Consider the following 113,338-nt stretch of genomic DNA (forward strand, 5'->3'; position numbering starts at 1 on the left):
AATGGCAAAGAAAAAGTTTGAAAGAAACAAACCCCACGTAAATATCGGCACCATCGGTCACGTTGACCATGGCAAAACTTCGTTGACTGCGGCTATCACCATGGTGTTGGCCAAAGCCGGCGGCGCTGAGTTCATGGCATATGACATGATCGACAAGGCTCCGGAAGAAAGAGAACGCGGCATCACGATCAACACCGCACACGTTGAGTACGAGACTGAAAAACGTCACTACGCTCACGTTGACTGCCCGGGCCATGCTGACTATGTTAAAAACATGATCACCGGCGCGGCTCAAATGGACGGCGCAATCCTGGTTGTAAGTGCTGCTGACGGCCCGATGCCGCAAACGCGCGAGCATATCCTGCTCTCCCGCCAAGTTGGCGTTCCGGCAATGGTTGTCTTCCTGAATAAGGCTGACCTCGTTGACGACGCTGAACTGATGGAATTGGTTGAGATGGAAGTTCGCGAACTTCTCTCCAGCTACGATTTCCCTGGCGACGACATTCCTGTAGTTTGCGGTTCCGCCGTAAAAGCTCTGGAATGCGCATGCGGCAAGCGCGAATGCGCTTGGTGCAGCAAAATCCTCGAACTGATGGACAATGTCGACGAATACATCCCGACGCCGGCTCGTGCAACGGACAAGCCGTTCCTGATGCCTGTCGAGGACGTGTTCACGATCACTGGTCGCGGCACTGTTGCTACCGGTCGTGTAGAACGTGGCGAAGTTAAAGTCGGCGAAACGATTGAAATCGTTGGTCTGAGCGAAAAACCTCGTTCGACGGTTGTAACCGGCGTAGAAATGTTCCGCAAGCTGCTCGATTCGGCAACTGCTGGCGACAACATCGGCGCACTGCTGCGCGGCGTTGAGCGTAAAGACATCGAACGCGGCCAAGTACTGGCAAAACCGGGTTCGATCAAACCGCACACGAAATTCAAAGCAGAAGTATATGTCCTGAGCAAAGAAGAAGGCGGCCGTCATACTCCGTTCTTCACCAACTATCGCCCGCAGTTCTACTTCCGTACAACGGACGTAACCGGCGTGGTAAACCTGCCGGAAGGCGTGGAAATGGTTATGCCTGGCGACAACATTCAAATGCACATCGAACTGATCACGACGATCGCTATCGAAGAAGGCTTGCGCTTCGCGATTCGCGAAGGCGGCCGTACTGTCGGCGCCGGCGTTGTAACTTCGATCGACGCATAATGCCAATAAACAGGACCCCCTGGCTAGCGCTAGGGGGTCTCATTGCGTCTTACAAACATCCATAGAAAGCGATTGGGATTTTCAACACGAAGGTGGGAAGAAAAAAGAAAGGGAGGGAACGTTTTAATAGTTAAACCCCTTCCATATCTTCAATATCTTCCGATCTTCGTGTTGAAGTCCTAACGGAAAAGCGAAAAGTTAGCATAACTATTAAAAGGCTTTGCATCACAGCTATTGACAGCAGAAACGAAGTGTGCTAAATTGTATTAGTGGCATTTTGGATTAATGCCCTATCTACAGGTAAGTGAGGTGTACAGGATGCGCAACGCGGTAACGCTGGCTTGCACCGAATGCAAGCAACGCAATTATCAAACGAATAAAAACAAGAAAAATGATCCGGATCGTCTGGAATTCAACAAGTATTGCAAGTTCTGCAAGAAGCATACGCTGCATAAAGAAACGAAGTAGTACAGCTTGTAGGGGTATAGCTCAATTGGTAGAGTAGCGGTCTCCAAAACCGTTGGTTGAGGGTTCAAGTCCTTCTGCCCCTGCCATAATGCTATCTACCTGACGTGGGCAGTATGTGACGGGGATGTGAAAAAATGGCTGTGCAAGAGACTGCAATTCAGCAGTCGTTCATGAGCCGGACGAAGAGATTCGTTCGTGACGTGAAGGCTGAAATGAAGAAGGTAAACTGGCCGACCAGAAAAGAAATCATAGCCCACACTGGCGTTGTTTTTGTCACGGTGGTACTGATTGCTGCTCTGATTTGGGCCATTGATGCTGTGTTTGCCAAAGCATTACAGTTTTTAATTAAGTAGGCTAAGGGGGTGGGGGGCGTACCTGGCATGCCCCTTGTAGCATGGAAACCGAAAAGAGCGAGAAACATTGGTATGTAATCCATACCTACTCCGGTTATGAAAATAAGGTTAAAGCCAATCTGGAAAAAAAGGTTCACTCCATGGCCATGGAAGATGAAATCTTCCGCGTAGTGGTTCCCATGGAAGATGAAGTGGAAATCAAGGATGGCAAGCGCAAAGTGATTAAGCGCAAGGTTTTCCCGGGCTATGTACTGGTGGAGATGATCGTTAACGACAGATCCTGGTATGTGGTGCGCAATACGCCGGGAGTAACCGGATTTGTCGGTTCTGGCACAAAGCCTATCCCGCTTACCGATGCTGAAGTGAAAAATATCCTGAAAGCAATGGGAATCGAAGAGCTTCGGCCTAAAGTCGATATTTTCGTTTCTCAACCAGTCCGGATTACCGCTGGCGCATTTGAAAATTGGAATGCGACCGTGCTTGAAGTGTATCCGGAACGGAGCAAGCTGAAGGTGCTCGTCAACATGTTCGGGCGTGAAACGCCGGTGGAATTAGATTTTTCTCAAGTAGAGAAAATTTAAATACAAACCTGGTTTCGAGTGGGAGGGTATAAACCCGTATTTACCACATTATTGACATAAGGAGGTGTAACGAAATGGCCAAAAAAGTAATTAAGTTAGTAAAACTGCAGGTTCCTGCTGCGAAAGCGACTCCGGCGCCTCCCGTTGGTCCGGCGCTTGGTCAAGCTGGTGTGAACATCATGGCGTTCGTTAAGGAATTTAACGAAAGAACTGCACAACAGGTTGGACTCATCATTCCGGTAGAAATTACCGTATTTGAAGATAGATCTTTTACTTTTGTAACAAAGACTCCACCTGCTCCGGTTCTGCTTAAAAAAGCCGCTGGGATTGAAACTGCATCCGGCGAACCTAATAAGAAAAAAGTCGGTAAAGTATCTCGTGATAAAGTGCGCGAAATTGCTGAAAGCAAAATGAAAGACCTGAACGCCGCTAGCGTAGAAGCTGCTATGCGGATGATCGAAGGAACGGCGCGCAGCATGGGTATCGAAGTCGTCGATTAATTCGACGCAAAGGCCAAGAGGCCTGTGTGGGAGGAATTTCCGCAAATACCACATAATGAAGGAGTTTTGAGCAATGCCGAAATTTGGTAAGAAATATCAAGAAGCGGCCAAGCTGGTAGACAAAGACACTCTCCATGAAGTCGATGCGGCTGTGGAATTGGTGAAAAAGACTGCTAGCGCCAAATTCGACGAAACTGTCGAAGTGGCCATTAAGTTGGGCGTAGATCCTAAACATGCCGATCAGCAATTGCGTGGTGCAGTTGTGCTGCCGCATGGCACTGGTCGGACCAAACGCGTCCTGGTTTTCGCAAAAGGCGAAAAAGTTAAGGAAGCAGAAGCTGCCGGCGCTGACTTTGTCGGTGCTGAAGAGCTGGTAACTAAAATCCAAGGCGGCTGGGCAGAGTTTGACGTTGCCGTTGCTACGCCTGATATGATGGGCCTAGTAGGCCGTCTCGGTAAAATCCTTGGACCGAAAGGCTTAATGCCGAACCCTAAAGTGGGCACGGTAACCTTGGATGTAACCCGGGCTGTTAATGAGATTAAAGCCGGTAAGATCGAATACCGTACCGACAAAGCTGGTAACATCCATGCTCCGGTCGGCAAGGCTTCGTTCGATGCCGAAAAATTGTTGGAAAACTATCAGACTCTGGTAGAAACCCTGATCAAGGCGAAACCGTCTGCTGCTAAGGGCCAGTATATCCGCAGCATCACATTCAGCACAACCATGGGACCTGGCGTTAAAGTCAACCCGCTGAAGCCGATTCCTGCTAAAAAAGAGTAGTCGATGCGAAACCACTTCGGTTCTAACTACATATCGGGTTTCCCAGGCTGTAGACTGCAGATGCTTAAAGCATAACGGAGCAATCCATCTGCTGAGGCCGGAGTTGGACGCATGTTGCTTTGTGCACAGAGCGGTCTCCGGTGTTACACCGTGAGGCCGTTTTTCTTTCTGACAAAGCTTGTCTTTGTCTGTATAGTGCAAATGTTGAATCTTGTAAAGGAGGTGGATGTAAGTGGCTGTAACATCTGAAAAAAAAGCGATTGTTGCTGGGTTAAAAGAACAACTGACTACCGCTAAAGGTGCAGTTCTCACTAACTATCGTGGTCTGACTGTTGCCCAGGACACCAAGCTGCGCCGTAAATTGCGCGAGGCAGGTGTTGAATATCGGGTTGTAAAAAACACTATGACCCGCATCGCGGCTCAAGAAGCTGGCGTTGAAGATCTGGTGGCTTACTTGGAAGGTCCTACTGCTATGGCGGTATCCTTCACCGATCCTGTAGCTCCGGCGCGCGTTATCTCCGATTTCGTCAAAGAGCATAAGCTTAAGACGTTGGAAGTAAAAGCGGGCCTGGTCGAAGGGAAAGTCATCACTGCTGATGGTGTAAAAGCACTGGCAAACCTGCCGTCGAGGGAAGTTTTGCTTTCCCAAGTACTGGCTGGAATGCAAGCGCCTATCGCCGGTCTGGTCAACGTACTCCAGGGCTCGATCCGGAACGTTGTCTATGTGCTTGACGCTGTGCGTCAACAAAAAGAATCCGCGTAGTATCCCCAAAAAAATAATTTATGTGTAAAATATGGAGGTATTTAAAATGACTAAAGAAGAAATTATGCAAGCTATCGAGAACATGACTGTTCTTGAACTGTCCGAAATGGTAAAAGCTATGGAAGAAAAATTCGGCGTTAGCGCAGCTGCTCCTGTAGCTGTAGCTGCTGCTGCTCCGGCTGCTGCTGGCGGCGCTGCTGAAGAACAAAGCGAATTCGACGTAATCCTGACCAGCGCTGGCGCTGGCAAGATCAACGTTATCAAAGTTGTTCGCGAACTGACTGGTCTTGGCCTGAAAGAAGCAAAAGAAATGGTTGACGGCGCTCCTAAAGCTGTTAAAGAAAAAGTTGCTAAAGCTGACGCTGAAGCAATCAAAGCTAAGCTTGAAGAAGCTGGCGCATCTGTTGAAATCAAGTAAGATTTCCTACAGAAAAAAGACACCTGCGAGATTTTCGCAGGTGTCTTTTTTGTATTCGTTCGTAGGTGACAATGAAATTTTTTGTCATAGATAAGGCAGCTATTTCAAAGAAGCTCTTGACGAATGGAAGCACATGTAGTAAAATTCTTTAATGCGACACTAATTTTTGTGTGGCTGACATTATGTCAAAAATATACTGGAGGATGAAATCATATTTCATCAGAAAAAAATGCAAGGTTTACGTTTTCGACAGGGAGAACCTTGCCTTTTTTTGTATTTCTGCTGCAGTGCGGCAGATCACAAGATAGAATTTGGGCTAAGGGGTGAAGAACTTAATGTTTAATCCTGTTCAGGTCGGTCAAAGAGTCCGGTACAGCTACGGCAAAATCAGTGAAGTGCTGGACATGCCCAACCTTATCGAGATTCAGAAGAATTCTTACAACTGGTTCCTCAAGGAAGGGTTGCAGGAGATCTTCCGGGATATTTCGCCGATTCAAGACTTTACCGGAAACTTGGTATTGTCTTTTGAAGCGTTCACGCTGGGTGAACCGAAATATCACGTGGAGGAGTGCAAGGAACGCGACGTTACGTATGCGGCGCCTTTGCGCGTAAACGTTCGTCTGATCAATCGTGAGACGGGCGAAATCAAGGAACAGGAAGTGTTCATGGGCGATTTCCCCTTGATGACAGATAACGGCACCTTCATTATCAATGGCGCCGAACGGGTTATTGTCAGTCAGTTGGTACGTTCGCCCGGAGCTTACTATGGCGAGACTATTGATGCCAGCGGCAAAAAACTCTACAACGCAACGATGATCCCTAACCGGGGAGCCTGGTTGGAGTTGGAGACCGATGCTAATGACGTGATATCTGTCAGAGTGGATCGTACGCGCAAACTTCCGATGACGGTTCTTGTACGTGCGTTGGGTTTTTCATCCAATGCCAGCATTTCGGAATTGTTTAATGATGATTCCAGAGTGAGAGCGACGTTAGAACGTGACAATACCACTAACCGTGAAGAAGCATTAGTAGAGATTTACAAACGCCTGCGTCCCGGCGAACCGCCTACGGTGGAGAACGCGACGCAACTTTTGGAATCCCTGTTCTTCGATGCCAAGCGTTATGATTTGGCGACGGTTGGCCGTTACAAGTTGACGAAAAAATTGGGCTGGCGTCGTCGTTTGATGGGCAAGACATTGCACCAACCGGTAGTTGATCCGGAAACGGGTGAAATTTTATTGGCGCAGGATACGGTTCTTGATGAGCAAAACCTGGCCATGTTAGAAGAAAAAGGAGCGTTTTCCGCCGATGGCGTCATCGACGTGAAAATCAAGCTCAAAGACGGCACGCCGATGAAAGTCCTGGCGACGCCTTCCTTGCCGTATACGCACCGTACGATTACCCGGGAAGATATGATTGCAGCTATTAGCTATCTTTTAAACTTGATGGATGGCGTCGGCAATGTAGATGATATTGACCATTTGGGAAATCGTCGTTTGCGTTCGGTCGGGGAATTGCTGCAGAATCAGTTCCGCATTGGCTTGTCTCGTATGGAGCGCGTCGTAAAAGAACGGATGACGATTCAGGACATGGAAGTCATTACGCCGCAAGCGTTGATCAACATTCGTCCGGTTGTCGCAGCGATCAAGGAATTTTTTGGTTCCAGTCAGCTGTCCCAGTTTATGGACCAAACGAATCCGCTGGCAGAACTGACGCATAAGCGTCGTTTGAGTGCACTTGGCCCTGGTGGTTTGAGTCGGGAACGTGCAGGCTTTGAAGTCCGCGACGTCCATCACTCTCACTATGGACGCATGTGTCCGATCGAGACGCCGGAAGGTCCGAATATCGGTCTGATCGGGTCCTTATCAACATATGGTCGCGTCAATGAATTCGGCTTTATTGAAACGCCTTATCGCCGTATTGACAAGGCAAATCGTAAGGTGACCGATGACGTCGTCTATCTGACGGCAGACGAAGAGGATGAAGTGGTTTGTGCACAGGCAAACGAAGAATTGACAGCCGAGAGCTGGTTCAAGTCGCCGCGCGTTATCGTGCGTTACAAACATGAGACACTCGTCGTACCGGCGGAAAAAGTTGACTTCATGGACGTATCACCGAAACAAGTCGTATCGATCGCGACCGCGATGATTCCGTTCCTGGAAAATGACGATGCTAACCGCGCACTGATGGGCGCGAACATGCAACGTCAGGCGGTTCCTTTGCTGCGTACCCAGGCTCCGCTCGTCGGAACCGGTATGGAGTACAAGGCGGCGCGTGACTCAGGTGTAGTTGCATTGGCGAAAGACGCGGGCGTCGTTGAAAAAGTCACCGCCAACGAAATCCATATTCGCACGGAAAAAGGTCAGTTGGAAAAGCATAAACTGCTGAAGTATCTGCGTTCCAACCAAGGGACGTGCATTAACCAAAGACCGATTGTTTATAAGAACCAAAGCATCGAAGCCGGACAAGTGCTGGCGGATGGCCCGGCCACCGACCGTGGCGAACTGGCGCTCGGCTACAATGTCGTCGTTGCGTTCATGCCATGGGAAGGTTACAACTATGAGGATGCGATCTTGCTTAGTGAAAAGATCGTTAAAGATGATATCTTTACCTCGATTCACGTCGAAGAATACGAGTGCGATGCCCGGGATACCAAATTGGGACCGGAAGAAATCACACGAGACATTCCGAACGTGGCCGAAGATGTCCTGAAAGATCTGGATGATCGAGGCATCATCCGCATCGGCGCCGAAGTACGACCGGGGGATATTCTGGTCGGCAAGGTAACGCCGAAAGGCGAGACCGAACTGACGGCAGAAGAACGCTTGCTGCGGGCTATCTTTGGAGAGAAGGCGCGCGAAGTGCGCGACACGTCGCTCAGGGTGCCGCATGGCGAAGCCGGTAAGATCGTCGACGTCAAGGTGTTCAGCCGCGAAAATGGTGATGAATTGTCGCCGGGCGTGAATTTCCTGGTTCGCGTTTATATCGCACAAAAGAGAAAGATTTCCGTGGGTGATAAGATGGCCGGCCGTCATGGCAATAAGGGTGTCGTTTCCCGCATCATGCGCGAAGAAGACATGCCGTTCCTGCCGGATGGCACGCCGGTACAGGTTGTCTTGAATCCGCTTGGCGTACCGTCTCGTATGAACATCGGTCAGGTATTGGAAACGCATTTAGGCATGGCAGCGGCAATGCTGGGCATGCAAATTAAGCGAAAAGATCCCAATGTGGAAGCGCGGTTGCGCGAACTTGGCTATGATGTCGATAAATACGGTTTGCCGCAGCCGGATAAAGCCGGTATTCATATGTCGACGCCGGTCTTCGACGGTGCGAGCGAGGAAGAAGTCTTCAGCACGCTTTCTGCAGCGGGGCTCTCGCCGGACGGCAAAACGCTCCTCTATGATGGTCGTACGGGTGAAGCGTTTGACAACCCGGTCACGGTCGGTTGCGTGTACATGCTGAAACTGGCTCACTTGGTCGATGACAAGATTCATGCCCGCTCTACGGGTCCGTACTCACTTGTCACTCAACAACCGCTTGGCGGCAAAGCACAGTTCGGCGGACAGCGTTTCGGCGAGATGGAAGTATGGGCGCTTGAAGCATATGGCGCTGCGTACACCTTGCAGGAATTGCTCACCGTCAAGTCTGACGATGTGGTTGGCCGTGTGAAGACATATGAAGCAATCGTCAAGGGTGAAAACGTTCCGGAACCTGGAGTGCCGGAATCCTTCAAGGTTCTGATCAAAGAACTGCAGAGCATCGGTCTGGATGTAAAAGTACTGACCGAAGATCAGCAGGAAATCATGATCGGTGATACGGATGAAGACATTCATGAAGCGGCCAAAGAATTGGAGCTGAGCCTAGGCGGGGAAGAGCCGGTTCTGCCGGTTTCGAAAGAAAGCAACCGGCATGCGTATACAGCAGAAGCAACTGGCGAAGAGTATACGCCGGATGAAGAGTTGGAACCGTTGGAAGACGATCTGGATATCATCGCTGAAATCGGCGGCTCTAGCGAAGAAGAAGAAGCATTCGATGAAACGGTTCTGGAAGTCCAGGATGACCTTGATCAGGATGAACGAGGCAAAAGCCCCAAAAAGATCAAGGAGAAGAATAAAAAGTTGACCCAAAAGGATCTGATGGGGGAACTGCTGAATGATGAGGAAATCGATGAATAACGCAGACCGCCAGACAGGCGGCCTCTGGGAGTATAAGAAGGGAGTGACAACCCTTTGTTAGATGTTAACAATTTTGATTCGATGCGTATTGGACTGGCTTCGCCGGAACAAATTCGCAAATGGTCCTTTGGTGAGGTAAAGAAGCCGGAAACCATTAACTATCGTACCCTGAAGCCGGAACGCGACGGCCTCTTCTGCGAAAAGATCTTCGGACCGACGCGGGACTGGGAATGTCATTGCGGCAAATACAAACGCATTCGTTACAAAGGTATCGTCTGCGACCGTTGCGGCGTTGAAGTGACGCGCTCTAAAGTGCGTCGCGACCGCATGGGGCATATTGAACTGGCAGCTCCGGTATCGCACATCTGGTATTTCAAGGGAATTCCGAGCCGCATGGGCTTGATTTTGGACATTTCACCGCGTTCGCTGGAAAAAGTCCTGTACTTTGCTTCATACATTGTACTCGATCCAGGCGACACGCCGTTGATGAAGAAACAGCTGTTGAGCGAAAACGAGTACCGCGACTATCGCGACAAATATGGTTATTCGTTCAAAGTCGGCATGGGCGCGGAATCCGTGCAGAAGTTGCTGGCTGAGCTGGATCTGGAAAAGATGAGCCGTGAACTACGCCAGGAATTGAAAGAAGTCAGCGGTCAGCGTAGAATCCGGGCGATTCGTCGCTTGGAAGTCGTAGAAGCATTCCGTAAATCTGGCAATTTGCCGGAATGGATGATCTTTAACGTGGTTCCGGTCATTCCGCCGGAACTGCGCCCAATGGTTCAGCTCGACGGCGGACGTTTTGCTACCTCCGACCTGAACGACCTGTATCGTCGCGTCATCAACCGGAATAACCGCCTGAAGCGCCTTTTGGATCTCGGTGCGCCGGATATCATTGTTCGCAATGAAAAACGGATGCTGCAGGAAGCAGTTGACGCTTTGATCGACAATGGTCGTCGCGGTCGGCCGGTTACCGGTCCTGGCAACCGGCCGCTCAAATCGCTTAGCGATATGCTGAAAGGCAAACAAGGCCGTTTCCGTCAGAACTTGCTTGGCAAACGCGTCGATTATTCCGGCCGTTCCGTTATCGTTGTCGGTCCGGAACTCAAGCTGCACCAGTGCGGTCTGCCGAAAGAAATGGCGCTCGAACTGTTTAAGCCGTTTGTCATGAAAAAGCTGGTCAATGCCGGTCATGCGCATAATATCAAAAGCGCAAAACGCATGGTAGAACGCGTGCGTCCGGAAGTCTGGGATGTACTGGAAGAAGTCATCAAAGAACATCCGGTCATGCTGAACCGTGCACCGACGCTGCACAGACTGGGCATTCAGGCATTTGAACCGGTATTGACCGAAGGACGCGCGATCAAGCTGCATCCGCTCGTTTGTACCGCGTATAATGCCGACTTTGACGGTGACCAGATGGCGGTCCATGTACCGCTCTCCGCGGAAGCGCAGGCGGAAGCCCGTACGCTGATGCTTGCTGCACACAACATATTGGCACCGAAGGACGGCCGGCCAATCGTAACTCCGACACAGGACATGGTTCTCGGTACCTATTACCTGACCATGGAACGTCCGGGCGCGAAAGGCGAAGGTAAGATTATCAGCGGCATCAATGAAGCGCTGTTGGCTTATCAGCAAGAGGAATTGTCTCTGCAAGCCAAGATCAAAGTCCGGTTCCCGGAATATGGTCTGGTTAATACGACGCTTGGCCGCATGATTTTCAATGAAATTCTGCCGGAGGGCATTCGTTATTTCCACCAAAAGGATGGCGAATGGCATCTGGGCATCATGATGGACAAGAAGCAATTGGGCAAACTGGTTGCTGAAACCTATCGAATGTACGGAAATTCCAAAACCGCTCTGGTTCTGGACCAAGTGAAGAAGTTGGGTTATTCGTTTGCTTGCCGGGCCGGCGTTACTGTCGCTATCGCGGACATCATGGTTCCGCCTGCTAAGAAAGAGATTTTGGCAGAAACGGAAATCAAGGTAGAAACGATTGACAAGCAGTATCGTCGCGGTCTGATCACAGAAGACGAACGCTACAAGAAAACGATCGAGATGTGGACGAATGCGACCGATGACATCACCAAAGCGATGATGGCGAACCTCGATCCGTTCAATCCGATCTTCATGATGGCCAATTCCGGCGCGCGCGGTAACATTCAGCAGATTCGTCAGCTGGCTGGTATGCGTGGTCTGATGGCCGATCCATCCGGTCGAATCATCGACTTGCCGATCAAGGCAAACTTCCGTGAGGGCCTGACAGTACTTGAGTACTTTATCTCGACGCATGGCGCGCGGAAAGGTCTGGCCGACACCGCACTTCGTACGGCGGATTCCGGTTACCTGACCCGTCGTCTGGTCGATGTAGCGCAAGACGTCATCGTTCGTGAGGACGATTGCGACATCATCGGCATTAATCTGGTAAAAGAACGCGCCAAGATGGTTCGTTCTACGGTCGCAGGCATTGCCGCACAGAAGGATCGTTTGCTTGAGCAAGTGCTCGCCCAAGATGTCTTGGATCCGAAGACACTCAGCGTCCTGATTCCTTGTGCTACAGTGCTTGATGCAGATCATCTGCGTCTCTTGGGCGAACGCGGTGTTGCCGACATCGTCGTTCAAGGCATGGATGGCGAAGAACCCATTCTTCTGGCTACGCCGGAAGACGAAATTCGCGCCATTTTGCGTGACTCGATGGTTCGCGAAATGTTGGGACATAAAACAGTTTATCCGGTTAAAGACGGGGCAGGCGTCGAATTAATTCCGCCAGGCGTTGAAATGACCGAAAAACTGATTGATCTGGTTCTCGACAATGACGGTCGTGAAGTCAAAATCCGTAATAACAATATCAAAGGCATTGAAGTGGAAGCGATCATGGAAAGCGGCAGCGTCATCGAACATTTGCGCGACCGTATCGTCGGACGCTATTCTGCGGAAGATATTGTAAATCCTGAGACGGGCGAGATGATCGTCAAGATCAATGATATGATTTCCGAAGATTTGGCAGAAAAAGTCGTAGCCGTCAGAGACCGCGTTACGATTCGCTCCGTGCTCACCTGCCGTTCGCAATACGGCGTCTGCATCAAATGCTATGGTCGCAATTTGGCAACCAATCAGCAAGTCGATGTGGGTGAGGCTGTCGGCATTATTGCCGCGCAGTCGATCGGCGAGCCAGGAACGCAGCTCACCATGCGTACGTTCCATACCGGCGGTGTTGCCGGTGATGACATTACGCAAGGTCTGCCGCGTGTCGAGGAATTGTTTGAAGCGCGCAAGCCGAAACGCCCGTCAATTATTGCCGAGGTGGAAGGCGTCGTAACCGTTCATGATACAAAAGGCCAGCGTCGCGTCGTCGTGCTGCCGCCAGCTGGAGAAGAACGCGTCTACCCGATTCCTTACGGAGCGCGAATCATCGTCAAGGATAACCAGCAGGTTAAACCAGGCGATCGTTTGATCGAAGGCTCTGTGAACCCGCATGACATTCTGCGCGTTTGCGGTCTGAGAGATACGCATCGTTACCTGGTTTACGAAGTACAAAAAGTTTATAAGTCTCAAGGCGTTGAGATCAATGATAAGCACATCGAGGTCATGGTGCGGCAAATGCTGCACAAGGTTAAGGTGGAAGAGTCAGGCGACACTGAATTGCTGCCTGGCGAGTACATTGACATCAATACCTTCGAAGAGGAAAATGCGCGAGCGATTGAAGCTGGCGAGGAACCTGCAGTGGCACGTCCGATTTTGCTCGGCATCACGAAGGCATCCTTGGCTACCGACTCTTTCTTGTCGGCTGCTTCTTTCCAGGAAACGACAAGGGTTCTTACCGAAGCCGCCATCAAAGGCAAAGTGGATCCGTTGCTTGGCCTGAAAGAAAATGTCATCATTGGCAAGTTGGTGCCGGCTGGTACCGGCATGAGCCGCTATCGCAACATTCGCATCACTTTCCCGCAGTCAACTCCGGTTGGAGATGCAGAATAACACAAACAAAAAGGACACCTGGCTTTTGCCAGGTGTCCTTTTGCATAACGAAAAGATTAACACGAAGGGGGGGAGGAAAAAAGACAAGGGGGGAGGCTTAGAGAAAAATAGTAAAAATCTCTTCCAATCTTTCCCTCTATGTGTTGAAAAATTTTTCATTGTCCTTTTTTATACCACAAAGAGGCTAAAAGTGCTTAATTTCTAGTACTTTTAGGGTTGAAAAAGAGAAAAAGAAACACCCGGTAGCGTGGACAGAAAAAACTTTGATAAATCAAGAAAAAACAGGCATTTTAAAGCCGAAAAATTATTGACACTGTGAAATCGGAGTGTTAATATAGTGTAGTGCCTAAATATATGGACCTGATTGGTATGTTTGTAAGGGAGTGAACCGAATGACGCTCGAAGAATTAAAGAACGTCAAACGCGCTGTTGGCATTAAGCAGGTAACGAAGTCGTTAGAAAAAGATCGGGCTAGCCTGGTGTTTCTCGCGGCGGATGCGGATGAGCGTGTGGTGATGCCTTTGCGGGAAATGTGCCGGATGAAAGGGATCGTCGTGGAAGCGGCGGCCAGTATGAAGGAATTAGGCAAGGCTTGCCAGATAGAAGTAGGCGCGGCTGCGGTGGCGGTGCTTCGGCAAGAGTAAATCGTAGACGACTCGACCGCTTGTCGGAAGAGTTGTTATAAATCATTCAAGTGGATGTTTGGAAGGAGGTGTGCATATGCCGACAATTAGTCAGTTGGTACGCAAAAGTAGAGAAGTGATGGTTAAGAAATCGACTGCTCCGGCTCTGAAAGAATGCCCGCAAAAACGTGGGGTTTGCACCAGGGTTTACACCACGACCCCTAAGAAGCCGAACTCCGCGCTTCGTAAGGTTGCTCGTGTGCGGTTGACGAACGGTATCGAGGTCACTGCTTACATTCCTGGTATTGGTCACAATTTGCAGGAGCATTCCGTGGTTCTGATCCGCGGTGGTCGTGTAAAAGACTTACCGGGTGTTCGTTACCACATTGTTCGCGGCGCGTTGGATACCGCAGGTGTTCAAGGCCGGAACCAAAGTCGCTCCAAGTATGGTGCGAAGAGACCTAAGAAATAGGTTGAAGCTTAAGAATTTTTAGCAAAGGAGGGATACTATGCCTAGAAAAGGTGCTGTCCCCAAACGTGATGTATTGCCGGATCCGGTGTACAACTCCAAAATACTCACCCGTTTCATCAATAAGGTAATGCTGAGCGGCAAGAAGGGTGTTGCCGAAAGCATTGTATATGACGCTTTTGAAATCGTCCGGGCTAAGACCGGTAAGGATCCTTTGGAAGTGTTTGAGACTGCGTTGAAAAACGTAATGCCGGTATTGGAAGTGCGTGCCCGCCGTGTAGGTGGAGCGAACTATCAAGTTCCGGTTGAAGTACGGGCTGACCGTCGTTTGTCCCTTGGTATCCGCTGGCTGGTGAATTACACTCGTCTGCGCGGTGAAAAGACCATGCGTGAACGTCTGGCTGCTGAATTGATGGATGCTGCCAATAATACTGGTGCAGCCATTAAGAAAAAAGAAGATACCCACAAGATGGCAGAAGCTAATAAAGCTTTCGCTCATTACCGCTGGTAATATTGTTGGGTAGTATGCAACAGTAAGGAGTGATTAGAGTGGCTAGAAAATTCCCGCTCGCGAAAACGCGTAATATCGGCATCATGGCTCACATCGATGCAGGTAAAACGACGACTACTGAACGCATACTGTTTTATACCGGTCGCGTACACAAAATCGGTGAGGTGCACGAAGGCGCCGCTACCATGGACTGGATGGTGCAAGAGCAGGAGCGTGGTATTACCATCACCTCCGCTGCCACCACCGCTGAATGGGACGGACATCGTATTAACATCATTGACACGCCTGGACACGTGGACTTTACCGTTGAGGTAGAGCGCTCCTTGCGGGTGTTGGATGGCTCGGTAGCTGTGTTTTGCGCTAAAGGTGGCGTAGAACCGCAGTCAGAAACAGTTTGGCGTCAGGCTGATAAATATCATGTGCCGCGTATGGCGTATGTAAACAAGATGGATATTCTGGGTGCCGACTTCTATCGTGTTGTCGACATGATGAAAAGTCGCTTGGGTGCGAACGCTGTGCCGATCCAGTTGCCTATCGGCTTTGAAGATACCTTCAAAGGCATGGTCGACTTGGTGGAGATGACGGCGATTGTTTATACGGATGACTTGGGCAAGACGAGCGAAGCGGCTGCAATTCCGGAAGACATGGCTGAAGTGGTTGAGACCTATCGCCAAGGTCTGTTGGATGCGGTAGCTGAGAGTGATGACGAGCTCATGATGAAGTATCTGGAAGGCGAAGAGCTGACTGTTGAGGAAATTAAAGCTGGTATCCGTAAGGCTACCATTGCTTGCAAAATGACTCCGGTTACTTGCGGATCGTCTTACAAGAATAAAGGCGTACAGCCGCTGCTTGACGCAGTTGTCGCTTATATGCCTGCTCCGATCGATATTCCGGCAATCAAGGGTACCAATCCTGATAGCGGTGAAGAAGATGAGCGGGCGGCAAGCGATGAACTTCCGTTCTCGGCGTTGGCGTTCAAAATCATGGCCGATCCGTATGTCGGCAAACTGGCTTTCTTCCGGGTGTATTCGGGCAAGCTGGAGTCGGGCTCTTACGTTTATAACTCTACTAAGGGTAAGAAAGAACGTATCGGTCGTATTCTCCAGATGCATGCGAACCATCGCGAAGAGATCAGCATTGTCTACACCGGTGATATTGCGGCTGCAGTTGGTTTGAAAGATACTACCACTGGTGATACCTTGTGCGACGATAAAGCGCAAATCGTGCTTGAGTCCATGGTCTTCCCGGAACCGGTTATCTCGGTTGCGGTAGAGCCTAAAACGAAAGCCGACCAGGAAAAAATGGGTATTGCCTTGCAGCGTTTGGCTGAAGAAGATCCGACGTTTAGAGTTCGTACTGACGAGGAAACTGGTCAGACGATCATCGGCGGTGTTGGCGAGCTCCATTTGGAGATCATCGTTGACCGGATGTTGCGCGAGTTCAAGGTAGAATGCAACGTAGGTGCGCCTCAGGTTGCTTACCGTGAAACGATTCGCAAATCAGTCAAGAGCGAAGGCAAGTTTGTTCGTCAGTCCGGCGGTCGTGGCCAATATGGTCATTGCTGGTTGGAATTGACGCCGCAAGAGCCGGGTCAAGGTTTTGTCTTTGAAAACAAAGTCGTCGGTGGTGCGATTCCTCGTGAATACATCAACCCGATCGAAGCGGGTATCAAGGAAGCAATGGAAATCGGCGTTCTTGCCGGGTATCCAATGGTTGACATTAAAGTAACCGTGTTTGACGGTTCTTACCATGATGTTGACTCCTCGGAAATGGCGTTTAAGATTGCCGGCTCCATGGGCTTTAAGTCGGGTTGCCAAAAGGCCAGCCCGGTCATCCTTGAACCGTATATGAAGGTAGAAGTCATCGTGCCGGAAGAGTACATGGGCGACGTTATCGGCGACCTGAACTCCCGTCGCGGTCGCATTGAAGGCATGGAAGCCCGTAGCGGTTCCCAGTCAATCAAGTCCTTCGTACCTTTGGCGGAAATGTTTGGCTATGTAACGGACTTGCGGTCTAAGACCCAAGGTCGCGGCAACTACTCGATGGAATTCGATCATTATGAAGAAGTTCCGAAGAGCATTGCTGAAGCCATCGCTGCTAAAGTAAAAGGCTAATTAAAAACCATTCGATAATAAGGAGGCATTTCTGCAATGGCAAAGAAAAAGTTTGAAAGAAACAAACCCCACGTAAATATCGGCACCATCGGTCACGTTGACCATGGCAAAACTTCGTTGACTGCGGCTATCACCATGGTGTTGGCCAAAGCCGGCGGCGCTGAGTTCATGGCATATGACATGATCGACAAGGCTCCGGAAGAAAGAGAACGCGGCATCACGATCAACACCGCACACGTTGAGTACGAGACTGAAAAACGTCACTACGCTCACGTTGACTGCCCGGGCCATGCTGACTATGTTAAAAACATGATCACCGGCGCGGCTCAAATGGACGGCGCAATCCTGGTTGTAAGTGCTGCTGACGGCCCGATGCCGCAAACGCGCGAGCATATCCTGCTCTCCCGCCAAGTTGGCGTTCCGGCAATGGTTGTCTTCCTGAATAAGGCTGACCTCGTTGACGACGCTGAACTGATGGAATTGGTTGAGATGGAAGTTCGCGAACTTCTCTCCAGCTACGATTTCCCTGGCGACGACATTCCTGTAGTTTGCGGTTCCGCCGTAAAAGCTCTGGAATGCGCATGCGGCAAGCGCGAATGCGCTTGGTGCAGCAAAATCCTCGAACTGATGGACAATGTCGACGAATACATCCCGACGCCGGCTCGTGCAACGGACAAGCCGTTCCTGATGCCTGTCGAGGACGTGTTCACGATCACTGGTCGCGGCACTGTTGCTACCGGTCGTGTAGAACGTGGCGAAGTTAAAGTCGGCGAAACGATTGAAATCGTTGGTCTGAGCGAAAAACCTCGTTCGACGGTTGTAACCGGCGTAGAAATGTTCCGCAAGCTGCTCGATTCGGCAACTGCTGGCGACAACATCGGCGCACTGCTGCGCGGCGTTGAGCGTAAAGACATCGAACGCGGCCAAGTACTGGCAAAACCGGGTTCGATCAAACCGCACACGAAATTCAAAGCAGAAGTATATGTCCTGAGCAAAGAAGAAGGCGGCCGTCATACTCCGTTCTTCACCAACTATCGCCCGCAGTTCTACTTCCGTACAACGGACGTAACCGGCGTGGTAAACCTGCCGGAAGGCGTGGAAATGGTTATGCCTGGCGACAACATTCAAATGCACATCGAACTGATCACGACGATCGCTATCGAAGAAGGCTTGCGCTTCGCGATTCGCGAAGGCGGCCGTACTGTCGGCGCCGGCGTTGTAACTTCGATCGACGCATAAGTTGACACTCACGGATATGTGGGGCGACTCTAACCAGTCGCCCCTATATAGAGAAACGATCCCAATGCGATGAGGTGGAAGGTTGCCCGCACGCTGCGGGGGGAATTTCCACTGAGAAATGTCCGTTCAAAGAAACTGGACGATAAGGAGGAAACTTAAATGGCTAAACAACAAAAAATTCGTATACGCCTCAAAGCGTATGATCATAAAGCGTTAGACCAAAGCGCTGCTCGCATCGTAGAAACTGCAAAACGTACCGGTGCAATGGTTTCCGGGCCGATTCCGCTTCCTACGGAGAAAAATATCTTTACGATTCTGCGTTCACCCCATGTTAATAAAGATTCGCGTGAGCAATTCGAAATGAGAACTCACAAACGTCTGATTGACATTCTGGAGCCGACTTCTAAGACCGTCGATGCACTGATGCGTCTCGATCTGCCGGCCGGTGTGGACATCGAAATCAAGCTGTAGGAGGAGGTGGCATAAATGGCTAAAGGAATTCTGGGTAGAAAACTTGGTATGACTCAAATCTTCACTGCAGAGGGCGCATTGATCCCTGTCACCGTAGTGGAGGCGGGCAATAGCATAGTACTGCAGAATAGAACTGTTGAAAACGACGGCTACAATGCAGTGCAGCTGGGCTTTGGCACTGTTAAAGATAAAAAGGTTACCAGACCGATGAAGGGACATTTCGATAAAGCTGGCGTGAAACCGGTAAAGTTTATCCGTGAAATCCGCCTGGCCGCTCCTTCGGAGTATGAAGTGGGCCAAAGCATCGGAGTGGACGTTTTTACTGAAGGCGAAATGATCGACGTATCGGGTGTGGCCAAAGGCAAAGGCTTTGCTGGCTGCATCAAGCGGCACAACTTCGCACGCGGACCGATGGCCCATGGCTCGAAGTCTCATCGTGAGCCTGGTTCAATGGGTCCCCGGATGAGCGGTGGCGGCGGTAAAGTATTCAAAGGCAAAAAACTGCCGGGTCGTATGGGCGGACAAAAAGTAACCGTACAACGTCTGACAGTCGTCCGTGTGGATGCTGAGCGTAACCTGCTCCTGATTAAAGGTGCGGTTCCTGGTCCTAAGGGCGGTTTTGTTATTGTAAAAAATACCGTTAAGCCTCAGAAGTAAAAATCCGGGATGTTCGGTATGCTATCTGATTAGCCGCTGCCGGACGTCGATATCGAAAGGAGGAAGTGCTATATGCCGAAAGTAGCAGTATATGATATTACCGGTGCAAAAACCGGTGATATGGAATTAAATGATAACGTCTTTGGCGTAGAAGTTAACGAAGCTGTGTTGCATCAAGCTTTGATCATGCAACAGGCTAACCAACGTCAGGGCAATGCCTCAACCAAAACAAGAGGTTTGGTTCGCGGCGGCGGTAAGAAACCTTGGAAACAAAAAGGCACTGGCCGTGCTCGCGCGGGCAGCATCCGTTCTCCGTTGTGGGTAGGCGGCGGTACTACGTTCGGACCTCAACCCCGTTCGTATGCTTTCACAATGCCTCGCAAACAACGTCGTCTGGCTTTGAAATCCGCTTTGGCGGCTAAAGTTCTGGGTGGCGAACTGTTGATCCTGGAGGACATCAATTTTGATGCTCCTAAAACCAAAAATGTGGTCAAAATGATGCAGGATTTCAATTTTGCGGATCAAAAAGCACTCATCATCACTGCTGAGTCGATTGAAAACGTAGAAAAGTCTTCCCGCAACATTCCAGGCATCAAAACGATTAATACGATGGGTCTGAATGTCTATGACTTGCTGCATCACAACAAAGTGTTTGTGACCAAGGCAGCTGTCAGCCGCATCGAGGAGGTGCTCGCATAATGGAAAATTTGCGCGATGTACTCATCCGTCCGGTAATCACTGAAAAGTCTTCGGCTTTGATGCAAGAGAACAAATACACTTTCATCGTACCGCTGAAGTCCAATAAGGTAGAAGTTCGGCAAGCGGTTGAGCGTATTTTCAAAGTAAAAGTCTTAGATGTGCACACGCTGCGCGTTCTGGGTAAAACCAAACGCATGGGTCGCCATCAAGGCAAACGTTCCGATTACAAGAAAGCCATCGTTAAGTTGGCTCCTGGTCAGAACATTGAATTCTTCGAAGGGGTCTAACCCCTGATTTTACCGAAAAGGAGGGACTATCATGGCCGTAAAATCATTTAAACCTTATTCCGCCGGCCGCCGTTTCATGACCGTGGCTAGTTTCGATGAAATTACCACAAACAAACCGGAACGATCCTTAGTTGAGCGCGTGCTGCAACATGGCGGACGTAACAACCAAGGTCGCATGACCGTAAGACACCAAGGCGGCGGTCACAAACGCCTGTATCGCATCATCGATTTCAAGCGTAACAAGGATGGCGTACCTGCAAAGGTTGCTACCATTGAATATGACCCTAACCGTTCTGCACGTATCGCTCTGCTGCATTATGCAGATGGCGAAAAGCGCTACATTTTGGCTCCTAACGGACTGAAAGTCGGCGACGCGATTATGAATGGCGCAGAAGCTGACATTAAAGTCGGTAATGCACTGCCGATCGTCAATATTCCGGTCGGTACCCAAATCCATAATATCGAACTCAAAATCGGCAAAGGCGGTCAAATTGTTCGTTCCGCCGGTACCAGCGCTCAGCTGATGGCAAAAGACGGAGATTATGCTCTGCTGCGTATGCCTTCCAGCGAACTGCGTAAAGTACACATCAATTGCCGGGCTACAATCGGTCAAGTAGGCAACCTGGAACATGAGAACATCAGCATCGGTAAAGCCGGCCGTTCTCGTTGGAAAGGCATTCGTCCTGCTAACCGTGGTGTAACGATGAATCCTTGCGATCATCCGCATGGTGGTGGTGAAGGCCATTCGCCGGTCGGCCGCAAGCATCCGGTTACTCCTTGGGGCAAAAATGCGATGGGCGTAAGAACCCGCCGCAACAAAACTTCGGACAAGATGATCGTCAAGAGACGGGTCAAGTAATCATAGAGCTTGATCCTCTGATCGCTTAACCAAAGAGAAGGGAGGCTAACCTAATGTCCAGATCGATTAAAAAGGGCCCATATGTACATGAGAGCCTGATGAAGAAGATTGATGCAATGAACGAAAAGGGCGAAAAGAAAGTGGTGAAGTGCTGGTCGCGCAGCTCCACGATTCTGCCGAATTTCGTTGGACATACCATCGCCGTTCATGACGGCCGCAAGCATGTGCCTGTATATGTGACCGAAGATATGGTCGGCCACAAACTGGGTGAGTTCGCACCTACCCGTACGTACAAAGGTCATGCTGGTAACGAAAAATCCACGTCCCTGCGCTAAGCGGACGACTTGCCGGAAGGAGGTTAGTATATGGAAGCTAAGGCAATTGCCAAGCATATTCGCATTTCGCCGCGGAAAGTTCGCATCGTTATCGACCTGATCCGTGGCAAGAATGTTGGAGAAGCATACGCTATCTTGAAACACACACCGAAAGTTGGCTCGGAAGTAGTCATTAAGGTGTTGAAATCTGCTATCGCTAATGCGGAGCATAACTGCGAACTGAATGTTGATAAGCTGTTCGTGTCGGCTGCTTTTGTCGATCAAGGACCTACCATGAAGCGGATTCATCCGCGCTCTCGTGGACAAGCGTTCAAGATTCTGAAGCGCACTAGCCACGTAACACTCGTAGTTAAAGAAAGATAAACTGGTGAAGGAGGGAATTAAATGGGTCAAAAAGTAAATCCCCATGGCCTACGCCTCGGGATCATCAAGACTTGGGATGCCAAATGGTATGCAGACAAGGATTATGCCAAAAATCTTCATGAAGATTTGAAGATTCGCGACCTGATCAAAGAAAAGGCATACGCTGCTGGCGTATCCCGTATCGAAATTGAACGTGCAGCCAACCGCCTTCGCCTCACCATTCATACCGCTAAGCCGGGTATGGTTATCGGTCGCGGCGGCGCAGGCATTGAAGACCTGAAATCCAAGTTGCGCAAACTGACGGACAAGCAATTGGATATCAATATCGCAGAAGTGAAACAACCGGATATGGATGCCGTACTGGTAGCCGAAAACATTGCAGCACAGCTCGAAAAGCGTATCGCTTTCCGTCGTGCGATGAAGCAATCGGTTGGTCGCACGATGCGTATGGGCGCTAAAGGTATTAAAGTTATGGTCGGTGGCCGTTTGGGTGGCGCTGAAATCGCTAGAACCGAAGCCTACCGTGAGGGCAGCATCCCGCTGCACACTCTGCGCGCTGACATCCATTACGGCACTGCAGAAGCCGCTACCACCTATGGTCGGATCGGCGTAAAAGTCTGGATCTACAAAGGTGAAGTGCTTCCTGAGGCCAAGAAGGAGAAAGCCGCTGCCGCTGTCGAAGGGGGCGAAAAATAATGTTGTTGCCGAAAAGAGTGAAACACCGCAAACAGTTTCGCGGTCGTATGAAGGGTAATGCCAATAAAGGCAATACTATAAGTCATGGCGAATTCGGCTTGGTGGCGATGGAACCGTCCTGGATCACGAACCGCCAAATCGAAGCCGCTCGTATTGCAATGACTCGTTATATCAAACGTGGCGGTAAAGTCTGGATCAAAATTTTCCCGGACAAGCCGATCACTGCGAAACCGGCCGAGACCCGCATGGGTAGCGGTAAAGGATCGCCTGAATATTGGGTTGCTGTGGTAAAGCCTGGTCGTGTAATGTTTGAAATGGACGGCGTATCCGAAGAAGTGGCTAAAGAAGCAATGCGTCTGGCAGCTCACAAACTTCCGATTCGCACTAAGTTCGTGAAACGCGAAATGGCAGAGGCTCAGCAAGAAGTGGGTGGTGAAGCACATGAAGGTTAAGGACATTCGCGATATGAGCGCGACTGAATTGAATCAGAAGCTGGCTGGCTTGAAGGAAGAGCTGTTCAACCTGCGGTTCCAACTGGCTACCGGGCAACTGGAAAACCCCATGCGCATCAAAGAGGTCAAAAAGACCATTGCCCGCATTAAAACCATTCAGCGTGAACAGGAAATCAAGGCTGAGGCCTAACGTTCCATACAACATGAATTGGAAGGAGGCTAATTTTACGTGAGCGAAAACACGATGGATAGAAATGAGCGCAAGACCCGCATTGGCAAGGTCGTTAGCGATAAAATGGACAAGACTGTAGTGGTTGCTGTAGAACGTTTGGTTCAACATCCGCTCTACAAGAAAGCCATGAAGCAAACGATCAAGTTCAAGGCTCATGATGAAAACAACGAATGCCATACTGGCGACACCGTTGAAATCATGGAGACTCGCCCGCTTTCGAAAGAAAAACGCTGGAGAGTCGTTACGGTAATTCAAAAGGCTCAATAACAGGGGTTCGACCTCGAAAAGGAGGGAATAGGAATGATTCAGCAACAGTCTATGCTCGTTGTTGGTGATAACAGTGGTGCCAAGCAAATCATGTGCATCCGTGTTCTCGGCGGTTCTTACCGTAGATATGCCAATATCGGCGATATTATTGTAGCAGCTGTAAAAGTTGCTTCTCCTGGCGGTGCTGTAAAAAAAGGCGATGTAGTTAAAGCCGTAGTGGTACGCACTAAAAAAGGCGCGCGCCGTCCAGACGGTTCTTACATTCGTTTTGATGAAAACGCTGCCGTCATTATCAAAGAAGACAAAAGCCCGAGAGGTACTCGTATTTTCGGACCGGTGGCGAGAGAACTGCGCGATAAAGATTTCATGAAAATCATCTCGCTGGCACCGGAAGTAATCTAAGCTAGGAGGTGTCCGGAATTGTCAGAAACAAATAAGCTGCACGTTAAAAAAGGTGACACAGTTCTTGTTTTGTCAGGTAAAGATAAAGGCAAAAAAGGCAAAGTCATCGAGGCACTGCCGAAAAAAGGCAAATTGGTAGTAGAGGGCGTCAACAAAGTGAAGCGTCACACGAAACCAAGCCAAAGCATGCCTCAAGGCGGCATCATTGTCAAGGAAGCTGCTATGCACTCCGCAAAGGTTCAGCTAGTATGCCCTTCCTGCGACAAAGCAACCCGCATTAAGAAAACCGCACTGGCCAGCGGCGCCATGGCTCGGACCTGCAAGAAGTGCGGCGAAATCATTGACAAGTAAAGCCGACACGCAGAAAGGAGGTAGCTTCACTTGGTTAGACTGAAAGAAATGTACAATACAGAAGTGGCCAAAGCCATGATGGAAAAGTTTGGCTACAAGAACGTAATGGAAATCCCGAGAGTCGATAAAGTCGTTTTAAACATGGGCGTAGGCGAAGCCGTAGGCAACCCTAAGGCCATGGACGCTGCTCTCGCTGATATGACTCTGATCGCCGGCCAAAAGCCGATCGTGACCAGAGCAAAAAAATCCTTGGCAGCATTTAAGATTCGTGAAGGCATGCCGATTGGTGCAAAAGTGACCCTGCGCGGGGAACGCATGTACCATTTCGTAGACAAGCTGATCAACATCGCTCTGCCTCGGGTGCGCGACTTCCGTGGTGTAAACCCTAACTCCTTTGACGGCCGTGGCAACTATTCCATGGGCGTAAAAGAGCAGTTAATGTTCCCGGAAATCGATTATGACAAAGTCGACAAAATGCGTGGTATGGATATTATTATCGTTACCACTGCTAAAACCGACGAAGAAGCTCGCGAGCTGTTAAGACTCATGGGCATGCCGTTTAGCGCATAGAGAGGAGGGACATTTGTGGCCAAGAAGTCAATGATTGAAAAATGGAGCCGTGAACCTAAATTCAAGGTTCGTCATCACAACAGATGTAAAGTTTGTGGACGCCCGCACGGTTATCTGCGTAAATTCGAAATGTGCCGTATCTGCTTCCGCGAATTGAGCTACAAAGGCGTCATTCCGGGAGTAACGAAGGCAAGCTGGTAAAACTCGACTTGAACTGGAAGGAGGTTGTATTCTATGGTAATGACCGATCCGATTGCCGATATGCTGACTCGTATCCGCAACGCCAACTCGGTATATCATGACAAAGTAGAAATCCCGGCTTCGAAAATTAAAGAAGCTGTGGCCGTCATCCTCAAAGAGGAAGGCTTTGTCAAAGGTTACGAGATGATTCAAGATAGCAAGCAAGGTGTACTGAAGGTTAGCCTTAAGTACGGTCCTAACCGCGAAAAGGTAATTACCGGCCTGAAGCGGATTTCTAAGCCCGGTTTGCGGGTTTATGCCAAAAAAGACCAACTGCCCCGTGTACTGGGCGGCTTGGGTATCGCCATCATCTCCACCTCGAAGGGGATCATGACCGATAAAACGGCGCGCCGCGAAGGCTTGGGCGGCGAAGTCCTCGCTTACGTTTGGTAATTTTGCTAGTTAGGAGGTGCGAATATGTCAAGAATTGGTAGAATGCCGATTGCGATTCCTGCGGGCGTAACCGTCACAATCGATGAAAGCAATCTGGTAGCTGTTAAAGGTCCGAAAGGCGAACTGAGCAGAACGATCCATAAGGATATGATTCTGAAACTGGAAGACAATGTGCTGACAGTAGATCGTCCTAGCGACCAAAAAGAACATAGATCCCTGCACGGCTTGAGCCGTACTTTGATTTCCAACATGGTTGTCGGCGTAACGCAAGGGTTTACTAAAACTCTTGAAATCGTTGGCGTTGGTTACAGAGCGGCTAAATCCGGCAACAAGCTGGCTTTGACCCTGGGCTTTTCCCATCCCGTGGAAGTAGAGCCGCCTCAAGGTCTCAGCATCGACGTACCGGCTCCCAACAAGATTGTTGTATCCGGTACCGATAAAGAAGCCGTGGGTGCACTGGCTGCTAATATCCGCAAATACCGCGAACCCGAACCTTATAAAGGCAAAGGCGTTCGTTACGAGGGCGAAGTTGTCCGTCGTAAAGTCGGTAAAGCTGGCGGTAAAGGCAAGAAATAAAACGGGTTAAGAAAACCTTGAGTGAAAGGAGTGACCACGTTGATTCACAAGCAATCTAAAAATGTAGCACGGAAAAAACGTCATCTGCGCGTACGCAAAACCGTCAAAGGTACTGCGGAAAGACCGCGTTTGAACGTATACCGTAGCTTAAAGAACATTTATGTGCAACTGATTGATGACGTTGCAGGCACTACGTTGCTTGCTGCTAGCAGCCAAGACAAAGAACTTGGTTTGGCGCAAGGCGGCAATATCGAAGCTGCAAAGGCAGTTGGCACACTCATCGCCAAACGTGCGGTGGCAAAAGGCTTGAAAGCAGTCGTGTTTGACCGCGGCGGTTTCATTTATCACGGACGGGTCGCAGCATTGGCTGCAGCAGCTCGCGAAGCTGGACTCGAATTCTAATACAAAGGAGGTAACGCAATGGCCAGAATTGACTACACTACTCTTGAATTAAAAGAGAAGGTTGTCTTCATAAACCGGGTTGCCAAGGTTGTTAAGGGCGGTCGTCGTTTCTCCTTCAGTGCTCTGGTAGTTGTCGGCGACGAGAACGGCCACGTAGGCGCTGGACTGGGGAAAGCCGGTGAAGTTCCGGAAGCAATCCGCAAAGGCGTTGAAGACGCAAAGAAAAATCTGATTAAGGTGCCTCTGGTTGGTACCACCATCCCTCACCAGGTAATGGGTGTTTTCGGCGCTGGTAAAGTGTTGATGAAGCCTGCGTCTGAAGGTACTGGTGTTATTGCCGGCGGTCCGGCCCGTGCCGTATTGGAACTGGCTGGTGTCCATGACATCCTTACCAAATCCCTCGGTTCTTCCAATGCCAACAACATGGTGCGTGCAACTCTGACGGGTCTGTCGCAACTGAAGCGGGCGGAAGAAGTAGCTGCACTGCGCGGCAAAACCGTTCAGGAACTTTTGGGTTAAGGAGGAAGTATCATGGCTAAGCTGAACATCACTCTGACCAGAAGCCTTATCGGCCGCCCAGAAGATCAACGGGCTACCGTAAAAGCTTTGGGCCTGAATAAAATGAATAGCTCAGTAACAAAAGAAGGTACTCCAGCCATTCGCGGCATGGTTCGCAAGGTGGAGCATCTGGTTACTGTAGAAGAAGTACAAGACTAAGTTGAGAGGAGGCGCTAATGATGAAATTACACGAATTAGCTCCCGCGCCTGGTTCTAAGAAAGTGCGCACTCGTGTAGGCCGTGGCCTCGGTTCCGGTCTGGGTAAAACCTCCGGCAAAGGTCACAAAGGTCAGAACTCTCGTTCCGGCGGCGGTGTTCGCTCTGGATTCGAGGGTGGTCAAATGCCGCTGTACCGTCGTTTGCCGAAGCGTGGTTTCTACAATAAATTTGGCAAAGAGTTTGCTGAAGTTAACGTAGAAACACTGAATCGGTTTGAAGACGGCGCGACAGTTGATCCTGTGGCTCTGATCGAAGCCGGTATTTTGAAAAACGTATGCGATGGCGTGCGTATTCTTGGCAATGGTGAATTGACCAAGTCCCTGACCGTAATTGCCAATGGCTTTACTAAGTCGGCAGAAGAAAAAATCAAAGCTGCTGGCGGAAAAGTCGAGGTGGTCTAGGTGCTTGCTGCCCTTGCCAACATTGTCAAAATTGCAGAACTCAGACAGAAGGTAGTATTTACTCTGGCCATGTTCATGGTATTCCGCCTTGGTACCCATATTCCCGTACCAGGCGTGAATGCGGCCGTTATCGAGCAAATGTTTACACAAGGTAACCTGTTTGGCCTGCTCGACTTGTTCGCCGGCGGCGCCTTGAGTAAATTTTCGGTGTTTGCAATGAGCATCACTCCTTACATCAACGCTTCCATTATCATGCAGCTTCTTACCGTCGTTGTTCCCACTTTTGAAAGTTGGTCCAAAGAAGGCGATGAAGGCCGCAAGAAGATTACCCAGGTTACGCGTTACGGCACGGTCCTGTTGGGCTTTGTCCAAGCGATTGGTATGGCATTTGGCTTAAAGGCCGCCATCATTAACCCAGGTATCGGTTCGATTTTGTTAGTTGCGATTACGCTGACTGCGGGAACCACGTTCCTGATGTGGCTAGGAGAGCAGATCACTGAAAAAGGCATCGGTAATGGCATTTCGCTCATTATCTTTGCCGGTATCGTTTCTCGTTTACCGGAAGGTCTGTACACGATCTATCAATATTTGATGGCTGGAACGATCAACATTTTCAATGTTGTTTTATTCTTGGTTATCTCAGTGGCCATGATACTGTTGGTTATTGCAATTCAGCAGGGTCAGCGCCGCATTCCCGTCCAGTATGCCAAACGGATGGTTGGACGGAAAATGCATGGCGGCCATTCTACTCACATTCCGCTCCGGGTCAACCAAGCGGGTGTGATTCCGATCATCTTTGCGTCATCCGTGCTGATGTTCCCGGTGACTATTGCCCAGTTTATTGACATCCCATGGGTAAAAACAGCGGCAGGGTATTTTGCGTGGGGCACGCCGCTACAGTCTTGTCTGTACGCGCTGCTGATCATCTTTTTCACGTATTTTTACACTGCGGTCACTATGAACATATCGGATATGGCAGAGAACATGAAAAAACACGGCGGTTTTATTCCAGGACTACGCCCGGGTAAACCGACTGCTGAATATCTGGATCGCGTAATGACCAGAATTACCCTGGCCGGCGCTATTTTCCTTGCATTCATTGCATTGCTGCCTAACGTGGTAGCTAGCGCGACCAATATTCAAGGGGTATATTTTGGCGGAACCGCACTGTTGATCGTTGTCGGGGTTGCTCTCGACACCATGAAACAGATCGAAGCCCTTGTCCTGATGCGTCATTACCAAGGGTTCATGAAGTAAGGGGGAGCGTACCATGTATATCCTGTTAATGGGCCCGCCTGGCGCCGGTAAAGGCACACAGGCGGCCGAGCTGGTAAGCAAGTTTGCTATTCCGCACATTTCCACCGGTGACATGTTTCGCGCCGCCGTCAAAGAACAGACTGAGCTCGGCAAACAGGCGAAAGCCTGTATGGATGCCGGCCAGCTGGTACCCGACAGTGTGACCATCGGTATTGTCAAGGAACGGTTGGCACAGGATGACTGCTCAAAAGGCTTTATCCTGGACGGCTTCCCGCGGACCCTTGAGCAGGCGAACGCTTTGGATCAAACCTTGGCTGAGCTTCGCATCAATGGCAGCAAAGTTGTCAATATCACCGTTCCGACGGAAGAATTGGTAGCTCGTTTGACGGGGCGCCGAATTTGCAAAGGTTGCGGCGCTACATTCCATGTAATGTTCAATCCTTCGCAAAAAGGCGAAACTTGCGACAAATGCGGCGGTGAGCTGTATCAGCGCGCCGACGATAACGAGGAAACGGTAACCAAGCGGTTAACCGTTTATCTGGACCAGACAAAACCACTGATCCAGTATTACCAAGACAAGGGAATCTATACTGAAATCGATGGACTTCAATCTATTGATAAGGTGTTGGCGGATATCGTCACAAGCCTGAGGGGCGAATAGTTATGATCATCCTAAAATCAGAGCGGGAGATTAGTTACCTGCGTGATGCCGGACAGATCGTAGCGGAAACCCTGGCTGAGGTAAAAAAAGCTGTCAAACCCGGAGTCACTACGCTGGAACTGGATCATATTGCCGAAAAATATATCCGAGGTCGCGGTGCGATTCCTGCCTTCAAAGGATATCACGGTTTTCCGGGAACGATATGCGCTTCCGTCAACGAAGAGGTGGTGCATGGAATTCCCGGACCACGGAAACTGAAAAGCGGTGACAATATCAGTATTGATGTTGGCGCAGTCATCAACGGTTATAACGGCGATGCTGCAATCACTGTCCCGATCGGTGAAGTGGATGCTGAAGTGCAAAAGCTTTTGCAAGTAACGGAAGAGTCTTTGTTCAAAGGCATCGAAAAGGCTGTGGCCGGCAATCGGTTAAGCGACATTTCTCACGCTGTCGAATCCCACTGTAATCAGTTTGGTTTCGGCGTTGTGCGAGACTATGTTGGACATGGTATTGGACGCAACATGCATGAAGATCCCCAGGTTCCCAATTATGGGCCACCTGGCCGCGGCCCGCGCTTGAAATCAGGCATGACTTTGGCCATAGAGCCGATGGTTAACCTGGGCACTCATGAAGTGAAGACCTTAGCGGATGATTGGACGGTGGTGACTCGGGACGGCAAGCGTTCCGCTCATTTTGAGCACACCATCGCCATCACCGATGGTCAGCCGGAGATTTTGACCAAGCTATAGGAGGCAACTCGGGTGCCAGGTAAGACATTGACAGTTGGCCAACTGGTGGAAAGTATTGCCGGAAGAGATATCGGAAGGTGGTATCTCGTCGTCGGAGCAAAGGATAAGTGGATGCTGCTGGCCGACGGTCGGCGGCGGAAGCTGAGCGAGCCTAAGACGAAACAGCGCCGGCATGTAAAAACTCTAGGGTATAGTGATGAGGAGTGGCTGGACAAGATCAACGCTGATACGCTCAGCGACGAAGACGTCCGCCAGATCCTAAATGATTTTAAGAAGCGGTCGAGGGGGGATTCTCGTGTCCAAGCAGGATGTTATCGAGGTTGAAGGCAAGATTATCGAAGCCTTGCCGAATGCGATGTTCCAAGTAGAACTGGAAAATGGGCATGTAATACTGGCTCATGTATCCGGCAAGATCCGCATGAATTTTATTCGGATTCTGCCTGGAGATCGAGTAACTGTGGAACTCACGCCTTATGATTTAAAGCGTGGCCGGATTACCTACCGTTTCAAATAGCGGATTCGCGGCAGGCGTTCGGATTCCGCAAGCAATGAAAAGGAGGACAAGGCAAATGAAAGTAAGACCTTCGGTCAAACCCATTTGTGAAAAGTGCAAGGTTATCAAACGCCATGGAAACGTAATGGTGATTTGCGAGAATCCCAAGCATAAACAAAAACAAGGATAAAGATAGGAGGTGCAAGCTGCATGGCACGTATTGCCGGGGTAGACTTACCGCGTGATAAGAGAATCGAAATTGCATTAACATACATTTTCGGTATCGGAAACACCTTTGCTAAGGAAATCTTAGTGACGACCGGAATCAGTCCGGATACCCGTACCCGTGACCTCACGGAAGAAGAAGTTGCCAAACTGCGTGAAGTAATTGACAAAAATTACAAAGTAGAAGGCGACCTGCGTCGGGAAGAACAACTCAACATTAAACGTCTCATCGAGATCGGCTGCTATCGCGGCAGACGGCATCGTATGGGTCTGCCGGTTCGCGGTCAACGCACCAAGACCAATGCACGTACGCGCAAAGGTCCGAAGCGGGCTGTCGGTATGAAACGCAAAAAGTAGTAAAGGAGGGATAACGCGTGGTTGCTAAAAAAGCAGTTAGACCTAAACGTAAAGAACGTAAAAATATTGAAACCGGTATTGCTCACATTCGTTCGACTTTCAACAACACGATTGTGACAATCACCGATACCAAAGGCAACGCCCTGTCGTGGGCAAGCGCCGGCGGTCTGGGTTTCAGAGGCTCCCGCAAAAGCACTCCTTTTGCTGCCCAAATGGCTGCCGAAGTAGCTGCTAAAGCTGCAATGGAGCATGGTCTGAAATTAGTCGAAGTATTCGTAAAGGGTCCTGGATCAGGCCGTGAGGCTGCAATCCGTTCCCTGCAAGCCACTGGTCTGGAAGTTGCGCTGATTAAAGACGTAACTCCGGTACCGCACAATGGCTGCCGTCCGCCGAAGCGGAGAAGAGTATAAGGAAACCGGGAGGTGTTTAACAGACATGGCTAGATATATTGGACCTGTATGCAGACTGTGTCGTCGCGAAGGCGTCAAGCTGTACCTCAAAGGCGACCGCTGCTACAGTGATAAATGCGCTTTCGCTAAGCGCGCCTATGCTCCTGGTCAACATGGCCAAGGCCAAGCGCGTAAAAAAGTATCCGAGTACGGCGTGCAAATGCGTGAAAAACAAAAAGTTCGTCGTATCTACGGCGTACTTGAAGGTCAATTCCGCAAGTATTTTGAAAAAGCGGATCGCCAAAAAGGCGTTACCGGCGTAAACTTGTTGGTACTGCTGGAAAGAAGACTCGACAATGTCGTCTTCCGTCTGGGCTTTGCCAACAGCCGCACGCAAGCAAGACAATTGATCCGTCATGGTCACTTCCTCGTGAATGGCCATCGCGTTGATATCCCGTCTTACTTGGTACGCAGCGATGAAACCATCGTAGTGGCGGAAGGCAGTAAAGAATCTCCGTTGATTAAGGAAATCGCTGAGAACCTGGCTGGCAAGAATGTTCCGGCTTGGCTCGAAATGAACGCTGCCGATATGACCGGCAAAGTTCTGCGTCTCCCTGCTCGCGAAGAAATCGACGCACCGGTTGCTGAGCATCTGATCGTCGAACTGTACTCCAGATAATTGCTGGACCGTCATCATTGTGCCCTCAGTCGTGGGTATAGCGTAACTTGAGAGTACGCAAAGAGGAGGGTTTTATCCACATGATGGAAATCGAAAAACCGAAGATTGAAATCGTGGAAATCAGTGAAGACAACCGGTACGGCAAGTTTGTCTGCGAGCCTCTGGAAAGAGGATACGGCACCACCCTGGGCAACAGCCTTCGCCGTATTCTCCTGTCTTCGCTACCTGGTGCCGCTGTCACATCTGTTAAGATTGACGGCGTTCTCCATGAGTTCTCCACGATCCCGGGTGTGCGGGAAGATGTCACCGACATCATCCTCAACTTGAAAACCTTGTGCCTTAAAATGCACACAGATGAACTGAAGGTTATTCGGATCGATGTGCAAGGCGAGAAAGAAGTGACTGCAGCCGACATCCTTTGTGATGCGGATGTGGAAGTTCTGAATCCCGAATTGCATATCGCCACCGTAGACTCCAGCGGTTCGCTGCGCATGGAACTCACTGTTGAGCGTGGTCGCGGTTATGTACCTGCTGATAAGAACAAACGCCCTGATCAAGTCATCGGAATTATTCCGATCGACTCCATTTTCTCACCGATTCAACGTGTGAACTATCAGGTAACGGCTACCCGCGTCGGCAATGTCACAGACTATGACAAACTGACGATGGAAGTCTGGACGGATGGAAGCTTGCGCCCGGAAGAGGCTGTCAGCAAATCCGCCAATATCATGATTGCGCATTTGAAACTGTTCCAAGGCTTGTCCGGCGTGACAGTGGAAGAAGATGGCCTCGACAGCACCTTTACCGAGGTTGTCGAAGAGGGCAATTCGAAAGTCATGGAAATGACGATCGAAGACCTGGATTTGTCGGTTCGTTCCTACAATTGCCTGAAACGGGCTGGCATCAATTCTGTTGCCGACTTGGTTCAACGCAGTGAGGACGATATGATGAAGGTGCGCAACCTTGGTCGCAAATCCATGGAAGAAGTTAAGAAAAAGTTAGTTGAACTGGGCCTCGGTCTCAGGGATACTGAAGAATAAAGGGAGGGAAGAAAATGGCCTACAGAAAGTTGGGACGTGATAGCAGCGCCCGTAAAGCGTTGTTTCGCAGCATCTTAACTTCCTTCTTTGCATACGAGCGCATTGAAACAACCGAAGCGAAAGCTAAGGAAATCAATGGTCTCGCTGAGAAATTGATTACTCTGGCTAAGCGCGGCGACTTGCATGCCCGCCGTCAGGTGTTGTCTTACCTCTTAGACGAAGAAGTAGTTACAAAACTGTTTGAAACCATTGCACCCAAATACGCAACCCGTCAGGGCGGCTACACCCGTGTGTTAAAACTCGGACCCCGTCGCGGCGATGCAGCACCCATGGCAATTTTGGAATTGGTGTAATAACCAAGAACTGAACCAGGTGGTCAATGTCCGGTAACGGTGCGTTGACTGCCTGGTTATTGTTGGTCTATCCACCGGTTAGCGGCGGATAACCGCAATTTCGCCGTAGAGCGAAATTGCTGCGGTGCATTGAAGAAGGCGGTCTGCAAAGGCCGCCTTTTGCTGCATCCCCAAAAAGATCAGATTCACTCCATTTGAGGGGGAAGCTAGAATGAACGACTTTATAAGCGTGAAAAATCTGTGCCATTCTTACGTCTCACACGGCGGCGTAGAGATAAAGGCACTTGAAAATATAAATTTGACAATCGGTAAGGGCGAATTTGTCGCAGTCATTGGCAGCAATGGCTCCGGGAAATCGACGCTGGCCAAGCATTTAAATGCGCTGCTTTTACCTACGAGCGGCGAGTGCGTAATAAACAAGATGGCAACGCAGGCGATGGAGCACTTGTGGCAAATCCGTCAGCAGGTGGGAATGGTCTTTCAAAATCCGGACAACCAGATCGTTGCGACGACCGTAGAAGAAGATATCGCCTTCGGCCCGGAAAATCTGGGCATGGAACCGGCGCGAATCCGGCAGAACGTGAGTGAGGCGTTGGAAGCGGTCGGCATGACGGATTTTCGCCGTCACAGCCCGCATCTTTTGTCAGGCGGACAGAAGCAACGAGTCGCGATTGCCGGCGTACTGGCGATGCATTCGACCTGCCTGGTCCTGGATGAACCGACCGCGATGCTCGATCCCAAAGGACGGCAAGAAGTGCTGCGAACCGTAAAAAAATTGCACAGTGAAGAAAATATCACGGTGATTTATATTACTCATTTCATGGAAGAGGCGGTACAGGCGGATCGAGTCGTCGTGATGGACAGCGGCCGCATTGCTTTCGAAGGAACGCCGCGCGCCGTCTTCAGCCAAGTGCAGCGCCTTAAAGCGCTGGGCCTTGATGTTCCGGTCGCCGCGGATATGGCGGAACAGCTGCGGTGTGAGAAAATGGCGTTGCCGCCTGACATCATAACGGACGAGGAACTGGTGGTGGCGTTATGTCGATAAACGTAGAGAAAGTAAGTTACACTTATATGGCGCATACGCCAATGGCGCAAACGGCGCTAAAGGAAATCGATCTGACGATTGCACCGGGAGAATTCGTTGGGGTGATCGGACATACCGGTTCAGGAAAGTCAACGTTGATGCAACACTTGAATGGTTTGCTAAAACCAAGCGAAGGCAGTGTTTGCGTTGGCGGACAGGATTTGCACGCCAAGACGGAAGAGGCGAAAAAGGCGCGCCACTCGGTCGGCATGGTATTCCAGTATCCGGAGCATCAGCTGTTTGAAGAAACGATTTATGATGATATTGCCTTTGGCCCGCGCAACCAAGGGCTACTGACGGAAGAAATCGAACAGCGCGTCCGGCGGGCGATGGACTTTGTCCGTCTGGATTTTGACAAGTTCGCCAAACGTTCGCCGTTTCAGCTTTCCGGCGGGCAAATGCGCCGCGTTGCAATTGCCGGCGTTATAGCGCTTGAACCGCGTTACTTGATTCTGGATGAACCATCAGCGGGCCTTGATCCGAAGGGACGTGATGATATCTTCCGACAAATCGTGCAACTGCATCAGGACACAGGCATGGGTGTTGTTTTGGTGACGCATAACATGGAAGATGTCGCACGCATGGCCAAGCGGCTGATTGTAATGAACAAAGGAAGAATCGTATTAGATGACAGCCCGCGGCAGATCTTCCAGCATCAGCAGGCTGAGCTGCGCCTAAGCGGCCTTGATGTTCCACCGCTTACGCTGTTAATGGAAAAAATATGCGCCGCCGGAATTGCCGCCGATGTTGGAGCACTGACTGTGGTGGAAGGCGCGCGCAGCATCCTGGCAGCCGGGGGGAGGAAGCCGCAATGATAAGCGACATTATGTTAGGACAATATCTGCCGGGTGACTCGGTGATCCATCGTCTCGATCCGCGCAGCAAAATCGTAGCGACTTTCGTTTTCATCAGCAGTATCTTTATGGCGGAAAATTATGCCGCTTATGGAATATTGATGTTTTTTGCTGTTGGGGCGATTGCCTTAGGCCGGATTTCTGCCCGTTTGATGATCCGTTCGGTGCGCCCGCTTTGGGTCATCCTTGCGTTCACGCTGGCGATTCATATCCTGACGACAAACGGTACAGTACTTTATAGTGCTAAATTCATCACGATCACGCAGGAAGGAATCCGCCAGGGCATCTTGATGTCGCTGCGCTTGATTTTACTGATCTTGATGTCGTCGCTACTGACCTTTACCACTTCGCCAATCGCTCTTACGGACGGCATCGAGACGCTGCTGAACCCGTTCCGTCGCATGGGCCTGCCTGCACATGAGCTGGCAATGATGATGACGATTGCGCTGCGCTTCATACCTACGCTACTCGAAGAGACGGATCGCATCATGAAAGCCCAGATGGCAAGAGGCGCCGATTTTTCTACCGGTAATCCGATTAAACGCGCCAAAAGCATGGTACCGCTTTTGGTTCCGCTTTTTATCAGCGCATTCCGACGCGCCGACGAATTGGCGATCGCAATGGAAGCGCGCTGTTATCGCGGCGGCGAATCACGCACGCGCATGAAGGAATTGAAGCATGGATCGCTTGACGTCGTTGCCTATGCGGCCAGTTTTTTGCTCGTCCTTCTTCTGGCGATCCTGAAATGGAAACCGGAGACTTTGCCATGGTGAAAGAGCGGAACTTAAAAATTGTGGTGGCCTACCAGGGAACGGCCTATCACGGTTTTCAATGGCAGGAAAATGCGCTGAGCGTCCAACAGGTACTGGAAGACCGCTTGATGCCGCTCTTTGGACATCCGATCAAAATCGCCGGTTCGGGCCGTACCGATACGGGGGTTCATGCCTATGGTCAGGCCATAAGCCTGCGTACGACGGGAACAATACCGGCTGAACGGATTCCGCTTGCCTCGCGCGGACATCTGCCGAATGATATCTCGATTGTCAGCGCCGAAGAGGTTGCAGATGATTTTCATGCCCGGCACAGTGCGACCAGCAAAGTCTATGAATATCGATTGTACCATGGCAAACAGCCGGACCCTTTTCGTCGTGACCTGACCTGGCACTACAGCCGTAAACTGGATTTTGCCGCGATGCAAGAAGCGCTTCGTTATGTGGAAGGCACGCATGACTTCACTGCGTTCCAAGGCGCCGGCGGTCACCAGATTAATACGGTGAAGACGATTTACGAAGCAAGCCTTCAGGCTGTCGGCGATGAATATCTTTTCCGTTTTTGGGGCAACGGCTTTCTCTATCATATGGTTCGCTGCCTGGTCGGTACGGTCGTCGCGATCGGCATCGGTCGGAAAAAAGCGGCGGATATGCCGCTGATTCTCGAGTCGCGCAATCGGAAAATGGCCGGTATGACAGCACCGGCGCAAGGGCTCTATCTAAAGGAAGTGTTTTATACATGAGGCTTGTCATACTTGAAACGGGCGTACTGGCTCTTTTGGGCGGCAGTTTATTTGCCTGCAGTGCCATGCCGCTGCCTTGGATGCTGGGAGCCGTCACCGCTTTGCTGCTCTGGAATACGACAACCCGGCGCAAGGTGCGCTGGCCGGTCAGCTTTTGCTATGCGGGGATGCTTGTCATCGGTTATAGTGTCGGGCGTACCTTTACGCCTTCGACGCTGGCGAATGTCGCTGCCAATTTGGGCGCGATGTTGGCGGCGACGGTTGGCGTCATTCTCTTTAGTCTGCTGTTGGGCTGGTTTACGCATCGCCATACGGGCATCTCGCTGGCGACAGGTTTGATCGGCACGCTGCCCGGCGGTTTGTCACAGGTTACGATCTTGTGCCGTGAGATCAAAGAGACGGATTTGACGGTGGTCTTATTCATGCAAACCTTTCGCTTATTGGCGGTAATCTTTGTTGTACCGTTCGTTGCGATAAAAGGTCTGGGCGGCACTGCGGCAGCGGTGGCGATACTGCCGGGCTCACAAATCACGCTTTCTCTGCCGCAGGTGGTTCTACTGGCGGCATTGATCGCGCTGGGCGGTTTTATTGCCCGCTTTCTTCGTTTGCCGACGCCTTTCTTATTAGGCCCGATTTTGATGGCAGCCGGTATCGTGCTGAGCGGTTTTCCCGTGCCTCCGGCGCCCAAGCCCTGGCTAAATGCGGCGCAGCTTTCCGTCGGCGCATATACTGGAGCAAGGGTACAGCTGGCGGATTTGAAGAATTGGCGAAAATTGCTGCCGCATACGATTTTGAATGTGGTCGCGCTGATGCTTCTTTGCCTGGGATTCGGCTGGTTCCTGGAGCGCTGGGGCGGTCTTGATATTGCGACTGCGTTTCTCAGTATGGCGCCCGGCGGAATGGCGGAAATGAGCCTGACCGCGATGACGATCGGCGCGGATCTTTCCGCGATCGTGGCCTTTCAATTATTTCGCTTGCTCTTTTTATTACTAATCGCGACGCCGCTCTTAAAAATGTGGCTGCTGCGCGTGCAGCAAAAAAGACTGTGATAAAAAGTAAAAGTTATTGACAATAGCTGCTATTTTTATTACAATAGCTCTATGAGATTTTTGCCATGAATTCCGTTAGCCCCGGAAGACTCATAGAAAAAAATCACTATATTTAGAAATGTTGTGACAAGGAGGGAGATCGCATGAAAACTTTTATGGCGAATGCCTCTAACATCGAGCGCAAGTGGTATGTTGTAGATGCAGAAGGCAAAACATTAGGTAGATTAGCCGCAGAAGTTGCAAAAGTACTTCGCGGCAAACATAAACCTACTTTTACTCCTCATGTGGACACCGGTGATCATATCATCGTTGTGAACGCTGACAAAATCGTGTTGACTGGCAAGAAATTGATCCAAAAGACCTATTTCCGCCATTCCGGTTATGTTGGTGGCACTACGTTCACTACTGCCGGTCAAATGTTGGCCGACAAGCCGGAGCGTATGGTAGAACTGGCGATCAGAGGCATGCTGCCGAAGAATCGTCTGGGACGTCAAATGTTCCGCAAGTTGAATGTATATCGCGGTGCTGAGCATCCGCATGCAGCTCAACAACCAGAAGTACTTGAAATTAACGTAAGATAATCCGGAAGGAGGAACACACAAATGGCATTGGTTACATACTACGGCACTGGTCGGAGAAAAACCTCGGTTGCCAGAGTTCGTCTGGTTCCGGGTGAAGGCAAGATTGTCATTAACGGACGCGAACTTGGCGCTTACTTCGGTCGCAAGACGTTGGAACTCATCGTTAAGCAACCTTTGGAAGTAAGTGAAACTCTTGGTAAATATGATGTAATTGCAAAAGTTGAGGGCGGCGGCCCGTCCGGTCAAGCCGGCGCTGTTCGTCATGGTATTTCTCGCGCGCTGCTTCTGGTAGACGCTGAATACCGTCCTGTTCTGAAGCAAGCTGGCTTCCTGACGCGCGATCCGCGCGAAAAAGAGCGTCGTAAATACGGCCTCAAGAAAGCTCGTAAAGCTTCGCAGTTCTCGAAACGTTAATTGTTTCAAAGCCTCCATCGAAAGATGGAGGCTTTTTTTACATCTGTGGTTAACAAACGATTTGAACCACAGGCGGCATAGCCGCCACAGAAATCGCTACGCGATTTGACTGTTTTAACCGTTAAGCCGCGTAACGGCTTCTGTGGTACCGTTAGGTAGCTGTGGTTTAAAATGAACTTCTTCGTGTTCTGTGGTGAAACGTCATCCGCTCTTAGTGACTTTTGTTGGCGCTGCTGCAGGAATTGGATTAAAAACAGCTAAATAAATAGCAGGAGTAACGGTGCGGGGAGGGGCTGAAATGCGGCGGGGGGATGGAAAGCTGCAGTTGTGGACGATTCAGTCATTGGCGGCGTGGCAAGAATTGGAGCGGGACGGGGTACTGTGGTGCCGACCTGTAGTGGCCGAAATCGCATTTTTAGCGGCTTATCAGTGGATGCGCGACGAAATGATAGCGCGGATCGGTCCACCACCGCATGAAGACGCTTATCCGCTCTGGGCGTGGTACCATTGGCACGGCGATCACCAGCCGAAACCGGACATGCGCTATAGCGGCCAGCTGCCGCCAGGAACGCCGGGAATGCGGATCGAATTTTCGATTCCGGCCGAGCAAGTCGTGCTGTCTGATTTCATCCTTTGGCACCATGTGCTGAACGGCTGGTATTTGGGAGAATCATTGGCGGATGATGCCGCTTTTGAGTTGGAACGGCAGCGACGTGGTTTACGCTATCCGATGGGACATACCAAAAAGGACGGCGATCTGGAGGGACGGGTGAGAGACAGTTGGCAGCGAATTTTTGCGTTGAATTGGGTCGATCCTGATCAATATCTTAGCCTGCCGCTGCAGGAAAAGAGCGTTCAGGCGACGCTTTGGGAAGTTCGACGTGAGCAGGTGTTGAAGGCGGAGTTGTTTTACGGCAAAGGAAAATGGGATGCATAAAATTTTTCTGGCTTTTTATAAAAATATATTTGACAGTGTGTTTTTGTTATGGTAACATAATAAATGTCGCTGAAATACGTGATATTTGCGGTCGTGGCGGAACGGCAGACGCGCTAGCCTCAGGAGCTAGTGGGGGCAACCTCGTGGTGGTTCAAATCCACTCGACCGCACCATTTATAAGCAAACCCTCGAGGAATCGAGGGTTATTTTTATGAAACATTCAAAAGCGAATGCTAAAATCGCGCAAAAATGAAGCTGAAGCAATTTTCAAGCAGGAAAATATTGATTCAGGTCTAATATATACTAGAGTAGTTTTACGAGAGCCGGAAGGGAGATTTTTAATGAAGCGAATCATCAGTGCATTAATTTTTACCATGTTCTTTACGGTAGGAGGGGTTGCTTCCGCTAATCTTGGCGATACACGCGGTGCAATGGCCCAACAATATGGCGAACACCGTCTGGTTATCGATCAGGACGGACAACTTTGGACAAAGGCGAACTGGGAAGAAAAAGGACATCAAAAAGCAAAAGCTGCTTTTTATACCTATTCGTTTACCCGTCAAGGTCTGCATTTTTCGATGGAAGTAGGCTATGAAAGCGAAAAACCGGACGCGTTGGTGCGTTTTCAGCGTATTTCTCCAGACATGCCGATTAAAGTAAAAGAAGTGCGTCAGTACTTCCCGGAATTGGCACCGCTTTTAGACCATCCGAAAGCAATCACGTTTGCTTCGTATAAGACGCTGAGCCGTTATTTCCAAGAACTCGAATCGCCGACGCGTATGGGAGTGCTGGTTCGCGAATTGCAGCGCGATTCATATTTTCCGCTCTTGGCCTTCAACATTCAAAATGAAGGCATCTTGATTAAACAAGATGAAGAAATCAGCCGCGAAACGTACATTAGAGAATTCACGCTTGAAAAAGCTTCACGTACGCTTGTCCATGACAAACTGGATGTCGGGTCGCCTGAATGGCGTCCGATGAAGAGCTACTTCTAAAAGCAAAGACCCGCAAGGTTCCGTTTGGAATCTTGCGGGTCTTTTTTAATTTGCCAGCCAGACTGGCGTTAAACGTGCTTCTTCGGCGGCCTGGGGGCCGAGATAGTTGTACTTGACCATTGCACCTAGGACGATGGCTTGTCGCTGCTTAGCGGCCTGGAAATTAACGTAGGGAGAATTGAGCGATGGTGCGTTGGGGATGCCGGCAAGCAGCGCCGCCTCCGGCAGATTAAGATTGGCAGGCGGTTTGCCGAAATAGATCTTCGCGGCCGGTCCGATGCCGTAGGCGCCGGAACCGAAATAAATGCTGTTCAGATACATTTCGAGGATTTCCTCTTTAGAATAACGTAGCTCCATATCGACCGCAAGAACGAACTCTTCCGCTTTACGGGTGATGGTCTTATCCTGCGAGAGAAATAAGTTCTTGATCAGCTGCTGCGTGATCGTGCTCGCACCTTCGGCGTAGCCGCCGGCTTGCACGTTGACTAAGGTGGCGCGAAGAATTCCCTCGAAATCAAAACCGACATGATTGTAAAAGCGATGATCCTCTGTCGCGATGACGGCTTGTTGCAGTGTGAGCGGAATGTCTTTTATTTTCACATAGTTTCGGCGATCCAATTTGCCTTCTACCGCGCTCTTTAGGGCGATAATTCTCCAGATCCGATCCCAGGCTCCGGCGGCTTCGTTAACGCTGGCCGCTGTATCGGCGGGCAGAACGGCCGAAGTCGAAGCGGGGAGGGTGGAAGACCATTTTTGCCACAAGGTGGCTCCGCCGCTGATGCCAAACGAAATCAGAAATAAAACGCATAATACCGATAAAAAACGGAAAATCCGCAACGTGAAACCCCCTTCTTGAATAGCAGATAAAACAATTGTACCTTATCGGGGTTGGCTTTGGCTAGTCGGCAGGAGTTTTTCGTTTGTTTATGGAAATTATTGTTATGGAACTGAGGCGAGAGCTGGAGAAAAAGGATGTGACCGATATGGGCGTGATTATTGCTGGAGCATTACTGCCGCACCCGCCGATTATGGTACCGGAAATTGGGCAGGAGGATGTTGAAAAAGTTCGCAAAACAGTCAATGCCGCACGCCAGGTGGCAACGTACATCAACAAGTATAAACCGGATACGATCATCATTATCTCGCCGCATGGGCCGATGTTTCGCAATGCCGTAGGAATTTCACGCATACCGGCGCTGTGCGGAAACTTTAGCCGCTTTGGCGCGCCTGAAACGGCGTTGGAATTTGCCAATGATTGCAAACTTGCGCTGCGCATCGGCGGACAATGCGAGAAAAAAGGGATTCCGGTGGTCAATATCGATGAAGAGTCGGCACAGCGTTATCGTCTTTCGGTTGAGCTTGATCATGGCGCGTTGGTGCCGCTCTACTATTTGCGTGATGCCGGCTTTAAAGGCGAAATCGTCTATTTATCAGTAGGCATGCTCGAGTATCGGCAAATGGAAATGTTTGGGGTAGCGGTTCAGGAAGCGGTACGTCTTAGCGTCAAGCGGGTTGTCGTTGTTGCCTCCGGTGATTTGTCGCATCGCCTCGACGCGGGTGCGCCAAATGGTTACAGCCCGCGCGGCAAAGAATTTGACGAGCTTGTTTTGACGGCTGTGCGTGATAACAGTCTTCATTTGCTGCATCGCCTGTCGCCGGAATTAGTTGAAGAGGCGGGGCAATGCGGGTTGCGGCCGATCTTCTTTTTGCTGGGCGCGCTGGCGGGGATTAAAACAAAAGTCGAGTTGCTCTCTTACGAAGCGCCTTTTGGCGTCGGCTACGCGGTGGCGATTTACAAACCGTTTCTTGACGCGAAGGGAGGCGCCGTATGAATAAAACGCATAGTACAGCAGTAGAATTAGCCTGGGCGGCGCTGCGCAGCCATTTGCACGTTGCTGAAATGCCGGAGCTTCCGGAACGGTTGCCGGAGGAGTTGGCCGGGCGCGCGGGCGTATTTGTTTCTTTGAAAAAGCAGGGACGTCTGCGCGGTTGCATCGGAACGTTTGAACCGACGCAAACGGACGTTGCGCATGAGATCATCCGCAATGCGGTAATGGCGGCGACGCAGGATCCGCGCTTTCCCAAGGTGGAGGAAGCGGAATTGCCGGAACTCGAGATTTCGGTCGATGTGCTGACGCCGCCGGAAGAGATTGCGGCTGAGAATCAGCTTGATCCGGCGCGCTATGGCTTGATTTTAAAAAGCGGCTGGCGCAAGGGGTTGCTCTTGCCGCAGCTTGAGGGCGTCAATACGGTGGAAGAACAAATTGCGATTGTCCGGCAAAAAGCGGGCATTGTGCCTGGTGAAGCGGTCACGATGTACCGCTTTACCGTCGTTCGCTATACCTGAGTTGGGGAGGGGGAAAGACATGCGGGAAGCGCTATATTATGAAGCAGGTCATGACGGGGCTGTAGGCTGTCGGCTATGCCCGAAAGGCTGTGAAATAAAAGCGGCGCAGAGCGGCGCTTGCCGGGTTCGACGCAATGACGGCGGCCGATTGTACAGCTTGAATTATGGACAATGTTCGGCCTGTGCGCTTGACCCGCTGGAAAAGAAGCCCCTGTATCACTTTTCTCCAGGACAAAAGGTATTGTCGCTTGGCACGTTCGGTTGCAATATGAGTTGTCGCTATTGCCAGAATTGGACGTTATCGCAGCAGGAACCGGCAACGAAGTATCTATCGCCGCAGGACGCCGTTGCGTTGGCGTTGCGCTACCGTGAGAGGGGCAACATTGGCTTGGCTTACACCTATTCGGAGCCGACCGTTTGGTATGAGTATGTATGGGATACGGCGCAGGCAGCCAGAGAAGAGGGCTTGAAGAATGTTGTCGTGACCAATGGCTTCATCAACCAAGAACCTTTGAAAAGGTGGCTTGAAGTCATTGATGCGATAAACATTGACGTCAAAGCGTTTAACAAAGAGTTTTATCGGAAAATATGCGGCGCGGAATTAACGCCGGTGCTAAAGTGCGTGGAGATGGCCGCTCGGCGTTGCCATGTTGAAATAACGACACTGCTGGTACCGGGGCATAACGATGATCTGGCGGAAGTCGAAAGTCTGGCGCGCTGGCTGGCGGGCATTAATCCGGATATTCCGCTGCATCTGACGCGCTACCATCCGGACTATCAGTTCACTGCGCCAGAGACGCCGCTGAGCATGCTAAGCGCAGCGCAGGAGGCGGCGCGAACGCATTTGCACTATGTTTATATCGGCAACGTGGCGGGCGAGGAAAAAAACAGCTGTTGTCCGCATTGCGGGGCGGTATTGTTGGAGCGTTTTGCCGGAGATATGTCTGCTGAAGTGGGGCAGGAATGTCTGCAGTGCGGCGCGAAGATTCAGTTTACAGGACCATACTTGTAGAAAGGGGAAGAAACTTATGAGATTTGACACGAAGAAATGAAGACACGAAGCTGTGAAGAAGGGAAGAGTGAATTTTTTTTAGTCTCTTTTTCTTTCTTTTGTAGCTTCGTGTCTTCGTGTTGCGATGTTCAAAAGTAAGTTTATGAAAAAAGTTGCAATCATCATTGCATTATTATGCAATGATGATGTATAATTAAAACAGTGCAAGGGAGGTATGGACATGAAGGTCAGTATTATAGGCGCTACCGGTTATGCCGGAGCTGAACTTATCCGTTTGGTTGCCGCCCATCCAGAGGCGGAACTTCTCCATATTACATCGGAAAGCAGTACCGGGCAGGCTATCGATCAGTTGTATCCGCATTTGCGCGGTCTTGAAACTAAGGTGCTCGGCAGTATGAACCAATTGGAAGAACTTGCGCAAAGCGATCTGGTCTTCATCGCGCTGCCGCACGGACATGCAATGACCAGCGGCAAAGCGCTGGCTGAAGCAGGCGTCAAGGTCGTCGACCTGGGAGCGGATTATCGTTTCAGCGACGAAGCGGTATATGAAGAGTGGTATAAGGTAAAGCATACGCATCCCGCTTCCGGTGCGGTATACGGGCTGACCGAACTGAATCGCGCCAAGGTTAAGGATGCCAAAATCGTCGGCAATCCGGGCTGTTATACAACGGCTTCGATTCTGGCGCTTGCGCCGCTTGTGAAGGCGGGACTCGTAGAAACGGACAGTCTGGTCATCGATGCGAAGTCCGGCGTATCCGGCGCGGGACGCGGTTTTAGCATGAACAGTCATTTCACCGAAACCTGGGAAAATTTTAAGGCGTACAATATTGCCGGACACCGGCATACGCCGGAAATCGAACAGGCGCTGTCGCTGCTGGCGGGGGAAGCATTGACGCTTACGTTCACGCCGCATCTGGTGCCGATGAGCCGCGGCATACTCAGCACCTGCTATGGAAAATTGAAAAACGGCGTTACGCCGCAGCAAATCACGAACGCATTCGAAGAGATGTACGCAGGGGAATATTTTATCCGACTGCTTGGGCTCGGCGGCTATCCGGCGACGAAGAATGTCCGAGGCAGTAATTTCTGCGATATCGGCTGGCATCTCGACCAGCGTACCGGGCGGGTCGTCGTCGTATCGGCGATCGATAACCTGGTCAAAGGCGCAGCCGGACAAGCGGTGCAAAATATGAACGTTATGTCCGGATTCGACGAAAAGGCCGGACTGGAACTCGTACCCTTATATCCTTGATGAAATCGAGTGAATGATGGAGGAATGAAGATGCAAATTGAAGATATGAAAATCCCGCAAGGGTTTTACGGCGGCGGTGTGAAAGCGGGCATTAAGAAAAGCGGCAAGGAAGATGTTGCTGTACTCTACAGTAAAGTTCCGGCGAACGGTGCGGCTGTGTTCACGACGAATACGATGGCGGCGGCTCCGGTCGTTGTTTCCCGCAGAGTCGTACAAAACGGTAAAGTACAGGCCATCGTGGTGAATTCGGGTTGTGCCAATGCCTGCACCGGCGTGCAGGGGCAAGTGGATGCGCAGGCAATGGCGCATCAGACGGCAGGGCTCCTTAATGTAGCGCAGGATGAAGTTATTGTGGCATCGACCGGTGTGATCGGAGTGCCGCTCCCGATGGGCAAAATTAGCGCCGGCATCAAAAGCGCGGTCGAGAAAAGTAGCGCTGACGGGTTTGAAGACGTCAAGCTGGCGATGATGACGACCGATACGTTCCCCAAGACCTGCAGCGTCGACTTCACGCTGGGCGGCAAACCGGTACGGATTGCCGGGTTGGCAAAAGGATCGGGCATGATTCATCCCAATATGGCGACGATGCTCTGCTTTATCATGACGGATGCCGACATTGAGGCAGACGTTTTGCAAACGGCGCTCAAACATGCGGTTGATCAGTCGTTTCACCGCATTACGGTAGACGGCGACAGCAGTACGAACGATATGGTCGCGGTTCTGGCCAATGCTCTGGCAGGAAACGCTGCGATTACGAAAGCTGCGGGCGAAGATTACGGCGCCTTTTTAAAAGCGCTGACTGCCGTATGCATCCACTTGGCAAAACTGGTGGCGCGCGACGGCGAAGGAGCGACCAAGTTTCTTGAAATCACCGTTCAGGGTGCAACGAGTGAAGCGGATGCACACAAGGCGGCGATGGCAATTGCCAAATCACCGCTCGTCAAGACCGCGTTCTTCGGACAGGATCCCAACTGGGGGCGCATTCTCTGCGCAGTCGGTTATTCCGAAGCGGCGGCCGATCCGGAAAAAGTGTCGCTGACGATCGGCGGACTGCCGGTTGTCAAAGAAGGACAGGGCGTCGCCGATCAAACGGGCGCACTGAAAGACGTGATGGCTGAACATGACATCAATGTGGTGGTTGACTTAGGAGTGGGCAGTGAGGCGGCTACCGTCTGGACCTGCGATTTCTCTTATGAATATGTGAAAATCAACGGTGAATATCATACCTAAAGGAGAGGATGCGGATATGATGACGAATCCAGTCAACAAAGCGCAAGTGTTAATTGAGACGTTGCCGTACATTCAAAAATTTGCCGGTAAGACCGTAGTGATAAAATATGGCGGCAATGCGATGGTCAGCGAAGAATTGAAACACAGCGTGATTCAGGATATCATCCTGATGCAGTGCCTGGGCATGAAACCGGTTGTCGTGCATGGCGGCGGGCCGGAAATCACCGGCTATTTGAAAAAGCTGGGCAAAGAAACCGAGTTTGTCAGCGGTTTGCGTGTCACCGACGCCGAAACGATGAATGTCGCAGAAATGGTGCTGGTCGGCAAGCTGAACAGCGAAATCGTCCGTCTTTTCAACCAAAACGGCGCCAAGGCGGTGGGATTGAGCGGCAAGGACGGCAGCCTGATTCAGGCGCGCAAACATTTGGCCGAGGTGCATGAAAACGGCAAGGTCAGCAAAGTAGATATCGGCTTTGTCGGTGACGTGGCCAATGTGCAAACCGAACTGATCGGTCATCTGCTTGACAAAGGATATATCCCGGTCATTGCGCCGGTTGGAGAGGGCGACGACTACGCCAGCTACAACATCAACGCCGATTACGTCGCAGGCGAGATCGCCGGTGCGTTGAAGGCGGAGAAATTGCTGCTCTTGACCGACGTCGAAGGCATCTATACCGATTATCAGGACAAGTCGAGCTTTATCTCGACGCTGACGGTCGGACAGGCGAAAAAAATGATCGCAGGCGGTTCGATCGCCGGCGGCATGATTCCGAAAGTCGAAGCCTGCCTGCGGGCGCTCTCCGGCGGCGCGAAAAAGACGCACATCATTGACGGCCGCCAATCCCACTCTCTGCTGCTCGAAGTCTTCACGACAGAGGGCATCGGCACCGAAGTGGTCGGGTAAGAAGGAGGCTGCAAGATGGATAAAGCGCAAGTGAAAGAACTCGACAGCCGGCATTATATGCAGGTGTTCGGGCGTTACGATATTGTCCTCAGTCACGGGGAAGGCCCCTATGTGTTTGACAACGAGGGCAAACGCTATCTCGATTTTCTGGCCGGCATCGCGGTCAATCTGCTGGGACATGGTCACAGCGGCCTGGTCAAGGCAATCGCCGACCAGGCCGGAAAAATGATCCATTGTTCCAATCTCTACTACACCGAAGCGCAAGCGCTTTTGGCCAAGCGACTGGCTGCGGCCAGCGGCCTGGAAAGAGTGTTTCTCGCCAACAGCGGCGCAGAAGCGAACGAGGGTGCGATGAAACTGGCACGCAAGTATGCGGCCAAACAAGGCGGCGAGCGGCGGGAAATCATCACCGCGCAGCATGGCTTTCACGGCCGGACGTTGGCGACGCTGACCGCGACCGCGCAGCCGAAATACCAGGAAGGCTTTGGGCCTTTGCCCGGCGCATTCAGCTATGTTGCTTACGGAGATCTGGCCGCGCTGGAAGCGATGATTTCCGACAAGACCTGTGCGGTCATGCTTGAACCGATTCAAGGCGAAGGCGGCGTCTACGTTCCGGCTGCCGATTATCTGGAAAAGGTTCGCGCGCTTTGCGACAAACACGGTGCGCTCTTAATCCTTGACGAAATCCAGACTGGCGTAGGACGGACCGGAAAAATGTTCGCTTATCAGCACAGCGCAATCAAGCCGGACATCGTAACGCTTGCCAAGGGACTGGGCGGCGGCGTGCCGATCGGCGCGGTACTGGCATCGGAAAAAGTCGCGGCGGCGTTTTCGCCCGGCGACCATGGTTCTACTTTCGGCGGCAATCCGCTGGCCTGCGCGGCAGGCAATGCGGTGCTCGATGCCATGGAACAGGAACAACTGCTGGAAAATACGATTGCCGTCGGCGCTTATCTTAGGGAAGCGCTCAAACGCCTGCAAGCAAAATACCCCGCTCTGATCAAAGAAGTACGGGGACAGGGTTTGATTATCGGGGCGGAACTGACGCAACCGGGACGGGAAATCGTCGAAGCATGCCTCGAGCGGGGCATCATCATCAACTGTACCGCAGGCAACGTATTGCGGTTCGTACCACCGCTCATCATTAAAGAAAATCATGTGGATGAAGTCATTGCCGTACTGGACGAAGTGCTGGGCACGGTGAAACAATGACCGAATCCTGAAATAGGAGGAACCAGGCATGTGCTTACAAGGACACGATCTGCTATCCATACACCAACTGACGGCTGAACAGGTGGACGCCATCTTTCGCTTGGCGGCTCGTCTGAAAGACGAACAGAAAAGGGGCATTGCGCATCCGATCCTTAAGGGAAAAACTTTGGGGATGATTTTTCAAAAGGCATCCACGCGGACACGGGTGTCGTTCGAAGTAGGGATGTGGCAGTTGGGCGGCAGCGCGCTCTTTCTAAGCGCAAACGATCTGCAGATCGGGCGCGGCGAACCGGTGAAAGACACGGCAAGGGTTTTGGCCCGCTATGTCGACGGCATCATGATCCGGACTTTTTCCCACTCTGAGGTGGAAGAAATGGCCGAATGGTCGTCGGTGCCGGTCATCAATGCCTTAACCGATCTGTTGCATCCCTGCCAGGCACTGACCGATATTTTCACGGTGTGGGAACAGAAAAAAACGCTCAAAGGGCTGAAGATGGCCTATGTCGGCGACGGCAACAACATGGCAAACGCACTTTTGCATGCCTGCGCCAAAGTCGGCATGGACATCGCGATCGCCAGTCCGGCCGCTTATGCGCCGAATGCGGCGATTGTTGCCGAAGCGAAGGCCGACGCCGCCGCTTTCGGCAGCAAAGTCGAAATCTTGCAGGATCCGGTCGCAGCCGTAACGGACGCTGACGTATTGTACACCGACGTCTGGGCCAGCATGGGACAGGAAAGCCAGCAAGCCGCGCGCAAAGCCGTGTTTGCGCCATACCAGCTTAACGGCAAACTGCTTGCCAAAGCGAAGAAGGACGCGATCGTGCTGCATTGTCTGCCCGCGCATCGCGGCGAAGAGATCACCGATGAGGTGATGGAATGTCCGCAATCGGTCGTCTTCGATCAGGCGGAAAACCGTCTGCATGTGCAAAAAGCGATCATGGCGCTGACGATGTGCGATAAGTAATCATTTTATGAGAAAAATTTGAACCGCGGATTGCTGACGCAATCACAGAAATCGTTGCACGATGTAACAGTTTAACCATATATTCGCGTAGCGAATCTGTGGTGCGCAGTACCTGTGTTTCAATGAAAATGTAAAAAACAATAAATAGTTGTTGAGGGGGATTTTTAATATGAGTCAGATTAAAAAAGTGGTATTGGCGTATTCCGGTGGTCTGGATACTTCGGTCATTATTCCCTGGTTAAAAGAAAACTATGACGGCTGTGAAGTCATTGCGATGTGCGCCGATGTCGGACAGGGCGATGAACTCGATATCGTACAAGAAAAAGCGATCAAATCCGGCGCGAGCAAAGTATATATCGAAGATCTGAAAAAGACCTTCGTCGAAGATTATGTCTGGCCGACGCTGAAAGCCGGTGCGGTCTATGAAGGCAAATATCTGCTCGGCACCTCGTTCGCGCGCCCGATCATTGCCAAGGCGCTGGTCGAAATCGCCGAAAAAGAAGGCGCTGACGCCATCGCGCATGGCGCAACCGGCAAAGGCAACGATCAGGTCCGTTTCGAGCTGACCGTCAAGGCGCTTGCGCCGCAACTCAAAATCATTGCACCGTGGCGCGAATGGAACATCCGCTCGCGGGAAGACGCGATCGACTATGCGGAAAAACACGGCATTCCGGTGCCGGTTACAAAAAAACGCCCGTACAGCATGGATCGCAATATCTGGCATCTCAGCCATGAAGGCGCCGATCTGGAAAATCCGGCCAATGAGCCGCTGCCTGACTTGTATATGATCTGCAACAGCCCGGAAAAAGCGCCCGATGCGCCCGAATATCTCGAAGTATCGTTCGATAAAGGCGTTCCGGTGGCCCTGAACGGCGAAAAAATGGACGGCGTTACGCTGCTTACCAAACTAAATGAACTGGGCGCGGAGCATGGCATCGGCATTACCGATATCGTCGAAAACCGTCTGGTCGGCATGAAGTCCCGCGGCGTTTATGAGACTCCGGGCGGCAGTATCCTGTACTATGCGCACCGTGAACTGGAATACCTCACGCTTGATCGCGCGACAATGCATTACAAAGAACAAATCGCCGTACGCTATGCGGAACTCGTTTATGACGGCATGTGGTTCTCGCCGCTTCGCGAAGCGCTCGACGCTTTCGTCGACAACACGCAACAAACCGTGACCGGCAATGTAAAACTCAAGCTGTACAAAGGAAACATCATGAGCGCAGGCGCGACATCGCCGTACTCGCTCTTCCACGAAGGTTTCGTTACGTTCAGCTATGATGATGTCTACAACCAAAAAGACGCCGAAGGTTTCATCAACCTCTTCGGTCTGCCGCTTAAAGTCCGCGCGCTGATGCAACAAGAGGCGAAGAAAAATGGCTAAGCTCTGGGGCGGCCGTTTCGCCAAAGGAACCGACGTGCTGGTGGAGGAGTTTACCTCCTCCGTCGGCTTTGACCAGCGGATGTATCGGGAAGACATCACCGGCAGCATCGCGCATGCACGAATGCTCGGACAGTGCGGCATCATCGACAAAGCCGAAGCGGATACGATCATCAAAGGACTCGAAAGCATTCTGGCCGACATCGAAGCGGGAAAGTTTTCCTTCGAAGTCGCGCTCGAAGACGTGCATATGAACGTGGAAAAACGTCTCACCGACCGCATCGGCGCCGTCGGCGGCAAACTGCACACCGGGCGCAGTCGCAACGATCAGGTCGCGCTCGACACGCATATGTATCTGAAAGGCGCAATCCGTGACATTGCTGAACTTTTGCATGATCTGCAATTGGCGCTCGTCGAAACGGCCGAAAAATACGGCGACGTGATGATGCCGGGCTATACGCACCTGCAGCGTGCGCAGCCGATCTTGTTTGCGCATCACATGCTGGCTTATTTTTCAATGCTGGCGCGCGACTTCAGACGTCTCGAAGGCGTCTGGCAGGGAACGGATATGATGCCTCTCGGTGCAGGGGCACTGGCCGGTACGACCTATCCGATCGACCGGCATCAGGTCGCACGCGAACTGAAATTCGATGCGCTGTACGAAAACAGTCTTGACGCGGTCAGCGACCGCGACTATATCCTTGAATTCCTCTCGTTTGCCTCGATTCTGATGATGCATCTCAGCCGGATCAGCGAAGAGATCATCCTCTGGTCTTCGGCCGAATTTGCTTTCATCGAACTTGACGACGGACACTGCACCGGATCGAGCATCATGCCGCAAAAGAAAAATCCTGACGTGGCCGAGCTGGTGCGCGGCAAAACCGGGCGGGTCTATGGGCATCTGATGTCGCTGCTGACCGTCACGAAAGGTTTGCCGCTCGCCTACAACAAAGACATGCAGGAAGACAAGGAAGGCATGTTCGACACGATCGACACGCTGAAATTCAGTCTTAAAGTATATGCCTCGATGCTGCGCGGCATGAAGGTTAACAAACAGGTGATGGAACGCGCTGTAAGCCAGGACTTTTCCAACGCTACCGACATGGCCGATTATCTGGTTAAAAAAGGCCTGCCGTTCCGCCAGGCGCACGAAGTGGCCGGCAAGGCGGTTGCGCATTGCATCATCGAAAAAAAATGGCTGATGGATTTGTCTCTTGCCGAATTCCAGTCGTTTCATCCGCTCTTCGAGGCCGACATCATGAATGCGATTCAGCCTGAAACCTGCGTGAACGCCCGTAAGTCATATGGTGGAACTTCTTCCGCGAGCCGGGAACGACAATTGACAGTGGCTCGCGAAACGTTGGAAGAACAAGAGGCGCTTCTTGACGTGTATACAGAAAGCGCTATATAATAGTGCCGATATGTATGTTTCGACTATGAAGGAGGCACGGATATGACTGTAGAGAAAAAAGGGACTTCCAACGCGGACAAAATGGACTGGGACAAACTCGGATTCGCCTACATCAAAACAGATTTGCGCTATGTCTCTGTCTGGAAGAACGGAAAATGGGACGAGGGTAAGTTGACGGAAGACAATATGCTGACGATAAGCGAGGGCTCCACATCGCTGCATTATGGCCAGCAATGTTTCGAAGGTCTGAAGGCTTATCGGACGAAAGACGGCAAGATCCAGCTTTTCCGTCCGGACCAGAACGCCAAACGTATGGCAGCCAGCTGCAAGCGTCTTTTGATGCCGGAAATCTCCGAAGAAAAATTCATTGATGCATGCGTCCAGGTTGTAAAGGCCAATGCAGACTATGTACCGCCTTATGGCACCGGAGCGACGCTTTATTTGCGTCCTTATGTGATCGGCGTCGGCGACAACCTCGGCGTACGTACCGCGCCGGAATTCATCTTTTCCGTCTTCTGCAGTCCGGTAGGGGCTTACTTCAAAGGCGGACTGGCACCGGTCAACTTCTGTATTACCGACTATGACAGAGCGGCGCCGCAAGGCACCGGCGCTGCCAAGGTCGGCGGCAACTACGCGGCCAGCCTCCATCCGCATGAAGAGGCTGTCAAGAGAGGGTTTGCCGACTGTATCTATCTCGATCCGGCTACGCACACCAAGATCGAAGAGGTCGGTGCGGCCAACTTCTTCGGCATCACCAAAGACGGAAAATTCGTCACGCCGAAATCGGACTCGATCCTGCCGAGCATCACGAAATACTCGCTGATGGCGGTAGCAAAAGAGTATCTTGGTTTGCAGGTCGAAGAAAGAGACGTCTTCATCAAACAGCTTGACGAATTCAGCGAAGCCGGCGCTTGCGGCACGGCGGCCGTTATCACGCCGATCGGCGGCATCGAGTACAACGGCAAACTGCATGTCTTCCACAGTGAAACGGAAGTGGGGCCTGTTACGAGGAAATTGTATGAAACCTTGTGCGGCATTCAGTTCGGCGAAGTCAAAGCGCCTGCAGGCTGGATCGTCGAAGCGAAATAAACCGTAAAATTGTAAACTAATAAGCAAGAATCATGCCTTTCGCAAAAAAAATGCGCAGGCATGATTTTTTTTAGTTAAAAATGGAGGTTTTAACTGCTTACGGAGCGAATAAAGTTCTTTTAATGGTCATTTTAGGACATAAGGAGCACAGAATTCATGCTATCGCAAATTCAGGCTATCATTACCACCATCAGTCTGCTGGATGTCCTCGACATTCTGCTTGTGGCTGCCGTACTATATCGCCTTTACGTCATGATCAAGGACACGCGGGCTTTGGCTCTCTTAAAAGGACTGATCATGCTGCTGATTGCGACGCTGGTCAGCAAATGGCTGGGGCTTAACGTCATTTTCTGGATCTTGCAAAAGACGCTCACCGTCGTGATGGTCGCGCTGCCGGTCGTGTTTCAGCCCGAACTGCGCCGCGCGCTCGAACAACTCGGTCGCGGCAAGATGTTTAAGAAATATATGCTGCTCAATGAAGAAGAAACCGAAAGCCTGCTCGATCATATGGTTAAAGCGGTCGCCATTCTGGCGCGCAACAAGATCGGTGCGCTGATCGTCGTGGAACGCGATACCGGTCTGAACGACTATATCGAGACCGGCATCAAGGTAGACGGCCTGGTCAGCAGCGAATTCCTCGTCAATCTCTTCATTCCCAACACGCCGCTGCACGATGGAGCGGCGGTGCTCAGAGGGAACCGGATCATTGCAGCAGGCTGCCTGCTGCCGCTGACCGAAGACCGCAGCTTGAACAAGGAACTCGGCACGCGGCATCGCGCGGCGATCGGCGTCAGCGAACAGACGGATGCCGCCGTAATCGTCGTCAGTGAGGAAACCGGCATCGTATCGGTCGCGCAGGGCGGCAAACTGACCCGCTTTAGCGACGCTACCGAGCTAAAAGACAACCTGCGTCCGCTCTTTGCGGCAAAAAACGGAGCGCCCGCGGCCTTAACCAACCTGTTTAACTTTAACTGGAGGCAGTAGTCATGGAATTTTCGGCACAAAAGAACATGCCCGCTAAAATACTTGCATTGATCCTGGCCGTCGTTTTGTGGGTCTATGTCATGAACGACCAGAATCCGATGATTGAATCGAGCGTCGAAGTCCCGTTGGAGGTTAGGAACCAGGCGGCTGCGACGTCACTTTTGGATGTGCCGGAAAAGGTCAAGATCAAGGTGCGCGCGCCGCGCAACCTGCTGATCAATTTGCAGAACCAGGAAATCAAGGCGTTTATCGATCTCAAGGGCATCGGCGAAGGCCGCTCCACGGTCAAGGTCTATACAGCCGTGCCGACCAATCTGGAAGTCGCAGAAGTCTTTCCTGAAAAGATCAACCTGCGTCTGGAGCCGATCATTGCCCGGCAGGTTCCCGTTGAAGTGAGACTGGGCGGTACGCCGAGCGTCGGCACCATGGTCAGCAAAGTCAGCGCTTCGCAGCAGACCGTCAGCATTGAAGGACCGCAAAATCTCTTGGAAACCGTCAATAAGGTGGTCGCCGTAGTCGATATCAGCGGCCGCAACGCTGATTTCACCGCAGAAGCGCCGGTTCAAATCCTAAACAGTAACGACAAAGTCGTCGAAGGCGTCAAAATCGCGCCGGATCATATTCAGGTGGCGGTACAGATCCTGCAAGGGATCGGCAAGAAACAATTGGATATCAAAGCGTTGACTTTTGGCGATTTGCCGAAAGGCATGCGTATGGAAGCCATTATGACGATGCCGAACAAGGTGGAAGCCAGCGGCAGCGAAAAAATATTGGAAAAAATGGAGTTTGTTTATACCGAGCCGGTCAATCTGACTGGTTTGGATAAAGACACGGAAATCGACGTGCCGCTGCAGGCGAAAGACGGCATCGCCGTTGCTCCGTCCGCAGTGAAGGTTCGGATTCTGATCCGCAAACAGTAAAGGAGAAAGAACGTTGTTAAAAATTACAAATGTACGAGTCAATTTAGGGGAAACGGCAACCCTGTCGGCGATTGCCGCAAAACGCCTGCGGATACCACCTCAAGAAATCATTGAGGTGGTTATCCTGCGTAAAGCGGTCGATGCACGACGCAAGGGAAATATCTGCTTCGTATATAGTCTTGGCGCTGTTGTGAAAAACCCCAAGCAGGTCATTGCACAGCTCGGCGAGGACAAAGACGTCAGCCTGATGGAAACAGCCTCCGCCGAAGCGCTGGTCAAAGGCGATCAGAAACTGACCAGCCGTCCGATTGTCGTCGGACTGGGCCCGGCCGGGTTGCTGGCCGCTTTGACGCTAGCGCGAAACGGCTATCGTCCCTTGGTCTTAGAACGCGGCCGCGACGTGGAACGGCGCAGCAAGGATGTTGCGAAATTTTGGGACAAAGGCGAACTCGATCCGGTATCGAACGTCCAGTTCGGCGAAGGCGGCGCAGGCACGTTTTCCGACGGCAAGCTGACCACCCGCGTCAACGACCCTTTGATGCGCGAAATTCTCGACACCTTTGTCGCTGCTGGCGCGCCGCCGGAAATCGCTTATCTGCATAAACCGCATGTCGGCACTGATCGTCTGCGCATCGTCGTTAAGACGCTGCGCGAAGAAATCATTGCGCTCGGCGGCGAAGTCCGCTTTGAGACACAGGTCGTCAAGCTGCTGAGTGAAGACGGCAAAGTCACTGGCGTCGTCACCGCTGCGGGCGAAACGTTGCAAAGCGAGATCGTCATCATGGCGATCGGCCACAGTGCGCGTGATACCTATGCGATGCTGCACGAAAGCGGCGTTGCAATGGAACCGAAAGCGTTTGCGATCGGCGTTCGCATCGAACATCCGCAGGAAAAGATCGACCGCGCGCAATACGGCCCGACAGCCGGTCATCCCGAGCTGCCTGCCGCCGAATACGCGTTGGTGCATCACAATAAGGCCACCGGCCGCACTGCCTATTCGTTTTGCATGTGCCCGGGCGGACTCGTCGTGGCCGCCGCATCGGAAGAAGGCGGCGTCGCCACGAACGGCATGAGCATGTACAGCCGCTCGTCCGGCATTGCCAACAGTGCGATCTTAGTCAATGTAGAGCCAAAAGACTGGGGCGGCAGCGTTCTCGGCGGCATCGAATACCAGCGCAAATGGGAACGTGCGGCCTTTAAAGTCGGCGGCGGGGATTACAAAGCGCCGATCCAGACGATTGGAGACTTCATGGCTAACACCGTCGGCAAGCAATTGTCGGCGACGAAGCCGACCTATAAACCGGGCGTCATTGCCGGCGATTTGCGTCGCTGTTTACCGGATTTTGTCGCCGACACAATCAAAGAAGCGCTGCCGGTATTCGGCCGCAAAATCCATGGCTTCGCCCATCCGGCGACGCGCATGACCGGCGTCGAAACGCGCAGCAGCGCACCGCTTCGAATCCTGCGCAGCGAAAACCGCGAGTCCACGAACGTAAAAGGATTATACCCGGCGGGCGAAGGCGCGGGCTATGCCGGCGGCATCATGAGCGCCGCGCTCGACGGACTCAATATTGCCCGGGAAATTATACGCAACTATCATATGTAAACTACATGTCTGAAAGGAGCTCATATTACAGATGGGAAGATTGTTTGGAACAGATGGAGTGCGCGGTTTAGCGAACCGTGAATTGACGCCGGAAATGGCATTTCGCCTTGGCTGGGCGGCTACGACTTATTTTGGTAGGGCCTGCGACTGCAAGCCGGTCATCACGATCGGACGCGACACGCGGATTTCCGGTCAAATGCTGGAAAACGCGCTGGCGGCGGGCATCTGCTCGGCAGGCGGCAAGGCCGTATTGCTCGGCGTCGTGCCGACTCCGGCTGTCGCATACCTGACGGGACATATGAACGCACAGGCGGGCGCGGTGATTTCGGCCTCGCACAATCCGTTTTATGACAATGGTATTAAATTTTTCGCCGGCGACGGTTACAAATTGCCTGACGAAGTCGAAGCAGAACTCGAAGAACTGGTCATGGTCGGCATCGAGGAAATGCCGCGCAAAGAAGGCGCGGACATCGGCACGCTCGAAGTGCATCGCGATCTGGTCAAACACTACATCGACTATCTGGAATCCACGGTGGCCGGTGATTTAAAAGGTTTGAAAATTGTCGTCGACTGCGCGAACGGCGCAGCGTACGAAGTCGCGCCGACGATTTACAAGCGCCTCGGCGCGGAGGTTGTCGTGCTGCACAACAAGCCGGACGGCATCAACATTAACGATCACTGCGGCTCGACGCATCTCGAAAGTTTGCAGGCTGCGGTCAAAGAACACGGCGCGGATATCGGCATCGGGCATGACGGCGACGCAGATCGCTGCCTGGCCGTCGATGAAAACGGCGAGATTGTCGACGGCGACCAGATCATGGTCAGCTGTGCGCTCGACATGCTGAACAAAGGCACGCTCAAAGACAACACGCTGGTCACGACCGTGATGAGCAACATCGGTCTGCATCAGGCGATCAAGAAAGCAGGCGGACGGATTGAAGTCACTGCGGTCGGCGACCGCTACGTTTTGGAACTGATGCGCAAGGAAGGTTACGTGCTCGGCGGCGAACAATCCGGCCACGTCATCTTTAGCCAGTACAGCACCACCGGCGACGGCGTGTTGACCGCGCTGCAGCTTCTGGTCGCGCTGAAAGCCAGCGGTCAAAAGATGTCGCAGCTTGCGGCCTGCATGACGAAATATCCGCAGCTTTTGGTCAATGTGCGCGTGCTCGGCAAAGAAGGCTGGGAAACCAACGCCAAGATTGCCGCCGCGATTGCAGCAGGCAACCAAGAACTGGGCGAAGAGGGCCGCATCCTGGTGCGCCCGTCCGGCACCGAGCCACTGATTCGCGTGATGGCCGAAGGCCCGGATCAAAAACAGCTTGACCGCATTGTCGGCGAAATTGCCGCGGTCGTCCGCCAGGAGCAGGGCGAAGCGAAGTAGTTGACCGGAAGAGTCGTTTCGAGTAAAATAGATACAGTGCAAGGGGGCGCGAAGGCGCTCCTTTGCGTCTCTTATGAGGGAGACTGCTGAAAAAATGGCATCTGCGTTGTTGCTCCTGCGGGGGGCTTGCTTGCGTACCGGCGTGTACGCGGCGCTGCACCCTCCTCGGTGCGCCTAGCACCTGCCCTTTTTTGAGCAGTCTCCGGGAAACCGTGAAAGGTGGTGGTTGATGAACGAAGAAAAAGCCGAAGATACGGATTTACAGCGCTGGCTCTCATGCAAGTGGAGAGGACGAGGCGGAGGTTTATCGAACCGGTCAGCGGATACCTCCCGGCCATTCTGAGGCCGTTAAACAGCGACAAAACCGGCGGGCGACCGTCGGGACAAAGCGACTGCGTCAGGAGCGGAGCGCGGATGCGCTCTACGATGAAACACGGATCTTTAAAAAGAGAATTATTGGAGGAATAACAACTATGTGTGGTATCGTTGGCTATATCGGGCCGGAGCAGGCCTCCCCATTTTTGATCGAAGGACTTTCCAAGCTGGAATATCGCGGCTATGATTCCGCAGGCATCGCGGTATTTGACGGCAATGAAGTGCACAACAAAAAGAGCGTAGGACGTCTCGGCATCCTGAAGAAGAAATTGGAACAAAGCCCGCTCGAAGGTCACATCGGCATCGGTCATACCCGCTGGGCGACGCATGGCCGTCCTTCCGACGTCAATTCGCACCCGCATACCGACTGCACCGGCAACTTCGTAGTCGTGCACAACGGGATCATCGAGAACTACATGCACCTCAAAGAAAGACTGATCAGCAAAGGCCATGTCTTTACCTCCGAAACCGACTCCGAAGTCGTGGCGCATCTGGTCGAAGAATACTACGAAGGCGACTTTGAAGCCGCGGTCAAAAAAGTACTCTCCGAAATCACCGGCTCGTATGCGCTGGTATTCATGACCAAGCACGAACCGGAAAAACTGATCTGCACGAAACAGGACAATCCGCTGGTCATCGGTCTCGGCCAAGGCGAAAACTTCATCGCGTCGGATATCCCGGCGATCATTCAACGCACCCGCAAGACCTACATCTTAAGCGACGGCGAAATGGCCGTCGTAACGAAGGATTCGGTCTGGGTCACGAACCGTCAGGGCGTGCCGGTCAACAAGAAAGTCTTTGAAGTGAACTGGGATGCCGAAGCTGCCGAAAAAGGCGGTTACGAGCATTTCATGAGCAAAGAGATTTACGAACAGCCGAAGGCGATCCGCGAAACGATGAGCAGCCGTCTGGCGACCAACAACAGCAAAATCATTTTCGACGAACTGAAATGGAACCGCGAAGAAGTGGCCGCGATCCGCAAAGTGGTTATCGTAGCTTGCGGCACCGCTTACCATGCAGGCATCGTCGGCAAATACTACATCGAAAGCATGGCCCGCATCCCGGTCGAAGTGGATGTGGCGTCCGAGTTCCGCTATCGTCAGCCGCTCGTTGACGAACACACGCTGGCGATCTTCGTCAGCCAGTCCGGCGAAACGCTCGACACGCTGGCTGCAATGAAAGAAGCGAAACGCCTCGGCGCGAAGACGCTGGCCGTGACCAACGTCGTCGGCTCGTCGATCTCGCGTGAAGCGGACAACACGATTCTGACCTGGGCAGGCCCGGAAATCGCGGTCGCTTCGACCAAAGCCTACACGACGCAGCTCGTCAGCATGGCGATGCTCTCGATCTACATCGCCGGTCTCAAAGGCACGCTGAGCGAAGAACGCACGCACGAACTGATCGCCGGTTTGCGCAATCTGCCGGGCCAAGTGCATGAAATGCTCGAAGACGTCGAAGAGATCAAGACGTTTGCACAGCAATACGGTTTCAACGAAGACGTGTTCTTCATCGGCCGCTCGCTCGACTACGCGGTGGCGCTGGAAGGCTCGCTGAAACTGAAAGAAATCTCCTACATCCATGCCGAAGCGTATGCCGCAGGCGAACTGAAGCACGGCACGCTGGCGCTGATCATCGAAGGCGTACCGGTCATCGCACTGGCGACGCAGCATGATGTATACGAAAAAACGCTGAGCAACATCAAGGAAGTGAAGGCGCGCGACGCGGTGGTTATCGGCGTTGCGATGCAAGGGGACGATGAAATCAAGAAGTATGTGGATCACACGATCTTCATTCCGAAGGTGGACAAGTTCCTTGCGCCGATCCTCGCAGTGATTCCGCTGCAACTGCTGGCTTATTATGCAGCAGTTACGCGTGGTTGCGATGTGGATAAGCCGAGAAATCTGGCGAAGAGTGTTACTGTAGAATAATGAATGAAATCCCCCGTAAGGTGCTTTTGTACCTTGCGGGGGATTTTTGCGTTTAAATGCGTTTTAATGTGTTATGTCGCATTTGTCATTGCGAGCGCAGCGCGGCAATCTTCTTTTTAAGTTTGCTTTGGCAAATTTAATTTGATAATGGTGTGGTATTTGTTTTGCTGAGCCCCTTTCGCCGTCGCGGTTTTTTCAGAGCTGACCGGCGCTGCGGGCAGACATGGGCGCGGCAGGCTGCGGTGAACGGAATTCCTGGCGGGAAGCGTCGTCCATGACGCTCCGCCAGCGTGTGACGTCCTGTCACACGTTCCATCCTCCTTGCCTGCCGCTTCCTGTCTGCTCGTCCTCGCGCCTAAAATGTTCTGAAAAAACCGCGACGGCGGGGATAAGGGAGAACGGGTACGAAATTCGAGAAACGTAACGTTTTACAGAAGGTTCTAGTGACGCGGACGCGAAGTAAGCTATATTGAATAGCGTCATAGGCTGGTGAAAAGTATGTGTCTTACGTGTCAGTTGTTGCGGGGCGAAAAAGAGATTCCGTTTGGCGTGGTTTATGAGAACGAGTTTGTTTTTGTGCATCACTGCATCGACGTTGCGGTGCCGGGGTATTTGATTCTTTCACCGAAGCGGCATGTTGGCGGGTATGAGGAATTGACGTTGGAGGAATCGGCGGCAGTGGGGGCGGCTTTGCAGGAGATGATTTTTCGATTAAAGCGGATTGCTGGAGTGGAGAAAGTCTACATCGCAAATTTTGCTGAAGAAACGGCGCACTTTCATTTTCATTTGTTTCCGCGCTACGGTTGGATGAAAGAGATACAAGCGGCGTACGTGGGCGATAAACTGGATGGAGCGAAGCTGTTTAGCCTAGTTCGGCAGACGCATAAACGGAGCGGGATTGCAGAAGAGGCAAATGTACGTAATGTGGTTGCGGCGATCCGAAAAATGCAAATGTATGAAGAAAAAGAATCCCTTTAAGCATCATCATAGTGCTTGCGGGGATTTTTTTTATTCATTATTTTGCTGAGTGACGTTTTTAGTCAGGGTTTGAAATTGTTTTTGTGAGATGTCTTTAGCAAGTCAAATTTGATAGTGGTGTGGTATTCTGTTTTGCTGATCTCCTTTCGCGTCGCGGTTTTTCAGAGCTGAACGGAGCTGCGGGCAGACATGGGCGCGGCAGGCTGCGGTGAATGGAATTCCTGGCGGCAAGCGTCGTCCATGGTCAAACGCTATGCCATCCATGGCGCGTTTTGACACTAGAAACGTCCTGTTACGTCGACGCGCCGCCAGCGTGTGACGTCCTGTCACACGTTCCATCCATCTTGACTATCGCTTCCAGTCTGCTCGTCCTCGCGCCTAAAATGTTCTGAAAAAATCGCGACGGCGGGGATAAGGGAGAACGAGGAATGGGAGGACGAGGATTGGAGATGGGCATGTGAGGCGTAGGACAGACAGCGTAAATATGGGCGGAGTTATTGACGAGTATAGGAAAATTGATTAGATAATGAAAATTTGTAATAATTATGTAATAAATTAGACGTTGTTGGCAGGAATTTTTTTGGGGATGACGGAATATATTTTAAAAGGTAGTGAATCTTTGAACTTCAAAAGACTGAATTGGGGGAGAAAGAAGAAGCAATTCCGTATGTCGAGACTTGTTTTATGAGGAACAGTAGTTACCTATTTTAACTCAAAGGAGCAGCAGATGAGAAAAGCATTTTTGATCGCAATCGTTGCAATTTTTGCCGCCGTTTTCACACCCCAAACGAGCCATGCACAGCCGGTGGAGGCTTCTTTTTTGTCCATTGCTGACTATTTGGTCGCACGGAGTAATGTCACGTTGCTGGATGTGAGATCAAAGAATAGTCGCGCCAATAGCCAACAAGGCATAGAGGGTGAAGTTTGGATTGATCCGCACAGTGGCGATGCTCTCAATCAATTCGTTGGCTCGGCTGACAAAAGCAAACCGTATGTCATCTTTTGCTCTTGCGTCGATGACAATTACAGCGTCCGCGCAGCTCAAATCCTTACAAAGAATGGATTTGAGCTTGTTTTCGTTCTAAGGGGAGGCTGGGATTCACTCAAAAGCGTCGGTATAGAAATGATTCCACTACAATAATGGAGGAACTTTATGAAAAAGTTATTTGGTCTATTCGTATTCTGCTTCCTGCTCATTCCTTCAGTCGCATTTGGCTCACCTCTAGAGGATAAAGCGGCGCTCAAATCATTGCCAACCCAATCGCAAACGATCGCCGGAACGGAAGAACAGATAATGCCCGTGATTGTTGATGAAAACTCCATCGCAGGGATGAAAGATATGGATATAATCCCGCAGCAGCGAGGCTGCTGCAGCCATCATGGCGGCGTTTGCGGCTGCGAGGGGGGGAGGGCGGTCTGTTGTGATGGCCGGTATAGTCCGACTTGTGGTTGTTAGGTAAATAGAAGTGAGAGGAAAAATTCTTTCATCTTCCTAAAAAGAAGGGGGATCGAGTTTAGAGAAAAGGTAATTTTTAAGGAGTAGAGGAAGCGAATAGAACCGTCCCTACGCTTCCTGTATGCACTTCTTAAAGCAGATTGAATTTAGATAAGTTGACTTAATTTGAATGATAAAATAGTTTTAATTATAGATAGAATTGAAAGGAGCATTTAGTGTGAATAGAGATGAAGAACAAATTCCTTTGTGTATACATTTAGATGGTCCTGCATTTATGCATAAAAAAGAAAGTTTCCAGATAGATTTATTTTCCTTATCGCAGACTATAATGGATATACAACATATGTTAGATAGATCGTATGCTGTATTAAGTGGATCACAAAGAGTTACCCAAAAAGATAGACAAGAATTTAAATTAATTGCAAATAAATTTGCACCCGGATCGCTTGAAATTACAGCATTACTTTCTTTGACACCAGCGATGATACCATTGATTACGGAGTATGGGCCTACGGCATATAAAGTAATTGAAACAACAATAAAGGCATTTGAGTTAGGAAAAAAATTACGTGAAATAGTGAAAAATGGCGGATCTGTGCAACCAAGTATTATAAATTATAATAATGTTGGTATGGTTAATAATGGATCTATCGAGAATGTTGTCATAAATAATTCGATAACTAAAGAGGAAATTATGACAGAAGTGTCAACTTATTTTGCAGCTCTTCAGTCTAGTCGTAGTCATGAGCGATTAGTAAATCATACGAGTAATAAAAGTGTAACTAAAATTGCTTTATCTACCTGTGAAAATGGTTTAAAAATGGAAACGTCTGTAACGGATAAATTGCTTTTTAAATCGGAGACTCGTTTAGATGATTCTGTAAAAAAATATTATGTTAAAATTCATGCGCTTGACGTTGAGACAAGTACAGGTGAGTTAAGAATATATGAAGAAGATCGACTTTCTAATCCAATTCGATTTTCTATTATAGGTTCGCAAGAGTTGAAAAATTATAGTCTAGCTTTAAATATTGATAAATTATCAATAAATGCATTACCAGAATTTCAAACAGATCTATCGGGAAAAAAGTTGGTCAAACTCCATGTTGCTAATCTTTCTTTCAATTTATAAATTGAGTTTGCGAGAGTTTTAATAATAAAAGTAGAGGAAAAATGTGATTGATTTATTTAAAGTAGTGATTTGGAGCATTATATTCGCTGTAGTATTTTTTGTTGCAAATAGTTTGCTGATAAAGACTTATGGTATAGAAATGAACAAGTATCAGTTGTATGAAAATATGGAGAGTGATTCTGCAATAAAGAAAAAAATAGAGATTAGAGGTATTGATGTTTCAGCTTATCAAAACAGAATTGAATGGGAAAAAGTAAGGGCTGATAATATTCATTTTGCTTATATAAAAGCGACAGAAGGAAAAACTTTAAAAGATGATAATTTTATTAAAAATTGGAAGGGCGCAAGGGCTGCTGGAATTAGCGTAGGTGCATATCATTATTTTACATTTGGCAGTGATGGAATTGATCAAGCTGAAAATTTTATAAAAACGGTTTCAAATGAAGTGGGGAATCTTCCACCAGCTGTAGATATTGAGTTTGAAGGGAATTCTACTCAAATACCAGCTAAAGAAAAATTAAAAAAAGAATTAAAGAGTTATATACAAGAGTTAGAGAAGTTTTATAAACAAAAACCGATCCTCTATGTGACCTATGAGTCATACGAAAAATATATTATGGGTGATTTTGAAGAATACCCTGTATGGATAAGAGATACTTCTAAAAACCCAGAGTTGAAAGACGGGAAAAAATGGGCTCTGTGGCAGTTTAGTAATTCTGGGAAAGTTTTAGGAATTAATACCTTAGTGGATCTAAATAAATTTAATGGAGATGAGATGAAGTTTGAAGAAAAATGGTGAAAAGTTGGAAACAAGGGGCCGGGACTGTTTGCTTCGGTTTTATAAAAAATTGAGATGAACAATAATAAAACCTGAGGCGAATGGATGATCGAGTTGAGTTTGCCTAAAATAAATGAAATAAAGGGACAAGTTTTTTGTTTTGTTTAAAGAAAAGATAAAAATGAAACGGCAAAACGGGTCCAGTGTATTGGTGAATTTTGGAGAGAAAGCCAAGTCCGATAAATTAGCTATAATAATCTAAGAAAGGAATAAAAGGAGAATGATTGAATAGGTGGGTACTTTAGGAAATTAGGAGGAAATTTTTAATTTCTATCGAAGATAACATAATATAGAAAGTCGTTTTAAAAGAAAGCGAGGGCTAATTATGTGGTTAAGAGTCGTATATACTTTTTTCGCAACATTTGCAGCAATAAAAGATCCATTATCAGAAACCGCGCTTTTTGTTTTAAGTTTTGGATCTTTTGTTTACTATGTTGGTCTTAGCCAAAATTATCAGCGAGGAAGAATGTATTGGTTTTCAAGAGTCGGCTTATTAGTAAGTTTTATTTTTTTTGGAATGGTTATACCTTGTATAATAGGATTTTATCATTTTCAAATGAAGGATGAATTTACAATTTCGATTATTTGCCGTAAAAACGATTTTTTTTCGTTTAGCCAAGTCTGGTTTGCTCTTTTCCCAATATTTGCATTTGCAGAAACGATGATTTTACCTAGCGTAATAAATAAAGAAGAACATTCGAAGGAAAAAGAATTTCAAACTGCAGTATAGAGAATTAATGTCTATAACGTATTTGCGGTGGAATTTACATTTTAATAAGGAGATTTATTATTATGGAAATCTCAATTATGATTGTAACTTTAGGTGCCTTTGCTGGACTAATATTAGGTGCGATTGTAAAAATAGCTAGAGATAAAAATACGCCTAGCGACGTTTGGAAAATGAGTTGGAAATACTTTGTAATGCTTATTATAATATTTTTAACGTTTATGGCTTATTTTCGTTTTTCAGATGAAAAATTAATGGAATCGCCCGTATACTATAACGATAATATTACCGAAATTTCAAAACAAATAGAGGGTGAAGATAAAAACAATAAAAACCAAGTACCGTTAGATGCAGCAGTTCCTGTTTCAAATAAATTAAATAAAGAAGATATTGTGTTGGGTGACATAGAGCTTCTAACTTCAATTATTGATATGCGTAAGAATAGTAATATGGATTTGAAAAAAGAAGAGGGATTGTATGGAACAATATATTTTTCGGGAAATGACTTACAAATTATGATTTCTAGGGCATCCAATAAAGTTTCCAGTGTATATTTACTTAGTGATAAATATAAAACAGCTAGAGGTATTGCCGTTGGTGGTGACGAAAGTCAGATTATGAAAGTATATGGTAAATATAACTTTAAGTTGGATACTATACCGGACATTCCAGGGGGGTATGGATATGAATATTATTATCAAGATGAATCGATAGCAGCGATATTGAGATTTGTAGTTGATGATAAATCGAAAAAGATTATATATATTGGAGTAAGGGCATTTAATGGAAAATTAGACGTATAATGAAAAGAAGCGAGGGGACAGTTTTTTGCTTCGTTCTTATGAAAATTAGCAATAGCAAATAATAAAAAAATGAGGTAAGCGGGTTTAAATCCGTTTACCTCATTTTCCTCGTAATGGAGCGTTTGGGGTCTTCATCTCTTTTACTAATGTAGACCCCAAGGGTTTGAGCACCAAGAGTTCCTTCGGGGAACGCTGGGGGTCAGAACGAAGCGAGGGGACGGTTCCGTCGTTCTATTATTATGTCAATGCTACATGTTGAAGTCTAATGAAAAATGAGGTAGACGAACTAAAATTCGTCTACCTCATTTTTATTTTGATCAGGAATATATTCCAATAGATCGGATGGGGAGCAGTCGAGAGCGGCGCAGAGTTGATTGATGTGCTCGATTTCTAGCCTCTTGGCAGTGCCGTACCATAAAGCGGAGATTGTATTGGGGCGAATTCCGGTGAGATCAGATAAAGCTTTCTGAGTTAGTTTCTTTTTGCCCATCAGTTCAGAAACACGGATATTAATCATTAAAAGACCTCCAAATGCAAAGGGTTAATGGTTAAATAATAACATTGGAAGATAAAATAAAACAATAAAAGCAATAAAATAACGTTAAAAGATATTGAAACAAAACCATAAAAGATATAAAATATCGACAGGAGATATTTTGAAAAGAGGTGCAGCAAATGAAACTCAAAGGTGAATTCTGGAAAGCATTTCAGGGGTTTGCGATAGATCGGACAGAGAAATGCTTGGATCGATTTGAGCGGCGGGCGGAATATATGCGGCATGTACGGGAAGTGGATCGGCTTGGATTGCAGTTGGTGGGCGAGCGGGGCAAGGACGCTTGGGAGATTTGGGATCAGATTGCGACGGAGCAAGCGAATGCCGAAGGGATCGTCTTTGACGTAATCTATCTCCAAGGCTTGCGTGACGGTTTTGCATTCAGTCGAATGCTCAGTCGCACTGAGGAAGAATGGCGTGAGGAAGTGAGTCAATAGCTTGCTGTTAATAGGATGCGCGGGGGCGGTTCTTCCCCTTCGCCCAAAGGCGAAGCCGCCGGGCGGGTACGGACGTGGATGGGGTTTTAAGGCGAAAAATAAACGAGCTATCCCAACCTAGCATTTTCATAGCTGGGTTGGGATAGCTCGTCTTGATTAAGGCATTCATTTGGCGGTCGGCGATGGCTCGCAAAATTGCAGCAGGCTGTTGATGCGTTTGCTGCGCTCGGGAGTACCGGCGGTTCGATCATTGACGGTTGCATGAATCGGGATGTTTTTTTGCTGCAGCGCCTGCAGCAAGTTTTGCATTGCAGCAAGGTTGCGGTTATCTTTCATATCACAAAATAGAAAGAATCCGTCGTCATCAAGGTTGCTGGAGGTAAGTTTTGCGGAAAACTGCAGCGAGCGACTGCCGTTTGAGATTTCGATCAGCAGCTTGAAGGGCGGCGTGAATTCCGTCCAAGCCTGACTGTCGGCGATATGGCCGCTGAAAAAACGTTCGTAGCGAATGCCGTCCGCATTGGCAAAAGTGATGAGGTGCGGCGTGAACGCAAGCGAGGCGGCCAGGAGGATGAGAAGAGCGATGGTCGACAGAGCAGCCTGGTTTGGCCGGCGAATGAATACCCACAGCAAGGCAAGGCAGCCGAATAATGCAATAGTCGGCAGAAAAAACCAGAGTAAAGAAAAGTTCAGATAGATCTCGCCGCCTTGCAGCGCATCCGCCCAGATGATATTTTCAACAAACGTGAGACACCAATAATACAGGAAACCAATGCCTAAGCAAAAGCAAAATTGCAAATGATTTTTAGTTGTCCATTTCGGGCGTTGCTTAGCGAAAAGCATGTGATACCGCCTTACAGAGTCAGTTGGTTGATGGTTATACATGGCAGGTCATTCCTTTCCGTCTAACGTACGATACAATTATACAGCGCCAAACCGAAAAGACAAGACTGGGTAAGTATTTTAAGCCGATTGGCAGATCGTAAGAAATCAGCGCTTAAAAAACAGCGATTGCTTAAAAGCGCTTTGAAAAAAGAAGAAGTGAGGGGACGGATCTTCCGCTCCGGCCTTATGAAAACTAACGGTAGCGAATAATAAAAATGAGGTGAGCGGGTAAATCCGTTTACCTCATTTTCCTCGTAATGGAGAGCTTGGAGTCTTCATCTCTTTTACTAATGTAGACCCCAAGTGTTTGACCACCAAGTGTTCCTTCAGGCGAGAATATTGTGCCGGTGGATTTGTACAGGCCATCGTGAGTTCTGCCGATGCTATCGTCTTTGCCGGAAAATAAATTTTGCAGTTGTATAGTTAGTGGAGTAAACAGGAAGATTTTGTAATATAATAATGGTAGGGAACCGCTGATTAATTGTCGTTGCACGCCATTAATCAGCGGTTTTTTGTAGAGCGCTACGAATGGGAGCCTCTTGCAACGCGGACGCATGGGGGGAGCATGACATGAATCTTGATATTCAAACGATGTTGACGGCGCTTGCGGTGATGTTGCTGGGAAACGGAATGATTTCGGGTTTTACCTGGAAAAATGCTAAGCTTGAGCGGGCTGTTTTTGGCTTCTGGAGTATGGGGCAGATTCTCTTCAGCGTCGGCATGCTCTTAATTGCTCTGCGCGGCGAAATCTCCGTTTTTCTTTCGCTGATCGTAGGAAATCTTTTTCTTGTCGGCGGTCAGGTTGCGATTCAGGAAGGCTTTGCCGTGTATGTCGGGCAAAAAGGACTTTATCGCGGGATGTCCCTGGTAAATATCTGCCTTTTGCTGGCCGGAGTTATTTATGCGGCGTATTTTGAACCGTCGGTCAATTTGCGAATTGTGATCTATAGTGCGGCTGCGAGCGCGATGTCTCTGCTCAGCATGATCACGCTGCAGAAAAAAGAAGGGGCGAAGAATGCGCCGGAAAAGATGTTCATTTATTTGCAGGCCTTGCACATTTTTTTGATGCTGCTTCGTTCCGGCGCAGCGCTACTGCAAAACGAATATGCAAGTCTGCTTCATCCGGCTTCGATTCAGGCTTGGATCATCATGGGGCTTTTGAGCTATTATTCTTGCCAGTCGCTGTGCTTTTTTTGGCTTGTCGCCCGTCGTTTGAGCATGGAAGTGCAAAGACAGGCTGTAACCGATCCGTTAACCGGATTGTCTAACCGGCGGGCGCTTGATGAGGCGCTGCAGCAGCTGGGGGAGAAAAATGGCGACGGAATCGGCTTTTTGTTCATCGATGTTGACAACTTCAAGACAATGAATGACTGTTACGGGCATCAAGCGGGAGACTCGTTTTTGATCCGCTTGGCTGATGAAATAAAGAAAAACCTTCGTGCGGATGACTTGGCATTCCGTTATGCAGGAGACGAAATGGCCGTCATTATTCGAAAGTGCAATCAGGAAAATTTGCTGCAGGCTGCGGAGCGAATCAGGACGAAAGTGAATGAGATAGAGATTATATGGGAAGGGCGGAGCGTGAAAGCAACGATCAGCATCGGAGCGGCGCTGTCAACCGAGCGAAACAATATGGAGAGTTTGATTAAGCGGGCCGATGATGCGCTGTATGAGGCAAAAGCAGCCGGAAGAAATATGGTCAGAGTCGGCGAGGCGAAGCGCGAAAATAAGGACGGGGCAGAGTGAACGCTCTTTTTTGCTGATGGGAGGAAGTGAGGAGACGATTCTTTCTGCTTTGCTCTTATGAAAATTAACGGCAGCAAATAAGAAAAATGAGGGGAACGGGTTCAAAGCCGTTCCCCTCATTTTCATCGTGAAGCGTTATTCCTCACCGCAGACCTTCCGATTATCGCCGTTGCATTTTTTCAAAAGCGTACGTCCTGGCATGATGGGGGGCGTTTCTGGGAAATAAGAGCGGTTAAATTATCATTTTAAGTTACATAATAGTGACAAATGAGGATGAAGTACTATAATACCTATATGCGAGCGCGGTTCGGCGGAAGGTTAAATTTGTAAAATTGGCAGGGGTTTGCTGGCTATTTGGACTGGCGAGTGGTACGATTAAGGAGTTGTAAAATTATGGCGCTAAGCGTGGCGCTTAGCCGGAAAGGGGAGTGTGGGGCGTGGATTCTTTTTTTCAATTGACGCAGATGCAGCAGCTATGGATACTGCTGATCGTTTTATGTATCGGGGTTGAATTGGTTTTGCCGCATTTGGTATTGATCTGGTGCGTTCCGGGAGCTTTAGTCAGTTTGATTCTGAGCAGCTTTGGCGTGAGCATTTGGTGGCAGTTGGCCGTTTTTCTTGCCATAACGCTGCTGTTGTTGTGGCTTGTGATGCCGCTAGTGAAGTCGAAGACAAAAAAGCATAAAGAGCTCGAAACGAATGCCGATGCCTTCGTAGGCAAGCAGTATGTTCTGACGCAGGAAATCACGGTCACGCAAAAGGGAACGGTACGGATTCACGGTACGGATTGGTCTGCGGCGACCGTTCCACCGTCCGCGTTGGCGGAGGGGACTTGGGTCGTCGTGCGGGAAGTGGTGGGCAATACGCTGATCGTTGAAGCCGTTTCCGGCGAAGAGCCGTCGTAGGTAACGAGATTTTATAGGGGGAATGACAATGTTTGCAATGCTGATTATTGGTTTTATCGTCCTGGTAACCTTGGTTTTAAACGTTCGCGTGGTCAGTCAGACGGATGCGGTAGTTATCGAACGTTTGGGATCGTATTTGACAATCTGGCAGCGGGGGCTGAATTTTAAGATTCCGATCATTGATCGTGCGGTAAAGACGGTTTCGCTAAAGGAGCAGGTTGCGAACTTTGAACCGCAGCCGGTTATTACGAAGGACAACATCACGATTCAAATCGATACGGTCGTATATTTTCAGGTAACGGATCCTAAAATGTACTGTTACGGGGTCGCCAATCCCATGAGCGCGATCGAAAATCTGACCGCGACCTCGTTGCGCAATATTATCGGCAAGCTGGAACTGGACGGCGTGCTGACATCGCGTGACACGGTGAATTCGGAAATGCGCCTAGCGCTGGACGATGCCACCGAACCGTGGGGAGTTAAGGTGACGCGCGTTGAATTGAAAAGCGTGGTTCCGCCGGAAGATATCAAGCAAGCGATGGAGAAACAAATGAAGGCGGAACGGGAGCGGCGTTCGGCGATTCTGGAAGCGGAAGGAAAGAAGCAGGCGGCGATTCTTACGGCGGAAGGCGAAAAATCCGCAAGGATATTGAATGCCGAAGCGCAAAAGCAGGAGCAGATCCTCGCAGCGGAAGCATCCAAGGAGTCGCAGATTCGCAGAGCCGAAGGGGAAGCGTCTGCAATTGAACAAGTCGCGACGGCGCAGGCCAATGCGTACAAGCTGTTGAACGATGCCGCACCGAACGACCAGATCATAAAAATCAAGGGTATGGAGGCGTTGGTTCAAGCCTCGCAAGGTTCTGCCAACAAAATCATTATCCCTACCGATGTAACCGGTGTGATCGGCAGTCTTACAACGCTGATGAGTACAAACAAATAGGCTCTTGCGCTTGTGAGAAGCGGCAAATGAAAAAAGGAAGGGAACGGGTTTGCAGCCGTTCCCTTCCTTTTTGTCGTAATGCGTTATTCGTCGCTTTCGTCTTGCGGATTATTTGAGGCTAAGGCATCGTAAACGGTATCACGATCAAATTTGATTTGAAGAATCAGGCGGAGGCGATCTTTTGCAGCAACGCGAGGTTTTGTTCGAGCATGCTGCCTTGCATCAGGTCGTTCAGCGCCGCTTCATAGTGTTGTAACTTGACGCCGGGAATCAGCGCTTCTTTTGCCAGATAGCCGAGCAGCACGGTGTTCTGCATCCGGCTGTCCGTTAGGGATTCTGGTGCGACGCGAATTTCACGGATGTTTCGGCGCAGACATTCCTGGCGGATGAAGTCATCGGTCAGGGGTGATTCCTTTCCGAGACGAACGCTGAGCGGCTGCCAACGGACGTCGTAATAGAGAAGGGTTTTTGCATCCGCCAGATATTCCTGCAAGGCGCGAAGCGCCTCGTAGCTTTCCAGCGAGATAGCCAGATCGGCGCAGCCGCGGCGGATCAGCGGCGAATAGGCGGGGCCAATGCGCACATGCGAGACGACTGCGCCGCCGCGCTGCGCCAGGCCGTGCGTGTCGACGCCGCCGACGACAAGACCTGCATGGTCGGCGGCCCGGATCAAAGCTTCGCTGAAGAGGCCGATGCCTTGTCCGCCGACGCCGGTGATGTAAATGTCAAATTTATGCTCAGTCATGAGAAGCGCCTCCTTTGGCGGCAGAATCGGAAGGGGCAAGGATGGCATGCGTCGGGCAGGTTTGCAGGCAGGAACCGTCGCCGATGCACAGATCTTGATGAGCGCTGACCTGGCGGTCCGCCGTGCGCTGGAAGGTCGGACAGGCGAAGGCGGCGATGCAGGCGTGTTGCTGGTCGCAAGTCGGGGCGATGGTTACGCGGCGTCCTCTGAACTGGCCGCGCCTGCGCATTTCTTTCGTCAGCTTCAACATGCAGGGATGTTTGGCGATGATCACTTTGAAGCCGCTTTCCAGCAAGGCTTCTTCCACCAGACTGCGGAGCTTGCTCTGCTGGTAGGCATCGACTTCGCGGATGTTTGTGACGCCAAGCGCGTCCAACACGCGGCGAAGCGGAATGGCATCGGTCGCGCCGTTCGCGTTTTTGCCTACGCCCGGGTGATCCTGATGGCCGGTCATCGCGGTGGTACCGTTTTCCATGATGATCAGCAGCAGGTTGTGGCGGTTGAATACGGCGTTGATGATGCCGGGGATGCCTGCGTGAAAGAACGTGGAATCGCCTAAGAAGGCCACCACGCGGCGTTCCTGGTTGAAGAGCGAGAGGCCGGAGGCGGTAGCGCTGGAGTGGCCCATGCATAAGAGGATTTGCCCCATCTGATGCGGCGGCAGAAAGCCGAGCGTATGGCAGCCGATATCGGCAACGGTGATGTCGCTTTCTTTCAGCGCCTGTTTGACGGCGTAGAAAGCGGAGCGGTGTCCGCAGCCGGGGCAGAGCTGCGGCGGTCTTGGTGCGCGCGATGCGACAGGCGCGCCTTTTGCCTCGTCTTTCGCCAACAGATCCGGCCATGTCTTATAGAGGACCTGAGCGACTTTGTCCGGCGTGTATTCTCCCAGCCAGTCGTCGATATCCTTCTTCCCGATGATGCGCACCGGAAGACCGTGTTCGAAGGCCAAGGCTTTGATCTCGCGCTCCAGCACGTCGTCGAGTTCTTCGAGGATTTTAACTTCTTCGTGCTGGCGCAGGAAGGCGAGGGTTTTTTCTTTCGCTAACGGATGAATGATGCCGAGCTTCAAGATGTCCGGCTTGGCTGTGACGTCCTCAAGCGCGTCCATCAGGGAGAGGAACGGCGCTCCCATTGTGATGACGCCGCGCCGTCCGTTTTGAAAATCCGTCATGGCGTTGAACGAAGAGGCGTCGGCGTAGGCGGCGACATCGCTTAGCTTTTCCAAGGCGCGGCGTTTCAGCGGAAAGACGCTGGCGCTGATGGGGATGTAGGGGCCGTTTTTCACGTCAAAGCGCGGCGTGTTGTCGAGGGGGCGGGGCTGCCAGCCTTGGAAGCGAACCTTGGCTTTGGCATGGCAGACGTGGGTCGTCAGGCGAACGATGACCGGCATCCGCCGCTTTTGCGAAAGGGCGGCGGCTTCCTTGAACATCTCATAGGCTTCCTGTGCGTTCGCCGGTTCGAAAACCGGAATGTAAGCCAGACGTGCATAGTGGCGGTTGTCCTGTTCATTCTGCGATGAATTGGCGCCGGGATCGTCGCCGAGGAGGATGACCATTCCGCCGATCAATTCCATAAGACCGAGCTGGACAAAGGTGTCGGCGGCAACGTTCAGGCCGACGCTTTTAAAAAAGGTACAGGAGAGATGGCCGTTGACGGAAGCGCCCACCGCGACTTCGGTCGCGACTTTCTCGTTCACGGAGAACTCAAAGTACGGCGGTTGGCTTTCTTTGGGCAGCGCGTTCAGCGCCTCCGCGATTTCGGGCGTCGGCGAGCCGGGATACGAAGTGACGACCCGGACTCCTGCTTCGAGCATCGCGCGGGCAATAGCGGCATTGCCGATCACGATCTCACTAAATGGCTGATGCGAAGCGAGTATTTCTCCGAGCTTTTTCAACTCATTCAACTCCTTTTTAAAATTGCCTTGCTTTGATAGAGCGGCATCTGGGAAGCGATTTCCAATAGTTATCCTCTTCTGGATTGGCCTTGAAAATCCTTGCGCTTTTAAAAGTTTTACGGATGAATCGATACGTGAAGCGAATGAGCTTTTCTTCCACATTGGTCCTATAAGAAACTAGAGACAGCGAATAATAAATAGGTTAATTGTAGCAAAAAAGGATTTAAATGTTTTTCGTGGAAATCCTATATGTAAAACTTTGTAATTGATTTGTCGGGAGTAATTATGGATAACATTCATGCATCAGTACTTAGCTCATTACTTGGTACAGTCTCAATTATTTTAATTTACTTTTACCTTTATGCATTATACCGTAAGCGCTATCTGGGAATTTGGGCCATTAGCTGGCTTGTGCTTCTCTCAAGGTTTGCTTTGTTTGATTCAGGACTCATCGCTTGGCAGCAAAATTTGTTTTATCTGACAATTTATCAAATCCAGCTATTGATGAGTGGACTACTTTATGCTTGGGGTACGCATCTTTTTCTGAGTAAAAAGCTTGATCATAGTTGGATTTACGTTGCTTTAAGTATATTTATTGTGAGCATTGGGGTAAATTTACTGCAGGTTTCTTTATTATATAAATTACTGCTCCCATTTGTATTTGCTGACTTTATTTGTATATGGATTGGTATGAATTTTTTACGCTGTGTTGAATTACAGGGAATCGGTCACTTAATTACGGGGTATGCATTTATTATCTGGGGGCTTGTTAGTTTAGCGATGCCTTTTGTAATTGATGATCCTTTGTTTATTCAAATAACTTATACTCTGGGCGGACTTTTACGATTTATTATTGGTGTCGGTACTTTAGTTGTATACTTTGAAAAGAATAGAGCAGAGCTAGTAATTAAGCAGAATGAATTTAGGTTACTAGCCGAAAATGCGGTGGATGTCATCTATCACTACCAGCTATTCCCCGTGCAAAAACTTAAATATATCAGTCCCTCTGTGCTTACCATTACAGGATATCCACCAGAAGCCTATTATTTGGACAAATCGATTGTCTTTCAATTAATCCATCCTGACGATGTTTCTCTTCTTGCGAATTTTATTAAAAACATGCTTCTCTCAGTAGAGACGCCGTTAACGTTACGCTTACTGACAAAGGATGAAATTACTGTCTGGGTTGAACAAAAATGCCTTCCCATTTATGACGCAAAAGGAGAGCTAATAGCATTGGAAGGTATTATTCGTGATATTACAGAACGGAAAAGGCTGGAACAACTGACCTTAAATGTTGTCGGAAGTATGGCCGTAACGGTTGCGCATGAAATTAGAAACCCAATGACTACAGTGCGCGGTTATTTACAAGTATTAGAGAAAAAAGATAAATACCAAGAAGACAAACAAAAGTTCAGCTTAATGATTGAAGAAATTGATAGAGCGAATGCTATTATTCAGGAGTATCTTTCTTTGTCTCAGGAAAAAGCAGCTAGATTAGAACCATGTTCACTAAATCATATTGTTAAGACTCTATTTCCGCTAATCCAAGTCAATTCTATTAACGCAAAAACAACGGTGTCCCTTGATCTTGCTACTATTCCAGATTTATTTCTGGATAAGAATGAAATGCGACAATTACTACTAAATATAGTGCGTAACGGCATTGAAGCCATGTCATCTGGCGGGAATTTACTGATTCGTACCTACCAGGAAGACAACAAAACGGTTCTAGCTATCAGTGACCAAGGCGATGGTATTCCTCCTCAAGTCCTTGAGCGATTGGGCACACCTTTTACTACAACTAAAGATTCCGGTACGGGGCTGGGGATTCCAATTTGTTATCAAATCGCGCAACGGCATAATGCTAAAATTGTGGTTGATACAAGTAAGGCGGGAACTACTTTTAAGTTATATTTTAATTCTCAAGCATCATAGATTTTAAACAATGGCAAAGACCCTTTTCAGTGAGTACAATATTACTCTTGAAAGGGGTCCTTTTATCTTTTGCAGGAGAGCTTTTTAAAGTTGGAGGAATAGCAATCACGGAGTAGTAAGCAAAACGGAAAGTAGAATATTGCTGCCGTTGAATAACGAAACGGTTTTGTAAAATGGAATTAGAAAAGTTTTTTGCAGCGAAAAAGGAGAGATCAAAAAAGGGAAGGCTGTCATTTTAAATAGTTCACTAACAGAAGATTGAAAAACCAAAAGAAAATGCCATAGATAGCGCCGACTGCTGTAAGGACGGCGATCCAAATGACAATATTGGCCAAGCCCATCGCTAAGGTGATGGTATAGCGGCTGGCAAGGCAGAACAGAGACACGGCCATGGCGCCGGTTGTGAAGAAAAGCAGATTTTTTGCAAAGAGATTTTTCTTTTTTTTACGTATTTGAGGCAAAAAGAGCTGCAAGTAGCGATATTGTATAAGGTCTAAGATTGTGATCAGCAGTACTAACCAGAGAAAACCAATTGGCGGGGGATAGTCTGCACCCAAAAAGAGAATCGTTGTCCAACCAATAAAAAATAATAGCGTGTTTAACGTAATGATCATTTGAGGATGCATGGTGTATTTTCATCTCCATTCGGGAAGTGTGTGTTCTTTTACTTTATTTTAGCACGATAGCAGGATAATGCTTGGGATTCTTAGCGCATTTTATTTCCTTTACCATGCGTTGCAAAATAATGAATCGATTTTGGCAGGATTTGGTTGCTTGGCGGCGGAATATCAGTAGTGAGGAGTATGGAGACGTTGTTGTATTGCGTAATACCATTTGGACGACAGGAGGGTGAAATGATGGCGACAATAAAAATCCCTTATGCCAAAGGTTTTATGGAAGCGAATATTCCGGATGGGCAATTGCTGGCGGTCTTGCAGTCGAAGGCGCATGCGTACCGGCCGTCCGCCGGGGAAGAGGAACTGGTTCAGCAGGCGTTGGAAGAGCCGATCGCTTCGCTTAGGTTGCGGGAGTTGGCTAAAGGCAAGCGTAAAATAGTTATCATCGCCAGCGATCATACGCGGCCTGTGCCGAGCAAGATTATCGCGCCGCTGATGCTGCGTGAAATCCGCGCCGGTAATCCAGATGCAGAGATCACGTTTCTGATCGCCACCGGTTTTCATCGTGCGACGAGCAAAGCGGAACTCATTGAGAAATTCGGCGAAGAGATCGTCAATACGGAACAAATAGTGATGCATGACTGTCTCGATCTGAAGAACATGGTTAATATCGGCGTCTTGCCGTCGGGCGGTCAGATCGTGATCAACAAACTGGCGATGGAAGCGGACTTGTTGGTGTCCGAAGGCTTTATCGAACCGCATTTCTTCGCCGGTTTCTCCGGTGGACGAAAAAGCGTTCTGCCTGGAATTGTCAGCGAAGTGACGGTACTGGCCAACCATTGCGCCAAATTCATTGCCAGCGACAAGGCGCGCGCCGGTATTTTAGAAGGCAACCCGCTGCATGTCGACATGCTGTATGCCGCCCAACAGGCGAAGCTGGCTTTTATCGTGAATGTCGCAATCGATGCGGAGAAGAAGATCATCCGGGCGTTCGCGGGCGATCCTGTGGCCGCGCATGCCGAAGGCTGCGCCTTTGTCGGCGAGCTGGCGTCTGTCCAGGCGGTACCGGCTGACATTGTCATTACGTCGAACGGCGGATATCCGCTGGACCAAAATCTCTATCAGGCAGTGAAAGGGATGTCGGCGGCAGAGGCGACGGTTCGGCAAGGCGGCGTGATTATCATTTGCGCGGCGTGCAACGATGGCCACGGCGGCGAAGCGTTTTACAATTGGTTTACGGAAGCATCCGGCAGACCGGAGAAAGTGATGGAAAAGATCATGCGGATCGAATCCGACCGCACGATTGCGGATCAGTGGGAGGCTCAGATCCTTGCACGCATCCAGCTCAAGGCACAGGTGATCGTGGTGACGGATCAATGCGATCCGGCGCTGGTGGAAAATATGAATATGAAAGTCGCCGCCACGCTGACGGAAGCGGTGCGAATGGCTCAGGGCATCGTTGGCGAACAGGCGACATTCACGGTCGTGCCGGATGGCGTTTCGGTCATCGTCAGAGACTGAGGCGAAGCGCGAAATAAAAAGATGAGGCGAACGGTTACTACAGCCGTTCGCCTCATCTTTTTATCTTTTCTTAAAAAACCAGTTCGCCGGTTTTATAACCGGCAGGCAATTCCTCTTCGCTTACGAATTGAAAGCTGTCGTCGCGCAGGAGTGGCAGGAAGATTTCATAAGGAATGCTGGAAAATTCCCCGGCGTAGTTGCTGGCGCCGAACCATTTGCCTTCTTTGGCGCTCAGATTCAAATCGCGGGCGAATTTAGTATTGTTGGAGCAGTCGTGTACGACGAGATTCCAGTTTTCGTCGTCTGCGATTTTCATGAATTTCAGCGTCAATTCACGGCTCCAAATCGGGGAGATATAGCCGTGGCGGGAAATGTACATGTTTTCGCCGTAATAGTTGCCGATGTTGTTCTCGTTCAAATGCAGTTCCGCGCAATTGATGAAATCGAATTTTGTTTCGAGGATTGATTCTTTTTTCTTGAAGAACGTTTCAAAGAACTCCGGCGTCATCGGCGTTTCGATGCCGACGTTTGGAATGTATTTTTTCGCGAGGCGGATGTTTTCGATGACGCGGTCGGCGCAGTTCGATGCGCCGAGGTTGAAGCGAAGTTCGTTAAGACCTGCTTCGCCCAAGGCCTTCAAGGTTTCTTCCGTGGCTAGCGTGCCGTTGGTGTACATATGTTGGTGGATTCCGGCTGCGCTGAATTTCTTTATGACTGGATAGTATTTTTCGATTTCCATGAACGGCTCCAGATAAACGTAGGAAATGCCGGTCGGTTTTTGGTGGATGGAAAGCAGCAGGTCAATGTCTTTTTCATAGAATTTTGTGCCGCCGATGCCCCACATGCCTTCGCCGACGGGGGGGATGTCGTCGAGTTCGCCGTAGTTGTAGCAAAACTTGCATTCGAGGTTGCATTTGTTGGTTTTTCTGATGGCGCTGAGACCTGCTCCCAAGAGGCAGGAACGGCAGCCTTTGGGGAAGTTTTCTTCGCTGCCGACGAAAAAAGTGCGGTTCTCCAAGGTTTTCAAACCTTTGATTTCTGAGAGAAGCTGCTCGTTTCTATGATCGATCGCAGCCTCAATTTGCGCAAACGTTGCATAGATAAGTTCTTGCTGTCTAGTCATGATTTCCTCATCCTCAGGTAGTTGGGCAAAGAATTCAAACCAGAGCAGCGCATCTTTTTTGGGGATTTTCATAGTGTATCCTCCTTCAAGTCATCGGTCGGTGTAAATCGTTTTTATGCAAAAAAAAGAATGCCAGTAGCATGGAGCGCAAAGAGAAGACAAAAACAATCGGAAAATAAAGCGCTATTGTAGAACCCAATTATATCATTTTTATTTGCAGACGCAATATATATTAGAAGAGATAGAGCGGCTACTTGAAAGAAACGCTGTTCTTACGATGAGTAGCATTGGTCAATAAAATAAGAAGAGGGTATCTCAAATAGGTGAATAGAGCCGTCAAATTCTTCTTTCGCGTTGAGAGAGGGCGGAGTTTCGTGCAGTTGGCGTTTAAGCAAGCCTTTCGTGAAGCAGGAATTTTTGACGGACTGGGGCGAAATAAGCGGGAAAGAGGCTGTTTTGTACGGAAGGAGGATGGATAGGGTGCGTAAAATAACCTGGTCGGAGACGGGTAAGGATGTCTTCCGTGCTTTGAAGAACCGAAATTATGCGCTGTTTTTTTGTGGACAGGGTATATCGCTATTGGGAACGTGGATGCAGCGAATTGCGATGAGTTGGCTGGTCTATCGACTAACAAATTCGGTGTTGTTGCTCGGCGTCATCAGTTTTACCAATCAGATTCCGACTTTTTTTCTGGCTCCGATTGCCGGTGTTTATGCTGACCGCTTGAATCGCCGTCTAGCGCTGATTATTACACAGATTTTAGCAATGCTGCAGGCTTTCATTCTTGCGCTGTTGGTATTGAGCGACACGGTTCAGGTGTGGCAGGTGGCTTTGCTTGGAGCGACGCTCGGCGTCATAAATGCATTCGACACGCCGATCCGCCAATCTTTTGTTGTGGAAATGGTGGAACATAAAGAGGATTTGGGAAACGCGATCGCTTTGAACTCTTCGCTGGTCAATAGTGCACGATTGATCGGTCCTTCTGTTGCTGGTTTTCTGATCAGCTGGGTAGGGGAAGGGGTTTGCTTTTTATTGAATGCACTGAGCTATATTGCAGTCATAGCCGCGTTGACGGCGATGAAGGTTGCAGCAAAAGAAACAAGCGTTGCTCACCAGAAAGTCTGGCGCGAATTGTGTGAAGGCTGCTACTATGCGTTTTATGATCGAAGGATACGCGACGTATTGCTGTTGCTGGCGCTCGTTAGTCTGGTGGGGATGCCTTATGTCGTATTGATGCCGGCATTTGCAGGTGAAGTGCTGCAAGGCGGTGCGCATACGTTGGGGTTGCTGATGGGGGCTAGCGGACTGGGGGCGATTGGCGGGACGATATTTTTGGCAGCCAGAAAAGAAGATGCAATGCCATTGGAACGCTTGATTTTTGGTGCGGCAGTCTTATTCGGTATTGGGTTGATCTTGTTTTCATTTACGAAGCTGTTTGTTTTTTCGCTTCTTGCTCTTGTTATCACCGGTTTTGGTATGACTGTGGAAATGGCAGCGAGCAATACGTTGTTGCAATTTATTGTTGAGGAAAGCAAACGCGGCCGGATTATGAGTTTTTACACGATGTCTTTCATGGGAATGGCGCCTTTCGGTGCGTTGCTGGGCGGCAGTCTGGCAGATCATATCGGTGTTACGAATACGCTGTTAAGCGGCGGAATTTTCTGCATCGGAGGTGCGCTTTTTTTTGCCTGCAGCATGCGCGTATCATTGCGCGGCTAGCGAGGCCAATTGTGACATGGAAAAAGCAGCTGGCCATTACGGGAGCTGCTTTGTTGTTGTGTGAAAATCAGTTATATAGCTTGGGTAGAGAAGAGTCGTAGCCGTCAGCTACTATTTTCGACAAGGCATCAACGACGGTTGCGTCGTAGTGACTGTGCAGCTCGGTTGAAATAAGAAAACTTGCTTCTTTAGGACTCATGCCTTTGTGGTAGGGGCGATCCGAGGTTAATGCGTCATAAACGTCAGCGACGGTTAGAATCTTGGCGCCTAAAACGATATCCTCACTTCTTAGACCGCGCGGATAACCGGTACCGTCGAGGCGCTCGTGGTGTTGATAGACGATTGCCTGTACGTTTTTATGCATAGCGAGCGTTTTCAAGATGTCATAGCCGACTTTGGGGTGACGTTTCATTTCGTTGTAGTCGGCTTCCGTAAATCGGTTGCTGCTATAAAACACTTCATCTTTAATGGTGATCTTTCCAATGTCGTGAAAGAGGCTGGCAATTTTCAGGTGCGCGATATCTTGTTCCGAGTAGTTGGGAAGGTGGCCGGCCAACAAGGCTGCGAGCAGTGAAGTGCGGATACAGTGGTGGTAGAGGGCAGGATCTTTTAACTCGACGATTTTTAAAGTCGCTTGCAGCATACGCTGCTGAACATCGGTAACTTGCTCCTGCAAATGAGAAATCGTTTGCGACCAGTTGGACACTTCACTTAATCGCTGCTGCAGGATGTATTCTTTCTCGTCCTGTTCCTGTTTCCAGAGAAGCGCTTTTTGAATGGATTCTTTAAAGCTTTCATCATTCCAAGGTTTGCTGATGTAGTGAAAGAGAAGGCCTTCATTAATGGCAGAGACCATCACTTCAAAATCGGAATAAGCCGTCAATAGAATGCGGACCGTAGAAGGAGAAATCAATTTTGCCTGTCCAAGCAGTTCCATGCCGCTCATATGGGGCATGCGCTGATCGGATATCAGCACATCGACAGTCTCATGACGTAAAAAATCAAGCGCTTCCTGATGATTTGTCGTGCATTTTAGAAGATAGGGCTGGCTTGAGAGCAGTCTTTTTATGGCGTGAAGGATATTCTCCTCATCGTCGACAATAAGCAGCAATGGCGTATGGGACATGCAAAACCCCTCCATTTCAATACCGGAATGAGTAGTGAATAGCGCTGATTTATTAAAAAACATAAGATTCTTAGTGAAGAAATTTCAATGCGGCGCAGTAAAATCCTGCAAGGATAGAACATGTATATTTCGCAAGCTTTTCGTTGCAATGTCATAATTCTGTATTAAAGACAGGACGTAAGCTTTATAATATAGTGGGACTAGAGAAATTACGAAGCACTGAATTGGGAGTAGAAAAATGGGGAAAACTATGAAGGTCATTGCACGCATTCACACCGACTTTCCAACTAAATTTGGCATTCCGAGGCAAAGCGGTCTTGTCGATGCGCTGAAAGCAGTCATCGTGTTCGAACCGGAATATCGCAATCCTGACGCACTGCGCGGCCTGGATGGATTTTCTCATATCTGGCTTATCTGGGAGTTTTCTGAAACGGTGCGTGACGACTGGTCTCCGACGGTACGGCCGCCGCGCCTAGGCGGTAATACGCGCGTAGGTGTTTTTGCCACACGCTCACCTTTCCGTCCTAATCCGATAGGGCTTTCTTCGCTTAAGTTGGATGACATTGAGCTGGATACTGAACTGGGACCGGTTCTGCACGTGTCAGGCGCCGATCTGATGGACAACACGCCGATCTATGACATCAAGCCGTATCTGCCCCATGTTGACGGCCATCCAGAGGCAAGCGGGGGATTCGCCGCGCCGCTTACAGACTATGCGCTAGAGGTGGATTTTCCGGAACCGCTGCTTTGTCTTATTCCGAAAGAACGGCGGGACGGGTTGCTGGGAGTTCTGGCGAACGATCCAAGACCTTCGTATCAAAACGACCCGGAACGCAGGTATGGCTTCGAATTCGCTGGCTTTGAAATCCGCTTTACGGTACAGGATTCACGTCTGGTGGTCTGCGAGGTCGTTTCACTTTAAAGAGAACCTGCTTAAATGAAAAAGAGAAACAGCTGCTGTTTATGGCAGTTGTTTCTCTTTTTGCTAGCCTTGCAGACGAGCGAGGATCTGGGCGAATTCTTCGTCGCTGGCTATTTCCCCTTGCAGGCAAGGGGCGGTGTTGTTTTTCCAATAGGGCAAGCTATGCATATTTTTTCGGACATTTTTCTCAGCGAAACTGCGCGTAAAGGAAGGATCAAGACTTAGGAAGAACTGTACCCCGCCTTCGAAAATTTCTTCGCACGATTTGACCGTTTTTTCTTCATTGACGCAGTAGGCGCAAAAGGATTGGTCGTCTTTTTCTAAACCGATTAACGTTTCATTTTCCAGAGGCATAGAACAAGCGGCGCAGAATTTCATTTTGCAAAACCTGCCTTTTCAGTTTCTTTCGTCTATTATAGCATAGTGCAAGATGATTTTTTCTCGGAGAGGAGGAGTCGGGTGACAATGACTGGAATTTGATATAGAGGGGCAGAAAAAATGCACCGCTTAAAAGAATTACAGATGAAGAATAACGAAAGAAGGTTTTGCGATGCAGCAGGCAATCGTTCATATTGCTTTGGTTGTTAAGGATTATGACGAGGCGATTGATTTTTACACGAAGAAACTGAAGTTTACGCTGATCGAAGACAGCTACCAACCGGAGCAGGATAAACGCTGGGTCGTTGTCGCTCCGCCGGGATCGAGGGAAACGACGCTGCTTTTGGCGAAAGCGTCGAACGCGGAGCAGGCAGCACATATCGGAATGCAAAGCGGCGGACGGGTTTTTCTTTTTCTCAATACGGACGATTTCTGGCGCGATTATAACGAGATGTGGGCGAACGGTATCGAGTTCGTGCGCGAACCGAAAAAGCAGGATTATGGAATGGTTGCGGTGTTCAAGGATTTGTACGGCAATCTATGGGACTTGCTGGAGTTAAACAAGGAGCATCCGATTGCTAAACGATTAAATAGCTAAGAAAAGGATGGGAGGATAAGAAATGTTTGTAGTTGTGTTGAAGTATAGGAAGTCTCTGGAGGAAGTCGACGCGCTCCTGCCAGCGCACGTGAAATTTCTGGACGAGCAATACGCGCAAAGAAAATTCATCTGTTCCGGTCGTCGCAATCCGCGGATCGGCGGTGTGATTATTGCTAATGTGAACTCACAGGCGGAACTGCAAAAAATACTGGAACAAGATCCTTTTTATAAGCAGCAGGCGGCGGAATATGAAACGATCGAATTCACGCCGACAAAGATGGATGAACGGTTTTCTTGTTTCATGGAGACAGAGTGACGCTTGTTGGGATTGCTTTGTTCCTTATGTAGAAAAAAGGAGGCTGCATGAAAATGGCGTATCCGATGACGAATTTGATTTTTGAGGGCGGCGGCGTCAAGGGAATCGCATATGTGGGCGCTTTGCAAAAACTGGATGAAAAAGGTGTCCTGCCTAATGTGAAGAGAGTAGGCGGCACTTCCGCAGGCGCGATTATGGCGTTGTTATGCGGTCTCAATTACAGCTTGAGCGAAATTGAAACGATATTAAAAGGACTGGACTTTAATAAATTTTTAGACAGTTCATGGGGGATTTTACGCGATGCGGAGCGATTAATCAAAGACTTTGGCTGGTATAAGGGCGACTATTTTCGTGAGTGGGTAGGCGAAATCATTAAAAATAAAACAGGCAACAGTGATGCGACATTTGAATTTGTAAATGGACTTGCTGCAAGTCAGGGCTTTAAGGAGATGTACTTTGTCGGAACGAATCTTTCCACACGCTTTTCGGAAGTGTTTTCAGCGGAACATACGCCGCGAACCTGTATTGCGGATGCCGTTCGTATCTCGATGTCAATCCCTCTCTTTTTTGCCGCGAAGAGGAACGTTCGCGACGATGTTTATGTGGATGGCGGTTTGCTCGATAATTATCCCGTCAAATTATTCGACCGCCAAAAATATGTCGCCCAGTATGCGACAGAACCGGACTATTATAAAGAGCATAATGAAATGCTTAAAAAACAAGGCATCGAAGTGAGTCCCTATCTATATAATCAGGAGACACTGGGGTTCCGTCTGGATTCGGGAAGGGAGATTGCAGTCTTTCGCGATCAGGCAGAACCGGCACATAATAAGATCGATGATTTTTTCTCCTATGCTTGGGGTATTGTGGAGACGATCACGGAAAGCCAGCAAAACCAGCACCTGCACAGCGACGATTGGCATCGGACTATTTATATTGATACCTTGGGCGTCAAGACGACGGATTTTGGTTTGAGCGATGAGAAGAAAAATGAGCTGGTCCAGTCCGGTGCGGCTGGTGCGCAAAAATATTTTGAATGGTATGATCAGGCGCAAACGGTTTGCAATCGTCCGTAGGCAGTCGGTTGGTTGCTGTGAAAAAACGCGAGTGATGTAATGACTTCTAGTTGAAGAAAGAGTAAGCTCCCTGGATAATTTGTCCGGGGCGCTTTTTTGTGCGCCAGGTGATTTTGCAAATGATGCCGCCATATGTAGTGGATTAGAGGCAATACGACTTTTTCGTAAGCTGCAGGAATAAATTTCTTTATCAAGAAAATATACAGGTGGTATAAAGGAAATGAATGAGAACGGCGACAGGGGAGGAAGAGAAAAATGATAGCTGGAAAAACAATTTCTGAGATTAGAAGCGAGGCGGAAGAATATTATCGAAAGGGCGATTTTTACTGTTCGGAAGCGATTGTAAAAGCAATTAAGGATGCATTTTCACCATCTGTTTCCGATGAGGTCGTTGCGATGGCTTCCGGTTTCCCCGTAGGCATGGGCGGTGCGGGATGCACGTGCGGCGCTGTCTCCGGAGGCGTGATGGCACTCGGTATGCTCTTCGGAAGAACGCAGGCGCAAGATAAACAAGTAGCGAAAACGATGCAACTGGCAAAGGAACTGCACGATCATTTCCAGAGCCGCCACAAAATGCTTTGCTGTCGTGCGTTGACGCAGGGAAAAGAACTTGGTTCGCCGGAACATATGAAACAATGCATCTCCTTTACCGGAGAAGTGGCGGAAGTGGTAGCGAAAATCGTGCTACGCGAACGCGCTGTGAAGGAAGAAACAAAATAAGGAAGGGAGAAATTGAGCGTGCAAAAATTTTTAGTAGCAATCATAGCCGTTTTTTTGGCAGCGACACTGCTCGCAGGCTGTGCAGGTAATGCGCCGGCGCAGCAAAAACAGGCGGCAACGGAATTAAAGGAGTTGCGTTTTGGCATTGTTCCTTTGCCGCATTATGCGCACATGTGGGTAGCGCAGAAAAAGGGATTTGTTGATGAGGAATTGCAAAAGGTAGGGTATAAGGTTAAATGGCAACCGTTTAATATTGGCGTTATGGTGAATGAGGCCTTTACCTCCAGTCAGCTGGACATGGGAATTATGGGCGACTTCCCGGTATTTATCGGACGCTCTTCCGGTACGAATTATCGTATTGTGTCGATCGCGTCTGCCGGACCTAAGACGTTGGCTATGGTGACCAAGAAAGAATCGGCCATTTCTTCTGTCGCAGAGTTAAAAGGAAAGAAAGTGGCTACTACCAAGGCTTCCTATGGACAGAAATTATTAATTGCATTACTGGAAAAGAACGGCATGTCGGTGAATGATATTCAATTTGTGCATATGACGATGGATGACTTGCCGGTAGCGTTGATGCGCGGCGATGTGGATGCCGGCGTCATGTGGGAACCGCTGATCACGAAACTGGAAGAGGCGGGCGAGATAAAAGTGATTGCTGACGGAACGGATGTTTATGAGGCTTATGCGGTTGTGATGGCCAGCGGCGATATGGTTGAAAAAAATCCGCAGGTCGTGGATGCCATGCTCAAAGCGTTCCGAAGAGGCAATGAATACTTGAAGCAGCATCCGGAGGAGTGCGTAAAGCTTCTGACGGAAGACATCAAGATTCCGCCTGCGCAAATGACGAAGATCATAGGGAAATTTAATTATAGTGATGTCATTACGGATAAGTTTGTATCAGATATGAAAGATACGGAAAGCTTTATGCGCAAAAATGGATTGATTAAAACGCCAGTCGATGTTGACGCGCTGATACGCCGAAATTGATAAATCGAATTGCGCGGGAGGAAACAAGAACGTGGAAGCTGTACTAAATAAGGCGACTCTCTTAACTATGAAGATTTTCTCGGGCGGGACGTCCTGGAAGCGAGTAGTCATACCCGCGTTCATTTTTCTGCTCTGGCAAGGAATTTGTGTGGCTGGTTTGGTGAAGCCGGTCTTACTGCCTGCGCCTACGCAGGTTGCGGCGGAGGCGGCGGGAATGCTGCAAAATGGTGAATTGATAACGCATTTAGGCGTCAGTATGGTACGGGTGCTGGAAGGTTTTGCGCTGGCGGCGCTCTTAGGAATCGGCCTTGGCATGGGACTGGGCGTATTTCCGCTCTTATTCGAGTTGATGGATGGAACGATTCAGTTATTGCGTCCGATACCTCCGATTGCTTGGCTTCCGATGGCAATTCTTTGGTTTGGCATTGAAGAGGGATCGAAGGTGTTCATTATTACATTGGGCGCGTTCTTTCCCATCTTTATCAATGTTTTGGATGGGATTCGCCAGACGGATCAGAAGTATGTGGAGTTGTCGAAAGTGTTGGAAGTCCCGCGTGGAAAATTCATACGCAAAGTGGTGATTCCGGGGGCGCTGCCGTTTATTTTGTCTGGGCTTCGCATCGGTTTAGGCTATGCGTGGATGTGCGTGGTTGCTGCGGAATTATCTGCCGGGATGAAGGGGATCGGTTTTATGCTTACGGATGCGCGTTCGTTGGCGCAAACGGATAAAGTGTTTGTCGGCATGTTGTCGATAGGCGTTGTTGGGAAAATCATGGACAGTGCTCTTCGTATGCTGGAAGCCAAGCTGATCAAGTGGAGAGGAGCTTTTACAGGCGTATGAATAAAGGAGCGCACTTGACGGTATCCGGCTTGTACAAAACGTTTGATGCAAAAGATGGCCAGGTCGCGGTGCTGGAAAACATTTCTCTTTGCGTGAATGAGCAGGAATTCATTGCGATCGTGGGGGCTAGCGGTTGTGGAAAAAGTACGCTGCTTAGAATTATTGGCGGACTTGAGATGGATTATCAGGGGAGCGTTGCGCTGGAGGGAAAACGCATTGCGGGTCCCGGACTGAACCGCGGCATTGTCTTTCAGGAACATCGATTACTACCGTGGCTGACTGTAGAGGAAAATATCGAGTTTGCCCTGCAGAAAGGTGAGAAAGAAGAAAAAGAGAAGCTGATCAAAGAGCATCTGGCGCTTGTTGGATTAACCGGTTTTGAAAAAGCATACCCGGGCCAATTGTCGGGAGGGATGGCGCAGCGTGTCGCCATTGCGCGTGCGTTGGTTAACCGCCCTGAAGTCCTATTGTTGGATGAACCGTTTGGCGCATTGGATGCGCTGACCCGCTTAAAGATGCAGCAAGAGATTCTTTCCATCTGGGAAAAAGAAAAAACAACAATGATCATGGTTACGCATGATATTGAAGAAGCCTTATATTTAGGCGATCGAGTTATTGTGATGTCGGATCGGCCCGGAAGCATCAAGCGGGAAGTAATCGTCGATCTTCCGCGACCGCGCGAGCGATCCGACGCGAAATTCATGCAGTTACGCAAAGACATTTTTCGTGAATTTCATGTGGAAGAGTGAAAGAAAAGAAGTGAAAAAAGAACAGGGAACGCGGATGTGAATCTGCGTTCCCTGTTCTTGCTTTTAAACGGTCAAATCGTTAAAGGTGCTGTTATTTCCAGCCTAGGGTTATGTTTTGTTGGAACAGTTTATCGGCGATGTCCGGCTGAGCATGGCAGAACTTTTGAAAAGCCATGCCGGAAAGACTCAGAATTTTACAATCCGTAGCTGCGACAATGTCTTCGGTATGCTTTGCGTGACCTAATAGCCCGTTAGCGCCAAAAAAATGTCCCGGAATGGCATATTCTTTTGGGGGGCGAATAAAGGTGAGTGATTTTAACTTGCCGGACAGAAGCAGATAATAGCAGTAGCTGACATCGCCCTGACGCGTTAATTCTTCGCCTGCATGGCAGCGAACCAGACTGGCGCAAGCGTGAAAGAAAAGCTTGGCTTCCGCTTCAGATAGAGTGCGTAATAAAGGAATGGATTCCATAGGAGACGCGGTAAAATGGCTGCAGATTAGCGACCATAGTTCATCGGGGGTGATTAACTGACTGTTGACGATAGGGGCGCGATCATCAACGGTTGCGTGAAACCATTGGACGGATTGCTGTTCGACGTTGCCGCGTTTGCGTGCGATCCGAAAAAGCGGCGAGCGCCTGGCGCGCATATAATCGAGATCGTTCACCGGCAAAACCATCGGTGCCAAGAGACCATAACCGGGATCGGTAAAATTATCGGCATAACGATGAAATCCCATTTGTTCATAGAGGCGAAACAAATGAAAATTGCAGGCGGTGAAAGCAAACTGCACCTGGTTGGTGCAAAACAGTTCATAGCCTTTGGAGACGAGCAGATAAAAAGCGGAAGAACTGCGGTAGGCCGGAGCGACCATTAATTTTGAGCAGTAGGAGAAACGAGGCGTTCCATCTTGGCAAGGATGATCTTGAAAGGCGTGCAAGGCCAAGATTTTTCGCAGACTCGGGGGAAAGTCGTCTATCGATCCGGTGTTGATTCGGATCGTACCGATAATTGCACCTTCAACGGTTGCGTACAAAATATCGCCCCATGCGTCAAGATCATCACAAAGCTGCTCGCTTTCGTGATCGGCGGCTGGAATTTGCTTTGCCATTTCAACAACATAGGTGTGATAACGGAATTGGAAGACATTTCTTTTTTCGACATCGCTTGCGGCAAATTGGAGTTCGATTTGAACGCTGGAAGGCGCGATCACGCGTCTTTGGTCTTCTGAATAATGGTTGTTCATGTTTCCATCCCCTTCATTTTTGCTATTTGAGCGTGGCGCAGTGGAGCGCGGCCTTACGTTCGCATAACAATCACCCCCTTTGCTTTGGGATATGGGGGAGGGAGACATGAGCGAGCCGGAAAAACAAAAGCCCTTTTTAGGAGTGTGTCGCACTCGCTAAAAAAGGGCTCATAAGAGCACTTGCTATGATAGTAAAGTGAAATGGACAAAAAAGGTCGTTCCGTTGTCACCGGTATCGACCCGGATGCGGGCATTATGGCGGTGTGCGATCTGGTAGCAGATCGGTAGTCCGAGTCCGGTGCCGGAATCTTTTGTGGTGACAAACGGGGTGCCGAGATACTCAAGGACGTGGGGCGGAATCCCCATCCCCTGGTCGCAGACCGACAGTACGATCTCGTTTTCGTTGGAGACGGTGCGGATGACCAGATTGCCGCCATCCGGCATGGCTTCAATGCTGTTGCGTGCTAAGTTTAAAAGTAGTTGGCGAATTTCGTTTTCGTCGAGCGGTAATTCGGGCAGCGGAGTCAGAACCAGGCTGGCCGATACTCTGGAGGAGGTGGCATGCGCCTCGAGCAGCGGAAATAAGGATTCAATAATGCCGTTCAACGAATGCGTTTTAAAATTGACGGATTTTTCACGGGACAGAGCGAGATACTCCTGGATAATCGTATTGGCCCGATCAATTTCGCCAATCATCAAATGAAATTTATCTTTGTCTGGCTGGTATTTTTCACTTCGTCCGAGGATTTGCAAATAGCCGCGAACCGTCGTCATCGGATTTCTGATTTCGTGTGCGACGGTGGCGGCCATGCTGCCGACCATATTCATCCGATCGAACATAGCGGACATCTGCTCTAACTTTATACGGGCGGAAATGTCGCGAATGATGCCCTCGAGTGCAGTGACTTCTCCATGTTCATTAATAATAGGGACGCACTTTTGTTCAACCCACAAGACGGTCGTATCTTTGCGCATGAAGCGCAACGTCAGCGGTGCCTGGGTGGAATGGGGCAGATCATGAAGAAAGGCTGTGAACAGTGAACGGTCGTCAGAATGGATGCGATTAAAGACCAAGCGAGGGTCAGCATAATATTCTTCAGGGCGGTAGCCGGTTATCGAAAAAACGGAAGGACTTATATAGGTGAGCTTTGATTCGGGCTGCAATTGTTGGTGATAAATGATATCAATCGCATTTTCGGCCAAAAGACGGTATTGTTCTTCTTTGCTGATCAGGTCGGTTCTGGTTTTTTCAAAATAGACCATTAATGTTCCAATTGCAATGGCCAGACGCAGGATGGCCCCGAGGATATAGCCCCACGGCGCCAATTCAGGAACCGTAACCGTAAACGGGAGCGTGAGAGTGAGCAGGCTCCAAAGGATGAAAGCGTAACCGGTAAGGTAATGGCCGATGCCGGCAAGCTTTAAATGGCGGATAAAGATGAGGCCAATCCAGATGCACAAAAAAGCGCCAAAAAAAACAGGGATCAACAGTCGGTCAATTAGTGAGGTGAAAAAGAAGTTGCCTGCTATGGTTAATAGAGCGACGCCGCCGGTTACTTGAAGCCAGCGTTGGTGAAACGGTTTGTTGATGAAAAGGTGGGTGCCCCAGACAAACATGCTGGAACTGAGAATGATCAGCGCTTGGTAGACGCCGAGGCCGAAAATCGATTGCGTCCATGGAAGCAATCCGGAATCAAAAAGGAGATAGCGTGCCAGCAGAATACTCCAGCTGGCAACCCAGATTCCCATATAACGTTCGCGATACATCAGATAGAGGTAGAGATAAATCAGAAGGATGGACAGTGTGCCAAATAGTGAACTTATGACGGATAAGTGAACATAATTCATAAGTGCTCCTAAAGAAGTTGAATTTAGCAGATAATCATACTATATTCTGGTAGAATGTCCTATTTCCTGCTTGTCTTGCGTAGATGCAAGGACGGAGCAGCGTGTTTTTTACGGCATTGCGTTTAAGCGTGTGCGAAACTCTGTCCAGGGAAATTGCGCGCCTGGGCAACTGGTCCCTGCAGTCGCTTCACGATGCGGCCGAACATTTTCTGGCGTAATCTTATATCGGTGCATCATTTGCCGTGTGATTTGCAGCAGACTGATCAGTTGCGTTTCGCTTGGACGACGCTGCTCGAAGTCGCCGACAACGACAATGCCAACGCTGTGCAAATTTGCGCCGAGCGCATGCGCGCCTACCATTTCCAAAGGCCTTCCGTCTTGAACCATTCCATCAGGCAGAATCACTTTATGATAGCCGATTCCAGCCCAGCCGTTTGACAGATGGAGTTGTTGGATGTCGGCAACGCTCATTCCTTCAATTGCCGTATGGTGAATGACGATCATGTCGGTGCGCTTGCGTTTTTTTAACGTTTCGGAGAAATACAATTTTTCTTGAAAAAAATTATCGGTTTTGCGCCAAATGCGCTGCGATAGTTTTCTCTGCAGTTCGTCCTCGGAAATTCGTGACGCCTCGAAACCGATCAGCCTGGTGTGCATGTTTGGTTTTGTCTCATAGCCTTGCGGCAGAAAGCGCAGTTGCACGCGTGCGCCGTCCGGCTGAACGAGGATGGCGGTCAATTGTTCCCCACGCAGCGTTTGTTCTACAAACACTTCACTCGTTTTGGCGGCGACGTCATATTCTTTTCCAAAAGTCGGTGCAAAATGACGTACGCTGAGCGCCTGTTTGAACAGTACCAGTTCTTTTGTAACGCAGTTCCTTTCGTCATACGTCAGCCAGCGGCTCGAAACGGACTCGCCAACTGCGTTTAGATAGCCATATGCGGCGGCGAGGGCAGTTGTGTCGCTCAACTCCTGCCAGGGCGCAAATTGTTTCTGATGATTCTCCACTAAGTCTGGCGTGCCATACTGCGCTTCGATTTTAGCACGGCTCTCGTTTAGAGCAGCGTCTGCCTGGAGGGAAGGCAGCTGCAAGAAAAATAGCAGAAACAAGATGAGAAAACTTTCTTTTTTCATGTGGAGGTCCCCTTTTTATATGCGTCTTATTTTTCAAGAAAGGCGTTATCTGTTCTATTTTGAAAGAAATTCGCGCCACGCTAATGAAACCCTGCAAAAAGCAAAATGCAATACAATACGACAAAAGTTTTGAAAAGCTATTTACTTATTTGTAAATCTAATGTAAAATAGCGACAAATAAAAGTCTTTCAAGCGAAGACGCTTTGAGTAAGTTAAACTTATTCAAGGCGTCTTTTTTTGAACTTATCCAGGCTTTGCTTAGGGGGGGATGTTTTAAAGGGAGCTATAGGAAAAAGACCAAAGGGAAAAAGAAAAATAGAGAACAGGAGATAAAGCGAGAAGGGGGCATGTTTGTGTTTAAAAAGATAAATGTAAAGTGGATCAGCGTAGTAGCCGGTGTTGCGATGATGGCAGGATTGTTGGCGGGCTGCGGTAAAAGCACCGACAATGATATTAAAATCGGCGTTGTATATGAGTTGACCGGCAATACGGCCTCATTTGGTACGTCCGCCAATAACGGAGCAAAACTTGCATTTAAAGAAATCAATGCGAAAGGCGGCGTTCTCGGAAAGCAAATTAAAACAGTTGAGGCCGATAACAAAGGCGAGCCGTCGGAGTCTTCAAATGCAATGACAAAGGTGATTTCGCAAGATAAAGTCATTGCGGTAACCGGTTTTACGACCAGTTCGAATGGAATTGCGGCCTCGACGGTTGCGGAAGACAACAAGATTCCGTTTGTTGCAGCAGCTACGACCAATCCTAAAGTGACGATCAATGAAAATGACGGCAAAGTTAAAAACTATACGTTCCGAGTATGTTTCATCGATCCGTTTCAAGGAACTGTCGGAGCAAATTTTGTGCTCAACAGCTTGAAGGCGAAAAAAGCGGTAATTATGGTTGATAATTCGAGCGATTACAGTAAGGGTTTAACGCAATTCTTCAAAGAGGCGTTTACAAAAGGCGGCGGACAAATCCTGGCGGAAGAGGCGTATTTGCAAAAGGATCAGGATTTCAAAACGATTTTGACCAAGATAAAAGCGACGAATCCGGAAGTGATCTATTTGCCCGGCTATTATGAAGAGGCTGGCAAAATCATTAAACAAGCACGCGAACTTGGCATAACGGTGCCGTTTGTGGGCGGCGACGGTTGGGATTCGCCTAAGTTGGTTGAAATTGGAGGCGCGGTCGCGCTAAATAACACCTATTTCACCAATCACTATTCGGTCGATGATAAGAGCGAGAAATCGAAGGCTTTTGTTGAAGCGTATCAGAAAGAATATGGTCAGGTTCCCGATGCGATGGCTGTTCTTGGTTATGATGCAGCATATGCTTTGGTTGACGCGATCAAACGGGCAGGCAGCACCGAATCGGGAAAAATTCGTGAAGCGCTTGCCGCTACGAAAAATTTCCCGGCGGTAACCGGATCATTGACGTTGAACGAAAAGCATGACGCAGTAAAAAGCGCTGTAATTCTTGAAATTAAGGATGGCAAGCAAATCTACAAAGAAACGGTAAATCCTTAAAGCTGAATAAAAAGCGGTAGCCTCTATCTGCAACGCGCAGAATGTAGGCTGCCGTTTTTTTCTTACAAAAGATTGAAATCACGCCTCGGATCTTTGTAAATTGTGAACAAATGAGATATAATCAACCGAATGTAAAAAAATCTGGAGGCATGAACGGGAATGGACGAAGAGCGAGCAGCGGCAACAGATTTACGGACGAAATGGAGCAAGAAAAAAATAAGCATGCTTGTTTTGGCAGCGTTTTTTTTAACAGGCGTGCTTTTATTTCAATGGACTGCGGGTAAGATACGGCAAGCGGCGACGGAAGTGTTACTGGTGCAGGCGAATGAGGCTGTTACCGGACAAATCGTCGTGGGTAGTCTTGATTTATCGATACTAGGCTCTGTGCAGGCGAAAGCAGTCGAAGTGATTGACTCGAGCGGCAAGACGCTGGCAAAAATAGAGCGGGTCCAGCTGCGTTACAACTGGAACGATTTACGGAAGGGCAAGCTGGGACCGCAACTGATTCAAGGGATTACGCTGGAAAAACCGGAAATCTGGGTCGTTTACCGACAGGGCCAGTTGAACTGGACGGGACTGTTGAAGCCGACGTCGAAAGAAGAAACCGGTTTTGTCGGAGGCGTGAAGGTGCAAGAGGGGAAATTGCATCTGGAAAGTGATGTTCTCACGCAAAGCGTGGAACAGTTGAACGGTGAAATAGATGTTCGCCAAGGAAGTCAAGTCGGACTTGCCGCTGTAGGAAAAGTAGAACAAGCTGAGGTCAGATTAGACGGTCAGTGGGACACGCAGGGCGATTCGGAACTTACGCTTTTAGCTAAAGGCGTGGAAATGGCTAAATTGGGATTGACGGCAGAGCAAGATCCCATTCGGATAACGGACGGCAAACTTACAGAATGCAGCGTCAAAATCGGTAAAGATAATTTATCGGGCGCCATGTTGGTGAAAACGCTGAGCGGACGTTTTTCGGGCGTCACTACGACCGGGGCCTTAGCGTTGACGCAAGGCGGAGCCAAGTTTGAAAAACAGGGAGAGGCGATCCTGTTTAGCGAGGGAGAAGCATTGTATCAGGGGCAGAGCGTCACGACAGAGGGACGGGTGACGACGATGCCTTCCGGTGAACAAGTACTGGATTTTAGCGTTCAGATGCCGGATGCGGATCCGGCTGCGATGTTGCCCGATTTGCAGACCGGTGGACGGTTGACTGCGCAGGGGAAAATCAGCGGCTCCGTGTTTTCGCCGTTGCTTAGCGGAAATTTTACGCTGGGCAGTCTGCAGTTTGGCGATAAGCAAATCAGCAATATTCATGGCGGCTTTTCTTATGCAAAGGAAACGTTGCAATTGCTGGGCGCGCAAGGCAACATGAGCGGAGGCTCCGTCGCCGCGAGCGGTGTGGTCTATCCGCTTACGGCGCAGTACAATCTGACGCTTTCCGGCAACGGATTGGATACGGCGCAGCTGACGAAAAAAGACGTCAGCGGCCCGCTGTCAATGACAGGGACGGCGGTTGGCTCGAATGCGGCAGCTACCATGCAAGGAAGCTTTACCATCTATAATGGAACAGCCTACGGCATTGCGTTTCGAACGATAACAGGCAATTTTATAAAACGCGGTGCGGCGGAGGTCGAAGTCAGCAATCTGGCGATAAAAACAGATTTCGGCGTATTTTATCCTGAACAATTGAGCCAGGATGTGATGGAAACGCTGCGCAGCCGTAATTTGCCGAGCTCAGGCGCAGAGCTGCGAGAACAGGTTACGGAAAAAGTTAAAGAAAAGGTAACGAATAAGCTGCTGGGAAATTTTCTTCATTAAGAGAAGCACCTTGTACAAAATGAGAAGAGAGAGGCAAACGGAGAAAGGAATCGTTTGCCTCTCTTTTCTTATGATCTAAGCGCGCGTAGCGTAGCTTAACAAAAAATACAAAATACACTGTAGCGCAAGAAGGTCACAGACTGCAGACTGCATAGCCTTGTGTATAGTTTGAACAAAGAATTGAAAAAAAAACTGTGCAATCACGTCATTGCTGTAAAATGAAGGCAATGCTAGAATTAAACGAAGAAACTGAATAATTACTCTGCAGTTTTTACGCTGCTTTACTTTTGCAACAAATTTAGAGAAAAAGCGGAAAAAAATAGAAATTCTTGTTGTCATAATACAAAATGTGGTATAAAATGGAATGTGCAATGTTGCACATGATTTGCGCTGAGATAAAGCGATTCGTTCGATTAGGAAGGGAATGTGAAATCATGGAAGACGTTCTTAAAGAGTTGCAACCGGTTGAGGTGTTTCAATATTTTGCGCAGTTGTCGAAGATTCCAAGGGGATCGGGCAATGAAAAAGCGGTCAGCGATTATCTGGTCGGCTTTGCCAAAGAGCATGGTTTGGCCTATGTGCAGGATGAAGCCTGGAACGTTGTAATCAAAAAGCCGGCGACTCCCGGATATGAAAAGAGTCCGGCCCTTGTTTTGCAGGGGCATATGGATATGGTTTGCGAAAAAAACATGGACGAAGCGCATGATTTTATGAAAGATCCGCTGAAGCTGCGCATTGTCGACGATATGATTTATGCAACGGGGACGACGCTAGGCGCGGATAACGGCATTGCACTTGCGATGGGACTGGCCATCTTGGCTTCTAATGAGTATCCGCATCCGGCGCTGGAACTTTTGTGCACCACTTCGGAAGAAACCGGCATGAACGGGGCGATTGCCCTGGATCCTCGCCATATTGAGGGCAGGACGCTGATCAACATCGATTCGGAAGAAGAAGGCACACTTTTGGTAAGTTGTGCGGGCGGCATCACGGCAAAGACGACCATTCCTGCGACCTGGGAAACACCTACGCCTGAGCTGAAGGCATATCGGATTCAGCTCAGAGGATTAAAGGGCGGACACTCAGGCATGGAAATCGACAAGGGGCGGGGCAACGCCAATAAATTGATGGGGCGCATTCTGATGGCCCTTTTGACGGAAACCGAGTGCAGACTTGTTTCACTCAGCGGCGGCTCCAAGCATAACGCAATCCCGCGTGAGGCTGATGCCGTTATTCTGGTAAAACCGGAAGCGCAAAAGCCTGTTGAGCAGACGCTTCATACGTATGGCGAAATGTTTGCCGCGGAATTACGTACGGCAGATGCAAACGTGCGAGTCGATTTTGAAGTGCTGTCTGCGCTTCCTGTGCAGGTGCTCTCGCAAGAAGCGACGCAAAACGTGATTACCTATCTGTATCTGCTGATTAATGGTGTTATCTCGATGAGCATGGACATCAAAGGCTTGGTGGAAAGTTCTTTGAATCTTGGCGTGGTCGCGGTCGGCAACGACTCGATCGATTTCATCACTTCGGTGCGCAGTTCGGTTAGAAGTCTGCGCAATGAATTGTATAACCAAATCGTTACAACGGCGAAGCTGAATGGCGGAAGCGTCGTTGCAGAGGCTGGCTATCCGGAATGGGCGTACAATCCGGATTCGAAGATCCGTACTGTTTTCGAATCGGTATATGAAAAAATGTACGGCAAGAAGCCGCACATCACGGCGATCCACGCCGGACTTGAATGCGGACTCTTTTCGGAGAAATTCACGCAGTTGGATGCGATTTCATTCGGTCCTAATTTGTATGATGTACATACACCGAATGAGCATATGAGCATTTCATCCGTGCAGCGGATGTGGCAATATTTGTTGGAAGTATTGAAAAGCGTAAAATGATTTGCGGCGACATCATTGCAAGCGGATTTTCTCGAAACGTTCTTATAATACATTTTATTGAAAATCATCTTGCAATATGTAAATAAAAAACAAATGGGGTATGTATGATGGAGAAAAAGCTATCCAAAGATGCGTATGGCGGTGTAGCCGGTAAGAATTATGTACCGTACATTTCCAGCGGCTCTAAATCGGGTGGAAACCTGGCAGTAATGATTATCGGTATTGTTCTGGCTGCTTTGTTTGCAGCATCGACTGCCTATTCGGGCATGAAATCGGGTCTTACCGTTGCTGCGGGCATACCGGGTGCGATTATCGGTTCGGCCTTTATCGCAACGTTTGCGAAACAAAAGGGCATTCTTGGTAAAAACTTGATTCAAGGTATGTCAAGCGGCGGCGAATCCGTTGCCAGCGGTATCATCTTCGTTTTACCGTCCATCCTGTTGATCGGCGCGCAAGTGTCTTTCGCGGAAGGTCTGGCAGTCGGCGTAGGCGGCGTGCTGTTCGGCATTGGTATTGCCTCGCTGGTATACAATTATTTGCTGGTGGAAGAACACGGCACGTTGATGTATCCGGAGTCGATGGCGATCTCGGAAACCTTGGTTGCCTCCGAAGGTGCAGGCGAATCTGTAAAGTACATGGGCATCGGTTTCGTTATCAGCGGTGCGATTACCGTGGTCACGGAATCGTTTTTGAATGTCTCAAATAACGTAATCAGCTTTGTCAATGAAACCTTTTACAAATGGAAATTTGCCATTGAAGTTAACCCGCTTTTGGTCGGCATCGGCTTTATCGTCGGCATGGATGTTTCGTTGACGATGTTTGCCGGCTCGATCCTGGCTAACTTTGGCGTGTTGCCTCTGATTGGCTATTTCTCGTCTTTTGCTAAAGACGGCGTAACGGTATGGAATAACCACAGCGTTGCGATCGGCGCGATGCAAGTCAAGCATATTGCAGGCAGCTATGTAAAATATATCGGCGCGGGCATGATGCTCTCGGGCGGTCTGATCGGTGCGATCAAGCTGATCCCGACGATTATTTCCTCAATTAAAGAAACGCTTAATGCAAAATCGTCGAATGAATCAGGCGGTTCGTCTTCTGCGAACACGATTCTGATCGGCGGCATTGTCGTCGGCTTTTTAGCTGGCTTCCTGAGCTCGGGCGGCAATATGGTCATGGCTGTCTCTGCTTCCGTGTTATCGTTGTTCCTCTCGCTTTTGTTCGTTATCGTTTCCGGTCGCTTGACCGGTACGATCGGTACTTCGAATCTGCCTGTATCAGGCATGACGATCGCTTCGTTGGTTCTGGTTACGCTGCTCTTCGTTGTGATGGGCTGGCAGAATCCTGAAAGCAACCGGTCGCTGCTCTTGTTTGGTACTTTCATCGTTACGGCCATTTCGATTGCGGGCGGCTATTGCCAATCGCAAAAAGTTAATTTCATCATTGGCGGCGAGAAAAATGAAATGGATAAATACTTCACGATCGCTTCCGTCGTTGGCGTAGCTGTCGTTGTCGGCGTTATCCTGCTGCTTTCGAGCCAATTGGCGATGACGGGCGACAGTGTTCCGTTTGCTTTGCCGCAGGCCAACCTGATGGCGACGTTGACGGCTGGCATCATGTCGGGGCAATTGCCTTGGCCGCTGATCATTGTAGGCGTTGTCATGGGCGTGGTACTGTATCTGTTGAAACTGCCGATTATGACGGTTGCAATCGGTTTCTACCTGCCGATTTCCACTACTTCGATCATTCTGATCGGCGCTTTGGTTCGCTGGTTTGTGGAAAAAATGTGCACCTCTGAAAAAGAAAAAGAAGTGAAGGTTTCCAATGGCATTAGCTTGTCGTCCGGACTGGTTGCTGGTGGTTCGATCGTGGGTCTGATCGGCATCATCCTGCAAGTGACGAATGTCATTAAAGTTGGTGATCCGAGCGGTTTTGCCGCTACGAACGGAATGGCGTTCCTTCTGCTGGTGGTTCTGATTGTAGCGACCATCCTCCCGATAATCTCCAGCAAAGTAAAAAATGCCAAATAGTAATGAAGACGTGTTAGACGCAATATTTAAGATCGCCGACGCCGTAGATTATGAAGTCGGTGCGGACAATATTGTAACGATACGCAAAAAACAAGATCATCCGATACAACGTTTTTTCCGCAAACTTGCTTTTCGGATTCCGGAGTATACGAGGCGATCACTGGATGAGTATGGAAGTTATGTCTTTCTGCAAATCGACGGCAGGAGAACGGTGCGGGAAATCGGCGAAAATCTGGAAGAAAAGTATGGCGAGCAAGCGCAGCCGCTTTATGAAAGATTGTTGCTTTACTTGAAACACCTTAACGTCAATTGCCGTTACATAGAAAAGACGACTTCCGATTAACCCCCCAAAAACAGTAAAATGAGGTGAGCGGATTTTCATCCGCTCACCTCATTTTTTGTGGTAGGAATCTAGAAAATGAAAAGCAGGCTGGTTTATTTTAGTAGCGATTTTTTCAAGAAGTACTGTGTATGGCCGGTAGGCGAGTTTTCGATCGCGCCAAAAACTTCATAACCGTTTTTTTGATAAAATGCAGGCGCTTGAAAACTATAAGTGTCCAATTGAACCACCGTACAGCCGCGATCCCGCGCGATTTCCTCCACCTTTTTTAAAAGTATGCTCCCATAGCCTGTTTTGCGATAGTTTTCGTCAATCCAGAATATATCGATCCGGCACTTTTTCCAATAGGCAATCGTGTTGGCATTGATGCCGCCGACAATCGTTCCGGCCTCATCTTTTAAAACGATTTGCAATGGTTCAAGTTCCAAGAGGCCATCGCGTGGAACGCTCGCCATATTATACGCGATCAACTGCTTTCTGATGTAAGCGGCGGAGGCTTCATCACCTTCTGAAAGCAAAAGTTTTTTGTCGTCATAGAGGATCATTTGCGTTTCAACTCCTTAATGTAAATTTGATTATGACGGAGAACCATGCAGCTGCTTTAACTTCCTGGCTGCGTTGCTGGGAAGAAATCGGATCAAGCGTCCAATCTTTCCCGGATGTGGCGCTGGGCCGACTTATTCAGTTCGTAAAGCTGGCGCTCAGTTGCGGGATTATGTGGGGAAAGGCGCTGGAAGAGGCGGGAGACATAGTCATGTTTCTTGAGCCAATGGTAACTGGCGGAAAAGTTCAAGTCGAAGAGAAAGGCGATGTAACTGACATAGATGTCAAGGGGCGTCTTGCGATCTTCGCGGCGTATCTGTCTGCAGTGCAAAAACTGTTCATAAATCTGCGGGCTGAGCGAGGCGCGGTTCAACTCTTGCGGCGAGACTTGCAGCAAGGTTTCGATACTGGTGATGTCTTTTACGCGGAAATTATCGAGTTTATCGGCGTCGCGGATCAAACGGGCATGCAGGAGCATTTGCGGATCCGGGCAGGGGGCGATGCTGAAGGCGCTATGATTGGCGATTGCAAAACGAAGTAACGCGTCAAAACGGCAGTCCGCCAGGTATTCGCGAATATGTCCTTCGTCGAATAAGAGCTGGCAACCGTACGCAGCATGATCGAGCTGCTGTGTATCGGTAAAGGAGCCGCTTTGGTCTACCTGCCAAAAGCGGCCGATGTCGTGAAGCAGGGCGATCAGCGCTGCCAGTGACGTATCTTCTTCATTGAGTCGCAGCGCGTTTGATAATTCGAGACTGGTTTGGACGACGCCGAACGTATGGTCATATTTAAGGGCGATCAGCGGATCTTTTTGTTCAAAGGATGCTGTATAACGGCGAAAGGCTGCGACGGCACTGTCGAAATTGAAGCTGGACATAGAAGAGTACCCCTTTGCTGTTTTTTCAGAAGCTTTTTAAATCATATCCTATTTATAATTCTTTGATGCGCTGAAAAGACCTGCTTAAAATAGGTGAAAGCATCCGGAGAAAAAGGTATAATAGTAGGGTCAATACACTAGGGAAAGAGGGTTTCATGATGAAGGATATAATATTTGATGTCGACGGCACCTTGTGGGATAGCACCGGCGTTGTGGCAGAAGCTTGGAACAAGGCGATTGGCGAAGTTGGAAACACGGCGGCCGTGGTCAGTGCAGCCGTTTTAAAAAAAGAATTCGGCAAGACGATGAAAGCGATTGCAGACAGTCTGTTTCACGATGCCGATGAAAAGACAAAGGAACAGCTCATGGAAAAATGCTGTGTATATGAGCATGAGGCGTTGGCGGAAAATACGGCAAATCTTCTTTATCCGGATGTGGTTGAAACGATAAAGACGTTGGCGCAAACGCATCGCATCTTTATTGTCAGCAACTGCCAATCGGGTTATATCGAACTGTTCATGAAAAAAGCCGGTATTGAAGAATATGTTAGCGACTGGGAGTGCTTTGGCGATACCGGCCGTCCAAAAGGTGAGAACATCCGGCTGCTGATGGAGCGGAACAAGATAAGCGATGCGGCCTATGTCGGCGATACGCAGGGCGATTATGAAGCGACGAAAATTGCGCAGATCCCGTTCATCTTTGCCCGATATGGTTTTGGCAATGTGGAACACGGCGGCCAAGTCATTAATGGCATTAAAGAGCTGCTAAGCATGGCGTAACGATATAAGGTGAAAAGTGAAAAAGATGCCCAGGCAAGAATGAATTTGCCTGGGCATCTTTTTGCAGTTCGGGAGCGCTTGAAAATCAGGAAGCGACGTTGCTGCAGCAGCGCGTTGCATTTGCTTTGGCCGAGGACAGCGTTGCGCGGTATTTCTCGACGAACTTGACAGGATGATAGGATTCTTTTGCCAAACGCAAACCTTCAAGCCCCATGTCTTCTTCGCGGTTAATATATTGCACGTCGCTCCAGGCTTCCTGGCAGAAGCGCTGGTTGATTGCCGGATAAATGCCGCGCAGTTCGGCGTTCGCTTTTTCCACATGGATTACCGCCATGTCAGGGCGGACCTGTTCGCCGAAGCTGAAAGCCTGGATTGCGCCGTCAACATAGATAATTCCGCCGCTAAGATCGAGTGTTGAAAAATTCGTCAGAGCTTCGATTACTGCGCCTCGTTCCTGATCCAGCTCATCGCCGCTTTGATAGCCGCGCTGGCGACACCAGTCGTCGAGGAAAGTGATGCAATCCAGCGCGTTGAGGGCATCCATCGTCTGGTACTCGTGATTGCCGTATGATTTGCGAAATGAGTTAAGATGATTCTTCTTTGCATGGTATTTGCGTCCGCTGAGCTTGATTAAGTCTTCGCTACGGTATACATAGTCAAAATCATCACGATCCGGTGCAAAGGAAAAATAGTCAGGCCGGGCGGCTTCCAATTGAAGGCGAACTTTGTTTTCGACGCCGCGGAATTCGAGTCGGAAGCCTTCTTGACGGCAAACGTCTTCCAGCTTGTCGAGCAATAAGGCGAGACCGGTCCCTTCGCCGATCGGCGGACAGAATGCCTTCTCACCTTGCCATTCGGTCTTCAGACAGATATAACCGTCGCTTTCTGCCCAACGCAGTTTGGTTGCTTTGCGCCACATGAATAAATTTGTAAAATTTAAATGGGCATTTTCATAGCCGCCCGCTTGCAGATAACGGTCAAATAATGTTTTGTCATTCAGCGTAAGCTCTTGAAACTCCATAAATATCCCCCTCGTTGCGTTTCTACACGCTCATTACAATACTTTCACAACCATCGAATCGTTACTTCTTAAAAACACCGCACCTGCGGCGTCGTTAAGAATCCTTTGGATTTTGCAGCGCCATTGTCCGGCATAAGTCCTGCACCAGATCTTCATTAATCCGGCAAATTAGAAACTTGCCGCGTTTTTCCGTAATGATCAATTCGGCGTTGGCTAATTCTTTGATATGATGTGAAATGGTCGGCGCGCCAATTTTCAGACTGTCGATAATTTCACTGACGAAGCATTCGCAGCCGGTATCAAAGCGTTGTTCGTGTGTTTTAGCGATTTTCAGATACAGCTCCAGTCGGTTAGGATTGGAAAGCGCTTTGAAAATCTTTGCCAGTTTTTTCGTTTCCATCGTTATTGCCTGCCTTTGACGATTCGATAACCTTCGAATTAATTGTACTCTCGTTGTAGCGTCCTGTCAAGAGACAGCTTGATGTTGCAGAAAAGATTCGCAGCGCTGCAAGCGGAAAAAATATGCCGCGTTTAGTTTGCAGCAGGTTTTTGGCTGTATGAGTGGAAAAGTAAACGTATGGCGTAAAAGACTTGAGATTTTCTGCATAAGAGCAGGCTCAAGGAGAAAGAAGAGGAAGGAATGTCTTGAAGAAAGAACAAGAAGTGGTTTTGATCACCGGCGCTTCGTCGGGTATCGGACGGGCGATGGCTGAGCGACTGACGGCGGAAGGGTTTCGGGTCTATGGCACATCGCGCAAACCGAAAATGGGGCAAGAGGGCTGGACGATGCTGACGCTCGATGTTTGTGAGGAAGAGTCGGTGCAGGATGCGGTTCGCGAGGTGCTGAAGGACGCAGGGCGCATTGACGTTTTAATTAATAATGCCGGCTATGGCGATGCGGGCGCGGTCGAAGACACAAGTCTGGCAGAAGCGAAGCGGCAGTTTGAAACGAATTTTTTCGGCGTGCTACGCATGTGCCGGGCTGTTTTGCCGCAGATGCGCCGTCAGGGTAACGGCAAGATCATCAATGTCGGTTCCGTGGCGGGCTTTATCGCAGTGCCTTTTTTCGGCATGTATTGCGCCAGCAAAGCAGCGTTGGCTGCGATGTCCGAAAGTTTACGGATGGAGGTCGAACCGTTTGGCATTTGCGTTGCATTGCTGGAACCGGGGGATATCAAGACCGAAGGCGCCGGCAATATTGTCACGCTGCTTGACAAAGAGGAGTCTCCTTATCAGGCTCCTTTAACGAAGGCTGTTGCCGTGATGGCGGAGTCGGAGAAAGACGGAATTCCAATGCATGCAGTGACGGAAGCCGTGCTGAAAATGGTGCAAAGCAAAAGAATGCCGCTACGCTGTGTCGTAGACTGGCGTTACCGTTTGATGCGCATCGGCAAGCGGCTTTTGCCCGACGCCTGGCTGGAGTCGATCGTCATGAAACTGCATCGCTGATATAAGCGTTAAAAGGTGTGAGGTCGGGCAAAGCGACAAAGCGACACGCTGTGAACAGAGAAATCTCTTCAGTGGAAGGGGGAATCAGCTTGCTGGATGCGCAAGAAACTATCGTAATCTTGTTGGATGCGCAAGGAACTATCGTGATGTTGTTGGACATGCTGGAAAAATCCTGCGTGATGGCGGTAGTCGCCTATTTGCTGCTTAGAACCAAGTTCTTTGTTAATATGTTCAATAACGTATGGACGCTGCGTGAAGAGGCGATCGCAGCCGGCGTTTTCATCACCTTTTCTCTGTACGGAGCAGCCAATGGTTTACAAGTGGGCGGCAATGTCGTTGCACTGATTCATTCCGGTGCGATACTGGCAGGGTTGCTGGCCGGGCCGAAGCTGGGGATGACGGTTGGCGCTATGAATGCGCTGATCCGCTATTCATTAGGCGGTGAACATCTGGCAGTAGCCAGCTTTCTCGCTTTTTTGTCCGGCGCAGCGGCTGGCGGTTATTATTATTTTCGCGGCGGTAAGGTGGTTACAACGAAAGAGGCGGCTCTCTTTACTGCAGTGTTTGAAGTGTTTGCCCGCTGCTTGGCGCTGGCGGCTGCGGTTGATAAAGTCGCCGCGATTCAGTTGCAGTTCTTTATCCTAGTGCCGATGCTGCTGGGCAATGTCGTGATGGTGGTTATTTTTATCTTTGTCGTTGCAACACTACGGGAAGAACGGCGCAACCGCATGGTTCGCGAACGTTTAGAAGCGGAATTGAGCATGGCAAGGGAAATCCAGTTGAGTTTGGTACCGAAGGATTTCGGTCCATTTTCCGAACAAAGTCGTCTGGCGATTTACGGACTGTTGGAACCGGCCAGAGAAGTCGGCGGCGATATTTATGATTTTTTCTTTCTCGATAAAGATCGATTATGTTTTATGATCGGTGATGTTTCAGGTAAGGGAATGCCGGCGGCGCTATTGATGGCGGCGACGCGAACGCTCTTCAAGGCGCAGGCGGATCGGGAGGACGATATTGCGGAAATTGTGACCCGCGTAAATCAGGGACTGTGCCGGGGGAATGAATCGGTTCAGTTCGTAACGTTGTTTTGCGGCATCTTACATTTGGCGAGCGGAGAATTGAAATATTGCAATGCAGGCCATAATCCGCCGTATTTGCGCGATGCGCGCGGCCAATGGAAATTGCTTTGTGAACGCCACGGACCGGCGGCGGGGGTGGATGAAGACCGCGTCTACGACTCGACATGTCGTCAATTGCTGCCGGGTGATATGCTGCTCTTATATACCGATGGCGTAACGGAGGCGCAAAATGACAAGGCAGAGATGTTTTCCGCCAAAGGCGTAGAACATCTCCTGCAAAGTGAACCTAGCGGGAAACCGGACGTGTTTATTCCGTTGCTGATGCAGGCGGTCGTTTCCTTTGCCGGTGGCGCGGAGCAATTCGATGACGTTACGATGCTGGCGTTGACGTATGCTTCTGAAGACGCTGTAAAGCAATAATGAGGTAAGTCAGAGGTGCGGTTGAAAAAGTGCGCGAAAGGAGGCTTTCTTGTGTTTGCATGCTTCATTCATTATCTGGGGCAGCTGCTATTTGGGCAAAGATCATTGCTGCTATTGAGCATGCTGATTTTGGCAGTTGCGCTAAAGGTTTTTTATAGTTTGCTGCGATGGACCATTTCACCCGAGAATGATGTGAAAGCCATGTATGATGAGGAAGATGATATTGCCGCGCTTTTTTTAGGGATAGGCCTAGTGTTAAAGGAGCGACAGTTACTGCAGCGTATCTTCTTGCGTCAGCCACATTCCTGGTTAGCGGAGAGTGAAAAATATGTGAACCAGAAATGCGGCTCGGTAGGCATTAATCTGATTTTGACGGGAACGGCCTTGCGCCTTTCCGTGCAGCTTACCAAGATTCCTGAGAATCTTCTTTCGCAAAACCAGAGCGAATTGATCCTCTTCGCTCTGGGCGCGGTGTTCTGTCTTATTGCTGTATTGTTGCTGCTTTATTTGATTGGTTGCCTTGGCAGACAAATCAAAAGCAGCGGAGCCGCGTCTTTGGGAAATAACGCGGAGTAAGAGTGTGATGCTTAAACAAAAACAAGGTGAGCGAATAGAAAAATTCGCTCATCTTGTTTTTGTGTGCAAAAAAATATTGTTACTAGCGCTAATTTTGTTTAAGAGCGCAACTCTTTTTCAACGAAAAAAGTAAATTCGTGAAGTAATGGAGAAAGCCATTTCTTTTTATGATAGAGAAACTGGGTGCTGATTTTGTCTTTTTCAGTCAGATCCAATTCGAAAAAGCGCAGTTGGCGCGAGGCAATTTCGCTTGCGACAGTGCTATATGGCAAAACGCTAACGCCGTGATGCAGAAGGATATTGTTTTTTATTGCTTCAATGCTTAAAGCTTCAATCAGGTTCGTCTGCTTCGTTACATAGCCGCCGAGGTACTTGTCAAATATATTTCGATAACTGCAATCGTTTTTGGGATAAATAAATACGGTAGTTTCGGCGGCTAAATCAGTCAGTGAATGTAAAGAGGAGTGGTTGCCGACAATCCCCATTTTTTCTTCGACTAATTCCACTGCTGGAAGCTGTGCCTGTTCATCGCGGCGTTGCATAACGAACATTGCGTCGAGTTCGGATGCGAGAAGTTTTTCTGTTAATTCGGATTTATGGCCCAAAACTTGAATGAGCGTAACCTGGGGGTGAGTTTGTTGGAAACGCCTGATGAGCGGTTGTAAACGGTAAAGAGCCACCGACTCTTGCATGCCTAATGTAATGGTTTGATTGCCGCTGTCGTGAGGGCGTTTTAAGGTTTCGATTTCTTCATAGTTTGTTATGATTGCAGCCGCAAGTGGTAAGAGTTCGTTGCCTAAAGCCGTTATCGCAATGTGCCTGCCGATTCTGTCAAAGACCCGACCGTCCAATTCTTTTTCGATTGTTTGGATGTGTATCGTTAAAGTGGACTGGGAATAGTTTAAGACCTGACTGGCTTTTGTGAAACTGCCTAGTTGTGCAATTGTTTTAAATGTAATCAAATGTTTAATGTCCATTCGCTACCTCGCAAAAGTAATGGATGCTACCCGTTGCTATTATTGATTTCAATAGCTGTCTTTATGATTTTGAATTGTACTTAGCTCTATTTTACCACTATTATGGCAAGTGAGAGAAAAAATAGAAAGAGCGGGAGACGGAGCATGAAAAAATATACGGTTTATCAGATTGATGCATTTACGACAGAAAAGTTTAAAGGAAATCCTGCTGGTGTGGTTACGGATGCGCAAGGCTTATCAGAGATGGATATGTTGCAGATTGCGCGCGAGCTTAACAATTCGGAGACGGTATTTTTGTTTCCGCCTGATGATGATAGCCATGACGTTAAGCTAAGGTATTTTACGCCGACCATGGAAGTGCCGTCATGCGGGCATGCCACTATTGCCGCCCACTATATTCGGGCTATCGAAAAAAAACTGGAAACGAGCCGTGTGCGGCAAAAAATACAAATTGGTATTTTGCCGGTGGATATTGTAAAGGAAGACGATTATACAATCTGGATGACGCAAGGTGCAGTCGAGTTTTCAACGATTCTGCGCGGCGCAGTTCGTAAGCGATTATTAAACGCGCTGACGTTAAGCGAAGCGGATGTTGATGAACGTTGCCCCATTCAGATTGTTTCCACCGGACATTCCAAAGTAATGGTTGGGATTACGTCCAGACAAACGCTTAACCGTTTGTCGCCGGATCAGGGAATGCTGCGTGAATTGAGCAAAGAGATCGGCTGTAATGGCTATTATGTTTTTTGCTTTGCCTCGCAGCCTAGTCCTGTTTTAACGCACGGTCGGATGTTTGCTCCGGCCATCGGTATTGCCGAAGATCCTGTGACAGGCAATGCGCATGGTCCGCTTGGCGCTTATCTGGTAAAACATAAATTGATTGCACATGACAATACCTCTTTTTCGTTTCGCGGAATGCAAGGCGAGGCTATTGCTCGCAGTGGAACTGTCGATGTGGAGGTAGCGATTGAAAAAGGTGAACCGGTACAAATTAAAGTAGGCGGAAAAGGAACCCTTGTATTTAAAACAGAAATTGAAATATAAAGTAGTTTGTCGTTGTAAGATTAAAAGGAAAAAGAAATGAAGAGAATTTTTTAAAATTATTTTGCTAGAGAAAAAGAAGAAGCAACCGTGAAAAAAGAACGGTTGCTTCTTGGTCTTTACGTTAGGAAGCCGTTGGTAACTTTGAGGAGTTGGACTGGGTAGCGCTTGTCTGGCGCTTGCTTCGTTCGAAGCGTTCGACCAGCCAACCGACGGTGATTGCGCCGCTAACGTTCAGTGCGGTACGACCCATATCAATCAGGGGTTCGATAGCGATTAACAGCCCGACGAGTCCGACGGGGAGGCCCAGCGTTGATAGAACGAGTAAAGCGGCAAAAGTGGCGCCGCCGCCAACGCCGGCGATGCCGAAGGAACTGAGAGCGACAACCGCGATCAGTTTTAATAAGAACAAGGGTTCAAGAGGATTGATGCCGACACTGGGGGCAATCATCACGGCCAGCATGGCCGGATATATTCCCGCGCAACCATTTTGACCGATGCTCGTGCCAAGTGAAGCCGCGAGATTGGCGGGACCTTCGCTGATGCCGAGTTTTTTCGTCATCGCCTCCACCGTCAGAGGCAATGTGCCTGCGCTGGTGCGTGAAGTAAAAGCGAAGGCAAGAGCAGGAGCGGTTTTTTCCAGATACGAGAGGGGGTTCAGTCCGCTGAGATAGACCAAGAGCAGGTGAACGATAAACATTGCCAGTAGCGCAACATAGGAAGCGGCAACGAATTGAACCAACTTGAATATCTCGGTCGGATTACTGGCGGCAATGAATTTTGTCATCAGCATTAAGACGCCGTATGGTGACAAGGTTAGGACGAAATCGACGAGTTGTAGAACTGCGGCATGGGCGGCTTCGATGCTTTGTGCCAAAAAAGCACCTGCCTTAGGGTTATGCTCTTGCAGTTTTAAGACGATGATTCCAAGCAATGCTGCCAAAAGAACTACGGATAATGTGTCAGTACTGTTTTGTCCGGTCAGGGCTTGGAAGGGATTCGTCGGAATGATCTCGATCAACTGCAGTTGCAGCGGCTTCGTCTGGAATTTGTCAAACGTGGTTTCCAGATTTTTTGTCGCGCCCAGTTGTGCTTCACCAGAGGAGAGTGAAGAAGCGTTGAGGTCGAAAGCAAGTGCCGAACCGGCGCCGATTGCTCCGGCGATGGCGGTGGTAAAAAGTAGTAAACCGATGATCAATGAACCAGTTTTACTTAACAATTGAATATTTTTGATTTTGATGATGGCCGTACTGATCGAAACGAGCACCAATGGCATAACGAGAAGCTTTAAGAGGCGGACATAACCGACGCCGACAATATCAAGCCAGCGCGTCGTTTGGCCGATCAATGGCGAGCCGGAACCCCATATGAGTTGAAGCGCTGCGCCGAATGCGATGCCGAGTCCAAGACCGGATAAGATGCGCAAGCCGAAGGAAACCTGGCGTTTTTGTAAGCGATACAAAAAATAAAGCAGTGCAATGGCTACTGTCAGATGTGCGATAAGATAGACGGTGTTGTTCATATTTGGACCCTCCTGTTATTTAAAATGAATCAATTTGCGACAAGGGAAGAACAACAACAACGTGTGAAAATCTGTTTCATTCGGCTAACCTCCTTTGGCATATGGAAAAAAATAAAGCAGGATAGAACCTCTGCATAAAGAGGTTCTATCCTGCCTTTGGTGTTTCCAATCAGCATACATATGCAACTTTAGGACATTATAGTATGGCCAGTGCAAAGTTGTCAACCAAGGAAAGGGATATTTGTGTAGCGATCAGGATCTGTGTCATCGAGGCGCTTGCTGGTTCAATCCAAGAGTCAGGGGCTGATTCGTTGCTTGAATTGTCCCTTACCATTGCGTATTTCGATAACGACGGCATTTTTTTCAGGGTTGTGATGATTATCAAAGCGGATCAGGCCACTTACAGCGGGGAAATTTATTGTGGCTGCCAGGGCATCGCGAATTTTTTGCTGGTCTGGTTCAGCGGCGCGGCGAATGGCATCGGCCAAAAGCATGGTCGCATCGTAGGCCATTACGCTGGCCTGAATCGGTTCGCTGCCTTTGGTAAAGATTTGATAGCTGCTGATAAAGTTTTGGATGGCAGGGCTGTCGTCTCCGGGAGAATAGTGACTGCAGTAAAAGGTATTATTCAATGCTGCTGGGCCGATTGCGTTGACTAAGAGTTGTTCTTCCCAGCCGTCTCCGCCGATAATGGGTTTGTTAAAGCCGCTGCTCCGGGCCAGTGCAATAATTTTGGCGACTTCCGTATAATAGCCGGGAATGAACAGTACGTCAGGAGATGGAGCGAGCAATTCGTCTAGTTTTGGTTTGAAATCTTTCGTTTGGGGAGAGTAACCTGCTTTAGCCAGAATCTGGCCGCCTTTTTGCATAAACGCTTGCTCAAAAAAAGAGGCTAAGCCTTGAGCGTAATAGGCGGAATCATCGATGTAAATAGCGGCGCTGCGGGCTTGAAGGGCGGTGAGAGCGAAATTGGCCATTGCTGTGCCTTGAAAGGAATCGATGAAACAAATGCGAAAAGCAAACGGACGAACTCGGCCATTGTCATCGATAGTCACGCGGGGATTAGTTGCCAACGTTGCGATAAAAGGAATTTTAAAGGTGTCGGCCAAAGTTCCCGAAGCGATTGCGGTAGTTGAATAAACGGGCCCGATAATGCCGACGACATGATCCTGTTGCGTTAATTGATGAAATACGGCAGAAGCAGAGGTTTCATCGGAACGGTTGTCGGCGATTGCCAGGCGAACAGGCTTGCCGAGCAAGCCGCCGCCGCGATTGATTTCATCAATCGCCATTTGAATGCCGGACAGAGAGGCTTTGCCCAAG

124 protein-coding genes and 2 tRNA genes (1 of these 126 cut by a window edge) are annotated in these 113,338 nt (G+C 49.4%); 105 read left to right on the forward strand and 21 right to left on the reverse strand.

Features of this window, described 5'->3' with window-relative positions:
- Position 1: 1 nt before the first annotated feature.
- From tuf (QTL79_RS09070) to QTL79_RS09350, 57 genes are all read left to right on the forward strand, one after another.
- Positions 2-1,204 carry an elongation factor Tu gene (gene tuf, locus QTL79_RS09070; RefSeq protein WP_346354654.1) on the forward strand — a complete coding sequence of 401 codons (1,203 nt, stop codon included), beginning with the start codon at positions 2-4 and terminating at the stop codon, positions 1,202-1,204.
- 318 nt (positions 1,205-1,522) lie between these two features.
- Complete coding sequence (gene rpmG / locus QTL79_RS09075; RefSeq protein WP_019555299.1) at positions 1,523-1,672, forward strand: 50S ribosomal protein L33; 150 nt, start codon at positions 1,523-1,525, stop codon at positions 1,670-1,672.
- A 10-nt stretch (positions 1,673-1,682) separates the two neighbouring features.
- Positions 1,683-1,758: transfer RNA gene (locus QTL79_RS09080), tRNA-Trp, on the forward strand.
- 48 nt (positions 1,759-1,806) lie between these two features.
- Positions 1,807-2,025, forward strand: a complete 219-nt coding sequence (gene secE, locus QTL79_RS09085; RefSeq protein WP_346354655.1) for a preprotein translocase subunit SecE — start codon at positions 1,807-1,809, stop codon at positions 2,023-2,025.
- Positions 2,026-2,066: 41 nt separating this feature from the next.
- A complete protein-coding gene (gene nusG / locus QTL79_RS09090; protein WP_346354656.1) occupies positions 2,067-2,606 on the forward strand; it encodes a transcription termination/antitermination protein NusG in 540 nt (179 codons plus the stop codon).
- A gap of 74 nt (positions 2,607-2,680) precedes the next feature.
- Complete coding sequence (gene rplK / locus QTL79_RS09095; RefSeq protein WP_346354657.1) at positions 2,681-3,106, forward strand: 50S ribosomal protein L11; 426 nt, start codon at positions 2,681-2,683, stop codon at positions 3,104-3,106.
- A gap of 73 nt (positions 3,107-3,179) precedes the next feature.
- Complete coding sequence (gene rplA / locus QTL79_RS09100) at positions 3,180-3,887, forward strand: 50S ribosomal protein L1 (protein ID WP_346354658.1); 708 nt, start codon at positions 3,180-3,182, stop codon at positions 3,885-3,887.
- Positions 3,888-4,119: 232 nt separating this feature from the next.
- Positions 4,120-4,650, forward strand: coding sequence for a 50S ribosomal protein L10 (gene rplJ, locus QTL79_RS09105; protein WP_346354659.1), 531 nt, complete (start codon positions 4,120-4,122; stop codon positions 4,648-4,650).
- Between the two features lie 46 nt (positions 4,651-4,696).
- On the forward strand, positions 4,697-5,068 hold the full coding sequence (gene rplL, locus QTL79_RS09110) for a 50S ribosomal protein L7/L12 (protein ID WP_346354660.1): 372 nt from the start codon (positions 4,697-4,699) through the stop codon (positions 5,066-5,068).
- Between the two features lie 335 nt (positions 5,069-5,403).
- Positions 5,404-9,243 (forward strand): DNA-directed RNA polymerase subunit beta, encoded by a 3,840-nt coding sequence (gene rpoB, locus QTL79_RS09115; protein ID WP_346354661.1) that lies wholly within the window; start codon positions 5,404-5,406, stop codon positions 9,241-9,243.
- Between the two features lie 54 nt (positions 9,244-9,297).
- Positions 9,298-13,218 carry a DNA-directed RNA polymerase subunit beta' gene (gene rpoC / locus QTL79_RS09120; protein ID WP_346354662.1) on the forward strand — a complete coding sequence of 1,307 codons (3,921 nt, stop codon included), beginning with the start codon at positions 9,298-9,300 and terminating at the stop codon, positions 13,216-13,218.
- A 392-nt stretch (positions 13,219-13,610) separates the two neighbouring features.
- Complete coding sequence (locus QTL79_RS09125; RefSeq protein WP_346354663.1) at positions 13,611-13,862, forward strand: L7Ae/L30e/S12e/Gadd45 family ribosomal protein; 252 nt, start codon at positions 13,611-13,613, stop codon at positions 13,860-13,862.
- A gap of 76 nt (positions 13,863-13,938) precedes the next feature.
- On the forward strand, positions 13,939-14,313 hold the full coding sequence (gene rpsL, locus QTL79_RS09130; protein ID WP_346354664.1) for a 30S ribosomal protein S12: 375 nt from the start codon (positions 13,939-13,941) through the stop codon (positions 14,311-14,313).
- Positions 14,314-14,350: 37 nt separating this feature from the next.
- A complete protein-coding gene (rpsG, locus tag QTL79_RS09135) occupies positions 14,351-14,821 on the forward strand; it encodes a 30S ribosomal protein S7 (protein ID WP_346354665.1) in 471 nt (156 codons plus the stop codon).
- 38 nt (positions 14,822-14,859) lie between these two features.
- Complete coding sequence (fusA, locus tag QTL79_RS09140; protein WP_346354666.1) at positions 14,860-16,935, forward strand: elongation factor G; 2,076 nt, start codon at positions 14,860-14,862, stop codon at positions 16,933-16,935.
- A gap of 36 nt (positions 16,936-16,971) precedes the next feature.
- Positions 16,972-18,174: an elongation factor Tu gene (gene tuf / locus QTL79_RS09145; protein ID WP_346354654.1), complete on the forward strand. Its 1,203-nt coding sequence runs from the start codon at positions 16,972-16,974 to the stop codon at positions 18,172-18,174.
- Positions 18,175-18,333: 159 nt separating this feature from the next.
- A complete protein-coding gene (gene rpsJ, locus QTL79_RS09150; RefSeq protein WP_346354667.1) occupies positions 18,334-18,645 on the forward strand; it encodes a 30S ribosomal protein S10 in 312 nt (103 codons plus the stop codon).
- 15 nt (positions 18,646-18,660) lie between these two features.
- Complete coding sequence (gene rplC / locus QTL79_RS09155) at positions 18,661-19,302, forward strand: 50S ribosomal protein L3 (protein ID WP_346354668.1); 642 nt, start codon at positions 18,661-18,663, stop codon at positions 19,300-19,302.
- 72 nt (positions 19,303-19,374) lie between these two features.
- The gene (gene rplD / locus QTL79_RS09160) at positions 19,375-20,001 is read left to right on the forward strand and encodes a 50S ribosomal protein L4 (RefSeq protein WP_346354669.1); all 627 of its coding nucleotides are present in this window, start codon (positions 19,375-19,377) and stop codon (positions 19,999-20,001) included.
- On the forward strand, positions 20,001-20,288 hold the full coding sequence (gene rplW / locus QTL79_RS09165; protein WP_346354670.1) for a 50S ribosomal protein L23: 288 nt from the start codon (positions 20,001-20,003) through the stop codon (positions 20,286-20,288). The genes rplD and rplW overlap by 1 nt, the downstream gene beginning before the upstream one ends.
- A gap of 31 nt (positions 20,289-20,319) precedes the next feature.
- Complete coding sequence (rplB, locus tag QTL79_RS09170; RefSeq protein WP_346354671.1) at positions 20,320-21,147, forward strand: 50S ribosomal protein L2; 828 nt, start codon at positions 20,320-20,322, stop codon at positions 21,145-21,147.
- Positions 21,148-21,200: 53 nt separating this feature from the next.
- On the forward strand, positions 21,201-21,482 hold the full coding sequence (gene rpsS / locus QTL79_RS09175) for a 30S ribosomal protein S19 (RefSeq protein ID WP_346354672.1): 282 nt from the start codon (positions 21,201-21,203) through the stop codon (positions 21,480-21,482).
- A 30-nt stretch (positions 21,483-21,512) separates the two neighbouring features.
- Positions 21,513-21,845 carry a 50S ribosomal protein L22 gene (gene rplV / locus QTL79_RS09180; RefSeq protein ID WP_346354673.1) on the forward strand — a complete coding sequence of 111 codons (333 nt, stop codon included), beginning with the start codon at positions 21,513-21,515 and terminating at the stop codon, positions 21,843-21,845.
- A 21-nt stretch (positions 21,846-21,866) separates the two neighbouring features.
- Entirely contained in the window at positions 21,867-22,541 is a 675-nt protein-coding gene (gene rpsC, locus QTL79_RS09185; RefSeq protein ID WP_346354674.1) for a 30S ribosomal protein S3, read from the forward strand.
- The gene (gene rplP, locus QTL79_RS09190; protein WP_346354675.1) at positions 22,541-22,993 is read left to right on the forward strand and encodes a 50S ribosomal protein L16; all 453 of its coding nucleotides are present in this window, start codon (positions 22,541-22,543) and stop codon (positions 22,991-22,993) included. Before rpsC ends, rplP begins: the two co-directional genes overlap by 1 nt.
- Entirely contained in the window at positions 22,983-23,183 is a 201-nt protein-coding gene (gene rpmC, locus QTL79_RS09195; RefSeq protein WP_346354676.1) for a 50S ribosomal protein L29, read from the forward strand. The genes rplP and rpmC overlap by 11 nt, the downstream gene beginning before the upstream one ends.
- Positions 23,184-23,237: 54 nt before the next feature.
- Positions 23,238-23,492 (forward strand): 30S ribosomal protein S17, encoded by a 255-nt coding sequence (gene rpsQ, locus QTL79_RS09200; protein WP_346354794.1) that lies wholly within the window; start codon positions 23,238-23,240, stop codon positions 23,490-23,492.
- Positions 23,493-23,525: 33 nt separating this feature from the next.
- Positions 23,526-23,894, forward strand: a complete 369-nt coding sequence (gene rplN, locus QTL79_RS09205; RefSeq protein ID WP_346354677.1) for a 50S ribosomal protein L14 — start codon at positions 23,526-23,528, stop codon at positions 23,892-23,894.
- An 18-nt stretch (positions 23,895-23,912) separates the two neighbouring features.
- Positions 23,913-24,245, forward strand: coding sequence for a 50S ribosomal protein L24 (gene rplX, locus QTL79_RS09210; RefSeq protein ID WP_346354678.1), 333 nt, complete (start codon positions 23,913-23,915; stop codon positions 24,243-24,245).
- 30 nt (positions 24,246-24,275) lie between these two features.
- On the forward strand, positions 24,276-24,815 hold the full coding sequence (gene rplE, locus QTL79_RS09215) for a 50S ribosomal protein L5 (protein ID WP_346354679.1): 540 nt from the start codon (positions 24,276-24,278) through the stop codon (positions 24,813-24,815).
- A gap of 15 nt (positions 24,816-24,830) precedes the next feature.
- Entirely contained in the window at positions 24,831-25,016 is a 186-nt protein-coding gene (locus QTL79_RS09220) for a type Z 30S ribosomal protein S14 (RefSeq protein ID WP_346354680.1), read from the forward strand.
- Positions 25,017-25,049: 33 nt separating this feature from the next.
- The gene (gene rpsH / locus QTL79_RS09225; protein ID WP_346354681.1) at positions 25,050-25,448 is read left to right on the forward strand and encodes a 30S ribosomal protein S8; all 399 of its coding nucleotides are present in this window, start codon (positions 25,050-25,052) and stop codon (positions 25,446-25,448) included.
- 24 nt (positions 25,449-25,472) lie between these two features.
- The gene (gene rplF, locus QTL79_RS09230) at positions 25,473-26,024 is read left to right on the forward strand and encodes a 50S ribosomal protein L6 (RefSeq protein WP_346354682.1); all 552 of its coding nucleotides are present in this window, start codon (positions 25,473-25,475) and stop codon (positions 26,022-26,024) included.
- Positions 26,025-26,063: 39 nt separating this feature from the next.
- Positions 26,064-26,426, forward strand: a complete 363-nt coding sequence (rplR, locus tag QTL79_RS09235) for a 50S ribosomal protein L18 (protein WP_346354683.1) — start codon at positions 26,064-26,066, stop codon at positions 26,424-26,426.
- An 18-nt stretch (positions 26,427-26,444) separates the two neighbouring features.
- Positions 26,445-26,945, forward strand: coding sequence for a 30S ribosomal protein S5 (gene rpsE / locus QTL79_RS09240; RefSeq protein ID WP_346354684.1), 501 nt, complete (start codon positions 26,445-26,447; stop codon positions 26,943-26,945).
- A 12-nt stretch (positions 26,946-26,957) separates the two neighbouring features.
- Positions 26,958-27,143 (forward strand): 50S ribosomal protein L30, encoded by a 186-nt coding sequence (gene rpmD / locus QTL79_RS09245; protein WP_346354685.1) that lies wholly within the window; start codon positions 26,958-26,960, stop codon positions 27,141-27,143.
- A 20-nt stretch (positions 27,144-27,163) separates the two neighbouring features.
- Positions 27,164-27,604, forward strand: coding sequence for a 50S ribosomal protein L15 (rplO, locus tag QTL79_RS09250; RefSeq protein WP_346354795.1), 441 nt, complete (start codon positions 27,164-27,166; stop codon positions 27,602-27,604).
- Entirely contained in the window at positions 27,605-28,861 is a 1,257-nt protein-coding gene (secY, locus tag QTL79_RS09255) for a preprotein translocase subunit SecY (RefSeq protein WP_346354686.1), read from the forward strand. It begins immediately after the preceding gene.
- Between the two features lie 13 nt (positions 28,862-28,874).
- The gene (locus QTL79_RS09260; RefSeq protein ID WP_346354687.1) at positions 28,875-29,522 is read left to right on the forward strand and encodes an adenylate kinase; all 648 of its coding nucleotides are present in this window, start codon (positions 28,875-28,877) and stop codon (positions 29,520-29,522) included.
- A gap of 2 nt (positions 29,523-29,524) precedes the next feature.
- Positions 29,525-30,271, forward strand: coding sequence for a type I methionyl aminopeptidase (gene map / locus QTL79_RS09265; RefSeq protein ID WP_346354688.1), 747 nt, complete (start codon positions 29,525-29,527; stop codon positions 30,269-30,271).
- Positions 30,272-30,566: 295 nt separating this feature from the next.
- Positions 30,567-30,785: a translation initiation factor IF-1 gene (gene infA, locus QTL79_RS09270; protein WP_346354689.1), complete on the forward strand. Its 219-nt coding sequence runs from the start codon at positions 30,567-30,569 to the stop codon at positions 30,783-30,785.
- Positions 30,786-30,840: 55 nt separating this feature from the next.
- On the forward strand, positions 30,841-30,954 hold the full coding sequence (gene rpmJ / locus QTL79_RS09275; RefSeq protein WP_054259363.1) for a 50S ribosomal protein L36: 114 nt from the start codon (positions 30,841-30,843) through the stop codon (positions 30,952-30,954).
- Positions 30,955-30,974: 20 nt separating this feature from the next.
- Positions 30,975-31,346 (forward strand): 30S ribosomal protein S13, encoded by a 372-nt coding sequence (gene rpsM / locus QTL79_RS09280; RefSeq protein WP_346354690.1) that lies wholly within the window; start codon positions 30,975-30,977, stop codon positions 31,344-31,346.
- Between the two features lie 17 nt (positions 31,347-31,363).
- Entirely contained in the window at positions 31,364-31,756 is a 393-nt protein-coding gene (gene rpsK, locus QTL79_RS09285) for a 30S ribosomal protein S11 (RefSeq protein WP_346354691.1), read from the forward strand.
- A 25-nt stretch (positions 31,757-31,781) separates the two neighbouring features.
- Entirely contained in the window at positions 31,782-32,414 is a 633-nt protein-coding gene (rpsD, locus tag QTL79_RS09290) for a 30S ribosomal protein S4 (RefSeq protein WP_346354692.1), read from the forward strand.
- A gap of 80 nt (positions 32,415-32,494) precedes the next feature.
- Positions 32,495-33,454, forward strand: coding sequence for a DNA-directed RNA polymerase subunit alpha (locus tag QTL79_RS09295; protein ID WP_346354693.1), 960 nt, complete (start codon positions 32,495-32,497; stop codon positions 33,452-33,454).
- A gap of 14 nt (positions 33,455-33,468) precedes the next feature.
- Positions 33,469-33,807, forward strand: coding sequence for a 50S ribosomal protein L17 (gene rplQ / locus QTL79_RS09300; protein WP_346354694.1), 339 nt, complete (start codon positions 33,469-33,471; stop codon positions 33,805-33,807).
- 211 nt (positions 33,808-34,018) lie between these two features.
- The gene (locus QTL79_RS09305) at positions 34,019-34,852 is read left to right on the forward strand and encodes an energy-coupling factor transporter ATPase (RefSeq protein ID WP_346354695.1); all 834 of its coding nucleotides are present in this window, start codon (positions 34,019-34,021) and stop codon (positions 34,850-34,852) included.
- Entirely contained in the window at positions 34,843-35,706 is an 864-nt protein-coding gene (locus QTL79_RS09310; protein ID WP_346354696.1) for an energy-coupling factor transporter ATPase, read from the forward strand. The genes QTL79_RS09305 and QTL79_RS09310 overlap by 10 nt, the downstream gene beginning before the upstream one ends.
- On the forward strand, positions 35,703-36,518 hold the full coding sequence (locus QTL79_RS09315) for an energy-coupling factor transporter transmembrane component T family protein (protein WP_346354697.1): 816 nt from the start codon (positions 35,703-35,705) through the stop codon (positions 36,516-36,518). The genes QTL79_RS09310 and QTL79_RS09315 overlap by 4 nt, the downstream gene beginning before the upstream one ends.
- Entirely contained in the window at positions 36,491-37,258 is a 768-nt protein-coding gene (truA, locus tag QTL79_RS09320) for a tRNA pseudouridine(38-40) synthase TruA (RefSeq protein WP_346354698.1), read from the forward strand. The genes QTL79_RS09315 and truA overlap by 28 nt, the downstream gene beginning before the upstream one ends.
- Entirely contained in the window at positions 37,255-38,307 is a 1,053-nt protein-coding gene (locus QTL79_RS09325; protein WP_346354699.1) for an AbrB family transcriptional regulator, read from the forward strand. The genes truA and QTL79_RS09325 overlap by 4 nt, the downstream gene beginning before the upstream one ends.
- Positions 38,308-38,450: 143 nt before the next feature.
- A complete protein-coding gene (gene rplM / locus QTL79_RS09330; protein ID WP_346354700.1) occupies positions 38,451-38,888 on the forward strand; it encodes a 50S ribosomal protein L13 in 438 nt (145 codons plus the stop codon).
- A gap of 21 nt (positions 38,889-38,909) precedes the next feature.
- Positions 38,910-39,302 carry a 30S ribosomal protein S9 gene (gene rpsI / locus QTL79_RS09335; RefSeq protein WP_346354701.1) on the forward strand — a complete coding sequence of 131 codons (393 nt, stop codon included), beginning with the start codon at positions 38,910-38,912 and terminating at the stop codon, positions 39,300-39,302.
- Positions 39,303-39,600: 298 nt separating this feature from the next.
- Complete coding sequence (locus tag QTL79_RS09340) at positions 39,601-40,239, forward strand: DUF3841 domain-containing protein (RefSeq protein WP_346354702.1); 639 nt, start codon at positions 39,601-39,603, stop codon at positions 40,237-40,239.
- 87 nt (positions 40,240-40,326) lie between these two features.
- Positions 40,327-40,412: transfer RNA gene (locus tag QTL79_RS09345), tRNA-Leu, on the forward strand.
- A gap of 168 nt (positions 40,413-40,580) precedes the next feature.
- Positions 40,581-41,234 carry a hypothetical protein gene (locus QTL79_RS09350; RefSeq protein WP_346354703.1) on the forward strand — a complete coding sequence of 218 codons (654 nt, stop codon included), beginning with the start codon at positions 40,581-40,583 and terminating at the stop codon, positions 41,232-41,234.
- A gap of 45 nt (positions 41,235-41,279) precedes the next feature.
- Here the strand turns inward: QTL79_RS09350 and QTL79_RS09355 are convergent, their stop codons facing one another.
- Positions 41,280-42,071: a transglycosylase domain-containing protein gene (locus tag QTL79_RS09355; protein WP_346354704.1), complete on the reverse strand. Its 792-nt coding sequence runs from the start codon at positions 42,069-42,071 to the stop codon at positions 41,280-41,282.
- Positions 42,072-42,160: 89 nt separating this feature from the next.
- On the opposite strand from QTL79_RS09355, the gene QTL79_RS09360 reads away from it, so the two are divergent.
- From QTL79_RS09360 to glmS, 16 genes are all read left to right on the forward strand, one after another.
- Complete coding sequence (locus QTL79_RS09360) at positions 42,161-43,066, forward strand: class III extradiol dioxygenase subunit B-like domain-containing protein (protein WP_346354796.1); 906 nt, start codon at positions 42,161-42,163, stop codon at positions 43,064-43,066.
- Positions 43,063-43,581 carry an AmmeMemoRadiSam system protein A gene (gene amrA, locus QTL79_RS09365; protein ID WP_346354705.1) on the forward strand — a complete coding sequence of 173 codons (519 nt, stop codon included), beginning with the start codon at positions 43,063-43,065 and terminating at the stop codon, positions 43,579-43,581. The genes QTL79_RS09360 and amrA overlap by 4 nt, the downstream gene beginning before the upstream one ends.
- Positions 43,582-43,600: 19 nt before the next feature.
- The gene (gene amrS / locus QTL79_RS09370; RefSeq protein ID WP_346354706.1) at positions 43,601-44,593 is read left to right on the forward strand and encodes an AmmeMemoRadiSam system radical SAM enzyme; all 993 of its coding nucleotides are present in this window, start codon (positions 43,601-43,603) and stop codon (positions 44,591-44,593) included.
- A 220-nt stretch (positions 44,594-44,813) separates the two neighbouring features.
- Positions 44,814-45,845 (forward strand): N-acetyl-gamma-glutamyl-phosphate reductase, encoded by a 1,032-nt coding sequence (argC, locus tag QTL79_RS09375; protein WP_346354707.1) that lies wholly within the window; start codon positions 44,814-44,816, stop codon positions 45,843-45,845.
- Positions 45,846-45,875: 30 nt separating this feature from the next.
- Positions 45,876-47,075 carry a bifunctional glutamate N-acetyltransferase/amino-acid acetyltransferase ArgJ gene (argJ, locus tag QTL79_RS09380; RefSeq protein ID WP_428845472.1) on the forward strand — a complete coding sequence of 400 codons (1,200 nt, stop codon included), beginning with the start codon at positions 45,876-45,878 and terminating at the stop codon, positions 47,073-47,075.
- Between the two features lie 19 nt (positions 47,076-47,094).
- Complete coding sequence (gene argB / locus QTL79_RS09385) at positions 47,095-47,979, forward strand: acetylglutamate kinase (protein WP_346354797.1); 885 nt, start codon at positions 47,095-47,097, stop codon at positions 47,977-47,979.
- 15 nt (positions 47,980-47,994) lie between these two features.
- Positions 47,995-49,191 carry an acetylornithine transaminase gene (locus QTL79_RS09390; protein WP_346354709.1) on the forward strand — a complete coding sequence of 399 codons (1,197 nt, stop codon included), beginning with the start codon at positions 47,995-47,997 and terminating at the stop codon, positions 49,189-49,191.
- A 28-nt stretch (positions 49,192-49,219) separates the two neighbouring features.
- Complete coding sequence (gene argF, locus QTL79_RS09395; RefSeq protein ID WP_346354710.1) at positions 49,220-50,155, forward strand: ornithine carbamoyltransferase; 936 nt, start codon at positions 49,220-49,222, stop codon at positions 50,153-50,155.
- 169 nt (positions 50,156-50,324) lie between these two features.
- The gene (locus tag QTL79_RS09400; protein ID WP_346354711.1) at positions 50,325-51,545 is read left to right on the forward strand and encodes an argininosuccinate synthase; all 1,221 of its coding nucleotides are present in this window, start codon (positions 50,325-50,327) and stop codon (positions 51,543-51,545) included.
- A complete protein-coding gene (gene argH, locus QTL79_RS09405) occupies positions 51,538-52,953 on the forward strand; it encodes an argininosuccinate lyase (RefSeq protein WP_346354712.1) in 1,416 nt (471 codons plus the stop codon). Before QTL79_RS09400 ends, argH begins: the two co-directional genes overlap by 8 nt.
- A gap of 42 nt (positions 52,954-52,995) precedes the next feature.
- Entirely contained in the window at positions 52,996-54,042 is a 1,047-nt protein-coding gene (locus tag QTL79_RS09410; RefSeq protein ID WP_346354713.1) for a branched-chain amino acid aminotransferase, read from the forward strand.
- Between the two features lie 156 nt (positions 54,043-54,198).
- On the forward strand, positions 54,199-55,026 hold the full coding sequence (gene cdaA / locus QTL79_RS09415; RefSeq protein WP_346354714.1) for a diadenylate cyclase CdaA: 828 nt from the start codon (positions 54,199-54,201) through the stop codon (positions 55,024-55,026).
- Between the two features lie 2 nt (positions 55,027-55,028).
- Positions 55,029-55,946 (forward strand): CdaR family protein, encoded by a 918-nt coding sequence (locus QTL79_RS09420; RefSeq protein ID WP_346354715.1) that lies wholly within the window; start codon positions 55,029-55,031, stop codon positions 55,944-55,946.
- 13 nt (positions 55,947-55,959) lie between these two features.
- Positions 55,960-57,552 (forward strand): NAD(P)/FAD-dependent oxidoreductase, encoded by a 1,593-nt coding sequence (locus QTL79_RS09425; RefSeq protein ID WP_346354716.1) that lies wholly within the window; start codon positions 55,960-55,962, stop codon positions 57,550-57,552.
- Between the two features lie 31 nt (positions 57,553-57,583).
- On the forward strand, positions 57,584-58,936 hold the full coding sequence (gene glmM, locus QTL79_RS09430; RefSeq protein ID WP_346354717.1) for a phosphoglucosamine mutase: 1,353 nt from the start codon (positions 57,584-57,586) through the stop codon (positions 58,934-58,936).
- A gap of 473 nt (positions 58,937-59,409) precedes the next feature.
- Complete coding sequence (gene glmS / locus QTL79_RS09435) at positions 59,410-61,239, forward strand: glutamine--fructose-6-phosphate transaminase (isomerizing) (RefSeq protein WP_346354718.1); 1,830 nt, start codon at positions 59,410-59,412, stop codon at positions 61,237-61,239.
- Positions 61,240-61,375: 136 nt separating this feature from the next.
- Here glmS and QTL79_RS09440 read toward each other — a convergent pair whose 3' ends face one another.
- Positions 61,376-61,546, reverse strand: a complete 171-nt coding sequence (locus tag QTL79_RS09440) for a hypothetical protein (protein ID WP_346354719.1) — start codon at positions 61,544-61,546, stop codon at positions 61,376-61,378.
- Positions 61,547-61,737: 191 nt separating this feature from the next.
- On the opposite strand from QTL79_RS09440, the gene QTL79_RS09445 reads away from it, so the two are divergent.
- Positions 61,738-62,217 (forward strand): HIT family protein, encoded by a 480-nt coding sequence (locus QTL79_RS09445; protein ID WP_346354720.1) that lies wholly within the window; start codon positions 61,738-61,740, stop codon positions 62,215-62,217.
- 102 nt (positions 62,218-62,319) lie between these two features.
- Here the strand turns inward: QTL79_RS09445 and QTL79_RS09450 are convergent, their stop codons facing one another.
- Positions 62,320-62,496, reverse strand: a complete 177-nt coding sequence (locus tag QTL79_RS09450; protein ID WP_346354721.1) for a hypothetical protein — start codon at positions 62,494-62,496, stop codon at positions 62,320-62,322.
- Positions 62,497-62,944: 448 nt separating this feature from the next.
- Here QTL79_RS09450 and QTL79_RS09455 point away from each other — a divergent pair, with 448 nt between their 5' ends.
- From QTL79_RS09455 to QTL79_RS09480, 6 genes are all read left to right on the forward strand, one after another.
- Positions 62,945-63,358, forward strand: coding sequence for a rhodanese-like domain-containing protein (locus tag QTL79_RS09455; protein ID WP_346354722.1), 414 nt, complete (start codon positions 62,945-62,947; stop codon positions 63,356-63,358).
- 12 nt (positions 63,359-63,370) lie between these two features.
- Positions 63,371-63,673 carry a hypothetical protein gene (locus QTL79_RS09460; protein WP_346354723.1) on the forward strand — a complete coding sequence of 101 codons (303 nt, stop codon included), beginning with the start codon at positions 63,371-63,373 and terminating at the stop codon, positions 63,671-63,673.
- 217 nt (positions 63,674-63,890) lie between these two features.
- Positions 63,891-64,805, forward strand: a complete 915-nt coding sequence (locus QTL79_RS09465; RefSeq protein WP_346354724.1) for a hypothetical protein — start codon at positions 63,891-63,893, stop codon at positions 64,803-64,805.
- 43 nt (positions 64,806-64,848) lie between these two features.
- Complete coding sequence (locus QTL79_RS09470; protein WP_346354725.1) at positions 64,849-65,604, forward strand: GH25 family lysozyme; 756 nt, start codon at positions 64,849-64,851, stop codon at positions 65,602-65,604.
- Positions 65,605-65,968: 364 nt separating this feature from the next.
- A complete protein-coding gene (locus QTL79_RS09475; protein WP_346354726.1) occupies positions 65,969-66,373 on the forward strand; it encodes a hypothetical protein in 405 nt (134 codons plus the stop codon).
- 62 nt (positions 66,374-66,435) lie between these two features.
- Positions 66,436-67,173 carry a hypothetical protein gene (locus QTL79_RS09480; protein WP_346354727.1) on the forward strand — a complete coding sequence of 246 codons (738 nt, stop codon included), beginning with the start codon at positions 66,436-66,438 and terminating at the stop codon, positions 67,171-67,173.
- A 286-nt stretch (positions 67,174-67,459) separates the two neighbouring features.
- Here the strand turns inward: QTL79_RS09480 and QTL79_RS09485 are convergent, their stop codons facing one another.
- Positions 67,460-67,690, reverse strand: a complete 231-nt coding sequence (locus tag QTL79_RS09485) for a helix-turn-helix domain-containing protein (protein ID WP_346354728.1) — start codon at positions 67,688-67,690, stop codon at positions 67,460-67,462.
- A gap of 158 nt (positions 67,691-67,848) precedes the next feature.
- Between QTL79_RS09485 and QTL79_RS09490 the strand changes: the two genes are divergently transcribed.
- A complete protein-coding gene (locus QTL79_RS09490; RefSeq protein ID WP_346354729.1) occupies positions 67,849-68,163 on the forward strand; it encodes a hypothetical protein in 315 nt (104 codons plus the stop codon).
- A 165-nt stretch (positions 68,164-68,328) separates the two neighbouring features.
- On the opposite strand, the gene QTL79_RS09495 is transcribed toward QTL79_RS09490, so the two are convergent.
- A complete protein-coding gene (locus QTL79_RS09495) occupies positions 68,329-69,048 on the reverse strand; it encodes a hypothetical protein (RefSeq protein ID WP_346354730.1) in 720 nt (239 codons plus the stop codon).
- Positions 69,049-69,618: 570 nt separating this feature from the next.
- Here QTL79_RS09495 and QTL79_RS09500 point away from each other — a divergent pair.
- The 3 genes from QTL79_RS09500 to QTL79_RS09510 all read left to right on the forward strand — a co-directional run bounded on the left by QTL79_RS09500 (position 69,619) and on the right by QTL79_RS09510 (position 72,639).
- Complete coding sequence (locus tag QTL79_RS09500) at positions 69,619-70,794, forward strand: GGDEF domain-containing protein (protein WP_346354731.1); 1,176 nt, start codon at positions 69,619-69,621, stop codon at positions 70,792-70,794.
- A gap of 437 nt (positions 70,795-71,231) precedes the next feature.
- Complete coding sequence (locus QTL79_RS09505; RefSeq protein WP_346354732.1) at positions 71,232-71,699, forward strand: NfeD family protein; 468 nt, start codon at positions 71,232-71,234, stop codon at positions 71,697-71,699.
- Between the two features lie 28 nt (positions 71,700-71,727).
- Positions 71,728-72,639 carry an SPFH domain-containing protein gene (locus tag QTL79_RS09510; RefSeq protein WP_346354733.1) on the forward strand — a complete coding sequence of 304 codons (912 nt, stop codon included), beginning with the start codon at positions 71,728-71,730 and terminating at the stop codon, positions 72,637-72,639.
- A gap of 163 nt (positions 72,640-72,802) precedes the next feature.
- Here the strand turns inward: QTL79_RS09510 and QTL79_RS09515 are convergent, their stop codons facing one another.
- Together QTL79_RS09515 and QTL79_RS09520 are read right to left on the reverse strand one after the other, a co-directional pair.
- Positions 72,803-73,384 carry a 2-oxoacid:acceptor oxidoreductase family protein gene (locus QTL79_RS09515; protein WP_346354734.1) on the reverse strand — a complete coding sequence of 194 codons (582 nt, stop codon included), beginning with the start codon at positions 73,382-73,384 and terminating at the stop codon, positions 72,803-72,805.
- A complete protein-coding gene (locus QTL79_RS09520; protein ID WP_346354735.1) occupies positions 73,377-75,278 on the reverse strand; it encodes a thiamine pyrophosphate-dependent enzyme in 1,902 nt (633 codons plus the stop codon). The genes QTL79_RS09515 and QTL79_RS09520 overlap by 8 nt, the downstream gene beginning before the upstream one ends.
- A 285-nt stretch (positions 75,279-75,563) precedes the next feature.
- Between QTL79_RS09520 and QTL79_RS09525 the strand changes: the two genes are divergently transcribed.
- Positions 75,564-77,216, forward strand: a complete 1,653-nt coding sequence (locus QTL79_RS09525) for an ATP-binding protein (protein WP_346354736.1) — start codon at positions 75,564-75,566, stop codon at positions 77,214-77,216.
- Positions 77,217-77,446: 230 nt separating this feature from the next.
- On the opposite strand, the gene QTL79_RS09530 is transcribed toward QTL79_RS09525, so the two are convergent.
- Positions 77,447-77,842, reverse strand: a complete 396-nt coding sequence (locus QTL79_RS09530) for a hypothetical protein (RefSeq protein ID WP_346354737.1) — start codon at positions 77,840-77,842, stop codon at positions 77,447-77,449.
- Positions 77,843-78,070: 228 nt separating this feature from the next.
- Between QTL79_RS09530 and larA the strand changes: the two genes are divergently transcribed.
- Complete coding sequence (gene larA / locus QTL79_RS09535) at positions 78,071-79,354, forward strand: nickel-dependent lactate racemase (protein WP_346354738.1); 1,284 nt, start codon at positions 78,071-78,073, stop codon at positions 79,352-79,354.
- A gap of 70 nt (positions 79,355-79,424) precedes the next feature.
- On the opposite strand, the gene QTL79_RS09540 is transcribed toward larA, so the two are convergent.
- Positions 79,425-80,549, reverse strand: a complete 1,125-nt coding sequence (locus QTL79_RS09540) for a radical SAM protein (RefSeq protein WP_346354739.1) — start codon at positions 80,547-80,549, stop codon at positions 79,425-79,427.
- 408 nt (positions 80,550-80,957) lie between these two features.
- Between QTL79_RS09540 and QTL79_RS09545 the strand changes: the two genes are divergently transcribed.
- The gene (locus tag QTL79_RS09545) at positions 80,958-82,196 is read left to right on the forward strand and encodes an MFS transporter (protein ID WP_346354740.1); all 1,239 of its coding nucleotides are present in this window, start codon (positions 80,958-80,960) and stop codon (positions 82,194-82,196) included.
- A gap of 67 nt (positions 82,197-82,263) precedes the next feature.
- On the opposite strand, the gene QTL79_RS09550 is transcribed toward QTL79_RS09545, so the two are convergent.
- Positions 82,264-83,322 carry an HD domain-containing phosphohydrolase gene (locus QTL79_RS09550; RefSeq protein ID WP_346354741.1) on the reverse strand — a complete coding sequence of 353 codons (1,059 nt, stop codon included), beginning with the start codon at positions 83,320-83,322 and terminating at the stop codon, positions 82,264-82,266.
- Positions 83,323-83,560: 238 nt separating this feature from the next.
- Between QTL79_RS09550 and tsaA the strand changes: the two genes are divergently transcribed.
- Positions 83,561-84,244, forward strand: a complete 684-nt coding sequence (gene tsaA / locus QTL79_RS09555) for a tRNA (N6-threonylcarbamoyladenosine(37)-N6)-methyltransferase TrmO (RefSeq protein WP_346354742.1) — start codon at positions 83,561-83,563, stop codon at positions 84,242-84,244.
- A gap of 63 nt (positions 84,245-84,307) precedes the next feature.
- On the opposite strand, the gene QTL79_RS09560 is transcribed toward tsaA, so the two are convergent.
- Positions 84,308-84,622 carry a zinc ribbon domain-containing protein gene (locus tag QTL79_RS09560; protein ID WP_346354743.1) on the reverse strand — a complete coding sequence of 105 codons (315 nt, stop codon included), beginning with the start codon at positions 84,620-84,622 and terminating at the stop codon, positions 84,308-84,310.
- Between the two features lie 172 nt (positions 84,623-84,794).
- On the opposite strand from QTL79_RS09560, the gene QTL79_RS09565 reads away from it, so the two are divergent.
- The 7 genes from QTL79_RS09565 to QTL79_RS09595 all read left to right on the forward strand — a co-directional run bounded on the left by QTL79_RS09565 (position 84,795) and on the right by QTL79_RS09595 (position 89,912).
- Positions 84,795-85,220, forward strand: a complete 426-nt coding sequence (locus tag QTL79_RS09565; protein ID WP_346354744.1) for a VOC family protein — start codon at positions 84,795-84,797, stop codon at positions 85,218-85,220.
- 22 nt (positions 85,221-85,242) lie between these two features.
- Positions 85,243-85,536: a YciI family protein gene (locus QTL79_RS09570; RefSeq protein ID WP_346354745.1), complete on the forward strand. Its 294-nt coding sequence runs from the start codon at positions 85,243-85,245 to the stop codon at positions 85,534-85,536.
- A gap of 47 nt (positions 85,537-85,583) precedes the next feature.
- Entirely contained in the window at positions 85,584-86,612 is a 1,029-nt protein-coding gene (locus tag QTL79_RS09575) for a patatin-like phospholipase family protein (RefSeq protein ID WP_346354746.1), read from the forward strand.
- 255 nt (positions 86,613-86,867) lie between these two features.
- Positions 86,868-87,332: a C-GCAxxG-C-C family protein gene (locus QTL79_RS09580; protein WP_346354747.1), complete on the forward strand. Its 465-nt coding sequence runs from the start codon at positions 86,868-86,870 to the stop codon at positions 87,330-87,332.
- 18 nt (positions 87,333-87,350) lie between these two features.
- A complete protein-coding gene (locus QTL79_RS09585; RefSeq protein WP_346354748.1) occupies positions 87,351-88,322 on the forward strand; it encodes an aliphatic sulfonate ABC transporter substrate-binding protein in 972 nt (323 codons plus the stop codon).
- A 31-nt stretch (positions 88,323-88,353) separates the two neighbouring features.
- Positions 88,354-89,163, forward strand: coding sequence for an ABC transporter permease (locus QTL79_RS09590; RefSeq protein ID WP_346354749.1), 810 nt, complete (start codon positions 88,354-88,356; stop codon positions 89,161-89,163).
- The gene (locus QTL79_RS09595; RefSeq protein WP_346354750.1) at positions 89,160-89,912 is read left to right on the forward strand and encodes an ABC transporter ATP-binding protein; all 753 of its coding nucleotides are present in this window, start codon (positions 89,160-89,162) and stop codon (positions 89,910-89,912) included. Before QTL79_RS09590 ends, QTL79_RS09595 begins: the two co-directional genes overlap by 4 nt.
- Positions 89,913-90,003: 91 nt before the next feature.
- On the opposite strand, the gene QTL79_RS09600 is transcribed toward QTL79_RS09595, so the two are convergent.
- The 3 genes from QTL79_RS09600 to QTL79_RS09610 all read right to left on the reverse strand — a co-directional run bounded on the left by QTL79_RS09600 (position 90,004) and on the right by QTL79_RS09610 (position 94,140).
- Positions 90,004-91,158 carry a cyclic nucleotide-binding domain-containing protein gene (locus tag QTL79_RS09600; RefSeq protein ID WP_346354751.1) on the reverse strand — a complete coding sequence of 385 codons (1,155 nt, stop codon included), beginning with the start codon at positions 91,156-91,158 and terminating at the stop codon, positions 90,004-90,006.
- 183 nt (positions 91,159-91,341) lie between these two features.
- Entirely contained in the window at positions 91,342-93,006 is a 1,665-nt protein-coding gene (locus tag QTL79_RS09605; RefSeq protein WP_346354752.1) for an ATP-binding protein, read from the reverse strand.
- A 108-nt stretch (positions 93,007-93,114) separates the two neighbouring features.
- Positions 93,115-94,140, reverse strand: a complete 1,026-nt coding sequence (locus QTL79_RS09610; protein ID WP_346354753.1) for a peptidoglycan recognition protein family protein — start codon at positions 94,138-94,140, stop codon at positions 93,115-93,117.
- Positions 94,141-94,487: 347 nt separating this feature from the next.
- Here QTL79_RS09610 and QTL79_RS09615 point away from each other — a divergent pair, with 347 nt between their 5' ends.
- From QTL79_RS09615 to QTL79_RS09635, 5 genes are all read left to right on the forward strand, one after another.
- A complete protein-coding gene (locus QTL79_RS09615; protein WP_428845473.1) occupies positions 94,488-95,663 on the forward strand; it encodes an ABC transporter substrate-binding protein in 1,176 nt (391 codons plus the stop codon).
- Between the two features lie 159 nt (positions 95,664-95,822).
- Positions 95,823-97,472, forward strand: a complete 1,650-nt coding sequence (locus tag QTL79_RS09620; RefSeq protein ID WP_346354755.1) for an AsmA family protein — start codon at positions 95,823-95,825, stop codon at positions 97,470-97,472.
- A 434-nt stretch (positions 97,473-97,906) separates the two neighbouring features.
- Positions 97,907-99,364 carry an aminoacyl-histidine dipeptidase gene (locus tag QTL79_RS09625; RefSeq protein WP_346354756.1) on the forward strand — a complete coding sequence of 486 codons (1,458 nt, stop codon included), beginning with the start codon at positions 97,907-97,909 and terminating at the stop codon, positions 99,362-99,364.
- Positions 99,365-99,468: 104 nt separating this feature from the next.
- Complete coding sequence (locus QTL79_RS09630) at positions 99,469-101,391, forward strand: OPT/YSL family transporter (RefSeq protein ID WP_346354757.1); 1,923 nt, start codon at positions 99,469-99,471, stop codon at positions 101,389-101,391.
- Positions 101,381-101,734 carry a PqqD family protein gene (locus tag QTL79_RS09635; protein WP_346354758.1) on the forward strand — a complete coding sequence of 118 codons (354 nt, stop codon included), beginning with the start codon at positions 101,381-101,383 and terminating at the stop codon, positions 101,732-101,734. The genes QTL79_RS09630 and QTL79_RS09635 overlap by 11 nt, the downstream gene beginning before the upstream one ends.
- Before the next feature lie 92 nt (positions 101,735-101,826).
- Here QTL79_RS09635 and QTL79_RS09640 read toward each other — a convergent pair whose 3' ends face one another.
- Positions 101,827-102,276, reverse strand: a complete 450-nt coding sequence (locus tag QTL79_RS09640; protein ID WP_346354759.1) for a GNAT family N-acetyltransferase — start codon at positions 102,274-102,276, stop codon at positions 101,827-101,829.
- A 92-nt stretch (positions 102,277-102,368) separates the two neighbouring features.
- Positions 102,369-103,151, reverse strand: a complete 783-nt coding sequence (locus tag QTL79_RS09645; protein WP_346354760.1) for an HD domain-containing protein — start codon at positions 103,149-103,151, stop codon at positions 102,369-102,371.
- Between the two features lie 155 nt (positions 103,152-103,306).
- Here QTL79_RS09645 and QTL79_RS09650 point away from each other — a divergent pair, with 155 nt between their 5' ends.
- Complete coding sequence (locus QTL79_RS09650; RefSeq protein ID WP_346354761.1) at positions 103,307-103,930, forward strand: HAD family hydrolase; 624 nt, start codon at positions 103,307-103,309, stop codon at positions 103,928-103,930.
- 85 nt (positions 103,931-104,015) lie between these two features.
- Here the strand turns inward: QTL79_RS09650 and QTL79_RS09655 are convergent, their stop codons facing one another.
- Positions 104,016-104,951 carry a DUF2156 domain-containing protein gene (locus QTL79_RS09655; RefSeq protein WP_346354762.1) on the reverse strand — a complete coding sequence of 312 codons (936 nt, stop codon included), beginning with the start codon at positions 104,949-104,951 and terminating at the stop codon, positions 104,016-104,018.
- 94 nt (positions 104,952-105,045) lie between these two features.
- Positions 105,046-105,351 (reverse strand): ArsR/SmtB family transcription factor, encoded by a 306-nt coding sequence (locus QTL79_RS09660; RefSeq protein WP_346354763.1) that lies wholly within the window; start codon positions 105,349-105,351, stop codon positions 105,046-105,048.
- A 245-nt stretch (positions 105,352-105,596) separates the two neighbouring features.
- Between QTL79_RS09660 and QTL79_RS09665 the strand changes: the two genes are divergently transcribed.
- The 3 genes from QTL79_RS09665 to QTL79_RS09675 all read left to right on the forward strand — a co-directional run bounded on the left by QTL79_RS09665 (position 105,597) and on the right by QTL79_RS09675 (position 108,475).
- Positions 105,597-106,400: an SDR family oxidoreductase gene (locus QTL79_RS09665; RefSeq protein WP_346354764.1), complete on the forward strand. Its 804-nt coding sequence runs from the start codon at positions 105,597-105,599 to the stop codon at positions 106,398-106,400.
- A gap of 89 nt (positions 106,401-106,489) precedes the next feature.
- A complete protein-coding gene (locus tag QTL79_RS09670; protein ID WP_346354765.1) occupies positions 106,490-107,899 on the forward strand; it encodes a PP2C family protein-serine/threonine phosphatase in 1,410 nt (469 codons plus the stop codon).
- Between the two features lie 51 nt (positions 107,900-107,950).
- Positions 107,951-108,475: a hypothetical protein gene (locus tag QTL79_RS09675; RefSeq protein ID WP_346354766.1), complete on the forward strand. Its 525-nt coding sequence runs from the start codon at positions 107,951-107,953 to the stop codon at positions 108,473-108,475.
- A 98-nt stretch (positions 108,476-108,573) separates the two neighbouring features.
- On the opposite strand, the gene QTL79_RS09680 is transcribed toward QTL79_RS09675, so the two are convergent.
- Positions 108,574-109,452, reverse strand: coding sequence for a LysR family transcriptional regulator (locus tag QTL79_RS09680; RefSeq protein WP_346354767.1), 879 nt, complete (start codon positions 109,450-109,452; stop codon positions 108,574-108,576).
- A gap of 144 nt (positions 109,453-109,596) precedes the next feature.
- Between QTL79_RS09680 and QTL79_RS09685 the strand changes: the two genes are divergently transcribed.
- Positions 109,597-110,496, forward strand: a complete 900-nt coding sequence (locus QTL79_RS09685; RefSeq protein ID WP_346354768.1) for a PhzF family isomerase — start codon at positions 109,597-109,599, stop codon at positions 110,494-110,496.
- A gap of 121 nt (positions 110,497-110,617) precedes the next feature.
- Here the strand turns inward: QTL79_RS09685 and QTL79_RS09690 are convergent, their stop codons facing one another.
- Together QTL79_RS09690 and QTL79_RS09695 are read right to left on the reverse strand one after the other, a co-directional pair.
- Positions 110,618-112,015, reverse strand: coding sequence for an L-cystine transporter (locus tag QTL79_RS09690; protein WP_346354769.1), 1,398 nt, complete (start codon positions 112,013-112,015; stop codon positions 110,618-110,620).
- 296 nt (positions 112,016-112,311) lie between these two features.
- On the reverse strand, positions 112,312-113,338 hold the 3' portion of the coding sequence (locus QTL79_RS09695; RefSeq protein WP_346354770.1) for an ABC transporter substrate-binding protein. Its footprint extends 170 nt past the window's final position; the window shows 1,027 of its 1,197 coding nt (coding positions 171-1,197); its start codon lies beyond the right edge, outside the window — the gene reads right to left on this strand; its stop codon occupies positions 112,312-112,314.

The organism is Azotosporobacter soli (assembly GCF_030542965.1).
Taxonomy (GTDB): Bacteria; Bacillota; Negativicutes; order SG130; family SG130; genus Azotosporobacter; species Azotosporobacter soli.

Bases quoted from the DNA above. Each gene is read 5' to 3' on its own strand.
- tuf (WP_346354654.1), top strand. From the start codon at position 2: ATGGCAAAGAAAAAGTTTGAAAGAAACAAACCCCACGTAAATATCGGC.
- rpmG (WP_019555299.1), top strand. From the start codon at position 1,523: ATGCGCAACGCGGTAACGCTGGCTTGCACCGAATGCAAGCAACGCAAT.
- secE (WP_346354655.1), top strand. From the start codon at position 1,807: ATGGCTGTGCAAGAGACTGCAATTCAGCAGTCGTTCATGAGCCGGACG.
- nusG (WP_346354656.1), top strand. From the start codon at position 2,067: ATGGAAACCGAAAAGAGCGAGAAACATTGGTATGTAATCCATACCTAC.
- rplK (WP_346354657.1), top strand. From the start codon at position 2,681: ATGGCCAAAAAAGTAATTAAGTTAGTAAAACTGCAGGTTCCTGCTGCG.
- rplA (WP_346354658.1), top strand. From the start codon at position 3,180: ATGCCGAAATTTGGTAAGAAATATCAAGAAGCGGCCAAGCTGGTAGAC.
- rplL (WP_346354660.1), top strand. From the start codon at position 4,697: ATGACTAAAGAAGAAATTATGCAAGCTATCGAGAACATGACTGTTCTT.
- rpoB (WP_346354661.1), top strand. From the start codon at position 5,404: ATGTTTAATCCTGTTCAGGTCGGTCAAAGAGTCCGGTACAGCTACGGC.
- QTL79_RS09125 (WP_346354663.1), top strand. From the start codon at position 13,611: ATGACGCTCGAAGAATTAAAGAACGTCAAACGCGCTGTTGGCATTAAG.
- rpsL (WP_346354664.1), top strand. From the start codon at position 13,939: ATGCCGACAATTAGTCAGTTGGTACGCAAAAGTAGAGAAGTGATGGTT.
- rpsG (WP_346354665.1), top strand. From the start codon at position 14,351: ATGCCTAGAAAAGGTGCTGTCCCCAAACGTGATGTATTGCCGGATCCG.
- tuf (WP_346354654.1), top strand. From the start codon at position 16,972: ATGGCAAAGAAAAAGTTTGAAAGAAACAAACCCCACGTAAATATCGGC.
- rpsJ (WP_346354667.1), top strand. From the start codon at position 18,334: ATGGCTAAACAACAAAAAATTCGTATACGCCTCAAAGCGTATGATCAT.
- rplC (WP_346354668.1), top strand. From the start codon at position 18,661: ATGGCTAAAGGAATTCTGGGTAGAAAACTTGGTATGACTCAAATCTTC.
- rplD (WP_346354669.1), top strand. From the start codon at position 19,375: ATGCCGAAAGTAGCAGTATATGATATTACCGGTGCAAAAACCGGTGAT.
- rplW (WP_346354670.1), top strand. From the start codon at position 20,001: ATGGAAAATTTGCGCGATGTACTCATCCGTCCGGTAATCACTGAAAAG.
- rplB (WP_346354671.1), top strand. From the start codon at position 20,320: ATGGCCGTAAAATCATTTAAACCTTATTCCGCCGGCCGCCGTTTCATG.
- rpsS (WP_346354672.1), top strand. From the start codon at position 21,201: ATGTCCAGATCGATTAAAAAGGGCCCATATGTACATGAGAGCCTGATG.
- rplV (WP_346354673.1), top strand. From the start codon at position 21,513: ATGGAAGCTAAGGCAATTGCCAAGCATATTCGCATTTCGCCGCGGAAA.
- rpsC (WP_346354674.1), top strand. From the start codon at position 21,867: ATGGGTCAAAAAGTAAATCCCCATGGCCTACGCCTCGGGATCATCAAG.
- rplP (WP_346354675.1), top strand. From the start codon at position 22,541: ATGTTGTTGCCGAAAAGAGTGAAACACCGCAAACAGTTTCGCGGTCGT.
- rpmC (WP_346354676.1), top strand. From the start codon at position 22,983: ATGAAGGTTAAGGACATTCGCGATATGAGCGCGACTGAATTGAATCAG.
- rpsQ (WP_346354794.1), top strand. From the start codon at position 23,238: ATGGATAGAAATGAGCGCAAGACCCGCATTGGCAAGGTCGTTAGCGAT.
- rplN (WP_346354677.1), top strand. From the start codon at position 23,526: ATGATTCAGCAACAGTCTATGCTCGTTGTTGGTGATAACAGTGGTGCC.
- rpsH (WP_346354681.1), top strand. From the start codon at position 25,050: ATGGTAATGACCGATCCGATTGCCGATATGCTGACTCGTATCCGCAAC.
- rplF (WP_346354682.1), top strand. From the start codon at position 25,473: ATGTCAAGAATTGGTAGAATGCCGATTGCGATTCCTGCGGGCGTAACC.
- rpsE (WP_346354684.1), top strand. From the start codon at position 26,445: ATGGCCAGAATTGACTACACTACTCTTGAATTAAAAGAGAAGGTTGTC.
- rpmD (WP_346354685.1), top strand. From the start codon at position 26,958: ATGGCTAAGCTGAACATCACTCTGACCAGAAGCCTTATCGGCCGCCCA.
- rplO (WP_346354795.1), top strand. From the start codon at position 27,164: ATGAAATTACACGAATTAGCTCCCGCGCCTGGTTCTAAGAAAGTGCGC.
- QTL79_RS09260 (WP_346354687.1), top strand. From the start codon at position 28,875: ATGTATATCCTGTTAATGGGCCCGCCTGGCGCCGGTAAAGGCACACAG.
- map (WP_346354688.1), top strand. From the start codon at position 29,525: ATGATCATCCTAAAATCAGAGCGGGAGATTAGTTACCTGCGTGATGCC.
- rpmJ (WP_054259363.1), top strand. From the start codon at position 30,841: ATGAAAGTAAGACCTTCGGTCAAACCCATTTGTGAAAAGTGCAAGGTT.
- rpsM (WP_346354690.1), top strand. From the start codon at position 30,975: ATGGCACGTATTGCCGGGGTAGACTTACCGCGTGATAAGAGAATCGAA.
- rpsD (WP_346354692.1), top strand. From the start codon at position 31,782: ATGGCTAGATATATTGGACCTGTATGCAGACTGTGTCGTCGCGAAGGC.
- QTL79_RS09295 (WP_346354693.1), top strand. From the start codon at position 32,495: ATGATGGAAATCGAAAAACCGAAGATTGAAATCGTGGAAATCAGTGAA.
- rplQ (WP_346354694.1), top strand. From the start codon at position 33,469: ATGGCCTACAGAAAGTTGGGACGTGATAGCAGCGCCCGTAAAGCGTTG.
- QTL79_RS09305 (WP_346354695.1), top strand. From the start codon at position 34,019: ATGAACGACTTTATAAGCGTGAAAAATCTGTGCCATTCTTACGTCTCA.
- QTL79_RS09310 (WP_346354696.1), top strand. From the start codon at position 34,843: ATGTCGATAAACGTAGAGAAAGTAAGTTACACTTATATGGCGCATACG.
- QTL79_RS09315 (WP_346354697.1), top strand. From the start codon at position 35,703: ATGATAAGCGACATTATGTTAGGACAATATCTGCCGGGTGACTCGGTG.
- truA (WP_346354698.1), top strand. From the start codon at position 36,491: ATGGAAACCGGAGACTTTGCCATGGTGAAAGAGCGGAACTTAAAAATT.
- QTL79_RS09325 (WP_346354699.1), top strand. From the start codon at position 37,255: ATGAGGCTTGTCATACTTGAAACGGGCGTACTGGCTCTTTTGGGCGGC.
- rplM (WP_346354700.1), top strand. From the start codon at position 38,451: ATGAAAACTTTTATGGCGAATGCCTCTAACATCGAGCGCAAGTGGTAT.
- rpsI (WP_346354701.1), top strand. From the start codon at position 38,910: ATGGCATTGGTTACATACTACGGCACTGGTCGGAGAAAAACCTCGGTT.
- QTL79_RS09340 (WP_346354702.1), top strand. From the start codon at position 39,601: ATGCGGCGGGGGGATGGAAAGCTGCAGTTGTGGACGATTCAGTCATTG.
- QTL79_RS09350 (WP_346354703.1), top strand. From the start codon at position 40,581: ATGAAGCGAATCATCAGTGCATTAATTTTTACCATGTTCTTTACGGTA.
- QTL79_RS09360 (WP_346354796.1), top strand. From the start codon at position 42,161: ATGGAAATTATTGTTATGGAACTGAGGCGAGAGCTGGAGAAAAAGGAT.
- amrA (WP_346354705.1), top strand. From the start codon at position 43,063: ATGAATAAAACGCATAGTACAGCAGTAGAATTAGCCTGGGCGGCGCTG.
- amrS (WP_346354706.1), top strand. From the start codon at position 43,601: ATGCGGGAAGCGCTATATTATGAAGCAGGTCATGACGGGGCTGTAGGC.
- argC (WP_346354707.1), top strand. From the start codon at position 44,814: ATGAAGGTCAGTATTATAGGCGCTACCGGTTATGCCGGAGCTGAACTT.
- argJ (WP_428845472.1), top strand. From the start codon at position 45,876: ATGCAAATTGAAGATATGAAAATCCCGCAAGGGTTTTACGGCGGCGGT.
- argB (WP_346354797.1), top strand. From the start codon at position 47,095: ATGACGAATCCAGTCAACAAAGCGCAAGTGTTAATTGAGACGTTGCCG.
- QTL79_RS09390 (WP_346354709.1), top strand. From the start codon at position 47,995: ATGGATAAAGCGCAAGTGAAAGAACTCGACAGCCGGCATTATATGCAG.
- argF (WP_346354710.1), top strand. From the start codon at position 49,220: ATGTGCTTACAAGGACACGATCTGCTATCCATACACCAACTGACGGCT.
- QTL79_RS09400 (WP_346354711.1), top strand. From the start codon at position 50,325: ATGAGTCAGATTAAAAAAGTGGTATTGGCGTATTCCGGTGGTCTGGAT.
- argH (WP_346354712.1), top strand. From the start codon at position 51,538: ATGGCTAAGCTCTGGGGCGGCCGTTTCGCCAAAGGAACCGACGTGCTG.
- QTL79_RS09410 (WP_346354713.1), top strand. From the start codon at position 52,996: ATGACTGTAGAGAAAAAAGGGACTTCCAACGCGGACAAAATGGACTGG.
- cdaA (WP_346354714.1), top strand. From the start codon at position 54,199: ATGCTATCGCAAATTCAGGCTATCATTACCACCATCAGTCTGCTGGAT.
- QTL79_RS09420 (WP_346354715.1), top strand. From the start codon at position 55,029: ATGGAATTTTCGGCACAAAAGAACATGCCCGCTAAAATACTTGCATTG.
- glmM (WP_346354717.1), top strand. From the start codon at position 57,584: ATGGGAAGATTGTTTGGAACAGATGGAGTGCGCGGTTTAGCGAACCGT.
- glmS (WP_346354718.1), top strand. From the start codon at position 59,410: ATGTGTGGTATCGTTGGCTATATCGGGCCGGAGCAGGCCTCCCCATTT.
- QTL79_RS09445 (WP_346354720.1), top strand. From the start codon at position 61,738: ATGTGTCTTACGTGTCAGTTGTTGCGGGGCGAAAAAGAGATTCCGTTT.
- QTL79_RS09455 (WP_346354722.1), top strand. From the start codon at position 62,945: ATGAGAAAAGCATTTTTGATCGCAATCGTTGCAATTTTTGCCGCCGTT.
- QTL79_RS09460 (WP_346354723.1), top strand. From the start codon at position 63,371: ATGAAAAAGTTATTTGGTCTATTCGTATTCTGCTTCCTGCTCATTCCT.
- QTL79_RS09475 (WP_346354726.1), top strand. From the start codon at position 65,969: ATGTGGTTAAGAGTCGTATATACTTTTTTCGCAACATTTGCAGCAATA.
- QTL79_RS09480 (WP_346354727.1), top strand. From the start codon at position 66,436: ATGGAAATCTCAATTATGATTGTAACTTTAGGTGCCTTTGCTGGACTA.
- QTL79_RS09485 (WP_346354728.1), bottom strand. From the start codon at position 67,690: ATGATTAATATCCGTGTTTCTGAACTGATGGGCAAAAAGAAACTAACT.
- QTL79_RS09490 (WP_346354729.1), top strand. From the start codon at position 67,849: ATGAAACTCAAAGGTGAATTCTGGAAAGCATTTCAGGGGTTTGCGATA.
- QTL79_RS09495 (WP_346354730.1), bottom strand. From the start codon at position 69,048: ATGTATAACCATCAACCAACTGACTCTGTAAGGCGGTATCACATGCTT.
- QTL79_RS09500 (WP_346354731.1), top strand. From the start codon at position 69,619: ATGAATCTTGATATTCAAACGATGTTGACGGCGCTTGCGGTGATGTTG.
- QTL79_RS09510 (WP_346354733.1), top strand. From the start codon at position 71,728: ATGTTTGCAATGCTGATTATTGGTTTTATCGTCCTGGTAACCTTGGTT.
- QTL79_RS09515 (WP_346354734.1), bottom strand. From the start codon at position 73,384: ATGACTGAGCATAAATTTGACATTTACATCACCGGCGTCGGCGGACAA.
- QTL79_RS09525 (WP_346354736.1), top strand. From the start codon at position 75,564: ATGGATAACATTCATGCATCAGTACTTAGCTCATTACTTGGTACAGTC.
- QTL79_RS09530 (WP_346354737.1), bottom strand. From the start codon at position 77,842: ATGCATCCTCAAATGATCATTACGTTAAACACGCTATTATTTTTTATT.
- larA (WP_346354738.1), top strand. From the start codon at position 78,071: ATGATGGCGACAATAAAAATCCCTTATGCCAAAGGTTTTATGGAAGCG.
- QTL79_RS09540 (WP_346354739.1), bottom strand. From the start codon at position 80,549: ATGAAAATCCCCAAAAAAGATGCGCTGCTCTGGTTTGAATTCTTTGCC.
- QTL79_RS09550 (WP_346354741.1), bottom strand. From the start codon at position 83,322: ATGTCCCATACGCCATTGCTGCTTATTGTCGACGATGAGGAGAATATC.
- tsaA (WP_346354742.1), top strand. From the start codon at position 83,561: ATGGGGAAAACTATGAAGGTCATTGCACGCATTCACACCGACTTTCCA.
- QTL79_RS09560 (WP_346354743.1), bottom strand. From the start codon at position 84,622: ATGAAATTCTGCGCCGCTTGTTCTATGCCTCTGGAAAATGAAACGTTA.
- QTL79_RS09565 (WP_346354744.1), top strand. From the start codon at position 84,795: ATGCAGCAGGCAATCGTTCATATTGCTTTGGTTGTTAAGGATTATGAC.
- QTL79_RS09570 (WP_346354745.1), top strand. From the start codon at position 85,243: ATGTTTGTAGTTGTGTTGAAGTATAGGAAGTCTCTGGAGGAAGTCGAC.
- QTL79_RS09575 (WP_346354746.1), top strand. From the start codon at position 85,584: ATGAAAATGGCGTATCCGATGACGAATTTGATTTTTGAGGGCGGCGGC.
- QTL79_RS09580 (WP_346354747.1), top strand. From the start codon at position 86,868: ATGATAGCTGGAAAAACAATTTCTGAGATTAGAAGCGAGGCGGAAGAA.
- QTL79_RS09595 (WP_346354750.1), top strand. From the start codon at position 89,160: ATGAATAAAGGAGCGCACTTGACGGTATCCGGCTTGTACAAAACGTTT.
- QTL79_RS09600 (WP_346354751.1), bottom strand. From the start codon at position 91,158: ATGAACAACCATTATTCAGAAGACCAAAGACGCGTGATCGCGCCTTCC.
- QTL79_RS09605 (WP_346354752.1), bottom strand. From the start codon at position 93,006: ATGAATTATGTTCACTTATCCGTCATAAGTTCACTATTTGGCACACTG.
- QTL79_RS09610 (WP_346354753.1), bottom strand. From the start codon at position 94,140: ATGAAAAAAGAAAGTTTTCTCATCTTGTTTCTGCTATTTTTCTTGCAG.
- QTL79_RS09615 (WP_428845473.1), top strand. From the start codon at position 94,488: ATGTTTGTGTTTAAAAAGATAAATGTAAAGTGGATCAGCGTAGTAGCC.
- QTL79_RS09620 (WP_346354755.1), top strand. From the start codon at position 95,823: ATGGACGAAGAGCGAGCAGCGGCAACAGATTTACGGACGAAATGGAGC.
- QTL79_RS09625 (WP_346354756.1), top strand. From the start codon at position 97,907: ATGGAAGACGTTCTTAAAGAGTTGCAACCGGTTGAGGTGTTTCAATAT.
- QTL79_RS09630 (WP_346354757.1), top strand. From the start codon at position 99,469: ATGATGGAGAAAAAGCTATCCAAAGATGCGTATGGCGGTGTAGCCGGT.
- QTL79_RS09635 (WP_346354758.1), top strand. From the start codon at position 101,381: ATGCCAAATAGTAATGAAGACGTGTTAGACGCAATATTTAAGATCGCC.
- QTL79_RS09640 (WP_346354759.1), bottom strand. From the start codon at position 102,276: ATGATCCTCTATGACGACAAAAAACTTTTGCTTTCAGAAGGTGATGAA.
- QTL79_RS09645 (WP_346354760.1), bottom strand. From the start codon at position 103,151: ATGTCCAGCTTCAATTTCGACAGTGCCGTCGCAGCCTTTCGCCGTTAT.
- QTL79_RS09650 (WP_346354761.1), top strand. From the start codon at position 103,307: ATGATGAAGGATATAATATTTGATGTCGACGGCACCTTGTGGGATAGC.
- QTL79_RS09655 (WP_346354762.1), bottom strand. From the start codon at position 104,951: ATGGAGTTTCAAGAGCTTACGCTGAATGACAAAACATTATTTGACCGT.
- QTL79_RS09660 (WP_346354763.1), bottom strand. From the start codon at position 105,351: ATGGAAACGAAAAAACTGGCAAAGATTTTCAAAGCGCTTTCCAATCCT.
- QTL79_RS09680 (WP_346354767.1), bottom strand. From the start codon at position 109,452: ATGGACATTAAACATTTGATTACATTTAAAACAATTGCACAACTAGGC.
- QTL79_RS09685 (WP_346354768.1), top strand. From the start codon at position 109,597: ATGAAAAAATATACGGTTTATCAGATTGATGCATTTACGACAGAAAAG.
- QTL79_RS09690 (WP_346354769.1), bottom strand. From the start codon at position 112,015: ATGAACAACACCGTCTATCTTATCGCACATCTGACAGTAGCCATTGCA.